At 58.4% G+C, this 115,343-nt stretch carries 103 protein-coding genes, 1 other RNA gene, 1 pseudogene and 1 riboswitch (1 of these 106 cut by a window edge); of the genes and pseudogenes, 66 read left to right on the forward strand and 39 right to left on the reverse strand.

Annotated elements, in window-relative coordinates:
- Nucleotides 1-21 precede the first annotated feature (21 nt).
- Nucleotides 22-1,926, forward strand: a complete 1,905-nt coding sequence (htpG, locus tag ACA054_RS08710) for a molecular chaperone HtpG (protein ID WP_497689024.1) — start codon at nt 22-24, stop codon at nt 1,924-1,926.
- A 67-nt stretch (nt 1,927-1,993) separates the two neighbouring features.
- Entirely contained in the window at nt 1,994-2,722 is a 729-nt protein-coding gene (locus tag ACA054_RS08715; protein WP_497689025.1) for a dienelactone hydrolase family protein, read from the forward strand.
- A gap of 124 nt (nt 2,723-2,846) precedes the next feature.
- Here ACA054_RS08715 and ACA054_RS08720 read toward each other — a convergent pair whose 3' ends face one another.
- From ACA054_RS08720 to purM, 5 genes are all read right to left on the reverse strand, one after another.
- Nucleotides 2,847-3,734: a pirin family protein gene (locus ACA054_RS08720; protein ID WP_497689026.1), complete on the reverse strand. Its 888-nt coding sequence runs from the start codon at nt 3,732-3,734 to the stop codon at nt 2,847-2,849.
- Nucleotides 3,735-3,796: 62 nt separating this feature from the next.
- On the reverse strand, nt 3,797-4,213 hold the full coding sequence (locus tag ACA054_RS08725) for an OsmC family protein (protein ID WP_497689027.1): 417 nt from the start codon (nt 4,211-4,213) through the stop codon (nt 3,797-3,799).
- 966 nt (nt 4,214-5,179) lie between these two features.
- Nucleotides 5,180-5,893 carry a DUF3108 domain-containing protein gene (locus ACA054_RS08730; RefSeq protein ID WP_497689028.1) on the reverse strand — a complete coding sequence of 238 codons (714 nt, stop codon included), beginning with the start codon at nt 5,891-5,893 and terminating at the stop codon, nt 5,180-5,182.
- Nucleotides 5,894-5,901: 8 nt separating this feature from the next.
- Entirely contained in the window at nt 5,902-6,552 is a 651-nt protein-coding gene (gene purN / locus ACA054_RS08735; protein ID WP_497689029.1) for a phosphoribosylglycinamide formyltransferase, read from the reverse strand.
- Between the two features lie 11 nt (nt 6,553-6,563).
- Nucleotides 6,564-7,622, reverse strand: coding sequence for a phosphoribosylformylglycinamidine cyclo-ligase (purM, locus tag ACA054_RS08740; RefSeq protein WP_497689030.1), 1,059 nt, complete (start codon nt 7,620-7,622; stop codon nt 6,564-6,566).
- 386 nt (nt 7,623-8,008) lie between these two features.
- Here purM and ACA054_RS08745 point away from each other — a divergent pair, with 386 nt between their 5' ends.
- From ACA054_RS08745 to ACA054_RS08770, 6 genes are all read left to right on the forward strand, one after another.
- Nucleotides 8,009-9,076 (forward strand): DUF2066 domain-containing protein, encoded by a 1,068-nt coding sequence (locus ACA054_RS08745; protein WP_497689031.1) that lies wholly within the window; start codon nt 8,009-8,011, stop codon nt 9,074-9,076.
- A 37-nt stretch (nt 9,077-9,113) separates the two neighbouring features.
- On the forward strand, nt 9,114-10,187 hold the full coding sequence (locus ACA054_RS08750) for an AI-2E family transporter (protein WP_497689032.1): 1,074 nt from the start codon (nt 9,114-9,116) through the stop codon (nt 10,185-10,187).
- Between the two features lie 197 nt (nt 10,188-10,384).
- The gene (gene hda, locus ACA054_RS08755) at nt 10,385-11,089 is read left to right on the forward strand and encodes a DnaA regulatory inactivator Hda (protein ID WP_497638632.1); all 705 of its coding nucleotides are present in this window, start codon (nt 10,385-10,387) and stop codon (nt 11,087-11,089) included.
- A 226-nt stretch (nt 11,090-11,315) separates the two neighbouring features.
- Nucleotides 11,316-11,963, forward strand: coding sequence for a C40 family peptidase (locus ACA054_RS08760; RefSeq protein WP_497689033.1), 648 nt, complete (start codon nt 11,316-11,318; stop codon nt 11,961-11,963).
- 165 nt (nt 11,964-12,128) lie between these two features.
- The gene (locus ACA054_RS08765) at nt 12,129-12,665 is read left to right on the forward strand and encodes a C40 family peptidase (RefSeq protein ID WP_497689034.1); all 537 of its coding nucleotides are present in this window, start codon (nt 12,129-12,131) and stop codon (nt 12,663-12,665) included.
- An 18-nt stretch (nt 12,666-12,683) separates the two neighbouring features.
- Nucleotides 12,684-13,337, forward strand: coding sequence for an O-methyltransferase (locus ACA054_RS08770; RefSeq protein ID WP_497689035.1), 654 nt, complete (start codon nt 12,684-12,686; stop codon nt 13,335-13,337).
- A 106-nt stretch (nt 13,338-13,443) separates the two neighbouring features.
- Here the strand turns inward: ACA054_RS08770 and ACA054_RS08775 are convergent, their stop codons facing one another.
- Nucleotides 13,444-14,757 carry a PQQ-dependent sugar dehydrogenase gene (locus tag ACA054_RS08775; RefSeq protein ID WP_497689036.1) on the reverse strand — a complete coding sequence of 438 codons (1,314 nt, stop codon included), beginning with the start codon at nt 14,755-14,757 and terminating at the stop codon, nt 13,444-13,446.
- A 67-nt stretch (nt 14,758-14,824) separates the two neighbouring features.
- Nucleotides 14,825-15,409, reverse strand: coding sequence for a hypothetical protein (locus tag ACA054_RS08780; RefSeq protein ID WP_497689037.1), 585 nt, complete (start codon nt 15,407-15,409; stop codon nt 14,825-14,827).
- 151 nt (nt 15,410-15,560) lie between these two features.
- Nucleotides 15,561-15,794, forward strand: a riboswitch (cobalamin riboswitch).
- Nucleotides 15,795-15,877: 83 nt separating this feature from the next.
- On the opposite strand from ACA054_RS08780, the gene cobO reads away from it, so the two are divergent.
- From cobO to ACA054_RS08850, 14 genes are all read left to right on the forward strand, one after another.
- Nucleotides 15,878-16,489, forward strand: coding sequence for a cob(I)yrinic acid a,c-diamide adenosyltransferase (gene cobO, locus ACA054_RS08785; RefSeq protein WP_497689038.1), 612 nt, complete (start codon nt 15,878-15,880; stop codon nt 16,487-16,489).
- Nucleotides 16,486-17,886 (forward strand): cobyrinic acid a,c-diamide synthase CobB, encoded by a 1,401-nt coding sequence (locus ACA054_RS08790; protein WP_497689039.1) that lies wholly within the window; start codon nt 16,486-16,488, stop codon nt 17,884-17,886. Before cobO ends, ACA054_RS08790 begins: the two co-directional genes overlap by 4 nt.
- Complete coding sequence (bluB, locus tag ACA054_RS08795) at nt 17,883-18,533, forward strand: 5,6-dimethylbenzimidazole synthase (RefSeq protein ID WP_497689040.1); 651 nt, start codon at nt 17,883-17,885, stop codon at nt 18,531-18,533. Before ACA054_RS08790 ends, bluB begins: the two co-directional genes overlap by 4 nt.
- A complete protein-coding gene (cbiB, locus tag ACA054_RS08800) occupies nt 18,530-19,438 on the forward strand; it encodes an adenosylcobinamide-phosphate synthase CbiB (RefSeq protein ID WP_497689041.1) in 909 nt (302 codons plus the stop codon). Before bluB ends, cbiB begins: the two co-directional genes overlap by 4 nt.
- Nucleotides 19,431-20,423 carry a threonine-phosphate decarboxylase CobD gene (gene cobD / locus ACA054_RS08805; RefSeq protein ID WP_497689042.1) on the forward strand — a complete coding sequence of 331 codons (993 nt, stop codon included), beginning with the start codon at nt 19,431-19,433 and terminating at the stop codon, nt 20,421-20,423. The genes cbiB and cobD overlap by 8 nt, the downstream gene beginning before the upstream one ends.
- The gene (locus ACA054_RS08810; protein WP_497689043.1) at nt 20,420-21,871 is read left to right on the forward strand and encodes a cobyric acid synthase; all 1,452 of its coding nucleotides are present in this window, start codon (nt 20,420-20,422) and stop codon (nt 21,869-21,871) included. Before cobD ends, ACA054_RS08810 begins: the two co-directional genes overlap by 4 nt.
- A 123-nt stretch (nt 21,872-21,994) precedes the next feature.
- The gene (gene cobU, locus ACA054_RS08815) at nt 21,995-22,516 is read left to right on the forward strand and encodes a bifunctional adenosylcobinamide kinase/adenosylcobinamide-phosphate guanylyltransferase (RefSeq protein WP_497689044.1); all 522 of its coding nucleotides are present in this window, start codon (nt 21,995-21,997) and stop codon (nt 22,514-22,516) included.
- Nucleotides 22,513-23,568 (forward strand): nicotinate-nucleotide--dimethylbenzimidazole phosphoribosyltransferase, encoded by a 1,056-nt coding sequence (gene cobT, locus ACA054_RS08820; RefSeq protein WP_497689045.1) that lies wholly within the window; start codon nt 22,513-22,515, stop codon nt 23,566-23,568. Before cobU ends, cobT begins: the two co-directional genes overlap by 4 nt.
- Entirely contained in the window at nt 23,565-24,140 is a 576-nt protein-coding gene (gene cobC, locus ACA054_RS08825) for an alpha-ribazole phosphatase family protein (RefSeq protein WP_497689046.1), read from the forward strand. The genes cobT and cobC overlap by 4 nt, the downstream gene beginning before the upstream one ends.
- A gap of 2 nt (nt 24,141-24,142) precedes the next feature.
- Complete coding sequence (locus ACA054_RS08830; protein ID WP_497689047.1) at nt 24,143-24,877, forward strand: adenosylcobinamide-GDP ribazoletransferase; 735 nt, start codon at nt 24,143-24,145, stop codon at nt 24,875-24,877.
- Nucleotides 24,878-25,048: 171 nt separating this feature from the next.
- Complete coding sequence (locus ACA054_RS08835; protein WP_095963918.1) at nt 25,049-25,453, forward strand: MarR family winged helix-turn-helix transcriptional regulator; 405 nt, start codon at nt 25,049-25,051, stop codon at nt 25,451-25,453.
- Between the two features lie 52 nt (nt 25,454-25,505).
- Nucleotides 25,506-26,714, forward strand: a complete 1,209-nt coding sequence (locus tag ACA054_RS08840; RefSeq protein ID WP_497689048.1) for an MFS transporter — start codon at nt 25,506-25,508, stop codon at nt 26,712-26,714.
- Complete coding sequence (locus ACA054_RS08845; RefSeq protein ID WP_497689049.1) at nt 26,711-26,833, forward strand: hypothetical protein; 123 nt, start codon at nt 26,711-26,713, stop codon at nt 26,831-26,833. The genes ACA054_RS08840 and ACA054_RS08845 overlap by 4 nt, the downstream gene beginning before the upstream one ends.
- A gap of 71 nt (nt 26,834-26,904) precedes the next feature.
- Nucleotides 26,905-27,474: a glutathione peroxidase gene (locus ACA054_RS08850; RefSeq protein ID WP_497689050.1), complete on the forward strand. Its 570-nt coding sequence runs from the start codon at nt 26,905-26,907 to the stop codon at nt 27,472-27,474.
- Nucleotides 27,475-27,703: 229 nt separating this feature from the next.
- Here the strand turns inward: ACA054_RS08850 and ACA054_RS08855 are convergent, their stop codons facing one another.
- The 3 genes from ACA054_RS08855 to ACA054_RS08865 all read right to left on the reverse strand — a co-directional run bounded on the left by ACA054_RS08855 (nt 27,704) and on the right by ACA054_RS08865 (nt 30,081).
- Nucleotides 27,704-28,966 carry an OmpP1/FadL family transporter gene (locus tag ACA054_RS08855; RefSeq protein WP_497689051.1) on the reverse strand — a complete coding sequence of 421 codons (1,263 nt, stop codon included), beginning with the start codon at nt 28,964-28,966 and terminating at the stop codon, nt 27,704-27,706.
- A 145-nt stretch (nt 28,967-29,111) separates the two neighbouring features.
- Nucleotides 29,112-29,594: a hypothetical protein gene (locus tag ACA054_RS08860; RefSeq protein WP_497689052.1), complete on the reverse strand. Its 483-nt coding sequence runs from the start codon at nt 29,592-29,594 to the stop codon at nt 29,112-29,114.
- Nucleotides 29,595-29,856: 262 nt separating this feature from the next.
- Nucleotides 29,857-30,081, reverse strand: coding sequence for a hypothetical protein (locus ACA054_RS08865; protein ID WP_007898912.1), 225 nt, complete (start codon nt 30,079-30,081; stop codon nt 29,857-29,859).
- Between the two features lie 973 nt (nt 30,082-31,054).
- Here ACA054_RS08865 and ACA054_RS08870 point away from each other — a divergent pair.
- The 3 genes from ACA054_RS08870 (at nt 31,055) to ACA054_RS08880 (ending at nt 34,747) form a co-directional block, all read left to right on the forward strand.
- Nucleotides 31,055-31,378 carry a sel1 repeat family protein gene (locus ACA054_RS08870; RefSeq protein ID WP_497689053.1) on the forward strand — a complete coding sequence of 108 codons (324 nt, stop codon included), beginning with the start codon at nt 31,055-31,057 and terminating at the stop codon, nt 31,376-31,378.
- Between the two features lie 175 nt (nt 31,379-31,553).
- Complete coding sequence (locus ACA054_RS08875) at nt 31,554-32,918, forward strand: DNA recombination protein RmuC (protein ID WP_162831858.1); 1,365 nt, start codon at nt 31,554-31,556, stop codon at nt 32,916-32,918.
- Between the two features lie 803 nt (nt 32,919-33,721).
- Entirely contained in the window at nt 33,722-34,747 is a 1,026-nt protein-coding gene (locus ACA054_RS08880) for an IS110 family RNA-guided transposase (RefSeq protein WP_497685641.1), read from the forward strand.
- Nucleotides 34,748-35,071: 324 nt separating this feature from the next.
- On the opposite strand, the gene ACA054_RS08885 is transcribed toward ACA054_RS08880, so the two are convergent.
- On the reverse strand, nt 35,072-38,542 hold the full coding sequence (locus tag ACA054_RS08885; RefSeq protein ID WP_497689054.1) for a hybrid sensor histidine kinase/response regulator: 3,471 nt from the start codon (nt 38,540-38,542) through the stop codon (nt 35,072-35,074).
- Nucleotides 38,543-38,765: 223 nt separating this feature from the next.
- The gene (locus ACA054_RS08890; protein ID WP_497689055.1) at nt 38,766-39,302 is read right to left on the reverse strand and encodes a TetR/AcrR family transcriptional regulator; all 537 of its coding nucleotides are present in this window, start codon (nt 39,300-39,302) and stop codon (nt 38,766-38,768) included.
- Nucleotides 39,303-39,430: 128 nt separating this feature from the next.
- Here ACA054_RS08890 and ACA054_RS08895 point away from each other — a divergent pair, with 128 nt between their 5' ends.
- The 3 genes from ACA054_RS08895 (at nt 39,431) to ACA054_RS08905 (ending at nt 43,868) form a co-directional block, all read left to right on the forward strand.
- Nucleotides 39,431-40,627, forward strand: coding sequence for an MFS transporter (locus ACA054_RS08895; protein ID WP_497689056.1), 1,197 nt, complete (start codon nt 39,431-39,433; stop codon nt 40,625-40,627).
- 109 nt (nt 40,628-40,736) lie between these two features.
- A complete protein-coding gene (locus tag ACA054_RS08900) occupies nt 40,737-41,888 on the forward strand; it encodes a TDT family transporter (RefSeq protein WP_497689057.1) in 1,152 nt (383 codons plus the stop codon).
- Nucleotides 41,889-41,993: 105 nt separating this feature from the next.
- Nucleotides 41,994-43,868 (forward strand): MFS transporter, encoded by a 1,875-nt coding sequence (locus ACA054_RS08905; protein WP_497689058.1) that lies wholly within the window; start codon nt 41,994-41,996, stop codon nt 43,866-43,868.
- A 1,019-nt stretch (nt 43,869-44,887) separates the two neighbouring features.
- On the opposite strand, the gene ACA054_RS08910 is transcribed toward ACA054_RS08905, so the two are convergent.
- From ACA054_RS08910 to ACA054_RS08930, 5 genes are all read right to left on the reverse strand, one after another.
- A complete protein-coding gene (locus ACA054_RS08910) occupies nt 44,888-45,814 on the reverse strand; it encodes a GGDEF domain-containing protein (protein ID WP_497689059.1) in 927 nt (308 codons plus the stop codon).
- Between the two features lie 360 nt (nt 45,815-46,174).
- A complete protein-coding gene (locus tag ACA054_RS08915) occupies nt 46,175-46,915 on the reverse strand; it encodes a YciK family oxidoreductase (RefSeq protein WP_497689060.1) in 741 nt (246 codons plus the stop codon).
- A gap of 162 nt (nt 46,916-47,077) precedes the next feature.
- A complete protein-coding gene (gene mupP / locus ACA054_RS08920) occupies nt 47,078-47,749 on the reverse strand; it encodes an N-acetylmuramic acid 6-phosphate phosphatase MupP (RefSeq protein WP_497689061.1) in 672 nt (223 codons plus the stop codon).
- 4 nt (nt 47,750-47,753) lie between these two features.
- The gene (gene ubiG, locus ACA054_RS08925) at nt 47,754-48,452 is read right to left on the reverse strand and encodes a bifunctional 2-polyprenyl-6-hydroxyphenol methylase/3-demethylubiquinol 3-O-methyltransferase UbiG (RefSeq protein WP_008065228.1); all 699 of its coding nucleotides are present in this window, start codon (nt 48,450-48,452) and stop codon (nt 47,754-47,756) included.
- Nucleotides 48,453-48,510: 58 nt separating this feature from the next.
- Entirely contained in the window at nt 48,511-49,845 is a 1,335-nt protein-coding gene (locus ACA054_RS08930; RefSeq protein WP_497689062.1) for a TRZ/ATZ family hydrolase, read from the reverse strand.
- A gap of 108 nt (nt 49,846-49,953) precedes the next feature.
- Between ACA054_RS08930 and mtnA the strand changes: the two genes are divergently transcribed.
- The 22 genes from mtnA to ACA054_RS09040 all read left to right on the forward strand — a co-directional run bounded on the left by mtnA (nt 49,954) and on the right by ACA054_RS09040 (nt 78,155).
- Nucleotides 49,954-51,030, forward strand: a complete 1,077-nt coding sequence (gene mtnA / locus ACA054_RS08935) for an S-methyl-5-thioribose-1-phosphate isomerase (RefSeq protein ID WP_497689063.1) — start codon at nt 49,954-49,956, stop codon at nt 51,028-51,030.
- Nucleotides 51,031-51,475: 445 nt separating this feature from the next.
- A complete protein-coding gene (gyrA, locus tag ACA054_RS08940; RefSeq protein WP_497689064.1) occupies nt 51,476-54,130 on the forward strand; it encodes a DNA gyrase subunit A in 2,655 nt (884 codons plus the stop codon).
- Between the two features lie 251 nt (nt 54,131-54,381).
- Nucleotides 54,382-55,467 (forward strand): 3-phosphoserine/phosphohydroxythreonine transaminase, encoded by a 1,086-nt coding sequence (gene serC, locus ACA054_RS08945; protein WP_497689065.1) that lies wholly within the window; start codon nt 54,382-54,384, stop codon nt 55,465-55,467.
- Nucleotides 55,467-56,561 (forward strand): prephenate dehydratase, encoded by a 1,095-nt coding sequence (pheA, locus tag ACA054_RS08950; RefSeq protein ID WP_007908404.1) that lies wholly within the window; start codon nt 55,467-55,469, stop codon nt 56,559-56,561. The genes serC and pheA overlap by 1 nt, the downstream gene beginning before the upstream one ends.
- Nucleotides 56,562-56,574: 13 nt before the next feature.
- Nucleotides 56,575-57,687 carry a histidinol-phosphate transaminase gene (hisC, locus tag ACA054_RS08955; protein ID WP_497689066.1) on the forward strand — a complete coding sequence of 371 codons (1,113 nt, stop codon included), beginning with the start codon at nt 56,575-56,577 and terminating at the stop codon, nt 57,685-57,687.
- 28 nt (nt 57,688-57,715) lie between these two features.
- Complete coding sequence (locus ACA054_RS08960) at nt 57,716-59,923, forward strand: bifunctional prephenate dehydrogenase/3-phosphoshikimate 1-carboxyvinyltransferase (RefSeq protein ID WP_497690260.1); 2,208 nt, start codon at nt 57,716-57,718, stop codon at nt 59,921-59,923.
- Nucleotides 59,920-60,609 (forward strand): (d)CMP kinase, encoded by a 690-nt coding sequence (gene cmk / locus ACA054_RS08965; protein ID WP_497689067.1) that lies wholly within the window; start codon nt 59,920-59,922, stop codon nt 60,607-60,609. Before ACA054_RS08960 ends, cmk begins: the two co-directional genes overlap by 4 nt.
- Before the next feature lie 119 nt (nt 60,610-60,728).
- Nucleotides 60,729-62,423, forward strand: coding sequence for a 30S ribosomal protein S1 (gene rpsA / locus ACA054_RS08970; protein ID WP_008065216.1), 1,695 nt, complete (start codon nt 60,729-60,731; stop codon nt 62,421-62,423).
- Between the two features lie 217 nt (nt 62,424-62,640).
- Nucleotides 62,641-62,919, forward strand: a complete 279-nt coding sequence (locus ACA054_RS08975; protein WP_497689068.1) for a hypothetical protein — start codon at nt 62,641-62,643, stop codon at nt 62,917-62,919.
- A 130-nt stretch (nt 62,920-63,049) separates the two neighbouring features.
- Entirely contained in the window at nt 63,050-63,343 is a 294-nt protein-coding gene (gene ihfB / locus ACA054_RS08980; RefSeq protein ID WP_497689069.1) for an integration host factor subunit beta, read from the forward strand.
- Nucleotides 63,344-63,811: 468 nt separating this feature from the next.
- On the forward strand, nt 63,812-64,858 hold the full coding sequence (locus ACA054_RS08985; RefSeq protein ID WP_497689070.1) for an LPS O-antigen chain length determinant protein WzzB: 1,047 nt from the start codon (nt 63,812-63,814) through the stop codon (nt 64,856-64,858).
- 734 nt (nt 64,859-65,592) lie between these two features.
- A complete protein-coding gene (locus ACA054_RS08990) occupies nt 65,593-66,825 on the forward strand; it encodes an O-antigen translocase (RefSeq protein ID WP_497689071.1) in 1,233 nt (410 codons plus the stop codon).
- A complete protein-coding gene (locus ACA054_RS08995; RefSeq protein ID WP_497689072.1) occupies nt 66,822-68,027 on the forward strand; it encodes a glycosyltransferase family 4 protein in 1,206 nt (401 codons plus the stop codon). Before ACA054_RS08990 ends, ACA054_RS08995 begins: the two co-directional genes overlap by 4 nt.
- A gap of 101 nt (nt 68,028-68,128) precedes the next feature.
- The gene (locus ACA054_RS09000) at nt 68,129-69,163 is read left to right on the forward strand and encodes a polysaccharide biosynthesis protein (RefSeq protein ID WP_497689073.1); all 1,035 of its coding nucleotides are present in this window, start codon (nt 68,129-68,131) and stop codon (nt 69,161-69,163) included.
- Nucleotides 69,164-69,167: 4 nt separating this feature from the next.
- A complete protein-coding gene (gene wbjC / locus ACA054_RS09005) occupies nt 69,168-70,286 on the forward strand; it encodes a UDP-2-acetamido-2,6-beta-L-arabino-hexul-4-ose reductase (RefSeq protein ID WP_497689074.1) in 1,119 nt (372 codons plus the stop codon).
- A gap of 241 nt (nt 70,287-70,527) precedes the next feature.
- The gene (locus tag ACA054_RS09010; protein WP_497689075.1) at nt 70,528-71,691 is read left to right on the forward strand and encodes an EpsG family protein; all 1,164 of its coding nucleotides are present in this window, start codon (nt 70,528-70,530) and stop codon (nt 71,689-71,691) included.
- 262 nt (nt 71,692-71,953) lie between these two features.
- The gene (wecB, locus tag ACA054_RS09015) at nt 71,954-73,084 is read left to right on the forward strand and encodes a non-hydrolyzing UDP-N-acetylglucosamine 2-epimerase (RefSeq protein ID WP_497689076.1); all 1,131 of its coding nucleotides are present in this window, start codon (nt 71,954-71,956) and stop codon (nt 73,082-73,084) included.
- A 5-nt stretch (nt 73,085-73,089) separates the two neighbouring features.
- Nucleotides 73,090-74,310, forward strand: a complete 1,221-nt coding sequence (locus ACA054_RS09020; RefSeq protein WP_497689077.1) for a glycosyltransferase family 4 protein — start codon at nt 73,090-73,092, stop codon at nt 74,308-74,310.
- A 37-nt stretch (nt 74,311-74,347) separates the two neighbouring features.
- Nucleotides 74,348-74,944, forward strand: coding sequence for a sugar transferase (locus ACA054_RS09025; protein WP_497689078.1), 597 nt, complete (start codon nt 74,348-74,350; stop codon nt 74,942-74,944).
- Between the two features lie 271 nt (nt 74,945-75,215).
- The gene (locus ACA054_RS09030; protein ID WP_497689079.1) at nt 75,216-76,403 is read left to right on the forward strand and encodes a DegT/DnrJ/EryC1/StrS family aminotransferase; all 1,188 of its coding nucleotides are present in this window, start codon (nt 75,216-75,218) and stop codon (nt 76,401-76,403) included.
- A 226-nt stretch (nt 76,404-76,629) separates the two neighbouring features.
- Nucleotides 76,630-77,286, forward strand: a complete 657-nt coding sequence (locus ACA054_RS09035; protein ID WP_497689080.1) for an acetyltransferase — start codon at nt 76,630-76,632, stop codon at nt 77,284-77,286.
- Between the two features lie 14 nt (nt 77,287-77,300).
- Nucleotides 77,301-78,155, forward strand: coding sequence for a 3-hydroxyacyl-CoA dehydrogenase family protein (locus ACA054_RS09040; RefSeq protein WP_497689081.1), 855 nt, complete (start codon nt 77,301-77,303; stop codon nt 78,153-78,155).
- A 132-nt stretch (nt 78,156-78,287) separates the two neighbouring features.
- Here ACA054_RS09040 and ACA054_RS09045 read toward each other — a convergent pair whose 3' ends face one another.
- Nucleotides 78,288-78,959, reverse strand: a complete 672-nt coding sequence (locus tag ACA054_RS09045; protein ID WP_497689082.1) for an aspartyl/asparaginyl beta-hydroxylase domain-containing protein — start codon at nt 78,957-78,959, stop codon at nt 78,288-78,290.
- A gap of 612 nt (nt 78,960-79,571) precedes the next feature.
- Between ACA054_RS09045 and ACA054_RS09050 the strand changes: the two genes are divergently transcribed.
- The 5 genes from ACA054_RS09050 to fabF all read left to right on the forward strand — a co-directional run bounded on the left by ACA054_RS09050 (nt 79,572) and on the right by fabF (nt 84,815).
- Nucleotides 79,572-80,000 (forward strand): hypothetical protein, encoded by a 429-nt coding sequence (locus ACA054_RS09050; protein ID WP_497689083.1) that lies wholly within the window; start codon nt 79,572-79,574, stop codon nt 79,998-80,000.
- Between the two features lie 66 nt (nt 80,001-80,066).
- Nucleotides 80,067-82,061 carry a polysaccharide biosynthesis protein gene (locus ACA054_RS09055; protein WP_497689084.1) on the forward strand — a complete coding sequence of 665 codons (1,995 nt, stop codon included), beginning with the start codon at nt 80,067-80,069 and terminating at the stop codon, nt 82,059-82,061.
- Between the two features lie 112 nt (nt 82,062-82,173).
- The gene (locus ACA054_RS09060) at nt 82,174-82,509 is read left to right on the forward strand and encodes a ComEA family DNA-binding protein (protein ID WP_497689085.1); all 336 of its coding nucleotides are present in this window, start codon (nt 82,174-82,176) and stop codon (nt 82,507-82,509) included.
- 205 nt (nt 82,510-82,714) lie between these two features.
- The gene (locus ACA054_RS09065) at nt 82,715-83,509 is read left to right on the forward strand and encodes an SDR family NAD(P)-dependent oxidoreductase (protein WP_497689086.1); all 795 of its coding nucleotides are present in this window, start codon (nt 82,715-82,717) and stop codon (nt 83,507-83,509) included.
- A 31-nt stretch (nt 83,510-83,540) separates the two neighbouring features.
- The gene (gene fabF / locus ACA054_RS09070; RefSeq protein ID WP_497689087.1) at nt 83,541-84,815 is read left to right on the forward strand and encodes a beta-ketoacyl-ACP synthase II; all 1,275 of its coding nucleotides are present in this window, start codon (nt 83,541-83,543) and stop codon (nt 84,813-84,815) included.
- On the opposite strand, the gene ACA054_RS09075 is transcribed toward fabF, so the two are convergent.
- Nucleotides 84,796-85,368: a TetR/AcrR family transcriptional regulator gene (locus ACA054_RS09075; protein WP_497689088.1), complete on the reverse strand. Its 573-nt coding sequence runs from the start codon at nt 85,366-85,368 to the stop codon at nt 84,796-84,798. The two genes, fabF and ACA054_RS09075, sit on opposite strands and share 20 nt — an antisense overlap.
- 174 nt (nt 85,369-85,542) lie before the next feature.
- Between ACA054_RS09075 and ACA054_RS09080 the strand changes: the two genes are divergently transcribed.
- From ACA054_RS09080 to ffs, 3 genes are all read left to right on the forward strand, one after another.
- Nucleotides 85,543-86,196 (forward strand): GntR family transcriptional regulator, encoded by a 654-nt coding sequence (locus ACA054_RS09080; protein ID WP_497689089.1) that lies wholly within the window; start codon nt 85,543-85,545, stop codon nt 86,194-86,196.
- Between the two features lie 15 nt (nt 86,197-86,211).
- Nucleotides 86,212-87,063: an urea carboxylase-associated family protein gene (locus ACA054_RS09085; RefSeq protein WP_497689090.1), complete on the forward strand. Its 852-nt coding sequence runs from the start codon at nt 86,212-86,214 to the stop codon at nt 87,061-87,063.
- A 586-nt stretch (nt 87,064-87,649) separates the two neighbouring features.
- Nucleotides 87,650-87,746, forward strand: an RNA gene (gene ffs, locus ACA054_RS09090) — signal recognition particle sRNA small type.
- Between the two features lie 179 nt (nt 87,747-87,925).
- Here ffs and ACA054_RS09095 read toward each other — a convergent pair.
- Nucleotides 87,926-88,241: pseudogene (locus ACA054_RS09095) on the reverse strand (helix-turn-helix domain-containing protein).
- 280 nt (nt 88,242-88,521) lie between these two features.
- On the opposite strand from ACA054_RS09095, the gene ACA054_RS09100 reads away from it, so the two are divergent.
- Nucleotides 88,522-90,258 (forward strand): putative bifunctional diguanylate cyclase/phosphodiesterase, encoded by a 1,737-nt coding sequence (locus ACA054_RS09100; RefSeq protein ID WP_497689091.1) that lies wholly within the window; start codon nt 88,522-88,524, stop codon nt 90,256-90,258.
- Here the strand turns inward: ACA054_RS09100 and ACA054_RS09105 are convergent.
- Nucleotides 90,225-90,977, reverse strand: a complete 753-nt coding sequence (locus tag ACA054_RS09105; protein ID WP_497689092.1) for a substrate-binding periplasmic protein — start codon at nt 90,975-90,977, stop codon at nt 90,225-90,227. The genes ACA054_RS09100 and ACA054_RS09105 overlap by 34 nt on opposite strands.
- A 135-nt stretch (nt 90,978-91,112) precedes the next feature.
- On the opposite strand from ACA054_RS09105, the gene dnaX reads away from it, so the two are divergent.
- The 5 genes from dnaX (at nt 91,113) to ACA054_RS09130 (ending at nt 96,915) form a co-directional block, all read left to right on the forward strand.
- Nucleotides 91,113-93,179: a DNA polymerase III subunit gamma/tau gene (dnaX, locus tag ACA054_RS09110; protein ID WP_497689093.1), complete on the forward strand. Its 2,067-nt coding sequence runs from the start codon at nt 91,113-91,115 to the stop codon at nt 93,177-93,179.
- A 66-nt stretch (nt 93,180-93,245) separates the two neighbouring features.
- Nucleotides 93,246-93,584 (forward strand): YbaB/EbfC family nucleoid-associated protein, encoded by a 339-nt coding sequence (locus ACA054_RS09115; protein ID WP_007933349.1) that lies wholly within the window; start codon nt 93,246-93,248, stop codon nt 93,582-93,584.
- A 260-nt stretch (nt 93,585-93,844) separates the two neighbouring features.
- Complete coding sequence (curA, locus tag ACA054_RS09120) at nt 93,845-94,882, forward strand: NADPH-dependent curcumin/dihydrocurcumin reductase (protein WP_497689094.1); 1,038 nt, start codon at nt 93,845-93,847, stop codon at nt 94,880-94,882.
- Nucleotides 94,883-94,957: 75 nt separating this feature from the next.
- On the forward strand, nt 94,958-95,560 hold the full coding sequence (gene recR / locus ACA054_RS09125) for a recombination mediator RecR (protein WP_497689095.1): 603 nt from the start codon (nt 94,958-94,960) through the stop codon (nt 95,558-95,560).
- 206 nt (nt 95,561-95,766) lie between these two features.
- The gene (locus tag ACA054_RS09130; RefSeq protein ID WP_497689096.1) at nt 95,767-96,915 is read left to right on the forward strand and encodes an acyl-CoA dehydrogenase family protein; all 1,149 of its coding nucleotides are present in this window, start codon (nt 95,767-95,769) and stop codon (nt 96,913-96,915) included.
- 147 nt (nt 96,916-97,062) lie between these two features.
- On the opposite strand, the gene ACA054_RS09135 is transcribed toward ACA054_RS09130, so the two are convergent.
- The 17 genes from ACA054_RS09135 to ccoN (ACA054_RS09215) form a co-directional block, all read right to left on the reverse strand.
- The gene (locus tag ACA054_RS09135; RefSeq protein ID WP_027921719.1) at nt 97,063-97,611 is read right to left on the reverse strand and encodes an adenine phosphoribosyltransferase; all 549 of its coding nucleotides are present in this window, start codon (nt 97,609-97,611) and stop codon (nt 97,063-97,065) included.
- 77 nt (nt 97,612-97,688) lie between these two features.
- Nucleotides 97,689-98,423: a fumarate/nitrate reduction transcriptional regulator Fnr gene (gene fnr / locus ACA054_RS09140; RefSeq protein ID WP_497689097.1), complete on the reverse strand. Its 735-nt coding sequence runs from the start codon at nt 98,421-98,423 to the stop codon at nt 97,689-97,691.
- A 92-nt stretch (nt 98,424-98,515) separates the two neighbouring features.
- Nucleotides 98,516-99,898: an oxygen-independent coproporphyrinogen III oxidase gene (gene hemN, locus ACA054_RS09145; RefSeq protein ID WP_497690261.1), complete on the reverse strand. Its 1,383-nt coding sequence runs from the start codon at nt 99,896-99,898 to the stop codon at nt 98,516-98,518.
- A 193-nt stretch (nt 99,899-100,091) separates the two neighbouring features.
- Entirely contained in the window at nt 100,092-100,775 is a 684-nt protein-coding gene (locus tag ACA054_RS09150) for a sulfite exporter TauE/SafE family protein (RefSeq protein ID WP_497638707.1), read from the reverse strand.
- Nucleotides 100,768-100,986 carry a cbb3-type cytochrome oxidase assembly protein CcoS gene (gene ccoS, locus ACA054_RS09155; RefSeq protein ID WP_008057874.1) on the reverse strand — a complete coding sequence of 73 codons (219 nt, stop codon included), beginning with the start codon at nt 100,984-100,986 and terminating at the stop codon, nt 100,768-100,770. The genes ACA054_RS09150 and ccoS overlap by 8 nt, the downstream gene beginning before the upstream one ends.
- 22 nt (nt 100,987-101,008) lie before the next feature.
- A complete protein-coding gene (locus ACA054_RS09160) occupies nt 101,009-103,459 on the reverse strand; it encodes a heavy metal translocating P-type ATPase (RefSeq protein WP_497689098.1) in 2,451 nt (816 codons plus the stop codon).
- 121 nt (nt 103,460-103,580) lie between these two features.
- A complete protein-coding gene (locus tag ACA054_RS09165; protein ID WP_497689099.1) occupies nt 103,581-104,120 on the reverse strand; it encodes a FixH family protein in 540 nt (179 codons plus the stop codon).
- Nucleotides 104,121-104,131: 11 nt separating this feature from the next.
- Nucleotides 104,132-105,547 (reverse strand): cytochrome c oxidase accessory protein CcoG, encoded by a 1,416-nt coding sequence (ccoG, locus tag ACA054_RS09170; RefSeq protein WP_497689100.1) that lies wholly within the window; start codon nt 105,545-105,547, stop codon nt 104,132-104,134.
- Nucleotides 105,548-105,824: 277 nt separating this feature from the next.
- A complete protein-coding gene (locus ACA054_RS09175; protein WP_497689101.1) occupies nt 105,825-106,040 on the reverse strand; it encodes a hypothetical protein in 216 nt (71 codons plus the stop codon).
- A gap of 200 nt (nt 106,041-106,240) precedes the next feature.
- Entirely contained in the window at nt 106,241-107,224 is a 984-nt protein-coding gene (ccoP, locus tag ACA054_RS09180) for a cytochrome-c oxidase, cbb3-type subunit III (protein ID WP_497689102.1), read from the reverse strand.
- Complete coding sequence (locus ACA054_RS09185) at nt 107,221-107,406, reverse strand: CcoQ/FixQ family Cbb3-type cytochrome c oxidase assembly chaperone (protein WP_003175465.1); 186 nt, start codon at nt 107,404-107,406, stop codon at nt 107,221-107,223. Before ACA054_RS09185 ends, ccoP (ACA054_RS09180) begins: the two co-directional genes overlap by 4 nt.
- A 5-nt stretch (nt 107,407-107,411) precedes the next feature.
- The gene (gene ccoO / locus ACA054_RS09190) at nt 107,412-108,020 is read right to left on the reverse strand and encodes a cytochrome-c oxidase, cbb3-type subunit II (protein ID WP_274077974.1); all 609 of its coding nucleotides are present in this window, start codon (nt 108,018-108,020) and stop codon (nt 107,412-107,414) included.
- A complete protein-coding gene (gene ccoN / locus ACA054_RS09195; protein ID WP_274077975.1) occupies nt 108,020-109,462 on the reverse strand; it encodes a cytochrome-c oxidase, cbb3-type subunit I in 1,443 nt (480 codons plus the stop codon). The genes ccoO (ACA054_RS09190) and ccoN (ACA054_RS09195) overlap by 1 nt, the downstream gene beginning before the upstream one ends.
- Nucleotides 109,463-109,945: 483 nt before the next feature.
- Complete coding sequence (gene ccoP, locus ACA054_RS09200) at nt 109,946-110,899, reverse strand: cytochrome-c oxidase, cbb3-type subunit III (RefSeq protein ID WP_497689103.1); 954 nt, start codon at nt 110,897-110,899, stop codon at nt 109,946-109,948.
- Entirely contained in the window at nt 110,896-111,093 is a 198-nt protein-coding gene (locus ACA054_RS09205; RefSeq protein ID WP_497690262.1) for a cbb3-type cytochrome oxidase subunit 3, read from the reverse strand. The genes ccoP (ACA054_RS09200) and ACA054_RS09205 overlap by 4 nt, the downstream gene beginning before the upstream one ends.
- 18 nt (nt 111,094-111,111) lie before the next feature.
- Nucleotides 111,112-111,720, reverse strand: a complete 609-nt coding sequence (gene ccoO / locus ACA054_RS09210) for a cytochrome-c oxidase, cbb3-type subunit II (protein WP_497689104.1) — start codon at nt 111,718-111,720, stop codon at nt 111,112-111,114.
- A gap of 10 nt (nt 111,721-111,730) precedes the next feature.
- Nucleotides 111,731-113,155, reverse strand: a complete 1,425-nt coding sequence (gene ccoN, locus ACA054_RS09215; protein ID WP_497689105.1) for a cytochrome-c oxidase, cbb3-type subunit I — start codon at nt 113,153-113,155, stop codon at nt 111,731-111,733.
- A 94-nt stretch (nt 113,156-113,249) separates the two neighbouring features.
- Between ccoN (ACA054_RS09215) and ACA054_RS09220 the strand changes: the two genes are divergently transcribed.
- Both ACA054_RS09220 and ACA054_RS09225 read left to right on the forward strand, forming a co-directional pair.
- Nucleotides 113,250-113,927, forward strand: a complete 678-nt coding sequence (locus ACA054_RS09220; protein WP_497689106.1) for an alpha/beta family hydrolase — start codon at nt 113,250-113,252, stop codon at nt 113,925-113,927.
- A 287-nt stretch (nt 113,928-114,214) separates the two neighbouring features.
- Complete coding sequence (locus ACA054_RS09225; protein WP_497689107.1) at nt 114,215-114,748, forward strand: REP-associated tyrosine transposase; 534 nt, start codon at nt 114,215-114,217, stop codon at nt 114,746-114,748.
- Nucleotides 114,749-114,957: 209 nt separating this feature from the next.
- On the opposite strand, the gene ACA054_RS09230 is transcribed toward ACA054_RS09225, so the two are convergent.
- Nucleotides 114,958-115,343: the final stretch of a methyl-accepting chemotaxis protein gene (locus ACA054_RS09230; protein ID WP_497689108.1), read on the reverse strand. 1,180 nt of this gene lie beyond the right edge of the window; the window shows 386 of its 1,566 coding nt (coding positions 1,181-1,566); the start codon falls outside the window, past its right edge; its stop codon occupies nt 114,958-114,960.

The raw sequence follows: 115,343 nt of genomic DNA on the forward strand, positions 1-115,343 counted from the left end.
TCTGATTGGAGTTTGATGACCATGAGTGTGGAAACTCAAAAGGAAACCCTGGGCTTCCAGACCGAGGTGAAGCAACTGCTGCACCTCATGATCCATTCGCTGTATTCCAACAAGGAAATTTTCCTTCGCGAACTGATCTCGAACGCCTCTGACGCTGTAGACAAATTACGTTTCGAAGCGCTGTCCAAGCCGCAATTGCTGGAAGGTGGCGCTGAACTGAAAATCCGTGTGAGCTTCGACAAGGACGCTAAAACCGTCACCCTCGAAGACAACGGCATCGGCATGAGCCGCGAAGACGCGATCACCCACCTGGGCACCATCGCCAAATCCGGTACCGCCGATTTCATGAAGCACCTGACGGGCGACCAGAAGAAAGACTCGCACCTGATCGGTCAGTTCGGTGTTGGTTTCTACTCGGCCTTCATCGTCGCCGACAAAGTCGACGTGTTCAGCCGTCGTGCCGGCAGCGATGCCAGCGAAGGCGTGCATTGGTCGTCCAAAGGTGAGGGCGATTTTGAAGTCGCAACCGTCGAGAAGGCCGATCGCGGCACGCGTATCGTCCTGCACCTGAAATCCGGTGAAGACGAGTTCGCCGATGGCTGGCGCCTGCGCAACATCATCAAGAAGTACTCCGACCACATCGCCTTGCCGATCGAGTTGCCGAAAGAAGTGGCAGCTGTCGAAGGCGAAGAGAAGCCTGCCGTTGAATGGGAAACCGTCAACCGCGCCAGCGCTCTGTGGACCCGTCCGCGTACCGAAATCAAGGACGAGGAATACCAGGAGTTCTACAAGCACATCGCCCACGATTTCGAAAACCCGCTGAGCTGGAGCCACAACAAGGTCGAAGGCAAGCTGGAATACAGCTCGCTGCTGTACGTGCCGGCCCGTGCTCCATTCGATCTGTACCAACGCGAAGCGCCGAAAGGCCTGAAGCTGTACGTGCAGCGCGTGTTCGTGATGGATCAGGCCGAGTCGTTCCTGCCGCTGTACCTGCGTTTCATCAAAGGCGTGGTCGACTCCAACGACCTGTCGCTGAACGTGTCGCGGGAAATCCTGCAGAAAGACCCGATCATCGACTCCATGAAGTCGGCGCTGACCAAGCGCGTTCTGGACATGCTGGAAAAACTGGCGAAGAACGAGCCAGAGCAATACCAAGGCTTCTGGAAAAACTTCGGCCAGGTCATGAAAGAAGGCCCGGCAGAAGACTTCGCCAACAAAGAGAAAATCGCCGGCCTGTTGCGTTTCGCATCGACCAATGGTGAAGACGGCGAACAGGTTGTCGGCCTGGCCGAGTACCTGGCACGCGCCAAGGAAGGTCAGGACAAGATTTACTACCTGACCGGCGAAACCTACGCGCAGGTCAAGAACAGCCCGCACCTGGAAGTCTTCCGCAAGAAAGGCATCGAAGTGCTGCTGTTGACTGACCGTATCGACGAATGGCTGATGAGCTACCTCAGCGATTTCGACGGCAAGAGCTTCGTCGACGTGGCGCGCGGTGACCTGGACCTGGGCAACCTGGACTCGGAAGAGGACAAGAAAGCCGCGGAAGAAGTCGCCAAGTCCAAAGAAGGTCTGGTCGAGCGTCTGAAGACTGCGCTGGGCGAATCCGTTGCTGAAGTGCGGGTTTCCCACCGTCTGACCGATTCCCCGGCGATCCTGGCCATCGGCGAGCAGGACCTGGGCTTGCAGATGCGTCAGATCCTCGAAGCCAGCGGGCAGAAGGTTCCGGATTCGAAACCAATCTTCGAATTCAACCCGGCTCACCCACTGATCGAGAAGCTCGACAACGAGCAGAGCGACGAGCGCTTCGGCGATCTGTCGCACATCCTCTTCGATCAGGCGGCCCTGGCGGCCGGCGACAGCTTGAAAGACCCGGCGGCTTATGTGCGTCGTCTGAACAAGCTATTGGTTGAGCTATCGGCTTAACTAGGTTGTAGAAAAACCCGCTTCGGCGGGTTTTTTCATTCTGGTGTTCAAAAATCAGGAGTCAGAAATGAGCCAAATCACTGTACGTTCCGTGGCCTACCAGATTGACGGCCAGTCCTACGAAAGCCGTCTGGCCTTCGATGCCGACCATAAAGGCCCGCGTCCAGGCCTGCTGCTGGCACCGAACTGGATGGGCGTCAGCGCCGGGGCCGAGGAAATCGCCAAGTCGGTGGCGGCCAAGGGCTACGTGGTGTTGATCGCAGATATCTACGGTCAGTCGATCCGTCCGCAGAACAATGACGAGGCAGGCGCGGCGATGATGCCGCTGAAGAATGATCGCCCATTGCTGCGCAAGCGCATGCAAGTGGCGTTCGAGCAGTTGCAAAGCCAGGGTGAGGCAGCGGTCGATACGTCGAAACTGGCCACATTCGGTTTCTGCTTCGGCGGTTGCTGTGCCCTGGAGTTAGCCCGTACCGGTGCGCCAGTGAAGGCGGCTGTGTCGTTCCATGGCACCCTCGACACACCGGACGTCAACGACGCGAAAAACATCAAGGGTTCGGTGCTGGTGCTGCACGGCGGTTCCGATCCATTGGTGCCTAAAGAGCAACTGCCGGCGTTTGAAGATGAAATGAATGCAGCGGGTGTGGATTGGCAGTTGCTGAGCTACGGCGGCGCGTTCCACTCGTTCACCGATCCCCATGCGAACGTACCAGGCATGATGATGTACGACGCGAAGGTCGCCTCCCGGGCGTTCACGTCGATGCACAACCTGCTGGATGAAGTGTTCAAGGGCTAATTGTGATTTCGATCGTTCCCACGCTCCGCGTGGGAATGCAGCCCGGGACGCTCCGCGTCCCTGCCGAAGTGGACGCGGAGCGTCCAATGAGGCATTCCCACGCAGAGCGTGGGAACGATCATCATCACAGCGGGGTTGGCTCGCTTCGTCCGCTTGGCAATTCGATCCGCTCGATCTCCCCCGGCACAGTCGGCCAATCCCCGGCCGCCCAGCGTCGGCGCGCTTCGTCGATGGCCACTGGGTCGCTGGCCACGAAATTCCAGTTGATCCGTCGCGGCCCATCCAGCGACGCTCCGCCGACCAACACCGCATGACAGTCGCTCTCCGCGAACAGCGTCATCTCTTCCCCAACCGGCAACACTACCAGCGAATGCGGTTCTACCGCCTCGCCATCCAGCTGCACTTCACCGCTCAACACATACAGCGCGCGCTCGTCATGCTCGGTGGGAATCAGCAAGGTCGTCGCCGTTTGCAGGTTCAATTCGGCATACAGCGTCGGAGAAAGCACCGGCACTGGCGATTCCAGGCAAAAGCCCGAGCCTGCGATCATGCGGATCTTCACCCCAAGGTTTTCACTGACAGGCAGGGTGCTTGCCGGGTGGTGACTGTAGTGTCCCGGGCCCTGTTCCTGGTCTTTTGGCGACGCCAGCCAGATCTGCAAGCCGTGCATCGTAAAGCCGCTTTCTTTTAGCGCTTCGGGTGTGCGCTCGACATGAGCGATCGCGCTACCAGCGGTCATCCAGCTGACATCACCGGCACTGACCACCTGATCCGACCCGAGGCTGTCCTTGTGCTGCAGCTGGCCTTCAAAGAGGTAGGTGAGGGTGGAGAGGCCGATGTGCGGATGCTGGCGGATGTTCATGCCTTCTCCCGCGGCGTAGCGGGTTTGCAGCATGTGGTCGAAAAACACGAAGGGCCCGACATTGCGGCATTTGGCTGACGGCAATGGGCGAAGAATCGGCTGGCCTTCGACATCTTCGGCGCGGGGGCGGATCACGAGCGGAGTGTTCATGGTGCGTTCCAGACTGAGCGGGTGATGCCGTCGAGCATAACCCGCTTGCGCAGCCCTTGCCGCTATTGGCTGAACGCGCCTTCGGACAAATGGGTTTCGATGCTCACTTCGCTGCTGGTCATCAGCTTGTGAACCGGGCAGCGGTCGGCCACACGGTGCAGCTCATCGCGCTGGGCGTCGGTGAGCACGCCTTTGAGGGTCAGCTTCACATGCAGGACATATTTGCCTTTCTGTTCTTCACTGTTATCGCGTTTGACCTCCACACCAACGCCCGTCAGCGGAATGTCCTTTTTCTTTGCGTACATCTTCAAGGTCAGGGCCTTGCAGGCGCCCAGTGCGGCGTCAAAGTAATCGTGAGGTTCCGGCGCGGAGCCTTCGCCGCCTGCGGATACAGGTGCATCGGCAAAGAGTTCGTGATCATCGATTTGCACGCTGTGTCGAAAACCTTCGGCGGAAACGGTATTGACGGTAACGGTCATGGGAGCCTCGCTGGCAGTGGGAAAAGTCATTTGATCAAAAAAGACCTCGAAGTTATAGAGCATTCCCCCATGTGGCGCGTTCCACTTTTTTCCGGGATTAGGTGTATATCCATTCCTGCGGTAACGGCCGCCTATGGTTTCGCTTTTACAGCGAGTCACTTGGAAAAGCCCTGTAGGAGCGAGCATGCTCGCGATGGAGGTCAACGATGACGCGGGGAGCCTGAAACCCCGCGGTGCTCTCAGGTTTTTCGCGAGCATTCGAGCGTCGACCGGCTGCTCCTACAGGGCCCGCCGCGATGGGCCATCCCTGGCCCAGCGCGGCTAAACCGGCATCCATGCCGGTTTAGCCACTGCGCAGAACCTCCACTCGGCCTCTCGATGGGGCAAGAAAATCAAGAGCCAAAGCAGAGCGAGGCGGCCTTAAAGCCGACCTGATTGCAGGTCTGTCCGCGATCCAACTGTGGGAGCGAGCTTGCTCGCGATGGACTTCCAGACAACGCGCTCATCCAGACAGCCAACGTTATCGTTGACGTCTATCGCGAGCAGGCTCGCTCCCACAGGGGATTGGGGGGTATCTGCAAAAATCAGGTCGGCTGTCAGGCCGCCTCGCTTTTGTTTTTGATCTGGGCGCCCCGTTAACCACGATGGCTGAACGCAGGCATTGCGTAGTGGGTAAACCGGCAGGACGCCGGTTTAGCCGCGCTGGGCCAGGGATGGCCCATCGCGGCGACCCACGGAGCAATGCCGGAGAGAGGGCATGCCGAGCCACAGCGAGGCACCGAGTGGTGGGGCAAAGCCTTTTGGTTCCTTTTTGCTGGGCCGGCACTCCGGCGTTTGAAAAAGGGACTCGCCGTAAGGGCGAAACCCTAAGTGGCCGTTACCGCAGGAATGGATATCCCCCCAATCCAGTTCTTAACTACAACCCCATGCCTAAGTGAACAGCATTGCCGCATGTGCGGTGGCTGATCAGCTGCCTTTGACCGGCTTGCCGTTGACCGTGCCGTCCAGGAGCATGATGTTGTACTCCTTGCCGTCGGTCTCGACCTGTTGCAGGCGAACCAGCAGATAATCCCAATCCTTGGCGAACCACAGCACGGTGATGCGCTTGCTTTGTGTCGGGTCGCGCACGCGCTCGACCTTGATCGCATCGATCTGGCCAGCCTTGGTGTCGACTTTTTCCGAACCCAGCACGCGGAAGTCATAGGTATCGACTTCGCCATCATCGACAACCTGATAGCTCATGCTTTTCTTGCCGGCGGCCACGTCATGCTGCAGCGCCAGCTGATAGGTGGATTTGTCGAGCATGCCGCGGTTCAGCGCAATATTGACCGCGTCGCCACGATCGGTGCCTGTGACCTTTTTGGCGGTCCAGTCGAAGTCCAGGTCAGCTTTCTTGGCTTTGCCCAGCCCACCGCGTTCGAAATGGTAGGACTGTGGCAGCAGGGTGTCCTTGTCGACGGTCAGGGTGCTTTCTTCGGACAGGCTGGCGATCATCATCGAAGCCTTGAAGTTGAGCTTCCAGACGCCGTTGGCCTCCTTGGTCAAGCTGCGTTCAGCCGTGCCGCTCATGGGCAACTGCTTCCAGTCGGCGGTGTAGCTGGCGGAGAAAGGTTGAAGATCTGCAGCCTGTGCGAAGGGCAAGGCGAGCAGAGCACAAGCGAAGAGCAGGGCGCGACGCATAAAATCTCCTAGGTTCGAATCAAGTGGCCGCTGGGCGCAAGCAACTGTCCATCCAGTAAAGCACCTTGTTCACCGAGGGATAGCCGGCCTTCGGCAAACCAGCGTACGGCCATGGGGTAGATCAGGTGTTCCTGCACATGGACCCGCTGCGCCAGACTCAGCGGCGAGTCGTGCAACTCTACCGGTATTACTGCTTGTACGACCAGTGGTCCGCCATCGAGTTCCTCGGTGACGAAGTGCACGGAGCAGCCGTGCTCAGTATCGCCGGCTTCCAGCGCGCGCTGATGAGTGTGTAACCCTTTGTATTTGGGTAGCAGCGAGGGATGGATATTGAGCAGGCGACCCGCGTAGTGGCGTACGAAATTCGCGCTGAGAATGCGCATGAATCCGGCCAGAACCACGAGTTTGGGATTGAAGGCGTCGATCAGTTCGATCATTGCGGCATCAAAGGCCTCGCGGCCCTCGAAAGCCTTGTGATCCAGGGTGCGGGTTTCGATACCCGCGTCCCTGGCGCGTTGCAGGCCATAAGCGTCGGCGCGGTTGGAAATCACCGCAGCGACGCGGGCCGGGCTGTCGCCGGTCCGCGTGCTGTCGATCAAGGCCTGCAAGTTACTGCCGGTGCCGGACAACAGCACCACAACATCACAGGTGGGGGTCATCCGCTCTTGCATCAGTGTGCCTTGAGGTTCTTCAGTTCAACCGAAGCTGCGCCTTCGGCAGCGGTGGCGATCTGACCGATGACCCAAGGCTGCTCGCCGGCTTCACGCAGCACGTTCAGCGCGGTTTCCACGTGCTCTTGAGCCACGCAGATGACCATGCCCACGCCGCAGTTCAGCACGCGGTGCATTTCGTTTTCGTCGACGTTGCCTTTTTCTTGCAGCCAGTCGAACACGGCAGGACGGGTCCAGCTCGCCACATCAACCACCGCTTGTGCGCCTTTTGGCAAAACGCGCGGGATGTTGTCCAGCAGGCCACCACCGGTGATGTGGGCCATTGCTTTGACGGCGCCGGTGTCCTTGATCAGCTTGAGCAGCGGCTTCACGTAGATACGGGTCGGGGCCATCAGCAGGTCGGTCAGCGGCTTGCCGTCGAGCTGGATGTTCTCGATGTCGGCACCGGACACTTCGATGATCTTGCGGATCAGCGAGTAGCCGTTGGAGTGCGGGCCGGAAGACGGCAGGGCGAGCAGGGCATCACCGGCAGCGACTTTGGAACCATCGATGATCTCGGCTTTTTCCACGACGCCGACGCAGAAGCCGGCCAGGTCGTAGTCTTCGCCTTCGTACATGCCAGGCATTTCAGCGGTTTCGCCGCCCACCAGGGAGCAGCCGGACAGTTCACAGCCAGCGCCGATGCCGGTAACGACCTGGGTCGCGGTTTCGACGTTGAGTTTGCCGGTGGCGTAGTAGTCGAGGAAGAACAGCGGCTCGGCGCCGCACACCACCAGGTCGTTGACGCACATGGCAACCAGGTCGATGCCGATGCTGTCGTGCTTGTTCAGGTTCAATGCCAGGCGCAGCTTGGTGCCGACGCCGTCAGTACCGGAAACCAGCACGGGCTGCTTGTAGCCGGCCGGGATTTCGCAGAGGGCGCCAAAACCGCCCAGGCCGCCCATGACTTCCGGGCGCGCAGTGCGCTTGGCCACGCTCTTGATGCGTTCGACCAATGCTTCACCGGCGTCGATGTCTACACCGGCGTCCTTGTAGCTCAGGGAGGGTTGCTTGCTCATGATCCAGGCCTTTAGGGGGGATTTCTGGGTAACGACCGAGTCCAGCGGGACCGCCAAAATCGACGAAGGTGATTGCCTCACGCGATATTCGAGGGTGCCCGGCTGTTGCCGGTCTGCGAAGGCGCGCGATTTTATCAGGCTTGAAGGGCAGCGGCCATCCTCAGGCCGACGGCAGGGGGCATATCGGCCGAAAAAAAACCGCCATTGCCCTATGTGAATGACATCCTGCTCGCCTGCACAGGTTGTCGTCATTAACCGTCTATCGTTATCACAGTGCGAAAACTTACCCAGGGCGTGTGAATGTTTTGCGTCGAGCGATGGTCACAGCCTTGCTCGATTGTCTTCATGCGGTCTGTTCCAGTCGCTTTTGTCCTCAGGAATCTTCCATGGGTTTTTGTAAATTCTTGTTTGTGGGCTGCTTGTCACTGGTCAGCCTGACCAGCCTGGTAAGCCACGCCGAAACCGTCAAAGGCCTTTATCAAGTGCGCGAACCGGTCAACGGCCAGTCGCCGGAGGAGCGTGAGCAAGCCACGCAGCGGGCGCTCGATACGCTGGTATTGCGCCTGACCGGTGATCCCAAGGCGCCACAGAATCCGGGGCTGGCGGCGATTCGCAAAGACCCTCAGCAAATCATCAGCCAATACGGCTTCGAGGCAGGGCCGCCGGAAGTGTTGAAAGTCGATTTCGACCCGGGCACCACCGAACAGGCCTTGCGCCGGGCCGGGTTGTCGATGTGGGGGGGCAATCGGCCGTCGATACTGGGCTGGTGGTTGAACGACTACAGCGAGGGTGCGAGCCTGGTGGGCGATGGTCAGGCCGGTGCGACACCACTGCGCCGCGCCGCGCAGCACCGTGGTTTGCCCCTGCGTCTACCGCTGGCGGACTTGAACGAACAAATCGTCGCCACCGCGCCGAATCTGGAAAGTGCCGATCCGTCGGCACTGCGCAACGCATCGCAGCGTTACAATGCCGACGCCTTGCTGGCGGTTCATGCCCGTGAAGAGGGCGGCCAGTGGCAAGCCAAGTGGCAGTTGTGGCTGGGCGATAAGAAAGAGGCCGGCAGTGCCCAAGGGGCCGATCAAGCCGCTTTGGCGGACGCAGTGATGCTGGCGGTCAACCAGCGACTGGCGCCGCGATTTGTCGCCAAGCCTGGGGCTTCGGCCGCTCAGTTGCTGGAAGTCCAGGGCATGAATCTGGAGCGCTATGCGACCCTTGGTCGTTTGCTGGAGCCTTTCGGCGGTCGTCCTAAAAGTGTCGACGGCGACCGGATTCTTTATCGGGTCAACGGCAGTACCGATCAATTGCGCGCCCAGTTGTCGCTGGCCAGGTTGCAGGAGGTCGCAGCGGAGCCGGCGCCGGTGCCACCGGTTCCGGTTCAGCCTGTAGCCGCTGGTTCAGTCCCTGCGGTAGCGCCTGCACCGGCACCAACGCCGCAATTGCGTTTTCGCTGGTAGGATTTTCTTTCTTTATATAGAAGCAATGGAGTGGTACATGGCCGATACGCGGCGTTGGTTCTGGTTGGGTGGAGTGCTCCTGCTCTGCGCGTTTGTCTGGCTGTTGCACCCGATCCTCACGCCGTTCCTGGTGGCGTTGTTGTTGGCCTATCTGTTTGACCCCCTGGTGGATCGGCTGGAAAACGCCGGCCTGTCACGGACCTGGGGCGTGATTGCGGTATTTGCCCTGTTCACCCTGATCTTCACCACGCTGTTGCTGGTGTTGGTGCCGATGCTCGCCAAGCAGTTGTTTCGCTTGTATGAGCTGGCGCCGCAGATGCTCGATTGGCTGCAGCACACGGCATTGCCATGGGCGCAATCGAAGTTTGGCCTGTCGGAGGGCTTCTGGAAGTTCGACAAACTCAAGGCCGCGATCAGCGAGCACATGGGGCAGACCACCGACATTGTCGGCGTGGTGCTGACTCAGGCGACGGCGTCGGGTCTGGCGTTGATTGGCTGGTTGGCGAATCTGGTGCTGATTCCGGTGGTCAGTTTCTACTTGCTGCGAGACTGGGACCTGATGATGGCCAAGATCCGCAGCCTGCTGCCGCGCGATCGCGAAGAGCGGGCGGTGTCACTGGCTGAAGAGTGCCATGAAGTGCTCGGCGCCTTCGTCCGCGGGCAATTGCTGGTGATGGTCGCGTTGGGCGTGATCTATGCCGCGGGCCTGATGCTGGTGGGCCTGGAGTTGGGCCTGCTGATCGGGATGATTGCCGGGCTGGCGGCGATCGTGCCGTACATGGGCTTTATCGTTGGTATTGGCGCGGCACTGATTGCTGGCCTGTTCCAGTTTGGCGGCGATTTGTATCCCATGGCGGGCATCGTCGCGGTGTTCATGGTCGGTCAGGCATTGGAGGGCATGGTGCTCACGCCATTGCTGGTGGGGGACCGCATCGGCCTGCACCCGGTGGCGGTGATCTTCGCGATTCTGGCAGGCGGCGAACTGTTTGGTTTTACCGGTGTTTTGCTGGCACTGCCCGTGGCGGCGGTGATCATGGTGCTACTGCGCCATGTGCATGATTTGTATAAGGATTCCGGTATGTACAGTGGTGTGGACGAACCAGAGCTGTAGACAGGGTCACGGGCAGCCCGGATCGACGCCCAGTGGCTGCCCGTGGCGCCAAAGAATCTGTCATAAAACCGGGGCGCTAACGCAAACCTTTGATTTTGCTTGTGGTCTGTCGCATTGTGCGGTCGGCTTCACGGGTATAAACTTCGCAAACTTTACACAGAGGCCACTAACGGTTCCTTTGGAACTGTTCAGTCAGCATGAAACCGATTCAGCTGCCCCTAGGTGTGCGTCTGCGTGACGACGCCACCTTCATCAACTACTACCCAGGCGCCAATGCCGCTGCACTCGGCTATGTCGAGCGGCTGTGCGAAGCCGACGCCGGCTGGACCGAAAGCCTGATTTATCTCTGGGGCAAGCACGGGGTAGGGCGCACGCATCTGTTGCAGGCCGCATGCCTGCGTTTCGAACAAATGGGCGAAACGGCGGTTTACCTGCCGCTGGCCGAGTTGATGGATCGCGGCATCGAGATTCTCGACAACCTCGAGCAATACGAACTGGTGTGCCTGGACGACTTGCAGGCGGTGGCAGGCAAGGCTGACTGGGAAGAAGCGTTGTTCCACCTGTTCAACCGGCTGCGTGACAGTGGTCGGCGTCTGCTGATTGCCGCGTCGACTTCGCCACGCGAGCTGCCGGTAAAGCTGGCGGACCTCAAGTCGCGCCTGACTTTGGCGCTGATATTCCAGATGCGCCCACTCTCCGACGAAGACAAGTTGCGCGCCCTGCAGCTGCGTGCGTCGCGTCGCGGCCTGCACCTGACCGACGAAGTCGGGCATTTTATCCTGACCCGCGGTACCCGCAGCATGAGCGCGCTGTTCGAGCTGCTTGAGCAACTCGACCAGGCCTCTCTTCAAGCTCAGCGCAAGCTGACCATTCCGTTCCTCAAAGAGACGCTGGGCTGGTAGCCAGGCCTTGTAAATTCAAGGCCTGCAGCTATGTTCGGCAAATTCGATGCGTCAGAAAATCCGCTTTCCTGCGGGGTGCAGGCTGCGTAAAGTGTCTAGAACGGGCTTTAGCGCTTAGATGTCATCGAGAAATCAAGAAGTCACAAAAAGTTCGATTGAATTTGCAAATGAGGATGATAGCGGGCATAGTTTCGCTTCTTTAAAACTATCAGCCACGGTCGTGCCCATGCTAAATCGCTTTGCACCCCTCGTGCCCCTCGCACTCGTTACCCTGTTGTTCGGTTGCGCTGCCCACACGCCAGTGTCCGAGCAAGCACAACAACAGCAGATTCAACATTCCGTTTCCGCCCAGTCTTCCGCTCTCTATAAGCAAGCGCTTGAGCTTGAAGAAGCGGCCACTGAGAAAGAACTGGCCAGCTTCACCGACGGCAAGTCGTACCAGCTTCCGGTTCTGGCCGACAGCATCCTCGAACGCGGCATGTCCCTGATCGGTACCCGTTACCGTTTCGGCGGTACTTCCGAAGCAGGTTTCGATTGCAGCGGTTTCATCGGTTATCTGTTCCGTGAAGAAGCCGGTATGAACCTGCCGCGCTCCACCCGCGAAATGATCAACGTGGACGCGCCGCTGGTTTCGCGTAGCAAGCTTGAACCGGGTGACCTGCTGTTCTTCGCCACCAACGGTCGTCGCGGTCGCGTCAGTCACGCCGGGATCTACCTGGGTGACAACCAGTTCATCCACTCCAGCAGCCGCAAAAGCGGTGGTGTGCGCATCGATAACCTCGGTGACAGCTACTGGAGCAAGACCTTCATCGAAGCCAAGCGTGCACTCGCCATGGCTCCCGCTGCGACGCCAATCGTCACGGCTCGCAAGTAAGCGCACATTTTGTAAGGCGAACTTAAAGTCTTACTTGAAGTTTGCCTGATAAGCGCTAAAATTCTGATCAATGAATGATGGCAAACCGCCTGCGTAATCCGCAGGCGGTTTTCTTTTCTGCGCTCCCGCAGAAATTAGCCGCAGCCTGATCAGGATGCTCTGCTTATGACGATGTCGGCCCGCCTCGCAATCATGCTATTCGCAGCGCTGCTCAGTGCTTGTGCCAGCCGTACACCGCCACCTGCGCCGGTGGTTCGCGCGCCCATCGTATTCAGTTCCTCCCAGGACTTTTCTCCTGAAGCGCAAGACGTGCTGTTTCGCGCGTTGGGGTTGGTCGGCACGCCTTATCGCTGGGGCGGCAACACGCCGGATTCCGGATTCGATTGCAGTGGCCTGATTGGCTACGTCTACCGTGACATGGCCGGTATTTCCCTGCCCCGCACCACCCGCGAAATGATCACCATGCAAGCGGCCAATGTCGGTAAGGAAGGCCTGCAAACCGGTGACCTGATCTTCTTCGCTACCAATGGCGGTTCCCAGGTCAGCCATGCTGGCATCTATGTCGGTGAAGGGCGTTTCGTGCATGCGCCAGCTACCGGTGGCACGGTCAAGCTCGACAGCTTGTCCAAGGCTTATTGGCAGCGAGCCTACCTAAGCGCCAAGCGCGTTCTGCATCCCGAGCATTTGGCGCGCAATCCGTAACAGCCAGAGGTTGTTGTCATGACCGCCCGCACGCTCAATCTCGACGATTCGCTCTATCAGTACCTGCTCGACGTCTCCCTGCGCGAAACCCCGCTGCTCAAGCGCTTGCGCGACGAAACCCAGGCGCTGCCCATGGCGCGCTGGCAGGTGGCACCGGAACAGGGGCAATTTCTCGCCTTGCTGGTAAAACTCACCGGTGCCCGACGTGTGCTGGAAGTCGGCACTTTTACCGGTTACAGCGCCCTGTGCATGGCAGCGGCATTGCCGGATGACGGTTCGCTGATCTGCTGTGACATTCCCGGGGACTACAACGCCATCGCGCGCCGCTATTGGCAGGAGGCCGGCCTGTCCGGGCGAATCGATCTGCGTCTGGCGCCGGCGCTGGAAACCCTCGGCAGGCTGGACGAGTCAGGCCAGTTCAATCTGGTGTTCATCGATGCTGACAAGGCCAATTACCCGGCCTACCTGGAACATGCGCTACGCCTGTTGCGTACCGGTGGCCTGGCGGTATTCGATAACACGCTGTGGAGTGGTCGGGTGCTTGAGGACAATCCCGAGAGCGCCGATACCCGCGCTATCCAGGCACTCAATCGTGCCTTGAAGGATGACGCGCGGGTGGATCTGTCGCTGTTGCCGCTGGGGGATGGGCTCACGCTCTGCCGTAAACGCTAATCCCTTGTGGGAGCGAGCCTGCTCGCGAATGCGGTGGATCAGTCACATTAATGTCGGCTGACACGCCCCTTTCGCGAGCAGGCTCGCTCCCACAAGTGTGTTGTCGCTATTTAACCGCCGACACCCGCCACACCTTGTTCCCCACATCATCGGCCACCAGCAAATCCCCTTGTTGATCGATCACCACACCCACCGGCCGGCCCATGGCTTTTTCCTCGTCATTGAGGAACCCGGTGAGTACATCCACCGGTTGCCCGGTCGGTTTGCCGCCGCTAAAGGGCACGAAAATCACTTTGTAACCGCTGTGCGGCTTGCGGTTCCATGAGCCGTGTTGGCCAATGAACGCACCTTCCTTGAACTGCGCCGGCAACCTGTTGCCTTCGGCAAACGTCAGGCCCAGTGAGGCGGTGTGGGGGCCGACTGCGTAGTCCGGTGCAATCGCCTTGGCCACCAGGTCGGGGTTTTGCGGCTCGACGCGCACGTCGACGTGCTGGCCGTAATAGCTGAATGGCCAGCCGTAGAAGGCGCCATCCTTCACCGAGGTGATGTAGTCCGGCACCAGGTCGCTGCCGATTTCGTCCCGCTCGTTGACGGCCGTCCACAGGGCGCCGCTTTGTGGCTCCCAGGCCATGCCATTGGGGTTGCGCAGGCCTGAAGCGAAGATCCGGTGGTTGCCGGTGGCGCGATCCACTTCCCAGATCGCCGCGCGCCCTTGCTCCTGATCCATGCCGTTTTCACCGACGTTGCTGTTGGAGCCCACCGTGACGTACAGCTTGCTGCCGTCCTTGCTGGCGATGACGTTTTTGGTCCAGTGGTGATTCAGGGTTCCCCCCGGCAGGTCGACGACCTTGATCGGTTGTGACTTGATTGCCGTGTCACCGTTTTCATAGTGGAAGCGCAACAGCCGGTCGGTGTCGGCCACGTAGAGGTCATTGCCGACCAGGGTCATGCCAAAGGGCGAGTTGAGGTTTTCCAGGAAGACCGTGCGGGTTTCGGCAATGCCGTCATGGTTGGTGTCGCGCAGCAGTGTGATGCGGTTCGGGCTCGGCACGGCGGCACCGGCGCGTCCCATGACTTTCTTGGTGATCCAGCCCTTGATGCCTTTGTTGTCATCGGGTTTGGGCGGGGCATTGGTTTCGGCGACCAGCACGTCGCCATTGGGCAGCACGTAAAGCCAGCGCGGATGATCGAGGTTTTCGGCAAATGCGCCGACCTGAGTGCCGCTGGCCGCGACGGGTTTTACGCCGTTCGCCCAGCCGATGGCCGGGGCGATGTTCATCGTCGGGAACAGTGTCTTGTTCGGCTCCGGGAGTTTGGGAGACGGCCCGGTGCCGTCGTTGACTTGCAAGCGGGCGGTTTCGCCACAGGCGGCGAGCCCTCCCGCTAACGCGATGACGAAAACCAGCTCAGATGTGCGCATTGCTGACCTTCCCTATGAATGAAGTGACTTAAATCATAGAGAAGCGTGACAGGCCGATGGTTCAACCTTAGCCGCGAGCTTCCTTGAGCAGCACGGCAATACCGGGGTGATAGTGACCGGCTTCGTTGCGCAATTTGCGATAGGCATAAGGGAAATACCAGGCTACGGCGCAGCAGTGTTCCTTTTGCAGGTCATCGACCATGTCCTGGAGTTCTTCGGGGGTAGCGCCTTGCTGGCTCTTGTGCGGTGCGACGAACAGGCAGCCGATTTTCAGATCGCTGGCGTAGCTGATTTTTTTCGCGTCGCTGGTGATGTCCTGCAGGGCCTGAGTCAGGTTCAGGCTGTTGACCCGTGGCCAGCGTTGCGTGGTCTGCAGCCAGGCGCGTGCTTCGGTCGTGGCGATGAACAGATCGGCGCGGCCGTTGCGTTCGCCTTCTTCGATCTGTTTGCGGGTGGGCGATTGTTGCAGCGTGATCATCTCGGCCATCCATGCGGCGGCGGAGAGCAGACCAAGGTTGGCTTTTTCGTCGAGCCAGTAGGGTGTCTCGCTGTCGCCGCGCACGGCGTTATAGCGGTCGATACAGTCGAACCAGCGTTCCAGTACCGAACGCAGGAATTCCAGCTTCGGATTGCTGATGATCATGCCTTGCATGGGGCTCACCCTTTTTCTTGTTTGTGAGGTTGTGGCTATTTGATATCACTGCTGTGAGTGTGGCACAAGATTGACGTCATTTTATGGATGAGTGGCCGTTATTCGTTCCGGTACCGCGTCTTCAATTGACGCTCCACCCCCAACCCTCTAACCTTCGCCGCTTGTTTCAGGTGCTCTGTGACTTGGGTCGACAGAGTGAAACAGGGAAGCCGGTGAGCGAGCGCTTCAGTCGATGAAGCCCTGCGATCCCGGCGCTGCCCCCGCAACGGTAAATGAGTGAAAACTGCGTCTGAAGCCACTGCGTCGATCTGTGACGCGGGAAGGCGCGCAGTCAGGCATCACGCCGCTCATGAGCCCGGAGACCGGCCTGATCCATCCAAGCGGCATCACGGTGGGCGATGCCAGGCTTCTTGCCGTCTATTCTTGTGCCTGCCCGCCGTTAATCCTGCCTCAACGGAGAGCTCCCCCATGTCTGATACCCCTGATCGTGACGAACGTCATCTTGCGCGCATGCTGCGCAAAAAGGCCGTGATCGACGAACGCATCGCCAATTCCCCGAACGAATGCGGCCTGCTGCTGGTGCTCACCGGCAACGGCAAAGGCAAGAGCAGCTCGGCGTTCGGCATGCTCGCGCGCGCCATGGGGCATGGCATGCAGTGCGGTGTGGTGCAGTTCATCAAGGGGCGCAACAGCACCGGCGAAGAGTTGTTCTTCCGCCGCTTCCCCGAGCAGGTGCGTTTTCATGTGATGGGCGAGGGCTTCACCTGGGAGACCCAGGATCGCCAGCGCGACATCGCGGCGGCCGAAGCGGCCTGGGCGGTGTCGCAGCAATTGCTGCGCGATCCAACGGTCGGCCTGGTGGTGCTGGACGAACTGAACATCGCCCTCAAGCACGGCTACCTCGATCTCGATCAGGTGCTCAGCGATTTGCAGGCGCGCCCGCCCATGCAGCACGTGGTGGTCACCGGCCGCGGCGCCAAGCCGGAAATGGTCGAGCTGGCTGACACCGTCACCGAAATGGGCATGATCAAGCACGCCTTCCAGGCCGGTATCAAAGCGCAAAAAGGCGTCGAGCTGTGAATCAACCTCGTCATTGCCCGGCGGTACTGATTGCCGCGCCGGCGTCCGGCCAGGGCAAGACCACCGTTACCGCCGCGCTGGCCCGGTTGCATCGTAACCAGGGACGCAAGGTTCGCGTGTTCAAGTGCGGCCCGGACTTTCTCGATCCGATGATCCTCGAACGCGCCAGCGGTGCGCCGGTGTATCAGCTGGACATGTGGATGGTCGGCGAGCAGGACAGTCGCCGGCTGTTGTGGGAGGCTGCCAGCGACGCCGACCTGATCCTGATCGAAGGTGTCATGGGGCTGTTCGACGGTACGCCGTCCAGCGCTGATCTGGCGCGACATTTCGGCGTGCCGGTGCTCGCTGTGATCGACGGCACCGCCATGGCCCAGACCTTTGGTGCATTGGCCCTGGGCCTGGCGCGCTATCAGCCGGACTTGCCGTTTGCCGGCGTGCTGGCCAACCGCGTGGGCACCCTGCGCCACGCGCAACTGCTCGAAGGCAGCCTGACCGAAGGCCTGCGCTGGTACGGTGCCTTGTCCCGTGAGACCGGGATCGAATTGCCGAGTCGACACCTTGGCCTGGTACAAGCCAGCGAGTTGAATGACCTGGATGTGCGCCTCGATGCGGCGGCCGAAGCCTTGGCCAGCAGTTGTGAAGTCGCGCTCCCGCCGGCGGTGGAATTTGCCGCGCCAGATGTGGTGACTGTTGAACCCTTGCTGGCTGGCGTGCGCATTGCCGTGGCCCATGACGAAGCCTTCGCCTTCACCTATGGCGCGAGCCTGGATTTGTTGCGGGCGATGGGCGCTGAATTGCGGTATTTCTCGCCGATCCGTGACGCGGGTTTGCCAGAGGCAGACAGCCTGTACCTGCCGGGTGGCTATCCGGAGTTGCACCATGTGGCTTTGGCGCAGAATACCTCGATGCTCGAGGCAATTCGCGCTCACCACGCCGCAGGTAAACCCTTGCTGGCCGAATGCGGCGGCATGCTTTACCTGCTCGATTCGCTGACCGATGTCGAGGGCACGCGTGCAGAGCTGGTGGGCTTGTTGAAGGGCGATGCGGTGATGCAGAAGCGCCTTGCTGCATTGGCCTTGCAAGCGGTTGAATTGCCGGAAGGTTCACTGCGCGGGCACACCTATCATCATTCGCTGACCTCCACCGAACTGACACCGATTGCCCGGGGCTTGAGTCCTAACGGCGGGCGCGGGGCAGAGGCGGTTTATCGCGAGGGGCGGATGACGGCCTCTTATGTGCACTTCTATTTTCCGTCCAATCCATCGGCGATTGCCGCGCTGTTTGCGCCTGACCGTTCGGACGCCTTCGCGAGCAGGCTCGCTCCCACATTGGTGAGTGGATCGCCTGAAGAAACGCGGTCCACTGTGGGAGCGAGCCTGCTCGCGAAGAGGCCATGACCGACAACGCCTTTTCCGAAGCCGAACGCGCAGCGGTCTACCGAGCCATCGGCGAACGCCGCGACATGCGTCACTTCGCCGGCGGCACGGTCGAGCCCGAGTTGCTGCGGCGCCTGCTCGAAGCCGCGCATCAGGCACCGAGTGTCGGCCTGATGCAGCCTTGGCGCTTCATCCGCATCAGCGATCGTGCCTTGCGCAGCAAGATCCAGGCGCTGGTGGAAGCAGAGCGCATCCGCACCGCCGAGGCCCTCGGTGAGCGTACCGACGAATTCATGCAGCTCAAAGTCGAGGGCATCAACGATTGCGCCGAGGTGCTGGTCGCCGCGCTGATGGACGATCGCGAACGGCATATCTTCGGTCGTCGCACCCTGCCGGAGATGGACCTGGCCTCGTTGTCCTGCGCGATCCAGAACCTCTGGCTGGCGTCCCGCGCCGAAGGGCTGGGCATGGGCTGGGTCTCGCTGTTCGAACCGCAAGCCCTGGCGGACCTGCTGGGCCTGCCGCCTGGCGCCAAGCCCTTGGCCATTCTCTGCCTGGGACCGGTCAAGGCCTTCTATCCGGCACCGATGCTGGTACTCGAAGGCTGGGCGCAGGCGCGTCCGCTGAGTGAGCTGTTGTATGAAAATTATTGGGGAGTGAGTCAATGAGTGTGGCGTTGTTGAGTGTCGCCGCGGTAGCGCTGGATGCGCTGCTGGGTGAACCCAAGCGCTGGCATCCGCTAGTGGCGTTCGGCCGTTTTGCCGAGCGCATCGAGCAACGTTTCAATGGCGGCGGTCGCGGCTGGCGCAGTCATGGGGTCACCGCGTGGGTGATTGCTGTATTGCCGCTGACCCTGTTGGCCACGGCATTTTCCTGGGCACCTTACGTCGGCTGGATCGTCGAGATTCTTGCTCTCTATTGCGCCCTGGGCATGCGCAGCCTCGGCGAGCATGTCACGCCTGTGGCCAAGGCCTTGCGCAGCGATAATCTTGAAGAAGCGCGCCAGCGCGTGAGTTATCTGGTCAGCCGTAAAACCAGTGATCTGGATGAAACCGCCGTGGCCCGCGCCGCCACCGAATCGGTGCTGGAAAACGGCAGCGACGCGGTGTTTGCCGCACTGTTCTGGTTTGCCGTGGCCGGTGCGCCGGGCGTGGTGCTCTACCGTTTGAGCAACACCCTGGACGCGATGTGGGGCTATCGCAACGAACGCTTCGAGCGTTTCGGCTGGGCGGCGGCGAAGATTGACGACGTGCTCAATTACATTCCTGCGCGCCTGGTGGCGCTGACCTACGCGCTACTGGGCAAAACCCGGCTGGCGTTGAAATGTTGGCGCACCCAGGGGCCGACCTGGGATAGCCCGAATGCCGGCCCGGTGATGGCGGCGGGTGCCGGTGCGTTGGGCGTCGAGCTGGGCGGGCCGGCGATTTATCACGGTGAACTGCATCAGCGCCCAACGCTGGGCGAGGGCGTGCCGGCGGATGCCGACGCCATCGACCGCGGCTGGCAACTGGTGCAGCGTGGGGTATGGTTGTGGCTGCTGATTCTGTGCGTGGGGTCTGAATTTTATGCTTGAGCACGGCGGACGATTGCGCAAGGCGGCGCACGAATACGGCATCGACGAAGCCGATTGGCTTGACCTGTCCAGCGGCCTGGCGCCCTGGCCGTTTCCCGTGCCGGACATCCCGCAACGGGCCTGGGCGCGGTTGCCGGAAGCCGATGACGGTCTGGAGCAGGCGGCCTGCGACTATTATGGAACCCTGCAGGCACTGCCGGTCGCCGGTTCGCAGATGGCCATCCAGTTGCTGCCGCGTTTGCGCCGGGCGGGCAAGGTCGGCGTGCTGTCGCCCTGTTATGCCGAGCATGCCGAGGCCTGGCGGCGCAATGGCTACATCGTGCGCGAGGTGCTGGAGCAGGAAGTCGACTTTTTCGTCGACAGCCTCGACGTGCTGGTGGTGGTCAACCCGAACAACCCGACCGGGCTGAACCTGACGCCCGCCCGGCTGCTCGACTGGCATTCGCGCCTGGCCCCGCGCGGTGGCTGGCTGGTGGTGGACGAAGCCTTCATGGACAACACGCCGCACCTGAGTGTGGCGCCGTTTGCCCACCAGGTCGGGTTGATCGTGCTGCGCTCCTTCGGCAAGTTTTTCGGCCTGGCCGGGGTGCGCCTGGGGTTTGTCCTGGCCGAGCGCAAGTTGCTCAAGTTGCTCGCCGAGCAGGTGGGACCGTGGGCGGTCAGTGGCCCGACCCGGGTGCTGGGCCAGGTGTGCCTGCGCGACACCGAAGGGCACACGCGGCAGCGCGAGCGCGCCGATGAAGCCAGCGAGCGTCTGGCAACCTTGTTGACGCGGTACGGCTTCGAACCCCAGGGTGGTTGCGCCTTGTTCCAATGGCTGATCACCGAGCGCGCCGAAGTGCTGCACGAGTTCATGGCCCGGCGCGGCATTCTGTTGCGCCTGTTCACCCACAACAGCAGCCTGCGTTTCGGCCTGCCTGGCGATGAAGCCGACTGGGCACGTCTCGATTCAGCGTTCGACGCCTTCGCCAAGGAAAGCCAATGACCACGTTGATGGTGCAGGGCACCACATCCGACGCCGGTAAAAGCACGCTGGTGACGGCACTGTGCCGCTGGGTGACACGCCAAGGTGTCAGCGTGGTGCCGTTCAAGCCGCAGAATATGGCGCTCAACAGCGCGGTGACTGCCGACGGTGGCGAAATTGGTCGCGCGCAAGCGGTGCAAGCCCAGGCCGCCTTTCTTGAACCCCACACCGACATGAACCCGGTGCTGCTCAAGCCCAACAGCGATACCGGCGCCCAGGTGATCATCCATGGTCGTGCGGTCACGACGATGAACGCCGTGGCCTATCACGACTACAAAACCATCGCGATGCAAGCGGTGTTGGCCTCCCATGAACGCTTGAGTGCGGCGTATCCGCTGGTGATGGTCGAGGGCGCGGGCTCACCGGCCGAGATCAATCTGCGCGCTGGCGACATCGCCAACATGGGCTTTGCCGAAGCGGTGGATTGCCCGGTGGTGCTGATCGCCGACATCAATCGCGGCGGGGTTTTCGCGCATTTGGTGGGCACTCTTGAACTGCTGTCGCCCACAGAGCAGGCGCGGGTCAAGGGCTTCATCATCAACCGTTTTCGTGGTGACATCGCCTTGCTGCAACCCGGTCTCGACTGGCTTGAAGCGCGCACTGGCAAACCGGTGATCGGCGTGCTGCCGTATGTGATGGACTTGCACCTGGAGGCCGAGGACGGCATCGATCAGCGCCAGGCCGACAAGGCCGAACAGGTGCTGAAAGTGGTGGTGCCGGTGTTGCCGCGCATCAGCAACCACACCGATTTCGATCCACTGCGCCTGCACCCGCAAGTGGACCTGCAATTCATCGGCCCCGGCCAGGCGATTCCAGCGGCCGACCTGATCATTCTTCCAGGCTCGAAAAGCGTGCGCGGCGATCTCGCGTACCTGCGCGCCAATGGTTGGGACACCGCGATTTCGCGACACCTGCGCTATGGCGGAAAAGTGCTGGGCATTTGTGGCGGCCTGCAGATGCTCGGGGAGCAGGTGCATGATCCGCTGGGCCTTGAAGGCGCGCCGGGGTCCAGCACCGGTCTGGGCTTGCTGGCGTTCGAGACGCAACTTGAAGAAGAGAAGCAGTTACGCAATGTGCGCGGGCGCCTGGCGCTGGAAGACGCGCCGGTCAGCGGCTATGAAATTCACGCCGGCGTCACCACCGGGCCGGCGTTGGAAAACGCCGCCGTACAGTTGGACGATGGACGTTGCGATGGCGCGCAGAGTGTCGACGGGCAGATTTTCGGCACCTACTTGCATGGCCTGTTTGAATCCCCGGCGGCGTGTAGTGCGCTGTTGCGTTGGGCGGGATTGCAGGGGGTGCAGGACGTGGATTACCACGGTTTGCGTGAGCGCGATATCGAGCGGCTGGCGGATCTGGTGGAGAAGCATCTGGATACCGGGCTGTTGCGTGAACTCTGTGGTTTTTAAGGTGGCCGTGCTGGCCCCTTCGCGGGCAAGCCTCGCTCCTACAAGGCCCCCGCGGTACCTGTAGGAGCGAGGCTTGCCCGCGAAGAGGCCCGTCGCCTCACTGAAGACTTAAAGGAATGAACCATGCTCCAACTGATCCTCGGCGGCGCCCGCTCCGGCAAGAGTCGCCTGGCTGAAAAACTGGCAACAGACAGCCAGCTTCAAGTCACCTACATCGCCACCAGCCAACCGCTGGACAGTGAAATGAGCGAGCGTGTCGCCCATCACCGCGCCCGCCGCCCGGCCGAATGGGCGTTGATCGAAGAGCCTGTGGAGCTCGCCCGCGTCCTGCGCGAAACCGCCAGCGCTGACCGCTGCCTGCTGGTGGATTGCCTGACGCTGTGGATGACCAATTTGTTGATGCTCGATGACAACGAGCGTCTGACGGCCGAACGCGAAGCCTTGCTCGAATGCCTGGCGTCGCTGCCGGGTGAAATCATTTTTGTCAGCAACGAGACCGGAATGGGTGTCGTGCCGCTGGGCGAATTGACTCGCCGCTATGTCGATGAAGCCGGTTGGCTGCATCAAGCCCTGGCCGAGCGTTGTCAGCGCGTCGTCCTGACCGTCGCCGGTCTGCCCCTGACATTGAAAGGAACTGCGTTATGAGCTCATCCTGGTGGCTGAACCCGTGCCAACCGACCAACGCCCAGGCTGTCGAGCAGGCGCAAGCCCGTCAACAGCAACTGACCAAACCGGCCGGCTCCCTCGGTCAGCTTGAGTCGGTGGCGGTGCAACTGGCGGGACTTCAGGGGCAGGTCAAGCCGAGTCTGGATCGATTGTGGATCGCGATTTTTGCCGGTGACCACGGCGTGGTGGCCGAGGGGGTGTCGGCCTATCCCCAGGAAGTCACCGGGCAGATGCTGCACAACTTCGTCAGCGGCGGCGCGGCGATCAGCGTGTTGGCGCGGCAATTGGGCGCCTCCCTGGAAGTGGTCGATCTCGGCACCATCACACCGTCGTTGAACCTGGCGGGTGTGCGACACCTGAACATCGGTCCGGGCACGGCGAATTTTGCCCAGGGTCCGGCGATGACCGTGGTGCAAGGCGAACGTGCGTTGCAGGCCGGTCGCGACAGCGTGCAGCGTGCCATCGAGATGGGAGCGCAACTGTTCATCGGTGGCGAAATGGGCATCGGCAACACCACGGCGGCCAGCGCGTTGGCCTGTGCCTTGCTCGATTGCCCGGTGGCGCATCTGGCCGGGCCGGGCACGGGGCTGGATGCGGCGGGTGTCAGTCATAAAGCGCAAGTGATCGAACGCGCGCTGGCACTGCACGGCGCTCAACGTGACGATGCGCTACAGACCCTGTTCAATCTCGGTGGTTTTGAAATCGCGGCACTGGTCGGCGCCTACCTGGCGTGCGCCCAGCAAGGCATTGCGGTATTGGTGGACGGGTTCATCTGCAGTGTCGCGGCGTTGGTGGCGGTGCGCTTGAATCCGCCGAGCCGGCAATGGCTGTTGTTCGCTCATCGCGGCGCCGAGCCGGGTCATCGCCATGTGCTGCAAACCCTGAAGGCCGAACCGTTGCTGGACCTCGGGTTGCGACTGGGCGAGGGCAGTGGCGCCGCGTTGGCCGTGCCATTGCTGCGTCTGGCCTGCGACCTGCACGGGCAGATGGCGACGTTTGCCGAAGCGGCGGTGGCGGATCGTCCGGCATGATCTTGCATCTGGATCTGTTGCGCCACGGTGAAACCGAACTCGGCGGCGGCTTGCGCGGCAGCCTCGACGACGCGCTGACGGAAAAGGGCTGGGCGCAGATGCGCGAAGCGGTGGTGGAGCAGGGGCCTTGGGATCGCCTGGTCAGTTCGCCGTTGCAGCGCTGTGCGCGCTTCGCCGAAGAACTGGCGGTGCAGTCCGGGCTGCCGATCGAGCTGGACAAAAACCTACAGGAACTGCATTTCGGTGCCTGGGAAGGGCAGAGTGCCGCGGCGCTGATGGAAACCGACGCCCAGGCCTTGGGTTTGTTCTGGGCTGATCCTTATTCGTTTACTCCACCTGAGGGCGAACCGGTCGCGGACTTTTCCGCGCGGGTGCTGGCGGCGGTGGCGCGCTTGCAGGCGAAGTACGCCGGAGAACGTGTGTTGCTGATCAGTCATGGCGGAGTCATGCGTTTGTTGCTGGCTCACGCCCGGGGCTTGCCGCGCGAGCAGTTGCTCAATGTCGAAGTGGCTCATGGCGCGCTGTTCTCGCTGTCGGTCGAGCCCGGTGGCGTCTTAAGGGAAGTGCGCTGAGCATGTTGCCATTCTGGATCGCCCTGCAATTCCTCAGCAGTCTGCCGATTCGTCTGCCGGGCATGCCGACGCCTGAGGAACTGGGGCGCTCGCTGCTGTTTTATCCGCTGGTGGGTGTACTGTTCGGCGGCATTTTGTGGGGGCTGAACGGGCTGTTGCTGGGCACGCCACTGTTGCTGCATGCGGCACTGCTGCTGACGGTGTGGGTGCTGCTCAGCGGCGCGCTGCACCTGGATGGCCTGGCCGACAGCGCCGACGCCTGGCTGGGTGGCTTCGGGGACCGCGAGCGAACGCTGACGATCATGAAGGATCCGCGCAGCGGGCCGATCGCGGTGGTCGCGCTGGTGTTGGTGTTGCTGTTGAAATTTACCGCGCTGGTCGCGCTGATCGAACAGCAGCATGCGCTGGCCCTGATCATCGTTCCCTTGATCGGCCGCAGTGCATTGCTGGGGTTGTTCCTGACCACCCCTTATGTGCGTCCCGGCGGTTTGGGTCAGGCCTTGGCCGACCATCTTCCGCGATTGGCGGGCAAGCAGGTGTTGGCGGTCAGTGCCTTGGGGTGCGTGCTGGTTGCGGGCCTTAGCGGTGTTATTGCCGTGGTGCTGGCGGTCCTGCTATTCGTCTGGTTAAGGCAGGTGATGATACGGCGATTGGGTGGGACAACAGGCGATACGGCGGGGGCGTTGCTGGAATTGCTGGAGGTGACAGTGATGGTGGGCGTGGCGCTCGTCCTGTAGGAGCGAGCATGCTCGCGATGGAGGTCAACGATGACGCGGGGAGCCTGACACCCCGCGGTGCTCTCAGGTTTTTCGTCGGAACGCCGCCCGGAGCATGCTCGCTCCTACAGGTACAGAGGTTTGATGTAACATAAATTTGCATTCATCTAACCACGGGTATATACACGCATCATGCTCGACTCCCAATGTTTATGCATCAACCTGCGTCGCGCCGCCCGTGGCGTCAGCAGGCATTACGACGGCGCTCTCGATGGCTTCGGGATCAACGTTGCCCAGTATTCTTTGCTGTGCAATCTGCAGCGCCTGGATCAACCGAGTATTTCCACCCTCGCCGAGGCCATGGGCCTGGATCGCAGTACCCTTGGGCGCAATTTGCGGGTGCTGGAAGGTGAAGGTCTGGTGACGCTGGTCGAGGGTGAGGACATGCGCAATCGCATCGTCTTGCTGACCGAAGCGGGCGCAGAGCGCCTGAAAGCCGCCTTGCCGGCCTGGGAGGCGGCGCAACAGCGATTGATTGATCGCCTGGGCGCGGAAAAGCGTGAAACGTTACTGAAATTGCTGGACGAACTGGCTTGAAGCCGGTTTGTTCGATTATAAGCGGGTATATACCCGCGCCTGGAGAGCAAGAATGACCTCGATGTGGCGTACGTGCGGTTGGGTTTTGGTCGGAAGTGCGCTGATTCTGGCGTTGTCCCTGGGGGTGCGCCACGGCTTCGGGCTGTTCCTGGCGCCGATGAGCGCCGAATTCGGCTGGGGGCGTGAGGTCTTCGCCTTCGCCATCGCCCTGCAGAACCTGATCTGGGGCCTGGCGCAACCGTTCACCGGTGCCCTGGCCGACCGCTTTGGCGCTGCGAAAGTGGTGCTGGTCGGCGGTGTCCTGTACGCGGCGGGGTTGGTATGCATGGGGCTTTCCGACTCGGCGATGACCTTGTCCCTGAGCGCCGGCCTGCTGATCGGGTTAGGCCTTTCCGGCACGTCCTTCTCGGTGATCCTCGGCGTGGTCGGGCGCGCGGTGCCACCGGAAAAACGCAGCATGGGCATGGGCATCGCCAGTGCCGCCGGCTCGTTCGGCCAGTTCGCCATGCTGCCCGGCACGCTGGGTTTGATCGGCTGGCTCGGCTGGTCAGCGGCCTTGATGGCGCTGGGTTTGCTGGTGGCGCTCATTGTGCCGCTGGTGAGCATGCTCAAGGACAAGCCGCTGCCGGTACTCGGCCACGAACAGACTCTTTCTGAAGCGCTGCACGAGGCTTGTTCCCATTCGGGATTCTGGCTGCTGGCATTCGGCTTTTTTGTCTGTGGCTTCCAGGTGGTGTTCATTGGCGTGCACCTGCCGGCGTACCTGGTGGATCAACATCTGCCGGCGACAGTGGGCACCACGGTGCTGGCGCTGATCGGCCTGTTCAACATCTTCGGCACCTACACCGCAGGCTGGCTTGGCGGGCGCATGTCCAAACCGCGTTTGTTGACCGCCTTGTACCTGCTGCGCGCCGTGGTGATCGGGCTGTTCCTCTGGGCGCCGGTGACGACGACCAGCGCCTACCTGTTCGGCATGGCCATGGGGTTCCTGTGGCTGTCGACCGTTCCCTTGACCAACGGCACTGTTGCCACCTTGTTCGGTGTACGAAACCTGTCCATGCTCGGTGGGATTGTTTTCCTGTTTCACCAGCTCGGGTCATTTCTTGGCGGCTGGCTGGGCGGGGTGGTGTATGACCGAACGGGGAGCTACGACTTGATCTGGCAAGTGGCGATTCTCTTGAGCCTGATGGCCGCCGCTCTGAACTGGCCCGTGCGTGAGCGGCCGGTGGCGCGTCTGCAAAGCCAGATGAGTGCGACATGAGCAGCCTCTGGCCGCGGATCATGTTCGTCGCTGTCGGCGCCTTGCTGCTGGCCGTGGCATGGTGGGGCTGGCATCAGGGAGGCCTGGCGTTGATGCAGCTGGGAATGGGGGCGTGCTAGTAGGACGCTTGCTAGCAGCAAGTGAGGGCGAGTAACTTCAATCTCACACGAACTCTCAAGGAAGCACCGATATGCTGATGCGCTGGCTGGCGGTTCCCGCGTTACTGGTAGCGTTTACCGGATTGGCCCAGGCGGCAGAGTGCCCGACGCTGCTGCAAGGCTCGTTGCCCAAGTTGCGTGCCAATGAATCCATCGATCTGTGCCAGCGTTTCGCTGGCAAGCCGCTGGTGGTGGTCAATACCGCAAGCTTCTGCGGTTTTGCCCCACAGTTCAAAAGCCTTGAGGCGCTCAATCAGCGTTACAAGGAGCAGGGACTGGAGGTGATCGGTGTGCCGTCCAATGACTTCAAGCAGGAGTCCAAGGACGGCGCCGAGACAGCCAAGGTCTGCTACGTGAACTACGGCGTGACCTTCACCATGACCGAGCCGCAGAAAGTCCGTGGCGACGATGCCACGCATCTGTTCAAGGAGCTCGCCAAGCAGGCCGAAAGTGCGCCGAAGTGGAACTTCTACAAGTACGTGGTCGATCGCCAGGGCAAGGTGATCGCCAGCTTCTCCAGCCTGACCAAGCCGGATGATCCTGAGTTCATTGAGGCGGTGGAGAAAGCGCTGGCTTCGCCACCGTTGGCCTCCGTCCCCTGACCTGTGGGATCGGGCTCGTTCGCGAAAAACCAACAGCACCGCGCTCTCTGTACTGTAGGAGCGAGCATGCTCGCGATGGATTTGAGAGCGCCGCGGGGTGTCAGGCTTCACGCGTTATCGTTGACGTCCATCGCGAGCATGCTCGCTCCTACAAAAAAAGCCCCGCGTTCTGCGAAGAACGCGGGGCTTTTTTGATTCAGGGCGAGTGTTTCAGGCTCGCCGACGGTCATCAGAAGCGGTAAGTCGCACCGACACCGAAACCGTTTGCCCAGTTTTCATACTTGGAGCTGTAGGCCTGGCGGCCGTTGTTATCATTGATCTTGACCGACTCTTCACGCAGGTACGAGTACGCAACGTCGATAGTCAGGTCGTCGGTCGGGCTCCAGCCGGCGCCCAGGCTGAAAATCGTGCGATCGCCCGTGGGGATACGTGGGGAGCGGTTTTCGTTGTTGGTTGGCGCCTGGTCAACCGACAGGCCGGTACGCAGCACCCACTGCTTGTTCAGCTGGTAGGAAGCACCGATGGCGTGAGCCCAGGTGTCGTGCCAGTTCTGCTCTTCAGTGATGGTGCCGAACGCTGGGTTCAAAGGAGCAGGCACGCCACTGTTCTCGACGGAGATTTCTTTCAGGCGGCTCCAGCGAGTCCAGGTGCTGCCTGCGTAGAGGGTCCACTGGTCGTCCAGCTGATGAGTGACCGAGAAGTCCACGGACTCAGGGGTAGTAATGTCCAGCGAAGCATCAAACTTCTGTTGACCCAGTGGGCCGAGCGGGGCGTAGCTGAGCTTGGTGTCACCGTCGAGCTTGTACTTCACTTTCGAGTGATAGGTCAGGCCGACGCGAGTGGAGTCGGTGGCTTGAACCAGGATACCGATGTTGTAGCCCAGCGCAGTGTCGTCACCCTTGATTTTGACTTCACCGTCCGGTGCGGCTGGGTTCGGGCTCAGTGACAGGTTCGACTCCAGCTTGCCGTCGATACGGTTGATGGTCGGGCCGAAACCGATCGACACCTTGTCGTTGAAGGCGTAGCTGACGGTTGGCTGGAGGGTGATGATTTGTACTTCGCTCTTGCTGCCGAAGTATCGGCCGGCGAAGCCATTCTCGTAGTCGGTCACCAGGCCGAACGGTGCATAGACGCCGAAACCGACCGCCCACTGGTCATCGATTGGCTTGACGTAATAGCCCATCGGCACGCCCATGAAAGGGACCATGTCACCCTTGTTGGTGCCGCCATTCGAAGAGCTGGCATCACTGATGTCAGTGTGCGCGTCGATGAATGCAACACCACCGGTCACTTGTTCACGCTTGAGGCGTGACATGCCGGCAGGGTTGCCAACAACGGTGGATGCGTCGTCGGCAGAAGAAGATCGCCCGGCAAAACCTGTCCCCATCCCGCTGATGCTTTGTTCGTTGAGGGCAAAACCACTTGCGAAGATCTGGGTGGATGCCAAGGCAACGGCGAGGCTAATGGTGGTTTTGAGCATTACTTTTTTCATTATTAGAACTCCTGGTGATCACCGGGGCGAAAATTACCAACATTTTCGTCCCAGCGCCATAGGCTGTAATGCTTGATTTAGAGCGGTTTTGTAGGACAATCAGACCAGATTCGCCACAGTTGCGCGATCTTTGGATCCAGAGGTTTCAGCAGGCGACCAGATTCATCGGTGCAACACAAGTTTGCCAAGCGTAGGTGAAGTCTCTCAGGCGTCCTTGGGGCTGGAAGGTCTGGCGCCAGATTCGGGCCATGCCCAGCAGGTCGTCTGCTTCGGGGAGCGGGGTGTTCTGTTCTTCGACCAGCAGCCAGGCGATGGCGGTGGCGTAACGCAGGTTGACGGTCAATTCGACGTGCGGGCTGCTGAGGAATGCGTGCTGGCTGGCCAGTCCGCGAACCAGGCTCGCGCGTTCCGGATCGAGTGCCAGGTAGTGGTCCCAGAGTGCCTGGTGGCGGGGTTCGGCGATCCGGTACAGGCCGTGTCCACGGCGGTCATGCAGGGCGGAACCAAGGGCTGACTGGCTGGCGGCGATGCCTAGCAGCAGGGATTCGGCAGTTGCGCTATGGCGTCCAAGGTAGATCAAGGTTGGACGGATCACATAACGGCACAGTTCGCTGGCAGCGATACCCATAAAGCCCTCGATACATCAAATTGGCGGCGAACCTGAAAGGCTTTGGCAGCGGTGAATCGACTCAGGCTCGCCGGAAGCGGATTAAAGCCGCTTGAGTTGAAGTCTAGTGTCATATTCACCGCGTAAAGGTCTGTTTTTAAAATATTTCTGCCGGCCAGTTATAAACCTTATATCTATCCGTGCTTAGTCACCGTGAAACGTCGGGCAACAAAAAGCCCCGCTTTTCGGGCGGGGCTTCTGGTGTTTCAGTCGTGCTGGCGTCTCAGGCAACCAGTGCCTGACGCGTACGCTCGATCACCGCCTGCAGCGGTTCGGCGCTGGAGTACTGATCGGGGTACAGGCGTTCGCTGTGACGGGCGATGCCGTGTTCGTTGACCAGGGTGAAGCTGAAACAGCCTTTGCGAGCGGCCATGATCAGGCAGTTCATCGGTGCAAAAGCGTTGGTGAGGGTGCGGATAGCATCCTGGGTGTGGATTTGAGTAGACATAGTCATTGGGTGTTCCTACAAGCGACACGGATCAGAGCCGTGCAAAATTAAAACGTTCCAGTGACGACGACCACCGTTGGTCGAACGAAGAACCCGACTGGAACAAAGCAGCCAGTTTGAAGCGCTGATAATTGGCGCGCTTGGGCTGGCAGGTAGGTACTTAGGAGGGCAGGCAACACATCAAGGGCAAAGGTTCTGGGCCCGGGGTGAAGATCCTGATCAATTTGCAGGCTGGTTCGGTCAGAGTAAACGTACCTGGCAACACCCTCTGCGATTCAAAGGCTGTGTTGACGCAAGATTTACCTGGAAACCATCGAGGTGGTCGATCCCGCTTTTTCGGTGGAGGCTTCGTGTGGGAAGGCTGCCCCGGGGGGATTTGTTCGACCAGAATTGACTTTCAGCTTGGTACTAACGCCGCGGATACTAACGGAATGAACAGGCAAAGGGAAGGGTGCTGGCAAAAATTCTTGAATATTCGTTTGGCCTCATCGTTCGCCAGCTGCTCGACGAGGGTTGGGAGCTGTCCGGTCATCGCGCGGAATCCGACCGGCGGTCATCACTAAAAGCTGCCTGGGACGCGGCTTTACCGGGGGGTTATCCCCAGCAATCAAGAAAAATGCATCGAAAAAGCGCAGTGATATAACCGCCAAGAAGGTACTTGTGCACATTAGTTGCGCAGACTGTCACGGAGCTGTCATCCAGCCTTCAATCGCAGTGGGTGCCTGTAACCAAAATTTAAGTCAATGAAAAACATCGCTTTTTTTAACTGGTGAAAAAATCGTCAGTTTGACTGCAGGCCCCATTCCATAAGCCTTTGCGCGAGTTCAATGGCGGTTGTCCACTGAGTTATCCACAGCTTCTGTGGATTGTCCCGAGCGCTTGCTCTAGGACGGGCGTGCCGGGTTTTTTTCGGCTTTACCTGTAAGAAAAAGAGAGTAGAGTGGCGTGCCTTCCGATCTGCCCACAGTGTTTTATGAAGTTTCGTACGCCACCTCCTTCCTCTACCGCCAAATCGTCCACGGTTGCCTCACCCAAGCGCTTTTCGATGCGGGTGGCCGAGTGGTTGCTGGACAGCCCGCGCCTGGGCGAAAACCCCAACGTTAAACACATCGCCGGACGTTTGCTCAAGCAACCGGCCCGTGAAGGCGTCGTCGCTGCGCAGAGCCGGCTGGGGCAACTGATGTGCCGTGAATGCGGCAATGCCCGGGATCGCCGGATTGGCCAGGATCTCTTGCGTCAGGCCGCGCGGGCAGGGGACCTGCGCGCGCAACAGGAACTGGGCTTGATCGAAGACTGAGCTGTCCAAGACCTGACGCCTTGGTTAACCTTCAGGCTTTATTTCAATGGCAGGAGTGGCTATGGCTATGGACTTGACCAGCGCATTGCTGGGGCTGGCGGGCGCGGCGCTGCCGTTGCTGGTGTTGGCCTGGCAACTGCAGCGCCGGGCGAGCACCGCTCAGGTCCAGGCGTCGCTGCTGGAAGAGCGCCTGGCCACGGCGCATCTGGCGCAGGATGGCCTGAATGCGCAGCTCGAGGCCTGCCGCGATGAAATCGCTGATCTGGGTCAGGCCAACGCCGCCAAGCAGGCGGACCTCGCCGCGGTGCGACGTGAGGTCGAGTTGCTGCAAATCGAACGTGACGATGCCCGCGATGCGGCCCACGCCTGGAATATCGAACGTGCCGGCAAAGAAGCCGAATTACGCCGCCTCGACGCCCAGGCCGCGTCCCTCAACGCCGAGCTGCGCGAGCAGCAGGAAAGCCATCAGCAGCGCCTCAACGACCTGCAGGGCTCGCGAGACGAACTGCGTGCGCAGTTCGCCGAGCTGGCGGGGAAAATCTTCGATGAGCGCGAGCAGCGTTTTGCCGAAACCAGTCAGCAGCGCCTGGGGCAATTGCTCGATCCGTTGAAGGAGCGCATCCAGTCTTTTGAAAAACGCGTTGAAGAAAGTTATCAGGCTGAAGCCCGGGAGCGCTTCTCCCTGGCCAAGGAGCTGGAGCGCCTGCAACAGCTCAACCTGCGCCTGAGCGACGAAGCCACCAACCTGACCCGCGCCTTGAAAGGACAGAAAACCCAGGGCAACTGGGGTGAATTGATTCTGGAGCGCGTGCTTGAGCATGCAGGGCTTGAGAAGGGCCGCGAGTACCAGACCCAGGTCAATCTCAAGGGCCCGGACGGCGAGCGTTTCCAGCCGGACGTGATCATTTACCTGCCAGGCGACAAGCAGGTGGTGGTCGACTCCAAGGTCAGCCTGACGGCTTATCAGCAGTACGTGGCGGCCGAAGACGAAGCCATCGGCCAGATCGCGATCAAGCAGCACGTGCTGTCGTTGCGCAATCACGTCAAGGGCTTGGCCGGCAAGGACTACAAGCGTCTGGACGGCCTGCACAGCCTGGACTTCGTCCTGTTGTTCGTGCCGATCGAAGCGGCGTTTTCCGCCGCGTTGCAGGCTGAGCCTACGCTGTTCCAGGAAGCCTTCGACCGCAACATCGTGATCGTCAGCCCGACCACGCTGCTGGCGACCCTGCGTGTCATCGACAGCCTGTGGAAGCAGGAGCGGCAAAGCCAGAACGCCCGGGAAATTGCCGAGCGGGCCGGGTGGCTGTACGACAAGTTCGTGCTGTTCATCCAGGATCTGGACGAAGTCGGTAATCGCTTGCAGCAACTGGACAAGGCCTACAGCTCGGCGCGCAACAAGCTGACAGAAGGGCGCGGCAACCTGGTCAGCCGCAGTGAGCAGCTCAAGTTGCTGGGCGCCCGCGCGAGCAAGAGCCTGCCGGCGGATTTGCTGGAGCGGGCGATGACCGATGTGGATGGGTTGGTCGAGTTGCCGGAATAGCTGCTGCGTGATGGCGCAGGGGGCTTTCTTTGAGGCTAACTCAAGGTCGTTGATTGTGTGTATATCCGTTTCTTCGGTAACGGCGGCTGGCGGTTTCGCTCTTACAGCGAGTCACTTGGAAAAGCCCCAAGTAACCAAGGGCTCTTGCCCCTGGCGTTCGGTGCCTCGCTGTGGCTCGGCATGCCCTCGCTCCGGTCCTGCTCCGTGGGCCCGCCGCCATCGGCCATCCATGGCCGGCGGCGGCTAAACCGGCATCCATGCCGGTTTGCCCACTGCGCAGAACCTCCACTCGGCCTCTCGATGTGGCAAGAAAATCAAAAGCCAAATCAAAAGCAAAAGCGAGGCGGCCGCCGGCCGGCCTGATCTCAGGTGAGCGCGTTCCACTGTAGGAGCTGCCGAAGGCTGCGATCTTTTGATCTCGCTGTTGCTGTTGCTGTTGCTGTTGCTGTTGCTGTTGCTGTTGCAGTTGCAGTTGAAGTTGCTCTGGCTTTTGATCTTGATCTGCCTGCCCCGTTTCCAGAGGCCGAACGCAGGCGTTGCGCAGTGGGTATCCCGGCATGGATGCCGGGATAGCCGCCCCCGGCCATGGATGGCCGATGGCGGCGGGCCCACGGAGCAATGCCTTCGTTACGGCACCCCGAGCCTCAGCGAGGGGCCGAATGGTGTGGCAAAGCGCTTTGGTTACTTTCGACTGGGCCGGCTTCCGGATTTTCGAAAGTGACCCGCTAATGAAATGGCTACCCCCGCCGCCCCCGGTGATCGCCCACTAAGCTTTCACCGGGGGCTCACCGGAGACCATTGCCATGAACAAAGTAGCTATTGCCGCCATCGACCTGGGAAAACACACCTTTCATTTGCATGCTCAAGATGATCGCGGGCATGAGCTCTACCGCAAAAAATTTACGCGTACCGCGCTCATCCAGCATCTGGCAAATGTCGAGCCTTGCACCGTGGTGATGGAAGCCTGTGGCGGAGCCCATTTCATGGCACAGGAGGTCGCAAAGCTTGGACATTTACCCAAGCTCATTGCCCCTCATCTTGTACGTCCCTACGTGAAAAGCAACAAAAACGACTTCGCCGATGCCGAAGCGATCTGCGAGGCAGCGACTCGCCCGACGATGCGCTTTGTGCCGCCCAAAACCCAGACCCAGCAGGTGCTGGCCATGTCCAACTCGATACGCGATGCGTTCATCAAGGATCGCACCGCAACCGCCAATCGGATTCATGCAGCCCTTCTGGAGGTTGGCGTCAGCCTGGCCCCCGGCTTCAAATCGATCAACACTCTGCCGGCGCTGCTTGAGGCGAGTTCAATGTCTGAGCCCTTCAAAAAAAATCTGACGAGGCTGTATCGACATTTCAAGAATCTGGAAGAGGAGATCAAGTCGCTGGACAAGGAGTTGCAATGCCAGGCCGCTGAAGATGATCTGGCATCTCGCTTGATGACCATGCCGTGCGTCGGCCCGATCACCTCCACCGTCCTGGCCGCCGAGTTGGGCGATGGCAAACAGTTCAAATGCGGCCGAGGCTACTCGGCCTCAATCGGCCTGGTGCCCAAGCAGCATTCCACGGGTGGCAAGAGCGTGTTGTTGGGCATCAGCAAGCGCGGAGATCGCAACCAGCGACGCTTGCTGGTCCAGTGCGCCCGGGTGTACCTGATGCATCTGGACCACCAGAAAGGCTGGCTGGCGGACTGGGTCCGGCAGCTACTGGCCCGCCATCATTCCAACCACGTGGTTTGCGCGCTGGCCAACAAGCTGGCGAGGATCGCCTGGGCGATTGCGGCACACCATACTGAATTCGATGCAGGGCCAAGCGCGATGAACGCCTGACCCTGCTGTCACCCGAGCACCACCCACCTGGTTTTGCGATGCTGGATAACTGATGACGTGAACGGCCAACCGGCCTGACGACAACCCTGGGCTCTTACACGGCTGAAAGGCCGTCTCGCTAATAAGGATCGTTGGGCATCGATTCTCATCGAGGCGCGGGGCGACACCCCCACTCAGACGCCGAATAGATGAAAGCAAGCCAAACACGCATCAAAAACAGTATTGCAGAAAAGGGGGTAACCATAGATGTAAGAGCGGAACCATAAGTGGCCGTTACCGAAGAAACGGATATTCACACAATCAATGCAACACCACCCTGCAACGCTACAACGGCAAATGCCGACTCAACAACGCCCGCAACGCCGCCGGTTTCACCGGTTTGGCCAGGTAGTCCAACCCTGCCGCGTGCACTTGGGCCATCGTCTCGGGTCGGCCGTCGGCGCTGATCACCACGCCGGGCACCGGCTCGCCCAGTCGGGTGCGCAGCCAGGCCATCAGCTCGGTCCCGGTTTCGCCATCGTCCAGGTGGTAATCCACCAGCGCCAATTGCGGGCGCAAACCATCGCTGAGCAGGGCCATGCATTCCTGGCGATTACGCGCGGTCCAGACTTGGCAGCCCCAGCGGGTGAGCAAGCTGTTCATGCCGATCAGGATGCTGTCTTCATTGTCGATGCACAGCACCTGGGCGCCGCTGGGCAATTTGCCATTGAGTTCGGCCGCCTGGGTCGGTGACGCGGCTTGCGCGCGGGCCAGGGGTACGCTGACGCTGAACACGCTGCCGCGCCCCGGCCACGAGCGCACGCGCAACTTGTGCCCCAGCACGCGACATAATCCATCGGCGATCGCCAGCCCCAGCCCGAGCCCTTTCTCGGCGCGGGTCTGATGGCTGTCGAGGCGTTTGAATTCTTCGAAGATCACCTGTTGCTTGTCTTCCGGTATGCCTGGCCCACGGTCCCATACTTCCAGGCACACCTCACCCTGGCGACGGCGCACGCCCAGCAGCACCGGCCCTTTGGCATAGCGGAAAGCGTTGGTCAGGAAATTCTGCAGGATGCGGCGCAACAGCTTTATGTCGCTGTCGATGCGCAACGTACTGCTCCTGACGCGAAACTCCAGCCCCTGATCCTGCGCCAGCGCCTTGAACTCGGCACCCAGGGTGGCGAACAACTCATTGAGCGCGAACGGCTTGGCATCCGGGTTGATCTTGCCGTTTTCCAGGCGGGAAATATCCAGCAAGTCGCTGATCAGGTCTTCGGCCGAACGCAGCGAACTGTCCAGGTGCTGGACCAGCTTTTGCGCTTCGGCGGACAAGCCGTCGTCCTGGTGAGTAAGGGCCGCGGAGAACAGGCGCGCGGCGTTCAACGGTTGCATGAGGTCATGGCTGACGGCCGCGAGGAACCTGGTTTTCGACTGGTTTGCGGTCTCGGCGGTGCCCTTGGCTTCGGTCAGGGCCACGTTGAGTTGCGACAGCTCGTGGGTGCGTTCGGTGACGCGCTGTTCCAGGCCCTCGTTGGCCTCGGTCAACGCCTGCTCGGCTTCGCGGAACGCGGTGATGTCGGTGAAGCTCATGACGAAGCCGCCACCGGGCATCGGGTTGCCGATCAGCTCGATCACCCGGCCGTTGGGGAACAGCCGTTCGGACGTATGCGCCCGGCCTTGGCGCATCCAGTGCAGGCGACGCGCAACGTGCACTTCGGCTTCACCGGGGCCGCACAGGCCGCGCTCGGCGTTGTGACGGATGATGTCGGCAATCGGCCGGCCGACGCTGATCAAGCCGTCCGGGTAGTTGAACAGCTCCAGGTAGCGACGGTTCCAGGCCACCAGTTTCAGCGACTGGTCGACCACGCTGATGCCTTGGGTGATGTTCTCGATCGCGCCTTGCAGCAGCGCGCGGTTGAATTGCAGCACTTCCGAGGCCTCGTCGGCGATGCGCACGACGTCTTCGAGCTGCATCTCCCGGCCTTCAATGGCGGCTTTTACCACGGCGCGAGTCGATGAAGCGCCCAGCACACCGGCCAGCAGGCGTTCGGTATGGGCGATCCATTCACCGTCGGCGTTCTGGTTCGGATTGAAGCCTTTGCCCTGGCGGTAGGCAAAACGGATGAAGCTCTGCCGGGCGCGTTCCTCACCGACGAAGCGAGCGGCCAGTTGCAGCAGATCGTCGATCTGTACCGAGAGCATCGAGCGGGCGCTGGGCCGGGCACTGATTTCCTGGCCGATGAAGCGACCGGCCTGCCAGTGTTCCGACACGCGGGTGCGAGACAGTACCGAGACCCAGGCGAACAGCGTGAAGTTGCCCGCCAGCGACAGCACCACGCCCTGTGTCAGCGGGGTGATCGGCAGGTTCAGCGGGTTGCTGTGCAGCCAGGCCAAGCCCGGGAAACTGCTCAGGGACAAGCCGAGGCTGTGGGCGGCAATCGGCAGGATCAGCGTGTAGAACCACAGGAATGTACCGGCGGCGAGACCGGCGAACACACCGCGGCGGTTGGCCTGTTTCCAGTACAGCGCGCCGAGCATCGCCGGTGCCAGTTGCGTCACGGCGGCGAAGGCGATCTGGCCGATGGTCGCCAGGCTGGCGGTCGATCCCAGCAAGCGATAACTGACGTAGGCCAGCAGCAGAATGACCACGATGCTGACCCGGCGCACCGACAGCATCCACTGGCGGAACACCTCGAACGGGCGCTCGGCATTGTTGCGGCGCAGCAGCCAGGGTAGCAGCATGTCGTTGGAGACCATGGTCGACAGCGCCACGCTGGCCACGATCACCATGCCGGTGGCCGCCGATGCGCCGCCGATAAAGGCCAGCAACGCCAGGGCGGGATGAGCCTGGGCCAACGGCAGGCTGATGACGAAGGAGTCCGGCAGCACGGAACTTGGCAGCATCATCTGGCCCGCCAGCGCGATCGGCACGACGAACAAGGCCGCCAGGGCCAGGTAGGCCGGGAACACCCATTTGGCCAGGCGCAGATCCTGCGGGTCGATGTTCTCGACCACGGTCACGTGGAACTGTCGCGGCAGGCAGATGATCGCCATCATCGCCACGCCGGTTTGCACCACCATCGATGGCCAGTTGATGGTTTCCTTCCAGTATTCCTCGAGGCGCGGGGCGAGCATGGCCTGGTCGAACAGGTCGTCGAAGCCGTCGTACAGGCCGAAGGTCACGTAGGCGCCAACCGCCAGGAAAGCGAACAGCTTGACCAGCGACTCGAACGCAATCGCCAACACCATGCCGCGGTGGTGTTCCGTGGCGTCGAGGTTGCGCGTGCCGAAGACAATGGTGAACAGCGCCAGTACCAGAGACACCACCAGTGCGGTGTCTTGCGCGCGAACCCCCGTGGCATCGGCGCCGGCACCGATCAGCAGGTTCACCCCGAGCACGATGCCCTTAAGCTGCAACGCGATGTAGGGCAGCACACCGACCAGGCAGATCAGTGCCACCACCACCGCCAGGGATTGCGATTTGCCATAGCGGGCGGCAATGAAGTCGGCAATCGAGGTGATGTTCTCCTGCTTGCTGATCATCACCATTTTTTGCAGGACCCACGGCGCGCCGATCAACAACAGGATCGGCCCGAGGTAGATCGGCAGGAAGGACCAGAGCTGCTCGGCCGCCTGGCCCACCGCGCCGAAGAATGTCCAGCTGGTGCAGTAGACCGCCAGCGACAGGCTGTACACCCAGGCTCGCACCCGCGGCGGCAAGGGCGCGCTGCGGCGGTCGCCATAAAAGGCGATGGCGAACAGGATGGCCATATAGGCCAGGGCGACGACGGCAATCAGCCCGCTGGACAGCGACATGGGAACTCCAGGCAACCAAAGACACCCGGGCCTCCCGCCCGGACAGACAGTCTCGCACGATGGCAGGGGTTAGTCAGTGTCGACCAAGGTCGTGGCGTGGCGGGGTGTCGCAGGGTTGCGGGCTGTCAGATTGTTGGTGTCCGTGCGGCCGCCTTCGCGAGCAGGCTCGCTCCCACATTCGACCGTGTTCCATTGTGGGAGCGGGCTTGCTCGCGAACGGGCCTCACTGACTCAACGCAATCTCGATCAACCGATGCAACTCTTCACCTTCCAACGGCGCCTCGGAAAACAGGATACGAAACACGATGGGCGCAGCCACCATGTTGATCAGCCGGTCGACGCCAGGTTTGGGCTGATCCGGGTAGCGATCCAGAATGACCTGCAGTTGCCCGCCAATGATCGTCGCGCAATAGCTCGGTTTCAGGCTCGATTGCACGTCTCGCAGCATGTTGCGACCAGGGGCGGAGCTCATTTCGTCCAGGTACTGATCCGCCCAGGCTCGCACATCGCCCAACAAGCTGCCGGTCTTGGCCGACTCGGTTTCCGGTTGCATGCGGGCCAGGGCGACATCCGCCAGCAGCGCCGACAGATCCCCCCAGCGCCGATAAATGGTCGAAGGCGTGACCCCCGCGCGCGCGGCGATCTGCGGCACGGTCACGCTGGCGCGGTCCTGTTCTTCGAGCAGTTCGCGTACGGCGGTATGTATCGATTCCTGAACCCGGGCGCTGCGGCCGCCGGGACGTAAAGTGGGCGCTGTCATCGCATCTTTCCTGTTTCGCGGGGCTCTGTAGGGCCATGTATCTGACCTTAACACAAAGAATTTGCTTTAAGCGCCAGTCGGTAGCACACTCCGCAAAAGCAAAAAATTAGCTTTTGCGGAGTGTGCCCATGTCCAGTTCTGATTCAAACCGTGCAAGCCTGTGGTTCCTGGCCATCACCTTGCTCAGTTTTCTGGCGGCTTCCACGGCGCCGACGCCGTTGTATCACTTGTATCAGGAGCAGCTGCAGTTCTCGGCCGCCATCCTGACCCTGATCTTCGGCGTCTACGCCCTGAGCCTCCTGGCCGCATTGCTGACAGTGGGTTCGCTCTCGGATCATCTGGGGCGCAAGCCGGTCATTTTCACTGCGGTGCTGCTGAATATTGTCGCCATGTTGCTGTTCATTCACGCCGACAGCGTCGGGTGGCTGATCAGTGCCCGGGTGTTGCAAGGCTTTGCCACCGGCATGGCGACAGCGGTGTTGAGTGCCACGCTGCTGGATACCGACCGCCAGCGCGGGCCGCTGATCAACAGTGTTGCACCCTTGCTGGGCATGGCCCTGGGCGCACTGGGTTGCGGATTACTGACCGAATTCGCACCGGCGCCATTGCACCTGACGTATTGGCTGTTGCTCGGTTTGTTTGTGATGCAGGCAGTATACGTCTGGCGTTTGTCGGAAAGCGTCTCGCGTCAACCGGGGGTATGGGCATCATTGCGACCCACTCTGCATGTGCCGATTCAAGCGCGCTCGACCTTGTGGCGAGTGCTGCCTCTCAACACCGCGACCTGGGCGCTCGGTGGTTTTTACGCGTCCCTGGCGCCGTCGTTGGTGCGCACGGCCACCGGCTCGACCTCGAACCTGATTGGCGGCGCGACCGTGGCCGCACTGACGCTGACCGGTGCCTCGATGATCTACATCCTGCGCAACCGGCCAGCCGCCTGGGCGTTGCAGTGGGGTGCCACGTCGCTGGCGGCGGGCGTTGTGCTGATTCTCCTGGGGGTGCACGGCGCCAGCCTGCCGCTGTTTTTCCTCGGCACGCTGGTCGCCGGTTGTGGCTTCGGCGCCGGTTTTCTCGGTGCCTTGCGCAGCCTGGTGCCACTGGCCTTGCCCCATGAGCGTGCGGGTTTGATGTCGGCTTACTACGTGCTCAGTTACCTGGCGTTCTGCCTGCCGTCGCTGCTGGCGGGTAACTTGTCGCGCGTCTTTGGTTTGGTAGCGACCACTGATGGTTACGGCGTGGTGCTAATTGTCCTGGCGGCGGGCGCTTTACTGGCGTTGATGCGCCAACGGTCGACGCCTGTGTGCAGTGCAACCGGTAAGCCTTGAAAAGTATATTATCTATGAAATAGATAACAGTTAGAGATATTACCCGTTAAATCGATATTCGATCCGGATCTATGATGGGCTCTACCTCACGTGAGGACAGGAGTTCGCCATGACATGCCCCAACACCATCAAGTCCGGTATCAAACCGTTCAGCCATTTGCAGCACCCGCGCGAGGTCATCCGCCAGTTCACCCCTAACTGGTTCGCCGCCACTATGGGCACCGGGGTGCTGGCCTTGGCGCTGGTGCAATTGCCCGTTGCCAATCCTGTCCTGCACACCATTGCCGAAGCCCTTTGGCTGTTCAATATCTTTCTATTCCTGTTGTTCACGCTGCTGTACGCGGCGCGCTGGGCGATGTTTTTCGATGAGGCACGGCGGATTTTCGGCCACTCCACGGTTTCCATGTTTTTCGGCACCATCCCCATGGGCCTGGCCACCATCATCAACGGCTTTGTGCTGTTCGGCTTGCCGCGCTGGGGCGAGGGCGTGATCCATCTGGCCGAGGCCTTGTGGTGGCTGGATGTGGCGATGTCGGTGGCGTGCGGGGTGCTGATTCCCTTCCTGATGTTCACTCGCCAAGAGCACAGCATCGATCAGATGACCGCGGTATGGCTGCTGCCGGTGGTGGCAGCAGAAGTGGCGGCCGCCAGCGGTGGCTTGCTGGCGCCGCATCTCGCCGATGCCCATGGGCAACTGGTGGTGCTGGTGACCAGCTACGTGCTCTGGGCATTTTCCCTGCCGGTGGCGTTCAGCATCCTGACGATTCTGCTGCTGCGCATGGCGTTGCATAAACTGCCCCACGAAAACATGGCCGCTTCGAGCTGGCTGGCACTCGGGCCGATTGGTACCGGTGCCCTCGGCATGCTGCTGTTGGGCGCCGATGCGCCGGCAATCTTCGCCGCCAATGGTTTGTCGGGTGTCGGTGAAATTGCTGCGGGGTTGGGTCTGGTCGCCGGGATCACGCTTTGGGGCTTTGGCCTGTGGTGGATGCTGATGGCCGTGCTGATTACTCTGCGTTATCTGCGCGCCGGCATTCCTTTCAATCTCGGCTGGTGGGGTTTCACCTTTCCGTTGGGCGTCTATTCTCTGGCAACGTTGAAACTGGCCAGCACCCTGCACCTGACGTTTTTCAGTGTCTTTGGTTGTGTGCTGGTGAGCCTGCTGATCGTGATGTGGCTGATCGTCGCCAAGCGTACGGTGCAAGGTGCCTGGCGCGGCGAGCTGTTTGTCTCGCCGTGCATTGCAGGATTAAAGAAATAACCGGCAAAGATTAGGTAATGTGTGGCCTGGATCGACGTGCGACATTCCAAGCACTGTATCCACGCCACTCGTTACCCACTCATAAGCTTCAGGGACACATGGAAGATGAGTCACCCTTCACAGTTCACCTTGCTGCGCACCCGGCGCTTCCTGCCGTTCTTCGTGACCCAGTCCCTCGGGGCGTTCAACGACAACATCTTCAAGCAGTCGTTGATCCTCGCCATCTTGTACAAGCTGTCGATCGAAGGCGACCGTTCGATCTGGGTCAACCTGTGTGCGCTGCTGTTCATCCTGCCGTTTTTCCTGTTCTCGGCGCTGGCCGGGCAGTTCGGCGAGAAATTCGCCAAGGACGCGCTGATCCGCCTGATCAAGCTTGGGGAAATCGCCATCATGGCAGTGGGCGCGGTGGGCTTCCTGTTCGATCACCTGTCGTTGATGCTGGTGGCGCTGTTCGCCATGGGCACGCACTCGGCGCTGTTCGGGCCGGTGAAGTACTCGATCCTGCCCCAGGCCCTGCGTGAAGACGAGCTGGTGGGTGGCAACGGCCTGGTGGAAATGGGCACTTTCCTGGCGATTCTGGCCGGGACCATCGGCGCCGGCATCATGATGTCGTCCAGTCATTACGCGCCCATCGTTTCCACCGCGATCATCGCTATCGCCGTACTCGGTTACGTGGCCAGTCGCAGCATCCCACGGGCCGCAGCGGCCTCGCCGGAAATGCGCCTGAACTGGAACATCTTCAGCCAGTCCTGGGCCACGTTGAAGCTGGGACTGGGGCAAACTCCGGCGGTGTCGCGTTCGATTGTCGGCAACTCATGGTTCTGGTTTGTCGGGGCGATTTACCTGACGCAGATTCCGGCGTACGCCAAGGAATGGATGCACGGCGACGAAACCGTCGTGACCTTGATCCTGACGGTGTTCTCGGTCGGTATCGCCTTGGGTTCGATGCTCTGCGAAAAACTCTCCGGGCGCAAAGTCGAAATCGGCCTGGTGCCGTTCGGCTCGTTCGGCCTGACGGTTTTCGGCCTGTTGCTGTGGTGGCATTCCGGCGGGATTCCCGACAATGCCCTGGGCTATGGCTGGCTCGAGATCCTCGGTTTTGGCCACGCCTGGCTGGTGTTGTTCGACATCCTCGGCCTGGGGGTGTTCGGCGGTTTCTACATTGTGCCGCTGTATGCCCTGATCCAGTCACGCACCGCCGAGAACGAACGGGCCCGGGTGATCGCCGCCAACAACATTCTCAACGCGCTGTTCATGGTGGTGTCGGCGATCGTCTCGATCATCCTGCTGAGCATGGCCAAGCTGTCGATCCCGCAGTTGTTCCTGGTGGTGTCGTTGCTCAACATCGGCGTCAACGCCTACATCTTCAGGATCGTTCCCGAGTTCACCATGCGTTTCATGATCTGGCTGCTCAGCCATTCCATGTACCGCGTGGAGCATCGCAACCTGGACATGATTCCCGATGAGGGGGCGGCGTTGCTGGTGTGCAATCACGTGTCGTTCGTCGACGCCTTGCTGATTGGCGGTGCGGTGCGTCGGCCGATCCGCTTCGTGATGTACTACAAGATCTATGACTTGCCGGTGCTCAATTTCATCTTTCGCACCGCGGGGACGATTCCGATCGCGGGCCGTCAGGAAGACATCCAGATCTACGAAAAGGCTTTCACGCGCATCGCGCAATATCTGAAGGATGGAGAGTTGGTGTGCATCTTCCCCGAGGGCAAATTGACCGCCGATGGCGAGATCAACGAGTTCAAGGGTGGGCTTACGCGCATTCTCGAGCAAACCCCGGTGCCGGTCATTCCCCTGGCGTTACAGGGGTTGTGGGGGAGCTTTTTCAGCCGCGATCCGGGCAAGGGGCTGTTTCGCCGGTTGTGGTCGCGGGTGACGCTGGTGGCGGGGCCGGTGGTGGCCGTTGAGGCGGCGGAGCCGGCCAGGTTGCAGGCCATGGTGGGTGAGTTGCGGGGTGCGGTGCGGTAGGAGCCTGCGGTGCGGCGATCCGACTTGCCGGCGAAGGCGGCCTGATAGCCGACCTATTGTTTGTTGTCGGAGTACATATCCATTGCTGCGGTAACGGCCACCTATGGTTTCGCTTTTACAGCGAGTCACTTGGAAGCACGGAACGCCGCCCGGCCCCAAGTAACCAAGGGCTCTTGCCCCTGGCGTTCGGTGCCTCGCTAAGGCTCGGCATACCCTCGCTCCGGTCCTGCTCCGTGGGCCCGCCGCCATCGGCCATCCATGGCCGGCGGCGGCTAAACCGGCATCCATGCCGGTTTACCCACTGCGCAGAACCTCCACTCGGCCTCTCGAGGGAGCAAGAAAATCAAGAGCCAAAGCAGAGCGAGGCGGCCTTAAAGCCGACCTGATTGCAGGTCTGTCCGCATTCCCCTGTGGGAGCGAGCTTGCTCGCGATGAACGTCCAGACAACGCGTTCATCCAGACAGGGCGCGTTATCGTTGACGACCATCGCGAGCAAGCTCGCTCCCACAGGGGATTGGGGGTATCTGCAAAAGTCAGGTCGGCTGTCAGGCCGCCTCGCTTTGGCTTTAGATTTTGGAGGCCCCGTTAAACCACGATGGCCGAACGCAGGCATTGCGCAGTGGGTAAACCGGCAGGACGCCGGTTTAGCCGCGCTGGGCCAGGGATGGCCCATCGCGGCGACCCACGGAGCAATGCCGGAGTGAGGGCATGCCGAGCCCTAGCGAGGCACCGAGTGGTGGGGCAGAGCCTTTTGCTTACTTTTCGGCGTTTGGAAAAGTGAGTCGCCGTAAGGGCGAAACCATAAGTGGACGTTACCGCAGAAATGGATATGTACTCAAACAACAATCCCCACAGGCTTTGACGCGGCATGGATCAACATTGGTAGAGGCGCCAATGGAGGTAGTCACAGATTGACGGACGGGCTCAGGGCGTGAGGGGGCAAGAAAATCAAAAGCCAGCGGTGCGGCGACCCGACTTGCCGGCGAGGCAGCTTTGAATCCTGCATCGAATTCGGGATTTCACCCCGCCATCGTCAAGCGGTTACGCCCCTCGCGCTTTGCGACGTACAGTGCGCTGTCGGCCCTGCGTAACAGGCTATCGGCGGACTCTCCGGGCAGCAGGGTCGAGCAGCCGAGGCTGACTGTCAGCTCAACCGTGCAGCCATCGGCTGGGTAATCCTCGGTCTGCGCTGCATTGCGCAGGCGTTCGCCGACCAGGGCCGCCGCTTCGCGGCTGGTGTTGGACAGCAGGATCAGGAACTCTTCGCCACCGTAGCGAAACACCATGTCGACGTTGCGCAACTGGTTCTTGATCGAGGCGGCCACCGCCTTGAGCACGTCATCACCGGCGCCGTGCCCATGAGTGTCGTTGATCTGCTTGAAGTGATCGATGTCCAGCATCAACAAGGACAAGGGTTGCATATGACGTCGTGCCAGCTCAATTTCCCGCTGCAGCGTCTGGTCCATGGCGATGCGATTGCCGGTGTCTGTCAGCGGATCACGCAACGCACTTTGGGTGGCGGCGCGATAAAGCAGGGTATTGCGCATCGGGAACAGCAGCGCGGCCAGCAGAGACTCGAGGTTGCCCTGTTCCTGTTCGCTGAAACGCTGGTTGCGGCGAAAGATCAGTTCGCCCAGGTGTTCGCCTTCGTGGCTCAGGCTGTAGCTGATCGAATGGTGGCCCCGCTGACCGAATTCCAGGCGCAAGTCACTGCTTTTGTGCTGGTAGCTCAAGGCATCAAGCGGTACCAGTCGCTGGATTTCGCGGTAGAACAGCCCAAGTATGCGTTGCGGCTCAAGGCTGGTTTGCAGCTGCAGGTTCAATTGCTGGCGCAATTGCGCAAGGCTGACGGGCCTCTCCAGAATCGGCGGCTGCTGACCAAAGCCCAGGCGTTGCAATTTGGCGCTATCGAAGTCAATTGCGTTGGTCTGGGGAGGTGATTTCATATGGCGTGCGCCCTTGAGCAGTAAGGCTGTCTTACAAGCTGGGTGCGAGCGGCTCTAGGCTGCGCGTCATACTGGTCCGTCAGTCCCGTAGGACATTTCGTACAAGCTTAATCTGCTTTATCGCAGATTAGTAATCTGCAATTCGGCCTCGCACCCTCTGCTTTCCCACAGCTAGTCCGGGCAAATGCTGAGCGAAAGTCGTGCCACTTATCTGATTTTTATTAAAATCGTTCTGAATCAATAAGTTGATCAGCACCAAGAGCGGCGAGAGAAAAAGTGCGACGGTTGTTTGACTAATAATGCGCTCTCGTTGGCGTGCCGCGTCGGGAAGCCGACGCGGCACAAAAGCGACGTACGGTATTACTGGGCGTTGAATGCCTGGCCGTTGATACCGGTACTGTCCGGGCCCATCAGGTAGAGGTAGACCGGCATGATCTCCTCTGGCGTTGGGTTGTTCAGCGGGTTTTCACCCGGATACGCCTGGGCGCGCATGCTGGTGCGAGTAGCCCCCGGGTTGATGCTGTTGGAGCGGACCGGTGCCACGCTGTCGACTTCGTCGGCCAGGGTTTGCATCAGGCCTTCGGTGGCGAATTTCGAGACACCGTAAGCGCCCCAGTACGCGCGGCCCTTGCGCCCGACGCTGCTGGAGGTGAACACCACTGAGGCATCCTGGGACAGCTTGAGCAGTGGCAGCAGGGTGCTAGTCAGCATGAACATCGCGTTGACGTTGACCTGCATTACGCGCATGAAATTTTCGCCGGACAGCTGTTCGATCGGGGTGCGCGGACCGATGATCGATGCGTTGTGCAGCAAGCCATCCAGGTGGCCGAATTCGCTCTCGATCATCGCGGCCAGCTCATCGTATTGATGGGGCAGGGCGGTTTCCAGGTTGAACGGGATCACGGCAGGTTGCGGATGGCCGGCGGCTTCGATGTCGTCGTAGACTTGGGCCAGGTTGGCTTCGGTCTTGCCCAACAACAGGACGGTGGCGCCATGGGCGGCGTAGGTTTTGGCGGCGGCAGCACCAATGCCGCGACCAGCGCCGGTGACCAGGATGACCCGGTCCTTGAGCAGCTCGGGGCGGGCGGAATAATCAAACATAAAAACCTCAGCAAAAATTCTTCAGGTCAAGCGCGTTCCCTGTGGGAGCGAGCCTGCTCGCGATGTCGTCAACGATGACGCGGCAAGCCTGGCGCTGCGCGGCGCTTGCGGGTTTTTCGCGAGCAGGCTCGCTCCCACAAGGGCCAGTCTCAACAAAAAAACTCAGCAGCCACAGAGCGCGCTATCAAGCACCTTGCGCAACTCCAGCGGATGATCGACCACCACATCCGCCCCCCAATGCCGCGGATTATCGTCCGGGTGGATGTAGCCGAACGTCACGGCGGCCGTCCTGGTGCCGGCATCGCGCCCCGATTCGATATCGCGCAGGTCATCGCCCACGAACAGCACGCTGGCCGGGTCGAGGTCGAGCATCTTGCAGGCGAGGATCAACGGCTCCGGGTCAGGCTTGCTGTTCTTCACGTGATCCGGGCAGATCAGCAGCGCCGAGCGCTCGGCCAGCCCCAGCTGCTGCATGATTGGCTCGGCGAAACGCAGCGGCTTGTTGGTGACCACGCCCCAGATCAGGTTGGCCTTCTCGATGTCGGCCAGCAGTTCGCCCATGCCGTCGAACAGCTTACTGTGAACCGCGCAGCCAACCAGGTAGCGCTCGAGGAACTCCAGGCGCAACGCCTCGAAACCTGGTGATTCCGGGTCCATGGAGAAGGTCGCGGCGACCATCGCCTTGGCACCGCCGGAGATTTCGTCGCGGATGTGCTTGTCGTTGATCGGCGGCAGACCACGGTCGGCACGCATCGCCTGGCAAATCGCAATGAAGTCCGGCGCGGTGTCGAGCAGGGTGCCGTCCATGTCGAAAAGAACTGCTCTGATACGCATCGGCTTACTCCTCGCGCAGGGTCTGGATCATGTAGTTGACGTCCACGTCGGACGCCAGTTTGTAATGCTTGGTCAACGGGTTGTAGGTCAGGCCAATGATGTCCTTGACGGTCAGGCCGGCCATGCGGCTCCAGGCACCGAGCTCGGAAGGGCGGATGAATTTCTTGAAGTCGTGGGTGCCGCGTGGCAACAGCTTCATGATGTATTCGGCGCCGACGATGGCGAACAGGTACGCCTTCGGGTTGCGGTTGATGGTGGAGAAGAACACCTGGCCGCCCGGCTTGACCATGCGAAAGCACGCGCGGATCACCGAGGATGGGTCCGGTACGTGCTCGAGCATTTCCAGGCAGGTGACCACGTCGAACTGCTCCGGCATTTCCTCGGCCAGGGCTTCGGCGGTGATCTGCCGGTATTCGACGTTCACGCCCGATTCCAGCTGATGCAGTTGTGCCACCGCCAGTGGCGCTTCGCCCATGTCGATGCCGGTCACGGTCGCGCCGCGCTGGGCCATGGCTTCACTGAGGATGCCGCCGCCGCAACCGACGTCGAGGACTTTCTTGCCGGCCAGGTTGACGCGTTCGTCAATCCAGTTGACGCGCAGCGGATTGATGTCGTGCAGCGGTTTGAATTCGCTCTCGCGGTCCCACCAGCGATGGGCCAGGGCTTCGAATTTGGCGATTTCGGCGTAGTCGACGTTGCTCATGGTTTAAGTCCTCTAAAACTTGAAAAATCCTGTAGCCCCGGTGTCTGGTCCGGGGGGCTTACGATTCTTTGCGGCCGCTGATGCGCTGGCCCCAGGCCTTGGCGGTGGCGACGAGTTGCTGTTCATCCAGGCGCGTCAGGCGACGGTCGTCGAGCAGTTGCTTGCCCGCGACCCAAAGGTGTTTCACGCAATCGCGGCCGGACGCATATATAAGCTGCGAAACCGGGTCGTAGACCGGTTGCTGGGCCAGGCCCGAAAGGTCGAACGCGACGATGTCGGCGGCCTTGCCCAGTTCCAGCGAGCCGACCTCGGCTTCGATTCCCAGTGCACGGGCACCGTTGAGGGTAGCCATGCGCAAGGCACTGTGGGCGTCCAGTGCGGTGGCCGAGCCCGCGACAGCCTTGGCCAGCAGGGCGGCGGTACGGGTTTCGCCCAGCAGGTCCAGGTCATTGTTGCTGGCGGCGCCGTCGGTGCCGATGGCCACGTTGACCCCGGCCTGCCACAAACGCTCCACCGGGCAGAAACCGCTGGCCAGCTTCAGGTTCGACTCCGGGCAGTGAATGACATGGGTATTGCTTTCTACCAGCAACGCCAGGTCTTCCTCGTTGATCTGGGTCATATGCACTGCCTGGAAGCGCGGCCCCAGCAGGCCCAGGCGCGCGAGGCGGGCCAGCGGCCGTTCACCACGCTGTTCGAGCGCTTGCTGCACTTCGAAGGCGGTTTCATGCACATGCATGTGGATCGACGCGTCCAGTTCTTCGGCGATCATCCGGATTTTTTCCAGGTTCTCATCGCCCACGGTGTAGGGTGCATGGGGGCCGAAGGTGATTTTGATGCGTTCGTGATGCTTGAGGTCGCCAAACAACTCGATACCCTGGCGGATCGCCTCGTCCGCCGTGCTGGCGCCCGGGATCGGGAAGTCGAGGATCGGAATCGCGATTTGTGCGCGAATGCCGCTGTTGTGCACACGCTCGCTGGCAACCTTCGGGAAGAAATACATGTCAGAGAAGCAGGTGATGCCGCCTTTGAGTTGTTCGGCGATGGCCAGGTCCGTGCCGTCGCGGACGAAATCCTCGTCGACCCACTTGGCTTCGGCCGGCCAGATATGGTTTTCCAGCCAGGTCATCAGCGGCAGATCGTCGGCCAGGCCACGGAACAGGGTCATTGCCGCATGCCCATGGGCGTTGATCAGGCCGGGGCTGAGCAGGGTGTCCGGCAATTCGCGCACTTCGGTTGCGTTAAGCTGCAGGGCGTTGCTGCGTGGACCGATGAACGCGATGCGCCCGTCACGGATGCCCAGGCCATGATCCTTGAGCACGACGCCTGCGGGTTCGACGGGTACCAGCCAGGTCGGCAGCAACAACAGATCGAGCGCAACGGCAGTGTTTGGCATCGAGGATCGGTTCCAGGGCTTTTGTAAAGGATGGCGAAGTATACCCGAGCGTCTTCGCCGGGGGATCGCTATAATCGGCGGCTTTTGTTTCTGACTGCGGGGTGTGGGATGCGCGATCGACTGTTGGCTGCTGAGAAGGTTAAGGCCATCGATTGGCGCGATGGCGCCCTGTACCTGCTGGACCAGCGTGTTTTGCCGTTCGAGGAAACCTGGATCGCCTGCACCAGCGCGGCGAGTGTGGCCGAAGCCATTCGTTCGATGGTGGTGCGCGGCGCGCCGGCCATTGGCATCAGTGCCGCCTATGGCGTTGTGCTGGCAGCGCGCGCCCGGTTTGCCGAGGGCGGCCACTGGCAGGCAGCGCTGGAAGAGGATTTCGCGCTGCTCGCCGACTCCCGTCCGACCGCGGTCAACCTGTTCTGGGCGCTGGGTCGCATGCGTGAGCGCCTGGGGCGGCTGAAAAAGCACGCAGACCCCTTGTCCGTGCTGGAAGCCGAGGCCCTCGCCATTCACGAAAGCGACCGCGAAGCCAACCTGACCATGGCGCAACTGGGCGTCGACCTGATCCGCAAGCACCAGGGCAACGCCCAGGCGATCCTGACCCACTGCAACACCGGCGCACTGGCCACCGGTGGCTTCGGCACGGCGCTGGGGGTGATTCGCGGCGCCTTCATCGAGGGCATGGTCGAGCGCGTATATGCCAGCGAAACCCGTCCATGGCTGCAAGGCTCGCGACTGACGGCATGGGAACTGGCCAACGAAGGCATTCCGGTGACCCTTCATGCCGACTCCGCCGCTGCGCACATCATGAAGATCAAGGGTGTCACCTGGGTCATCGTCGGCGCGGACCGCATCACCGCCAATGGCGACGTGGCCAACAAGATCGGCACCTATCAGCTAGCCGTCAATGCCATGCACCATGGCGTGCGCTTCATGGTGGTGGCGCCGAGTTCGACCATCGACATGAACCTGGCCAGTGGCGACGACATTGTGCTCGAGGAGCGCGATGGGCGCGAGTTGCTGGAGGTGGGTGGCCAGCGGCTCGGGGCCGATGTTGATGCGTTCAACCCGGTGTTCGACGTGACCCCGGCGGACCTGATCGATGCGATCGTCACCGAAAAAGGCATCGTTGAACGGCCGGATACGGCGAAGATGACGCAGTTGATGTGCCGTAAGCGCCTGCATTGAAGACTTCTGGTGCCTGTTAAATCGCCTTCGCGAGCAGGCTCGCTCCCACAGTAATCGAGGTGTGACCGCAATTGGCGGCGCAATGAAGAACTACTGTGGGAGCGAGCCTGCTCGCGAAGGGGTCCTGAAAGCAGTAAAACAGCTCGAATTTGACCCTGGTTCTCCATTCAACACGGCTCTAAGCCCCTCTCGCCCCCTTCAAGCCTGTCATCGGTCAACTAACTATGCTCCATGCGCATCAGGGGGATAGGTGCGTGGCGGCTCTTGTGATAACATCCGGCGGTTTCCAAGGTTGCCTCGCGGGGCGACCTTTACTGCGCAGATCCATGGCATAACTCGTTGATTTGTCGTAAGTCGGTGCACGGCACTCAGCCTGCAGCGGCGAGCTTCGTTCGTCCCATATGGATGTGACGAAGTTTCACCAGAAAAAGGAATCAGGCTTCTCATGGGCGAACTGGCCAAAGAAATCCTCCCGGTCAATATCGAAGACGAGCTGAAGCAGTCCTATCTCGACTACGCGATGAGCGTAATTGTCGGGCGGGCACTGCCGGATGCGCGCGATGGCTTGAAGCCCGTGCACCGGCGCGTGCTGTTCGCGATGAGCGAGCTGGGCAACGACTTCAACAAGCCGTACAAGAAATCTGCCCGTGTTGTCGGTGACGTGATCGGTAAGTATCACCCGCACGGTGATACTGCGGTGTACGACACCATCGTTCGGATGGCGCAGCCATTCTCCCTGCGCTACCTGCTGGTAGACGGCCAGGGCAACTTCGGTTCCGTGGACGGCGACAACGCCGCGGCCATGCGATACACCGAAGTGCGCATGACCAAGCTGGCGCACGAGCTGCTGGCTGACCTGCATAAAGAAACCGTGGACTGGGTGCCGAACTACGACGGCACCGAAATGATCCCGGCGGTCATGCCGACCCGAATTCCCAACCTGTTGGTCAACGGCTCCAGCGGTATCGCCGTGGGCATGGCGACCAACATTCCGCCGCACAACCTCGGTGAAGTCATCGACGGTTGCCTGGCGCTCATCGACAACCCCGAGCTGACCGTCGACGAGCTGATGCAGTACATCCCCGGTCCGGACTTCCCGACCGCCGCGATCATCAACGGTCGCGCCGGCATCATCGAAGCCTACCGCACCGGTCGCGGACGCATTTACATGCGCGCCCGCTCGATGATCGAAGACATCGACAAGGTCGGTGGTCGCCAGCAGATCGTCATCACCGAACTCCCTTACCAGCTGAACAAGGCGCGCTTGATCGAGAAGATCGCCGAGCTGGTAAAAGAGAAGAAGCTCGAAGGCATCACCGAGCTGCGCGACGAGTCCGACAAGGACGGTATGCGCGTCGTGATCGAGTTGCGTCGCGGCGAAGTGCCTGAGGTGATCCTCAACAACCTCTACGCTCAGACCCAGCTGCAAGCGGTGTTCGGTATCAACATCGTCGCGCTGATCGACGGCCGTCCACGGATCCTGAACCTCAAGGACCTGCTGGAAGCCTTCGTCCGTCACCGTCGCGAAGTCGTCACCCGTCGTACCGTGTTCGAACTGCGCAAGGCGCGCGAGCGCGGTCATATCCTCGAAGGTCAAGCGGTTGCCCTGTCGAACATCGACCCGGTCATCGCCCTGATCAAGGCCTCGCCGACCCCATCGGAAGCCAAGGAAGCGCTGATCAGCACTCCTTGGGAGTCCTCGGCGGTCGTAGCGATGGTGGAACGTGCCGGCGCCGATTCGTGCCGTCCGGAAAACCTCGATCCGCAATACGGTCTGCGCGACGGCAAGTATTTCCTGTCGCCAGAACAGGCGCAAGCCATTCTGGAACTGCGTCTGCACCGCCTGACTGGCCTGGAACACGAAAAACTGCTGGCCGAGTATCAAGAGATCCTCAACCAGATCGGCGAGCTGATCCGCATCCTCAACAGCGCCACGCGCCTGATGGAAGTGATCCGCGAAGAGCTGGAAGTGATCCGTGCCGAATACGGCGACGTGCGTCGCACCGAGATCCTCGATGCGCGTCTCGACCTGACCCTGGGCGACATGATCCCGGAAGAAGAGCGCGTCGTGACCATTTCCCACGGTGGCTACGCCAAGACCCAGCCGCTGGCGGCCTACCAGGCCCAGCGTCGTGGCGGTAAAGGCAAGTCGGCGACCGGCGTTAAGGATGAGGACTACATCGCTCACCTGCTGGTTGCCAACAGCCACACCACGCTGCTGCTGTTCTCCAGCAAGGGCAAGGTGTACTGGCTGAAGACCTACGAAATCCCTGAAGCGTCCCGCGCTGCCCGTGGCCGTCCTCTGGTCAACCTGCTGCCGCTGGATGACGGTGAATACATCACCACCATGCTGCCTGTCGAGGAATACACCGAAGGTCACTTCATCTTCATGGCCACCGCCAACGGCACCGTGAAGAAGACCCCGTTGGAATCCTTCAGCCGTCAACGCAGCGTCGGCCTGATCGCGCTGGAGCTGGACGAAGGCGACGTACTGATTTCCGCGGCCATCACCGATGGCGAACGTGAAGTCATGCTGTTCTCCGACGGCGGCAAGGTCACTCGCTTCAAGGAATCCGACGTTCGCGCCATGGGCCGTACCGCTCGCGGTGTGCGCGGTATGCGTCTGCCGGAAGGGCAGAAGCTGATTTCCATGCTGATCCCGGAAGAAGGCAGCGAGATCCTCACCGCTTCGGCGCGTGGCTACGGCAAGCGTACTGCGATCACCGAGTTCCCGGAGTACAAGCGTGGCGGCCAGGGCGTTATTGCCATGGTCAGCAACGAGCGCAACGGCCGTCTGGTCGGTGCGGTCCAGGTGCTCGATGGCGAGGAAATCATGCTGATTTCCGACCAGGGCACCCTGGTGCGCACCCGTGTCGACGAAGTGTCGAGCCTGGGTCGTAACACCCAGGGCGTGACCCTGATCAAGCTGGCCAACGATGAAACGCTGGTCGGTCTGGAGCGGGTCCAGGAGCCGTCGGAAGTCGAAGGTGAAGAGCTGGAAGGTGAAGAAGGTGCTGTGTTCGAAGGCAATGTCGTGATCGACGACATCGTTGAGGGCCAACAACTCGACGCCGCCGCTGACGAAGAACCACAGGAATAAGCGGGTAAACAGGGGGCGGATGAAAATTCGCCCCCTTGTTGTTTGTCCGAAAGGAAAATGTCGACACCCATGGATATCCCCTGTGGGAGCGAGCCTGCTCGCGAAGCAGGCGCCGCGGTATCTCTGAAACACCGCGGTGATGCATTCGCGAGCAGGCTCGCTCCCACAGGTTGTTTGCTTCAGCAGAGATCCTGTGTCGATTGATAATATGATTTATTGCGTGATACCACCAAATCAGAGCGAGATTGGATGTGAGCAAGAGAGCCTATAACTTCTGTGCCGGTCCTGCGGCGCTTCCCGAAGCCGTCCTGAAGCGCGCCCAGGGTGAACTCCTCGACTGGCACGGCAAGGGCCTGTCGGTCATGGAAATGAGCCATCGCAGTGATGAGTTCGTGTCCATCGCCACCAAGGCCGAGCAGGATCTGCGTGATCTGCTGAATATCCCCTCGAACTATAAAGTGCTGTTCCTGCAAGGTGGCGCCAGCCAGCAATTTGCTCAGATTCCCCTGAACCTGTTGCCTGAAAGCGGCACCGCCGACTATATCGACACCGGTATCTGGTCGCAGAAAGCCATCGAAGAAGCGTCGCGCTTCGGCCACGTCAATGTTGCCGCGACCGCCAAGCCCTACGACTATTTCGCCATTCCTGGCCAGAACGAATGGAAGTTGTCCAAGGACGCGGCCTACGTTCACTACGCGCCGAACGAAACCATCGGCGGCCTGGAATTCCAGTGGATTCCTGAAACTGGCGACGTGCCATTGGTGGCCGACATGTCCTCGGACATCCTCTCGCGTCCGGTGGATGTCTCGCGCTTCGGCATGATCTACGCCGGCGCCCAGAAGAACATCGGCCCGAGCGGCATCGTGGTCAACATCGTGCGTGAAGACCTGCTGGGTCACGCCCGTTCCATTTGCCCGACCATGCTCAACTACAAGGTCGCGGCCGACAACGGCTCGATGTACAACACCCCGCCGACCCTGGCGTGGTACCTGTCTGGCCTTGTGTTCGAGTGGCTCAAGGAACAGGGCGGTGTCGAGGCCATCGGCAAGCTCAATGACGTCAAGCAGCGCACGCTGTACGACTTCATCGACGCCAGCGGCCTCTACAGCAACCCGATCAACAAGTCGGACCGCTCGTGGATGAACGTGCCGTTCCGCCTGGCGGACGACCGTCTGGACAAGCCGTTCCTGGCCGGCGCCGACGAGCGTGGCCTGCTGAATCTCAAGGGTCACCGTTCCGTAGGCGGCATGCGCGCCTCCATCTATAACGCCGTCGACATCGTTGCGGTCAACGCACTGGTTTCGTACATGGCAGAGTTCGAGAAGGAACACGGCTAATGTCTGAGCAAGAACTCAAGGCACTGCGCGTTCGCATTGATGCTCTGGACACCAAAGTCATGGAGCTGATCAGTGAGCGCGCACGCTGCGCCCAGGAAGTTGCGCGAGTAAAGATGGCCTCGCTGGCCGAAGGCGAAGTGCCGGTGTTCTATCGTCCTGAGCGCGAAGCTCAGGTGCTCAAGCGTGTCATGGAGCGCAACCAGGGGCCGCTGGGCAACGAAGAGATGGCGCGGTTGTTCCGCGAAATCATGTCCTCGTGCCTGGCCCTCGAGCAGCCGCTGAAAGTGGCGTACCTCGGCCCTGAAGGTACCTTTACTCAAGCCGCTGCGATGAAGCACTTCGGTCACGCCGTGATCAGTAAGCCGATGGCGGCCATCGACGAAGTGTTCCGCGAAGTGGCGGCGGGTGCGGTGAATTTTGGTGTGGTGCCGGTGGAGAACTCCACCGAAGGCGCGGTCAACCACACCCTCGACAGCTTCCTTGAGCACGACATGGTGATCTGTGGCGAAGTCGAGCTGCGTATTCACCATCACCTGTTGGTCGGTGAAAACACCAAGACCGACAGCATCAGCCGCATCTACTCCCACGCCCAGTCCCTGGCCCAGTGCCGCAAGTGGTTGGACGCCCATTACCCGAATGTCGAGCGCGTGGCGGTGTCCAGCAACGCCGAAGCGGCCAAGCGGGTCAAGGGTGAGTGGAATTCGGCGGCGATTGCCGGTGACATGGCGGCCGGACTGTATGGCCTGACCCGTCTTGCCGAGAAGATCGAAGACCGCCCGGACAACTCGACGCGCTTCCTGATGATCGGTAACCAGGAAGTGCCGCCGACCGGCGACGACAAGACTTCGATCATCGTGTCCATGAGCAACAAGCCTGGCGCGCTTCACGAGCTGCTGGTGCCGTTCCATGACAACGGTATCGACCTGACCCGGATCGAAACCCGTCCGTCGCGCAGCGGTAAATGGACCTACGTGTTCTTCATCGACTTCGTCGGCCACCACCGTGATCCGTTGATCAAGGGTGTGCTGGAAAAGATCAGTCAGGAAGCAGTAGCACTCAAAGTGCTGGGTTCCTACCCGAAAGCAGTTCTCTAAGGGGCGGTAGCAAATGAGTGGCAATTTCCTCGCTCTGGCACAGCCGGGCGTGCAACAACTTTCGCCTTACGTTCCGGGCAAACCCGTGGACGAACTGGCGCGTGAGCTGAATCTCGATCCAGCCAGCATCGTCAAGCTGGCAAGCAACGAAAACCCGCTGGGCGCGAGCCCCAAGGCCCTGGCCGCCATCCGTGATGCGCTGGCCGAATTGACTCGTTATCCAGACGGCAATGGTTTTGCGCTCAAGACCCTGCTGGCCGAACAATGCCGCGTCGAGCTGAACCAGGTGACGTTGGGCAACGGCTCCAATGACATCCTTGAGCTGGTGGCGCGCGCCTACCTGGCGCCGGGCCTGAATGCGGTGTTCAGCGAGCATGCGTTTGCGGTCTACCCGATCGTGACCCAGGCTGTCGGCGCCCAGGCCAAAGTGATTCCGGCCAAGGATTGGGGGCATGACCTGCCTGCGATGCTGGCGGCCATCGATGCCGATACCCGCGTCGTGTTCATCGCCAACCCGAACAACCCGACCGGGACCTGGTTCGATACCGAGGCGCTGGACGAATTCCTCCAGGACGTGCCGGAGCACGTGCTGGTGGTGCTGGACGAGGCCTACATCGAATACGCCGAAGGCAGCGACTTGCCGGACGGTCTGGACTTCTTGGCGGCTTACCCGAACCTGCTGGTGTCGCGCACATTCTCCAAGGCCTACGGCCTGGCAGCTTTGCGCGTCGGCTATGGCTTGTCTACCGCCGTGGTCGCCGACGTGCTGAACCGCGTGCGCCAACCGTTCAACGTCAACAGCCTGGCCTTGGCTGCTGCGTGCGCTGCGCTGCAAGACGCTGAATACCTGGCTGAAAGTCGGCGCTTGAACGAGTCGGGCATGCAGCAACTGGAGGCGGGTTTCCGTGAGCAGGGGCTGAGCTGGATTCCGTCCAAAGGTAACTTCATCTGCGTTGATCTGGGGCGCGAAGCGGCTCCGGTGTTCCAGGGCTTGCTGCGCGAAGGCGTGATCGTGCGTCCGGTGGCCAACTACGGCATGCCGAACCACTTGCGCATCACCATTGGTCTGCCGGCGGAAAACAGCCGCTTCCTTGAGGCGCTGGCCAAGGTTCTGGCCCGTGGTTGATGTCACTGCACTGCAATCTGCTGAACCTATGATCGGACGCCTGGTGGTGGTCGGTCTGGGGTTGATCGGCGGTTCGTTTGCCAAGGGTTTGCGTGAAAGTGGTCTGTGCCGCGAAGTGGTCGGGGTCGATGTCGACCCGCAGTCGCGCAAGCTGGCGGTTGAGCTGGGTGTGGTGGATCGCTGCGAAGAAGACCTGGCGGTTGCTTGCCAGGGCGCCGACGTGATCCAGCTGGCTGTGCCGATCCTCGCCATGGAAAAAATGCTTGGCCGTTTGGCCGGCATGGATCTGGGGCAAGCGATTCTGACTGACGTCGGCAGCGCCAAGGGCAATGTCGTGCGCGCGGCGAGCGAAGCTTTTGGCGGCATGCCGGCGCGTTTCGTGCCGGGGCATCCGATCGCCGGTTCCGAGCAGAGCGGGGTGGAAGCCTCCAACGCCGAACTGTTCCGTCGCCACAAAGTGATCCTGACACCGCTGGATCAGACCGATCCGCAAGCCTTGGCCGTGGTCGATCGCTTGTGGAGCGAACTGGGCGCCGATGTCGAGCACATGCAGGTCGAACGGCACGACGAAGTGTTGGCGGCCACCAGTCATCTGCCGCACTTGCTGGCATTCGGCCTGGTCGACTCGCTGGCCAAGCGCAATGAAAATCTTGAGATCTTCCGTTACGCTGCGGGCGGTTTCCGCGACTTCACAAGAATCGCCGGCAGCGACCCGGTCATGTGGCATGACATCTTCCTCGCAAACCGCGAAGCTGTCCTGCGCACACTCGATACATTTCGCAGCGACCTCGACGCCTTGCGCGACGCGGTCGATGCAGGGGATGGGCACCAATTGTTGGGCGTTTTCACGCGCGCCCGGGTTGCCCGCGAGCATTTCAGTAAAATCCTGGCCCGTCGGGCCTATGTGGACGCTATGAATTCCAACGATCTGATTTTCCTGGCTCAACCTGGTGGCCGCCTGTCCGGTCGGATTCGCGTACCAGGTGACAAGTCGATTTCCCACCGTTCGATCATGCTGGGCTCCCTGGCCGAAGGCGTCACCGAAGTCGAAGGTTTCCTCGAGGGCGAAGACGCCCTGGCGACCCTGCAGGCGTTCCGTGACATGGGCGTGGTCATCGAAGGCCCGCATCATGGTCGTGTGACCATTCACGGTGTCGGCCTGCATGGCCTCAAGCCAGCGCCGGGCCCGATCTACCTGGGCAACTCCGGCACCTCGATGCGCCTGTTGTCCGGCCTGCTGGCGGCGCAGAACTTCGATAGCACGCTGACCGGCGACGCTTCGCTGTCCAAGCGCCCGATGAATCGCGTGGCCAATCCGCTGCGTGAAATGGGTGCCGTGATCGAGACTGCCGCTGAAGGCCGTCCACCGATGATCATCCGTGGTGGCAACAAGCTCAAAGGCCTGACCTACACCATGCCGATGGCCAGTGCCCAGGTTAAATCCTGCCTGCTGCTGGCGGGTCTGTACGCCGAAGGCAAGACCACCGTCACCGAGCCTGCGCCGACTCGCGACCACACCGAGCGCATGCTGCGCGGCTTCGGCTACCCGGTGACCGTCAACGGCGCGACCGCATCGGTCGAGTCCGGCAGCAAGCTGACCGCGACCCATATCGAAGTGCCTGGCGACATCTCGTCGTCGGCGTTCTTTCTGGTGGCCGCATCGATTGCCGAAGGATCGGAGTTGGTGCTCGAGCACGTCGGCATCAACCCGACCCGTACCGGCGTGATCGACATCCTGCGCCTGATGGGCGCCGACATCACCCTGGAAAACCAGCGTGAAGTGGGCGGCGAGCCAGTGGCTGACCTGCGCGTTCGTGCAGCTAAACTCAAGGGTATCGAGATTCCGGAGGCGCTGGTTCCGCTGGCGATCGACGAGTTCCCGGTGTTGTTCGTCGCGGCTGCCTGCGCCGAGGGTCGTACCATTTTGCGTGGCGCCGAAGAGCTGCGGGTCAAGGAGTCGGACCGTATCCAGGTCATGGCCGATGGCTTGCTGGCGTTGGGCGTCAAGTGTGAGCCGACCCCGGATGGCATCATCATCGACGGCGGCTCGATCGGTGGCGGTGAAGTGCACGGTCACGGCGACCACCGGATTGCCATGGCCTTCAGCGTTGCCTCGCTGCGCGCTACTGCGCCGATCCGCATTCATGACTGCGCCAACGTCGCGACGTCGTTCCCCAACTTCCTCGCGCTGTGCGCGCAGGTTGGTATCCGCGTTGCCCAAGAGGCTCAGTCGTGAAGAACATTGCACCGGTCATCACCATCGATGGGCCAAGCGGCTCGGGCAAAGGCACCATCGCCGGGATCCTGGCCAATCGCCTGGGCTGGAACCTGCTGGATTCCGGTGCGCTGTACCGCCTGCTGGCATTCGCCGCCCACAACCACGGCGTCGACCTGACCAATGAAGAGCTGCTGAAGAAACTGGCCGCTCATCTGGATGTGCAGTTCATCGCGGCGACCGAAGGTCAGCTGCAGCGCATCATCCTGGAAGGGGATGAAGTCAGCGATGTGATCCGTACCGAAACCGTCGGCTCGGGTGCCTCCCAGGTGGCTGCATTGCCCGCGGTACGCGAGGCGCTGCTGCAGCGCCAGCGCGCCTTCCAGGAAGCGCCGGGCCTGGTGGCCGATGGTCGCGACATGGGCACCGTGGTGTTTCCGGATGCGCCGCTGAAGATTTTCCTGACAGCCAGTGCCGAGGAAAGGGCACGCCGTCGATATTTGCAGTTGAAGGGCAAAGTCGAGGGTGTTAGTCTGTCGAGTCTGCTAGATGAGATACGTGCACGCGATGAGCGTGACACCCAGCGAGCGGTAGCCCCGCTCAAGCCGGCGGCTGACGCCATACAGCTGGATTCCACGGAATTATCCATCGACCAGGTGCTGGAACGCATCATGAGCGAGATCGCAATCCGCGATATCGCCGGGTGACCAAGAAGCGCAACAGGGGACCAGTCATAGTCCTGCGGTGCTTCTTTAAATGAACGTAACCCACGTCGTCTGGGATGTGGAGATGGGCGTATTCTTCGCCCTTATACTCAGGAATTAAAATGAGCGAAAGCTTTGCGGAACTCTTTGAAGAAAGCCTAAAAACCCTGAACCTTCAGGCAGGCTCCATCATCACCGGTGTTATCGTTGATATCGATTACCAAGCTCGCTGGGTAACCGTTCACGCTGGCCTGAAGTCTGAAGCACTCATCCCGCTTGAGCAGTTCTACAACGACGCTGGCGACCTGACTATCAACGTCGGTGACGAAGTTCACGTTGCGCTGGACTCGGTAGAAGACGGCTTTGGCGAAACCAAGCTGTCCCGTGAAAAAGCCAAGCGCGCTGAATGCTGGATTGTTCTGGAAGCTGCCTTCGCAGCCGAAGAAGTGGTCAAGGGCGTTATCAACGGTAAGGTTAAAGGCGGCTTCACTGTCGACGTTAACGGCATCCGTGCGTTCCTGCCAGGTTCTCTGGTTGACGTCCGTCCAGTGCGCGACACCACGCACCTGGAAGGCAAAGAGCTGGAATTCAAGGTCATCAAGCTGGACCAGAAGCGCAACAACGTTGTCGTTTCCCGTCGTAGCGTCCTGGAAGCCGAGAACTCCGCCGAGCGCGAAGCTCTGCTGGAATCCCTGCAGGAAGGCCAGCAAGTCAAAGGTATCGTCAAGAACCTCACCGATTACGGCGCATTCGTCGATCTGGGTGGCGTCGATGGCCTGCTGCACATTACCGACATGGCTTGGAAGCGTATCAAGCATCCTTCCGAAATCGTCAACGTTGGCGACGAGATCGATGTCAAGGTTCTGAAGTACGATCGCGAGCGCAATCGTGTTTCCCTGGGCCTCAAGCAACTGGGCGAAGATCCATGGGTTGCTATCAAAGCCCGTTACCCAGAAAGCACTCGCGTTACCGCTCGTGTAACCAACCTGACCGACTACGGCTGCTTCGCTGAGCTGGAAGAAGGCGTTGAAGGCCTGGTACACGTTTCCGAAATGGACTGGACCAACAAGAACATCCACCCTTCGAAAGTCGTACAAGTCGGCGACGAAGTGGAAGTTATGGTTCTGGACATCGACGAAGAGCGTCGTCGTATCTCCCTGGGCATCAAGCAGTGCAAATCTAACCCATGGGAAGATTTCTCTGGCCAGTTCAACAAGGGCGATAAAATCTCCGGCACCATCAAGTCGATCACCGATTTCGGTATCTTCATTGGTCTGGACGGCGGCATCGACGGCCTGGTTCACCTGTCCGACATCTCCTGGAACGAAGTTGGCGAAGAAGCTGTTCGTCGTTTCAAGAAGGGCGACGAGCTGGACACCGTTATCCTGTCGGTTGACCCAGAGCGCGAGCGCATCTCCCTGGGTATCAAGCAACTGGAAAGCGATCCGTTCTCCGAGTACGTTCAAGAGAACGACAAAGGCGCAATCGTTAAGGGCATCGTGAAAGAAGTTGACGCCAAAGGCGCCATCATCACCCTGGCCGACGATATCGAAGCGACTCTGAAAGCCTCCGAAATCAGCCGTGACCGCGTTGAAGACGCGCGCAACGTTCTGAAAGAAGGCGAAGAAGTAGAAGCCAAGATCATCAGCGTTGATCGCAAAAGCCGCGTAATCCAGCTCTCGATCAAGTCGAAAGACGTTGAAGACGAGAAAGAAGCTATCCAGAGCCTGCGCGACAAGCCAGTAGCTGGTGACGCTCCAGTAGCCACCACCCTGGGTGACCTGCTGCGCGCTGCACAAGCGGAAAAACAGAACTAAGTTCTGACTTTCTGTAAAAAAAAGGGCGACTTCGGTCGCCCTTTTTTGTGCCCGGAATTTGGCCAATGTCCCTTAGGTGCGATCTTCTCAGCTGAAACTACGAAACATTACCTAACCAAAACTGTCTGTTTCTTTAGCAGGATCAATCGCTTATTTGCAGCTAGTCTTAGCTTGGGGTAAACGACGGTCGGGCTGCGTGCCCGGCATAAGGATGTGAATGAAAAGGCTCGTTGTCGTGATGGCAGTGCTGGCATTGGCGGGTTGTGCCACTAGTGCAAGAACGCATGCCGTGCGTGGGGTCAGTGGTATCGAGATCGATTGCTCGGGACTGGGGTCGGGTTGGGAAAGATGCCAAAAGCGCGCAGTTAAAGAATGCAAAGGTGCAGGCTACACAGTCGTGGCAAGGTCCGATGACGCCAAGGAGGAGGAAGAGTCTTTCTTAGGCTTCAATCCCGCGGGCTTTCTCACGCGGACGATGCTGGTTATCTGCAGGTGAGCAGGCGGGCAGGGCGCTGCAGTGCCTGGGAGAGAAAAAACAGGGTACAGGATGGGGCTGTTCAAATGTGTCAGGGCGTGCTAAAACCTTTGAAGCGCTGATCTAGCTGCTTGAAAAAGAAGGGAAAATTATGACGAAGTCGGAGTTGATCGAACGAATTGTCACCCATCAAGGGCTGCTCTCATCAAAGGATGTGGAGCTGGCCATCAAGACCATGCTTGAGCAAATGTCCCAATGCCTGGCCACCGGCGATCGTATCGAGATCCGTGGTTTTGGCAGCTTCTCACTGCATTACCGTGCGCCTCGGGTAGGGCGTAATCCGAAGACAGGTCAGTCGGTTAGCCTGGATGGCAAGTTTGTTCCTCATTTCAAGCCGGGGAAGGAACTGCGGGATCGGGTGAACGAAGATGAGGATGAGGAGTGATTCTCAAAATCCTTACTGGGGAGAGCTTGGATGACGAGTCTTAAGAAGGCTGTTCTGGTCCTTTGTTTATCAGGATGTTCTGTTGCGGTTTTAATTTTTATGCTTGAAAATCAGCAACTATCACAGCTTACTTTTTTTGGTAAGAGAACCCCATTACTGCCAAATTCAGTTTTTATGGCGGTATTTTTTTTGGTGGGGATGCTGCTTGGCCCCCTTCTTGCGCTAGTGTTCGGGCGGAGGCGCAAACGGATAGCTGCGCAGTAGATTTTTACACTATAGTTGTTGTGTTTTTTAGGGTTTTTGAAAGTATCAATGTTGATTTATTTATATTGGAGCGTAGGCGGTGCATGACATTCCGTCTATTCCCTAAAGATTGGCAAGATGTATATGTCACTAGCTGTTTAGAAAAATCTCGATCACTCAAATGAGCGGTTGGCAGTCGTAAATCAGGTGTTATGGAAGGGGCAAATGCTTAATAGTAAAGATTCTAACAATATGGGGGAGATAAATCTCTCCGATTTATTCGGTATTCTTTGGCTTAATAAGTTGGCGATTGTTGGTTTTACCTTCCTGATAACTTTAATAGGTATAGCGTACGTTGTTATCGCTCGGCCAGTTTATGAGGCAAAGGCTTTTGCTATTCCCCCTACTCAAAATGATATCGCAAATCTCAATTATGGTCGAGTTAGAGACACAGAGTTAACGCCGCTCACGGTAAGTGCTGTGTACTCAGTTTTTTTGCAAAATTTGAGGGGGGAGACTCTTCGTCAATCATTTGTATCTGAAGTGATGATGCCCGAGTTAATCAAGGATGAAGCTGGTGATGGCAAGGATCTCAAGTATTCTGAAGTTGCAAGGCGCATAGTTGTATCTCAGTCTTCAAGGGAAATTCCTGATAAGTACATGGTGGCTATTCAGGGTAGTGATCCTGTACAGGCTGCGAAATGGGCTGACGAATATATTCAGCGCGCAGGGGTTCTATCAAAGCAAGAAATAATTAAGGATGTTACCTACGAGGCTGAAGTTAGAGTGCGTAGTCTCGAGCGTCAAATTGCCGAGTTACGTGAAAATGGTCAGAAGGTCCGCGAGGATACTATTACAAAGCTCCGCGAAGCCCTTCGAGTTGCGAGCGCCATTGGGTTGGAGAAGCCACCGATTATATCAGGTAACCCTGCGGTTCAAATTGCAGGAAGTTTAGATGGGCAGCTTATTTATATGCGTGGTACCAAGGCGCTTGAGGCCGAAATTGAGAATCTGGAGAAGCGGGAATCCAATGACCCCTTTATCCAGCGCTTACGCGATCTTGAATCGACGCGTGATTTTTACGCATCTATCCCGTTAAGTCTTTCGGATGTAAAAACTTATCGGATGGATGGTGCTGTAGAGCAGGTGTCAAACGCCATAAAGCCGAAGAAATTGTTGATTGTTATATTTAGTGCTCTGTTTGGTGTGATAGCGGGATGCGGCTTTGTTGTAATTCGGCATTTATTTCGGACTCGATCAGGTGGCGTTTAATCTGATCAGCGGAAAAGCTAAATAGCCCATGTTGCTGTTTTAGTCGTGGTGGGCTATTTAGATGCTTTGTATGCTTGTTTGGATGGTGCGACCTGATTTAGATTAAGTTTTATGGTGGTAATATAAGCATCCATTCTTTATCAAGTCCGTACATATTTTAACTGCATTCATCGAGTTCAAATTAAATCATGAGTCGCCGGAATGCTAGCGAAGGTTTGGACGATGATTAGGCTCATGCAGTTAAAGCCATCAGCAAGAATTCTGGGGTGTATCTGGCATTTAGACGTTAGCCCCTTGCTAAGGGCCGCTGTCGATCACCCGACTCAAGCCCAGGCCCATCGGTTAGGGAAGTTTCAAGGGCTGGGTTCCGTCACTTGATCCTCTGGCATCGAAATAACAGCCTGTCGGATGCTTCCAGCCACAGCGATTGACAAAACAGATGGTCGAAAATTCCGAGCGGATAGCATAAACTAAGGTGTTAAACGCCCGATTTTTTCATTTTTGCTAGGGGCTGCGTCGCTTGGAGGATTTCTGGTCATTTGCTCGTGTGTTGGGTTCATAGGATGGACCGGTTTGGAGTTCGTCAATTTCTTGGTTCCTGCGTTCGAGTAGCACGGGGGGGGATAATGGCTCTAAATGACATTTTTGAGTGAGAGGTACTCGTTTGGACCATGCGTCGACTCCAGTAAAGGAACGTGGATGAGGTTAGAAATTTGGCAAGGTTGAGAGCCGGTGTGCATTTTGCCTCCTCGATATTAGTGAAGGCGGTTGCGGGACTCCTGGTCATAAAATTATTGGCTTGGAAACTAGGGCCTGATGGTTTTGGTTTGCTCGGCCAACTTATGACGCTGGTCGCAATTACTGGAATGTTTGCTGGTGGTGGTATTACGAATGGCTTGATCAAGGTCCTTGCTAAGTCACCTATCGAATCCAAAGAGGGTCAGGTCTGGCTTTCGACGGCCTTTACTCTGACAACCTTAATTTCTGTACTTGTTGCGATTTTGTTGTCGGTTTTTTCCGTTTCTCTATCAGAAAGTTTAATGCAGGGCGGATTCACGGCGCTTTTCATCGGTCTTGGCTTGGCTCAAGCGATAGTAGGTTATGCGAGTTTGATCCAGGCTGAGGCAAGTAGTCGGGGTGAAAGTGGTTTTTACGCAAAAGTCAACATAATAGGAACTATAATCGGCACAGCCATATTGGCCTTGTCAGTTCATTTTTTTGGTTTTAATGGTGCGGCATATTCGGTAATGCTGATGCCTGCTGTTACGGCAGCGGTTGCATTTTTGTTCATGTTTTTTCATCGTAGACAGCTTTTACAGTTTTTTAATTTTTTGTTTGATCGAGTCAAAATGCGTCATCTGATGTCTTTTTCGCTTTTAGCATTGGTCGGCTCTACGTCGGTTCCTATAGCACAAATTCTGATGCGCGATGGGTTGGCGCAGCAGTTTGGTTGGGACCAGGTTGGGTTGTGGCAGGGCGTGATCAAGTTATCAGACGTCTACATGCAGTTCGTCGGTGTTGTCTTGATGAACTACGTTCTACCCCGATACGCCGCGGCCAATAATATAGGGGCGGTGATCAACGAGTTCAAATTGAGTCTTATGTGGCTGTTATCTGCTTTGTTGCTCGGATTTGTTGTTCTTTATGGTTTGAGAAACTTTGTTATTAAGTTGATTTTTTCAGACGAATTTCTTCCTATGACAGATTATTTTTTACCGCAGATGGTAGGTGATATCTTCCGCACTATCGCATCAGCGATATCAATAATTTTTATGGCCAGAGGCGCTGTGCGAGTATCGATACTCTTCGAGTTCGCGCAAGGCATGTTTATTTTCATTGCATTCACCGTTTTGCGTGATGGTTTTGGTGCAATGGCGCCAGTTTATGCACACGTTGTTACTTATGGATTATTATCCATTTTCATGGCTATGGGGCTTGGTTACTGGTTTAGGAGAATGCAGCCATGAAGATATTGATGTTGTGCAATAAATTTTCCCTTTCTGAAAATGACCCTTGGTTGACCAATGAGTTGGCGGATTCTTTTCAAGAGTTAGGGCACGAGATTACGGTTGTACGCTTGGATTGGTGGGCGGAGCCTGGTAGTGCTCGTCAAAATTCCAGGCTTGCAAATGGTATCGAAGTCATATCAATTCCTCCTGTGCTGGTACGCTTCCCTATAGCCTTCGTTTCCCGTGCCCTGAAGTGGAGTTTATCTTCGTTTTCAGCATATTTTGTAGCTCGAGAACTTTCTAATAAAATCGACTTTGATTTGATGATCTCTTTTTCTCCAGCGGTAACAATGGCCTTGCCTATAATGGCGCTGGCGAAGAAAAAGTCACTCACCTCGTTATTGATTCAATGGGATTTTTTTCCACATCATCATCGGCAAATCGGTTTGTTTTCTTCCGGCGCATCATTTTATATTGCGAGAAAAATTGAAGAACTGTTGATACGAAAATTTGATGTGGTTGTATGTATGTCTCCAGCCAACGAGGCTTATCTGCGTAAGCATTACCCATTACGAGATGAACAACGCATTTGCATCGCCCCAGTTTGGGGAAAAGAAACAGCTTTACCCGACGTCGATCGTTACGACGTACGAAAAAAGTACAATTTACCGGAAAGCAGTCCGTTAGTTGTTTTTGGTGGGCAGCTGGTTCATGGTCGGGGTCTTGAAGATTTGCTCGATGCTGCGAAACTTGCGCATAAAAATGGATCTAGCGTGGTTTTCCTTGTGATCGGGAGTGGCTCGCTTGAGTTTCTTGTCGAAGAATGCCTAGCGCAAGGTTGCAAAAATCTAATCTGGATTCGTCGAGTGCCTCGAAATGAATACCTAGGATTAATCAAGTCATGTGACCTTGCACTGGTGTGTACTGTAAGGGATGTCGATGTTCCAAGCTTCCCGTCGAAGACTATCGACTATTTGAGGGTTGGATTGCCTATTGTTGCATCAGTCGAGGCTTCTACCGACTATGGTGATTACATAGCTTCTTTGGGAGTAGGCGTCAGTGTCGAGGCGGGAGAGCCGGAGTGCTTGCTTAGATCCGTCGAAAATTTATTACGTGATAATAATAGTATGAGCTCCATGAGTGAGCTCGGGCCTATTAGGTTCAAAGAAATATTTGAGGTGAGTCACATTACATCAAAGCTAATCGATATGGTCGTGTGACGGAATGTCCAGAAAGTGACCTGGTTCAGGTTGTACGCTTGGGTAAGTCGCTCTATGGATTGCATTTTATGGTTTTCAGATATTAATACTGTGAGGTTGCCATGTTCCAGGAAAAAACACTTTTAATTACCGGTGGGACCGGCTCCTTCGGCAATGCCGTCTTGAAACGATTTCTTGACACTGATATTGCCGAAATTCGGATATTTAGCCGGGACGAAAAGAAGCAAGACGATATGCGTAAGCTTTACGCTAGTTCAAAGCTTAAGTTTTATATCGGTGATGTCCGTGATTACCAGAGTGTTTTAAATGCCACTCGCGGCGTAGACTATATTTTCCACGCGGCAGCTCTCAAGCAAGTTCCTTCGTGCGAATTCCACCCAATGGAAGCTGTCAAAACCAATGTGCTTGGCACGGAAAACGTTTTGGAAGCATCTATCCAGAATGGCGTCAAGCGCGTTGTTTGCCTAAGTACGGATAAGGCTGTATATCCTATTAATGCCATGGGCATATCCAAGGCAATGATGGAAAAGGTAATGGTGGCAAAGTCGCGAAGCGCAGATGACAATAAGACTGTAATTTGCGGTACCCGTTATGGGAACGTCATGGCTTCCCGCGGGTCGGTTATCCCTCTTTTCATTCAGCAGATTCGCGATGGCAAGCCTCTGACACTGACCGATCCTAACATGACTCGGTTCATGATGACGCTGGCGGATGCAGTGGATCTGGTGCTGTATGCATTCGAGCATGGTAATAATGGCGATCTGTTCGTGCAGAAAGCGCCAGCAGCTACTGTTGAAACGCTTGCAAACGCGCTGACCCAGATGCTTAATCTTCCAGAGCATCCAATTCAAGTGATTGGTACTCGGCATGGAGAAAAACTGTACGAAGCGCTACTAAGTCGTGAGGAAATGGCATGTGCAGAGGATCGCGGTGACTATTTCCGAGTGCCACCTGATTTGCGCGATTTGAACTACGCTAAATTTGTAGAGCAAGGCGAGGAGAAAATTTCTCGTATGGAGGATTATAATTCTCATAACACTGAAAGGTTAGATGTTGAAGGCATGAAGAATCTGTTGTTAAAGCTCGATTTCATGCGCGCTATTCAGCGTGGTGAATATGCTACACCGGAGGAATGAAGCAATGAAAGTGCTGATTACCGGGGCTAATGGTTTTGTGGGTAAGAACCTTATAGCTCACTTGAGCGAGCGCGATGATATCGAAGTTGTCCGATTTACTCGGGATGATGACGTTACTCAACTGTCGACTCTCATGAGTGGTGTGGATTTTGTATTTCACCTGGCAGGAGTGAATCGGCCACAAGATCCAGAAGAGTTTATGTCCGGTAATACGGACTTGACGCAAGCCCTATGTAACGCTATATCAGCGAGTGGTAGATCGGTACCAGTAGTTTATACCTCTTCAATTCAAGCGGAACTTGATAATTTATACGGTAAAAGCAAGCGCGGAGCAGAAGATGCGTTAACTGCACTTGAAGCCCAGAATGGATCGCCGGTTTACCTGTTCAGACTTCCAAATGTTTTCGGAAAGTGGGCGCGGCCTAACTACAACTCGGCCGTGGCCACATTCTGCCACAATATTGTTCGTGGACTGCCAGTTAATATTAACGATCCGCAAGCAGTCATTAATCTCGTCTATATTGATGATGTGATTAATCAGTTCATCTCTGTAATGGACGGAAAGTCGTCAACTAACCGCTTTTTTTGTGTCGAGCCTCAATACAGTATCACTGTCGGTGCGCTTGTAAGTCAGCTTGAAGCTTTTCGAGAAAGTCGTTCAACGTTGATTTCAGAACCGGTGGGGACGGGGCTGGTTAGAGCTTTGTACTCCACATATGTTAGCTATTTGCCCCCGGAAAGCTTTACTTATCAGGTTCCGAAGTATGGTGATCAGAGAGGTGTTTTCGTCGAGATGCTCAAGACGGGGGATAGTGGTCAGTTCTCCTATTTTACAGCGCATCCCGGTATAACACGCGGTGGCCACTATCATCACTCAAAAACTGAAAAGTTTCTGGTCATCAAGGGGCGAGCATGTTTTCGGTTCAAAAATATAGTCTCTAATGAATTTTACGAATTGTTCACAACTGGTGAGCAGCCGGAAATTGTCGAGACTGTTCCAGGATGGACTCACGATATTACCAACGTGGGAGAAGAAGAGATGATCGTGATGTTGTGGGCGAACGAGATTTTTGACCGTGAGTTACCCGATACATACGCACGTCCGTTAGGAACTGGTGAGTAAGAGTGTGAAGGCTCTCTGTTTTGTATGGCTAACCATGCTAGCAAATATGGGAGCCGGTTTTTTGAGAACAGTAGTTGGTTTTGAGGCTTCGTAGCTATCCCGGCACTCGCTCTGTCAGGCAGGAGCGATGCTGAACTGGTTAGCCTCCTGATTTGTTGGTACAGGTTAGTGCTGACTAAAATCTAGCGCGTTGGACTATCAGCCCAGCTTCAGTGCGCAGATGTTAAATGAAGGGTTTAGAATGTATTTTTACCTTGGCATCGGTATTTTATTGTGGGCAATTGCAACGCCTGGGCTTTTTATGAAGACAAATACCGGGCTAAGCTTTTTTATGGCCATGATGATTTTCTGGCTAATCTGCGCGTTTAGGTATGAGACTGGTTTCGACTGGGTGGTTTATGAGCAGTATTTCAATTCTGTAGCAAGCTCAGCATTCATGGAATTTCCACAAGATGTGGTTTCGATGGAGCCACTTTATTATTTGCTGAATTATCTTGTTTCACGTGTGGGTGATTTCCAGTTATTTTTATTATTAGTCGGTTCGTTCAATACTTATTGTGCGTGTCGTTTTTTCTATCGCTTCGAATCCCGAGTCTCGTTCGGGTTGGCGTTTGTTTTTTGTTGGGTGTTTTTCCCCTTGGAGATGGGAACTATTCGTCAATCCATTGCCGTCTCCATCATTCTTTTATCTATGGAAAGCTTTATCTTTAGAAAGAATAAAGGCGCTTTTTGGGGGCTCGTTGTCGCGGTAGGTTTTCAATATTCATCGATTATGTATGCGGCAATATTTTTTCTTCGTGGTATTCGTTTCATCATTCGAAATATGTGGATTTATATCGCAGTTTGTTTGTCTTTCTACAGTCTGGGGGTTGGTGCCGGACAAATTGCCCTTGGCGTAGGCTCGGCTGCTAATATACCGTTCATTTCGGAAAAACTCGCAATATATGCTGGTATTGGCTTTTCGCAAAGATCATTCGCAGGAGCGGGTTATCTGGTGCTAAATTGTCTACTGCTTGGATTGGTCAAGCTCTATATTAAAGAAGCAGGTCGTCGTGAGTTGGTGTCGATTGGCGCACTTGTATGTTTGGTGGGTGCTCAATCATTCCTCTTTGATTTTGCATTAATTTGGAATCGAATTCAGTATTTGGCTTGTTTTGCTCAAGCGGTGCTGATTTACGAGGTCATGAGGCAGGTGAGCATTCCTGCTCGTGCGATTGTTTTCTCGGGTGTAGCAGTTTGTAGTCTTAGTTCCTTGCTGTTTTTTGTCTCTGCTAGCTCTTCCTTGCCTTTTTCTCCATATCATTCTTATCTGGAATATATATTGACTGGCGATAAAGGCACTGGTCGAGAACGAGCGGAGCAGTATTATGAAGATTTCAATGCTGCGAACAAAAAAAGTGAGTGAATCTATTTACTGAAAAACCCGCCATGCGCTAGGCTGTAAATCACTTGATTGGGTACATTGCTCATTTGGGAAAACGTGATGTGGCATCCAAATTTTCGTCAAAAAGCGGTCATGTTAGGCGAGATTTAGCTTATCTTCGTCGAAAAAGTATTTAGGCGCTTCGGCAGAATTGTCTAGTGTGCCGCGATTTTCGAACCAGATGTTATGGGTTGCCTATCATCGATTGTTCAATCATCAATTTTTGAAATGTGAAGTAAAAATTATGAAAAAGCTGAAAGTCGTTACTGTGGTAGGCACCCGTCCAGAAATCATTCGTCTGTCGCGCGTAATGGCAGCCCTGGATCAGCATTGCGACCACGTGCTTGTCCATACGGGTCAAAATTACGACTACGAACTCAACGAAATTTTCTTTCAAGACTTGGGGATTCGTAAGCCGGACCACTTTTTGAATGCTGCGGGTGTAACGGGTGCCGAAACCATTGGCAATGTGATTATCAGCGTAGATCGGGTTTTGGGGGAGGTTCAACCTGAGGCGTTGTTAGTCCTGGGAGACACAAACAGTTGCATGGCGGTCATCCCTGCCAAACGTCGCAAAATACCGACCTTCCATATGGAAGCGGGTAATCGCTGTTTCGACATGCGCGTTCCTGAGGAAATCAATCGTCGCATCGTTGACCATACCGCAGATATCAATTTGACCTATAGCACAATCGCGCGTGATTATTTACTGCGCGAGGGCCTGTCGCCTGACATGGTAATCAAAACGGGCAGCCCTATGTTTGAGGTGTTGAATTACTATCGTGAGGGCATCGAGGCGTCCGATGTGCTCACTCGCCACGGTCTGGAGAAGGGTAAATTTTTTGTCGTAAGTGCGCATCGCGAAGAAAATATCGATTCCGATTTAAACTTTGCAAAGCTGGTCAATGTGCTAAATACCGTTGCAGAGCATTATGGGTTCCCGGTAATTGTTTCTACTCATCCTCGCACTCAGAAGCGGGTTGATGCTCTTGGCGTGAAGTTTCACAAAAACGTACAGCTGCTTAAGCCGCTAGGTTTCAAGGATTATAATAAATTACAGCTTGATTCCAAGGCTGTGCTTTCCGATAGCGGTACAATTAATGAAGAGTCGTCCATTTTGAACTTCCCCGCTTTGAATATTCGGGAGGCGCATGAGCGTCCTGAGGGCATGGAGGAGGCCGCGGTCATGATGGTCGGGATTGAAACAGACCGGGTTATGCAGGGCTTGCAGATATTGGAAAGCCAATCTCGTGGCGAAGAGCGAGATTTGCGACTTGTTGCCGACTACAGCATGCCAAACGTTTCCGAGAAGGTAGTTCGGATTATCCACAGCTACCGCGACTACGTCATGCGCACCGTCTGGAGAAGGTACTGATACGGATGGCCATTCGTGTTTTGTTGTTCACTCAGTGGTTTGAACCCGAGCCTACCTTCAAGGGGCTGGTGTTTGCACGAGAGTTGATTGCACAGGGTTTTGAAGTAGAAGTTGTCACTGGGTTTCCTAATTATCCCGGTGGGAAACTCTACCCAGGTTATAGAATAAAAGGCTTGCAGCGTGAAGTAATTGATGGAGTGCAAATTACCCGTGTTCCACTCTACCCAAGTCATGGTCAGAGTGGGGTCGGACGATTAGCGAACTACATTAGCTTCGCCGCCAGCATGTTGATCTACGGTGTTTTTCGCGCAAAAAAGCCAGATGTTATTTATGCCTACCACCCTCCACTGACTGTTGGCATAGCGGCTGCGCTGGTTCGGTTTTTTCGTCGTGTTCCTGTGGTCTACGATATACAAGATATGTGGCCGGACACGCTTAAGGCCACGGGAATGTTTTCTAACGAAAAGCTTTTAAAAGTGGTTTCTCGAGTTTGCGATTGGGTATACGGTCACGTTGATCAAATAGTGGTCTTGTCTCCTGGTTTCAAGCGCTTGTTAATTGAGCGGGGGGTGCCATCAGAAAAAATCGATGTGATATACAATTGGTGTGCCGAACATTCGGTCAATACTGCGTTGTCCAAGCCTCCAGCAAATTTTCCCGTTGTTTCGAAGTTCAAGCTATTGTTTGCTGGGAATATGGGGAAAGCTCAATCACTCGAAACAGTTATTGAGGCCGCGCGGTTAGTTCAGGAAAAATCCAGCCAGGCGGCTTTTATTTTCATCGGAGGGGGGGTGGAGGCTTCGAGATTAGAGGCGCTCGCTGAAGCCAAAAAGATCGACGATGTATATTTTCTCCCCGCTGTTCCGATGTCGGAAATAGGTGCTTACCTGGCCAGCGCCGACGCGTTGCTGGTGCATTTGAAGAAAGATCCTTTGTTTTCCATTACCATTCCGTCAAAAACCCAAGCATACATGGCTGCTGGAAAGCCTATATTGATGGCGGTTGACGGGGACGCTGCAGAGCTTGTGCGCTCGGCCCACTGCGGCGTTATTAGCGAGTCGGATAACGCGCAAGCCTTGGCAGATTCAGTTTTGGCATTAATGGACATTCCTGAAGAAGAGCGTATCGGGATGGGCGAGAACGGTAAGCTTTTCTATCGCGAAGAGCTCTCATTAGCTGTCGGCGTCGAGCGCTTTGGCAACCATTTCAAACGTTTGAGCCGATGAGTTGCACCGAACGTCAATCACTTTTGAAGGATTTCAGATGTTAAAACGCCTCTTCGATATCGTGTCAGCTACGATTGGGTTAATCGTCTTGTCTCCTGTGATCGCAGTAGTCGCATATTTGATTCATAATCGACTCGGTTCACCGGTCTTGTTTCGACAGGTCAGGCCGGGTCTGGGTGGAAAACCCTTCGAGATGGTCAAGTTTCGTACAATGAGAGATGCATTGGACGCCAATGGGAAGCCATTACCGGATTCTGAGCGAATGACAGATTTTGGTAGATTTCTACGCTCTAGCAGTCTGGATGAGCTGCCTGAGTTGTGGAATGTAATCAAGGGGGACATGAGTGTGGTTGGGCCTCGTCCATTGCTGATGGAGTACCTGCCTCTCTACGATGAAGAACAAATTCGCAGGCATGAGGCGCGGCCAGGGATTACCGGGTGGGCTCAGATAAATGGCCGCAACGCATTGTCCTGGGAAGAAAAATTCAAGCTTGATGTCTGGTATGTAGACAACCAGTCACTGTGGCTTGACCTTAAAATCATATTTCTCACCATCAAAAAAGTGCTCGTCCGGGATGGGATCAGCGCTGAAGGTGAAGTAACAATGACTAGGTTTACCGGGTCAAAAAAATGAAGAGTCTACTCACTGGCAAGGTGGTAGCAGCCATCGCCGGCGTAGCGATGAGAAGCGCTTTTAGCAGGAGATGGTGCAGGTAGAACGCTCAAGATTCGCTTTGCTGACAGTCGGGATAGTATTGGGTTGTATCATCTCTGATAACATGCTGTAGCTGGGATGTTGGCTCAATCGCTTGGAGAATCCTGAGTGTTTAGCCCTCGGATACAAGTGTGCTGTTAAGTGCTTGAATTTTATGGTTAATTCTTAATTACGGATAGCAGGTAAAAACGTGCTGAACACTCCATTTTCTCCTTGGCCTTCATTCACTGCGGAAGAGGCTGATGCTGTTCGTGATGTAGTGCTTTCCAATAAGGTCAACTATTGGACCGGGCAAGAGTGCAGGGAATTCGAGAAAGAGTTTGCAACATGGGCAGGCACTGAATACGCGGTCGCATTGGCCAATGGTACTGTCGCATTGGATTTGGCACTCAACGCGCTTGGGATCGGACCAGGTGACGAAGTCGTCGTTACACCTCGTACCTTCTTGGCCTCTGTCTCCAGTATTGTCAATGCTGGGGCTTCTCCGGTGTTCGCTGAAGTCGATCGCGATACCCAAAACATCACCGCGAAAACTATCCAGGCTGTTTTGACTCCGCGTACTCGCGGTGTTATTTGCGTCCATTTGGCGGGCTGGCCATGTGATATGGATCCGATAATGGACCTAGCAACTTCGCATGGTCTGAAGATCATAGAAGATTGCGCCCAAGCGCACGGCGCGACCTACAAGGGGCGTCCAGTTGGTTCTATTGGCCATATAGGTGCGTGGTCATTTTGCCAGGACAAGATCATGACTACCGGTGGTGAAGGTGGGATGGTCACGACCAATGATCGAAATCTCTGGCAGAAGATGTGGTCGTTTAAGGATCACGGAAAAAGCTGGGAAGCTATCTATGAGCGGGAGCATGCCCCCGGCTTCCGTTGGTTGCATGAAAGCTTTGGAACCAATTGGCGCATGCTTGAGATGCAAGGTGTAATCGGACGTATACAGTTAAGACGTATGCCAGAGTGGCAGTCTAGCCGTGTTAAATATGCCGAACGAATTTGGGCTTGTGCGCGAGAGCTTAACGGTCTCCGCGTCCCTGTGATACCAGCTGATTGTAATCATGCGGCTTACAAGTGTTATGTGTTCGTTGATCCGGCTTTTTTGAAGGCTGACTGGTCTCGCGACCGTATTCTCTCTGAAATCGTATCTCTCGGGGTTCCATGTTTCTCGGGTTCTTGCTCTGAGGTATATCTAGAAAAAGCCTTTGATGATACCGGATGGCGACCCGAGACTCGATTCGCTGTGGCGAAGGAGTTGGGAGAGACAAGTTTGATGTTCCTGGTGCACCCTACATTGACAGAAGTTGAGATAGACAAGACTTGTGATGCACTTAAGGTTGTAATGCAACGAGCGTCTCAAGCATCGGTGGAATAAGCCAATTTTGCCATGTGAGCTTCTTCTCGGATAATCGAAGAGAAGCTCATGCTTTTTGGTGAGTTAGATCCAGCGAGGGCGGGGGCAAATGGTGTGTGCGGTTTCACTATCAGCCTGACAGCAGCCTGTTTCGTATGTAAAATTCCACCGCGTCCATTAGGTCGGCAGCCATCTCAAGCCTGCAGACTTGGGCCAGCTGTATCGACATAGAACTGAAGGATTGAGCATGAAAATTTACGCAATCGTTGGTGCTGGTGGGTTTGGGCGTGAGGTGGTGCCTCTGGCGAAAGAGATGCTGGGAAGCTCCAGTGAATCAGAGGTCAAGATTATCTTTGTTGATGACAACCAGCCAGAAAAATCCATCAATGGATTTAACGTTATCGATACCAATGAATTCTTCAGTATGGATGGCGAAAAATTCTTCAATATTACAATCGCCAACAGTAAGGTCAGACAGGAAATCGCAGAGCGATTCATTGCCGCGGGTATTAAACCTTTCTCGATTTCTGCAATGAGTTCCATAAGTCTGAGTCACAACGATATTGACGAAGGTGCTGTTTTTTGCCCTTTTACCACAGTTACTGCTAATGCAAAAATCGGTAAATTCTTTCACGCCAATATTTATTCATATATTGCTCACGATTGCGTGATTGGTGACTACGTAACGTTCGCTCCTAATGTTCAATGCAATGGTAGTGTTGTAATAGAAGATCACGCCTACATAGGCACTGGGGCAATGATCCGCCAAGGAACCCCGGAGAGGCCAATTGTTATCGGCGAAGGTGCAGTTGTTGGAATGGGATCCGTTGTAACCAAAAGCGTCGCACCATACACGACAGTATTTGGTAACCCTGCAAAACCGCTGAACAAAGGCTCAAGATAAGGATTTACGACAGCATGAAAGAGATCAAAGTAGCGGTGATCGGGGCAGGGACGATGGGCAAAGGCATCGTTCAGATTCTGGCGCAGTCTGACATCGTTTGTTCAGTGGTATGGGTTGGCCGTGCGGAATCCAGCTGTCGCTCTTCGCTCGAAGATCTTAATTCTCAGTGGGAAAGGATGATCAATAAGAAGAGGCTGTTGGCAGAAAATGTCAAAAGCTATTCTGAGAAGATTAGTGTCGGAACCGGTTTCCCGAGTATTGCAGATTGTGACTTGATTCTTGAAGCCGTCGCTGAGGATATGTCAGTAAAGCACGAGGTGTTCAAGGAGATTGCCAAGTACGCTAATGCAAATACAATGATTGCTACGAATACTTCTTCACTGTCTATCACCGAATTAGCGAGCATTACTTCGCATCCTGAAAACGTAGTGGGTCTACATTTTTTCAACCCCGCCCCAGTCATGAAGCTTGTCGAGGTAATTGTTGGTCTCTCTACTTCCAGCGAGACTGCAGCTTGGGCGTTCGATTTTGCTACAGAATTAGGAAAAGAGCCGGTGCTGGTCAATGAAGCACCAGGATTTATTGTCAATCGAATGCTAATACCGATGATAAATGAAGCTATTGGTATATTGGCCGAGGGTGTGGCTACAGCCGAAGAAATTGACAAGGCAATGAAGCTTGGTGCAAATCACCCTATCGGACCGCTCGCGCTGGCAGATTTGATCGGCAACGACGTGAATCTGTCGATAATGGAAACGCTGCACAACGAAACTGGAGACTCGAAGTACAGAGCGCATCCATTGTTGCGCAAAATGGTTAGGGCCAATAGGCTTGGACGAAAAACAGGTAAAGGTTTCTATAGCTATTAGAAATTATTTTCGTTATTTGGGCGACAATTTTTATTGGATAGCTTCGGTGCAAAAAAGATTTTGGCGGATTCTAGGAAAGTATCCGCCATTTCTTTTTGTGTCGTATTCGCTCGCTAGCGTGGCTTGATGGTATTACTCGACTTTCTTTTTTCCCAAGAAGCGCCATTCAACGAATTTTTTAAGCATCCTCATTTGAGCCATAAAATACTTTGGGTCTTTCCAAATGTTGATGATGACAGATTTGAGTAAGTTGAGTGCGAGTATCATGAAGAAATAAATGTCGTGAATTTTTCCTCGGATATTTTTTTGTGGTAGTTTGGTTTTTACCGACTCGTTAATGTTGCACTCAATGACGATATGGACTCTTGTCTCAGTGCTTTCGTTTTTCACCTCATGCAAGTACGAAGTATCCAGTGCCCATAACTCATCCGGGCGCATTATTATCCGTTTCTTTGAAACGTTAAAAAATACTTTGTCGTTGGTGATGATCGGGATGTGGAAACGGATTCTCGCGTTGCTTGACGCGCCAGTGAGGTCTCGGTGCGCGTGAAGAACGGCACCTGGAGATAAGTAATAAAATACACAAACGCCACTTTGATCTGCCCCCAGGAAATCATAGATATCCTGCATGAATGTGTGGGTTGCAGGATCCAGGTCTATTTTATGCCACTGGATCCCGGCATATTTTCCGTCGGCGTGTACGTTGGACTTGTTGATCTCCAGTTCTAGTGCTGTTTTTTTGATTTCTGATATCTTTTCTTCGCCAAAAAAATCTTTCTTTAGAAGAAAGCTTCCGGAGTTCATGTTAATTCCTCCCACGTTCTACGTGTCACTAGCAGGTTCGTTTGTATAGAAATTATAAACTGTTTTGATTTGCGTACGGTTTGCCAAGGCGCTGATGATCTCATGAGTAGTGGATTCGTGCCTATGGCTGAAAATGGCATCATCAAGCTCTTGGGCATGTCATCCAGGCGATTTTTACTGTCGTTGCATTGACGGATTTGTTCGGTAGCACATCGGGTATGCAAGCCCTTGATTTTTCCCAAGGAAACTCATGACCATCGGTCGGGCTGGCGCTGGGTCGGATCCAATGATAGCTCGTTCCAGAATTCGACGACAAATGGGGCTATCAGCAAATTTCCTTGCATAGGATATCGTCGTTAGTGGAGAGCCATATTTCGGTGGATAAGTGCACATGACGCCTAGGGTTGCAGGCGATATTCGAATGCGCGGGTATTCTCGAGACATACAGGCGTTTTCGCGACATTTGAGCGTGCATCTGCGAAGCTGAGCGCTTTTCGTGACGCTCGATTTTTCTTCATCAGCTCAGGCAAGTTCATATTTTTGTGTACCAAACCCTAAGAAGATGCTGAAATTGACAGATGCTGCGGTAAGCGAATTGCCGTGCATTCCGTCGTGGAAAGGTTGGACACGAGTGGTAGCGAATCTGACGAGGTGCGTAGCGGTGAACAGAAGTCGGAGCGAGGAATTACCATCATTGACGTGTATGATAATGCCAAAGCGAAAAGATCCAAGATTCTCGCTTTAACCCCAACTATTAAAGGACGCTTCTGTTCGATGACTGTATGGTTGTCGTTTTTGGTGATGGCAGATGTCTTGCGGGTGCCTGCGGGAGTCATGCGCTGGCTCACTCCGGCTTTCAGACCGGGCAACATTCCGGATGCTCAATATTGGTTTTTGCGAGCCGATACTAAAATCACCCTCTTTCGCGGATTTTCTGTGGGGATGCAGCGGCGGTTTTCCTGGTGGGGTGTCTCGGCACCTCCAATCTGGAAAATACCGTTTTTTTGCCTAAGCTTGAAATTAACGGCAAGGAAGTTGTAATTGGAAAAGGTTTGAATTCCGGCTTTAGATGATTTTTGTTTTGGCGATGAAAGGTGGTCTGGGGTTATGGATAATATAAGAAATTACTTGCTTAATCTTCCACGGCAACGAAAACGCGTTTTGCAAGTTGTGACTGATGTTTTGTTGGTTTGGTTTGCCTTATGGATGTCTTTTGTCGTTCGTTTAGGGCTGGACGATATGGTCGAACCTCTGTTGCAGCATTATTGGTTGTTCGTCGCCGCCCCAGCATTGGCAATTCCTTTATTTATTCGGTTTGGTTTGTATAGAGCGGTCATGCGTTACTTTGGTAATGACGCCATGGTCGCAATTATAAAGGCGGTCAGTCTGTCCGCGTTATTGTTGGGTGTCGCAGTATATTTGTATAGTAATCACCAGCGCACGGTTCCACGGTCAATTATTTTCAATTATTGGTGGCTAAGTCTTATCATGATTGGTGGCTTGCGTTTAGCCATGCGCCAATATTTTATGGGCGACTGGTTTGCTACGACGCAGCATGTACCTTTTACAAATCGTGATGACGGACTACCTAAAGTTGCTATTTACGGGGCAGGGGCTGCGGGAAACCAGTTGGTTGCGGCATTGCGGATGGGTCGAATGATGCGGCCAATCGCTTTCATCGACGATGACAGTAGCATAGCCAATCGCGTAATTTCAGGACTTCAAGTCTATAAGCCGAAGCATATACAACAGATGATCGATGCTACTGGTGCTCAAGAGATATTACTCGCAATTCCTTCCGTTACCCGTGGTCGCCGTCGTGAAATCCTAGGTTATCTCGAAGGTTTCCCTCTCCACGTTCGAAGTGTCCCCGGCTTCATGGACCTGGCCAGCGGTCGGGTAAAAGTCGATGATATTCAAGAAGTAGACATCGCAGACCTCTTGGGTCGAGACGCGGTTCCAGCTCAGGAAGACCTGCTTGCCCATTGTATCAAGGGGCAGTCCGTATTGGTTACAGGCGCTGGTGGATCCATTGGATCGGAGCTTTGCCGGCAGATTTTATCTTTGCGTCCAACGACACTTCTGCTGTTTGAGCACAGTGAATTCAATCTTTATGACATCCTGTCCGAGCTCGAGCAACGAATTGCTCGTGAGTCCCTATCGGTACGCCTCTTACCGATTTTAGGTTCAGTGCGCAGCCCGGAGAAATTACTGGATGTCATGAAAACCTGGCATGTAGACACTGTCTACCATGCAGCAGCTTATAAACACGTGCCTATGGTCGAGCACAACATAGCCGAAGGTGTTCTCAACAATGTAATCGGCACGCTTAACACTGCTCAGGCAGCGCTGAAAGCGGGTGTCGCCAATTTTGTCCTGATTTCAACGGATAAGGCTGTAAGACCTACAAATGTCATGGGCAGCACCAAGCGGCTTGCCGAGCTAACACTTCAAGCCCTAAGTCGAGAGTTAGCCCCAGTATTGTTTGGCGATACCACTAATGTCTCTCATGTCAATAAAACTCGTTTTACCATGGTGCGTTTTGGTAATGTCCTGGGCTCGTCTGGCTCAGTCATTCCGCTGTTTTATAAACAAATAAAGTCAGGTGGCCCGCTCACCGTCACTCACCCGAAAATCACGCGTTACTTCATGACCATCCCTGAAGCAGCACAACTTGTGATTCAGGCAGGTTCGATGGGGCAGGGTGGGGATGTGTTCGTCCTGGACATGGGTCAGCCAGTAAAGATAGTTGAGCTTGCGGAAAAGATGATTCATCTGTCCGGATTGAGTATTCGTTCGGAGAAAAACCAGCATGGCGATATCTCGATCGAATTCACGGGGCTTCGTCCAGGCGAGAAACTTTACGAAGAGTTGTTGATCGGTGACAACGTTAGCGCGACCCAGCACCCGATGATCATGAGTGCAAGCGAGGATCATTTACCGTGGGATGTACTAAAGATAAAACTGAATGAGTTGCTAGGCGCCGTTGAGCACGATGACTATGCGCGTGTCCGCCAACTCCTGCGCGAAACCGTCAGCGGCTACACTCCCGACGGCGAAATCGTCGACTGGATCTACCAGCAACGTCGCCTCGAACCCTGATTGTTTCACATCCCGCAACAGACACATTTTTGACACCCTCCCCACATCGCCTAACTTGAGGAAGCAGCTGCGGAAAAGCTGCTTCCTCAACCGATGTCATGGAGCGTCATTTATGCGTACAGGCTATTTTTATTCCCTGGTTTTTGCCCTGCTAACCAGTGCCTCTATCACCGCTAATGCAGCGCCTGTAGTCAAACCGGAGGCTTCCAAGGCTCCGGTGGCGATGGAGGCTTCGGCGAATACGCAATCAGGCAAGGTGGACCTCAACAAGGCTGATGCGCCCACCTTGCAGCGTGAGTTGTCCGGCGTGGGGGAGGCGAAGGCTAAGGCGATTGTTGCGTATCGTGAAACTAATGGCCCGTTTGCCTCCGTTGAAGAGTTGCTCGAAGTGAAGGGTTTCGGCAAGGCCCTCCTGGATAAGAATCGCGAGAAACTTCAGGTGAACTAAGCTTGTAAGTCAGCCTTGGAGGCCGGTCATTGACCGGCCTTTTTGCATTCTGGCGAATGCTGTGGGGTTTGCCTTTCGTCCCCAATAAAAAATTACGTATATCATATGGCTATTAAATTATGGCTATAATAAATTCGGTTTCCGTCGAAGTGCGCTGAGAATCTTGCGCTTCTCCAATCCTCTGGCATCTCCCAGGAGCAAAGTCATGAATTCCATCCAGTCCCAAGGTACCGCCCTCGTCACCGGAGCCTCTTCCGGTATCGGCGCGGTCTACGCGCAGCGGTTGGCGGCGCGTGGTTTTGATTTGTTGTTGGTTGCCCGTGATCAAGGGCGGCTTGAGGCGGCGGCGAGCGCGTTGCGCGATGCCCATGGTGTGCAGGTGGAGGTGCTCAAGGCGGATTTGACGCAGAAGGATGACGTGCTGAAGCTTGAGCAGCGTCTGCGCAGTGATTCGAGTATCAGCCTGTTACTGAACAATGCGGGGGTGGCGGCGGATGGGTTGTTGGCCAACGCCGATCTGGACCAGATGGAGCGCATGATTCAGTTGAATATCACGGCGGTCACGCGTTTGGCGTCGGCTGCGGCAGCGAGTTTTGCCAAGGCGGGTCGGGGCACGATCATCAATATTGCATCGGTGGTGGCGTTGTTTCCCGAGCGTTTCAATGCGACGTACAGCGCGAGCAAGGCTTATGTGTTGAGTTTGACCCAGTCGTTGAACGCCGAACTCGACGGCACTGGCGTGAAGGTCCAGGCTGTGTTGCCAGGGGTAACGCGTACTGAGATCTGGGAGCGCTCGGGTATCGATGCTTCGCAGATTCCGGAAGATATGGTCATGGAGGCGGGGGAGATGGTCGACGCAGCCCTGGCGGGGCTGGATCAGGGTGAGTTGGTCACCATTCCTTCTTTGCCGGATGCAGGCGACTGGAATGCATTTGTGGCGGCGCGTCTTGTCATGGCGCCTAACCTTTCCAAAAGCAAAGCGGCTGCGCGTTACAAATGACGCGCGCGAACCGGTATGAGGTGGTTGCGGTATGAGTGATCGTCGAGTGGTAGTGACAGGCATGGGGCTGGTGTCTCCGCTGGGTAGCGGCGTCGAGGCGGTCTGGGCGCGGCTGTTGGCCGGGCGTTCCGGGTTGCGCAACTTGCCGGACGAGGTAGTGGCCGATCTGCCGGCCAAGGTCGGCGGGGCGGTGCCAACCCTGGCAGAGGATCCGGAGGCGGGTTTTGACCCGGATCGGGCAACAGCGCCCAAAGAACAGAAGAAGATGGATCGGTTCATCCTGTTTGCCATGGAGGCGGCGCGTCAGGCCATTGAGCAGGCGGGTTGGCAGGCGCAAACAGCCGAGGCCCAGGAGCGCACGGCGACCATCATCGGTTCCGGTGTCGGTGGTTTCGGGGCGATTGCCGATGCGGTGCGGACCACGGACAGCCGTGGGCCGCGACGTTTGTCGCCGTTCACCATTCCTTCGTTCCTGGTCAACCTGGCGGCGGGTCATGTGTCGATCCAGCATGGGTTCAAGGGCCCGCTGGGAGCACCGGTCACGGCCTGTGCGGCCGGAGTGCAGGCCATTGGCGATGCGGTGCGGTTGATTCGTAGTGGCGAGGCGGATGTTGCGGTGTGTGGGGGCGCGGAGGCGGCGATCGATCGGGTCAGTCTTGCCGGCTTTGCGGCGGCGCGTGCCTTGTCCAGCGCTTTCAACGACACACCGGAGCGTGCCTCGCGGCCGTTCGACAGCGATCGCGATGGCTTTGTCATGGGCGAGGGGGCAGGCCTGCTGGTGGTCGAATCCCTGGAGCATGCCTTGGCCCGGGGCGCTCAACCCTTGGCGGAAGTGGTCGGTTATGGCACCAGCGCCGACGCCTATCACCTGACCGCGGGGCCTGAGGATGGTAGTGGTGCTCGCCGGGCGATGTCATTGGCACTGGCGCAGGCGGGGATTTCGCCGGAGCAGGTCCAGCATCTGAATGCGCACGCGACCTCGACGCCAGTGGGCGATTTGGGGGAGTTGGCAGCCATCAAGGCGTTGTTCGGTTCGAACAACGGCATTGCAGTGACCTCGACCAAATCGGCCACCGGGCATTTACTCGGTGCCGCGGGCGGCATCGAAGCCATTTTCACGCTGCTGGCGATCCGGGATCAGATCGTCCCGGCGACCCTCAATTTCGATAACCCGGACCCGGCCAGCGAGGGCGTGGACATTGTCCATGGCCAAGCCAGGCCCATGGCGATCGAGTATGCGCTGTCCAATGGTTTCGGGTTTGGCGGGGTCAATGCCAGCGTGCTGTTCAAGCGCTGGGTTGGCTAGTCCCGGATAGATTGAGGAAGGTGCGTGTCACCTCGAGGATCTCGGCGGCCAGCTCGGGGTTCTCGACGCTGCGCGAAAGCAGCAGCGCGCCGATCAGTGTGGACATGATGACGATGCTGCGGTGATCGGTGTTTTCGCCCTCGAGTGTGCCTTGGATCTGGCGAAGTCGTGCATGGAGTACCGCGTCTGAAGTGGGGCTCGGCTGGCCGCGCATGCCGAGTTCCGAGGACATGGTCGGCAGTGGGCAGCCTTCGTGGGGTGAAGTCTGGTGCCATTCAGACAGATAGGCGTTGATGAACGCCTCCAGCGGACGATCCTGTGCGAACAGCTCGGCGCAGGTGACGTCCACTTGATCCCCGGCAGCCTGTAACGCTTTTTCCACCAACTCATCCTTGGACTTGAAGTGTGAATAAAAGCCCCCGTGGGTCAAGCCCAGCGCTTTCATAAGGGGTTGCAGGCCGGTCGCGCCGATGCCGTCGCGGCGAAAGCGCACGGAAGCCTCCTTGATGATGCGTTCGTGGGTCTGGGCTTTATGGTCCTGCGAGTAACGCATCTGATATCTCCACATCAATGCGCCATATTAACCAATGAAAATTGGATGGTGACTGTACTTCTATTTCTAAAAAGCATGCAGATGCGTCGAACTTGATCGAAACGCCAATGGAACATGGCACGAATAGTGATTATTCATTCATCAACGATTGTTGAACAATCCGAGGTAATGGGTATGAACAGCGGACTGTCATTGGCCGATCACATCACACTGGAGTTACGCGGCGACATCATTGGTGGACGATTGCTGCCCGGCATGGCCTTGGTGGAAAGCGATCTGGTGGCAGCCTACAACGCTTCGCGCAATACCATTCGGGAGGCCTTGCACCGCCTGGGGCAGGAGGGCCTGACCCGCTATGTGCGCAACAAGGGTGTGATGGTGCGCCGGTTGGGGATCGAGGATGTGCGGGACCTGTTCCAGGTTCGCCGCACGCTCGAATTGCAGGCCATCAGCGCCAGCAGGCCCCTGCGCGAGTGTGAGTCCGACCGCATGCTCGAAGCCCTGGAGGCCGCCGAGCTGGCCCGGGAGCGCGAGGACTGGCGCGCCGTCGGCACCCATGGCCTGGCCTTTCACCAGCATATCGTCGGGCTGTTGCGCAGTCCGTTGTTTGACGAGTTCTTCACTAACGTTGTCGCGCAACTGCGCCTGGTGTTCTGCACCGCCCCCGATGAATCACGTTTCCAGGCGCCCTGGCTGGCTCGCGATCGGCATATCCATGAGCTGCTCGCCGAGGGCGACAAGCGCGGGGCTGAAGATGCCATGAGCCTGTATCTCGAGGATTCCGAACACCTGCTGTTGCAATTGCTTGCCCCTGCTTCCCATCACTGATCGAGGATCTGTGCCATGTACAAAGACTATCCAGCGGCCTATCAAGTCAGCAAAGGCTCGGCCTTGCAGGTGGACAAGGCCTTCTACGAGCGGGTTCGCGACGCCAAGGACGGGCGCACCTTGATCGAGTCATTCGAAGTGCCGATCCGCACCGGCCGTGCCTGGACGGTCCCGGCCGGGCACGTGTTTCGCGTCACCACGCCGGTCGGGCCACGAGTGGGTGATTTCAACGTCTGGAACGCCAACGATCCACGCGAGCGCCTATGGGCGGCGCGGACCCGGCAGTTGCAGGGCGCGCATGTCAGCACCCACGACAGGCTCTGGTCGAACCTGCCGTTCTTGCGGCCGCTGGTGACCATCACCGATGACAGCCTTTCCGCGTACGGTATCGATGAACATGGCGGGCGCCTGCACGACTTGCTGGGAACCCGCTGCGACCCGTACGTGAACAAAATGCTCACCGGCGAAGACTTCCATCACCATTGCCACTCCAACCTGACCCGCGCGGTACTGCCCCATGGCCTGACCGAATTCGACGTGCATGACGTGCTGAACATTTTCCAGTGCACGGGGCTGAATCACGACGACATGTACTTCATGAAGGCCTGTCCGGCGCAGAAGGGCGATTACCTGGAGTTCTTCGCCGAGATCGATTTGCTCTGCGCATTGTCGACCTGCCCGGGAGGCGACCTGTCGTTGGCCATGTGGGGGCCGGATGCGCAGGACCCACTGAGCGTGTGCCGCCCGTTGGGGGTGGAGGTCTATCGGCTGGATGAATCGTTGCTAGAAGGCTGGAGCCAGCCGGAGCGTGCAGCGTACAAGGGGTTGCATGGGTTGCACATTGCGAAGGCTGATTGGGAAGTGTAGGCGCGGGATTGCCAGCGAATAACGCGAGCGCGCCGCGTTGACCCAGCCGCCCCGCGTTATCGTTGACGACCATCGCTGGCAAGCCAGCTCCTACAGGGGATCGCGTTTCACCTGAGATCAGGCCGGCCGGTAGGCCGCCTCGCTTTTGCTTTGGCTTTTGATTTTCTTGCCACATCGAGAGGCTTCGTTCCGGTTCTGCGCAGTGGGTAAACCGGCATGGATGCCGGTTTAGCCGCCGCCGGCCATGGATGGCCGATGGCGGCGGGCCCACGGAGCAGGACCGGAGCGAGGGCATGCCGAGCCACAGCGAGGCACCGAACGCCAGGGGCAAGAGCCCTTGGTTACTTGGGGCTTTTCCAAGTGACTCGCTGTAAGAGCGAAACCATAGGTGGCCGTTACCGCAGCAATGGATATGTACGCGGTCAACAAACAACAGGTCGGCTGTCAAGCCGCCACGAGATTTTCAAGGCCATTGCATGTCCTTGACTCAGCTCATATTTTTTAATCCGCTCGAACGGTTGTAACTTCGTCTCAGATAGGTACAATGGCGCGGCTCGCCGTCAGGTGAGCGTCGTTATGGTGACCCCATCGGTCCCCCCGCAACGATCAACCGTGAACCCGGTCAGGCCTGGAAGGGAGCAGCCGCAGCGGTGACATTGTGTGCCGGGGTGTGGCTGGTGGGGTTACCACCTTAACGAACCGCGAGACCCTCTCTCGCGTTATCTGTATCAAACCATTTTTCCTGTGCTGCCATGGCTTCTACCCATCTCGGTTTTTTGTCGTCCGCGATTTGGCTGCGACATGAAAAAGGAGGTCGACCTGTCGAGCGCGACACGTCGGTCTCCTTTTTTCTTTTCTGGCTCTAAGGCTTGGACAAGGCCTGGTCAACCGCTGCAATCAGCTTTCCCAGATCCTTTGGGGGGGGCTTTATGTATGACATCGAACAGATACGCCCGCTGTTCATTTTCATCGCCAAGGTCGACGAAGAAGGCTTTCAGCTTCACCCCCAGCACATTGGCAAACATGAACAATGCGTCCACGCTGGGGGTATAGGTGCCGGTCTCGAAGCGGCTGATGGTTTTGGGGTCAAAACCGGTTCTTTCGCCAAGTTCAGCCTGAGTAAGCCCCGCGACCTTGCGGTACCGCCGGATGGCTGGACCCAAACTTGAAATGTGCATCGCTCAATTCCCATTTAGAATCAAGAACTTAACGATAGATTTTGCATTAGACAACTGCATGATCCATCACCTTGCTTTGCAAAATGTGATGCATTTCGTAGAATCGCCGCCCAAATGCGACATTGAGTGAGCTTGTTTCAGATTATGGAGCGATGTGAAAGAGCCACTATTGCGCGCTCACGTAAGGCGGCGATAGCCACTTGAAATCTTGCAGAATATTACCAGCATCGGTGTTGCTGCCTTGAACGGGTTCCACCGCCAGCGATAGCGAGCCTGACTCATGGATGAGAAGTACCGCAGGGCGGTGGATGCCGCAGCGATTTTTTCCGAGACCGATCTAAGCGGCCGGATTACCCACGTCAATGACCAGTTTTGCGCAGTGTCCGGCTACAGCCGTGAGGAATTGCTCGGGCAAAATCATCGCATGCTCAATTCCGGCATGCACGCCACTGACTTCTTCGTCGACATGTGGCGCACCATCGCCCTGGGTCATATCTGGAAGGGCGAGATCTGCAATCGTGCCAAGGATGGCAGCCTGTATTGGGTCGAAAGCACCATGGTGCCGGTGATCGATACCGCTACCGGGCGGGTTGAGCGGTACCTGTCGATCCGCTTCGACATCAGCGAAAAACGTCACCTCCTGCATTCCCTGCAATGGCGGGTCGGTCATGACGTGCTCACTGGGCTGCCCAATCGTGCATTTCTCTCGGATCTGCTCGATCAGGCGCTGGAATTCTCCCGGCAGGAGAGCATTCCGCTAGCGGTGTGCATGCTCGATCTCGACGGCTTCAAGGCAATCAATGATGGCTACGGGCATGCCACTGGCGATCTGTTGCTGGTGGAGGTGGCCAAGCGCCTGCGCACCATTGTGCGTGGTGAGGATGTGGTCGCGCGGTTGGCCGGCGACGAGTTTGTCCTGGTGTTGCGCTACGTACATGACCTGCCGCAACTGCGGGCCGCGCTGAACCGACTGCTGGGGGCAATATCGGCACCGTACTCGCTGCATGGCAAGGACATCAATGTGTTTGCCAGCATTGGCGTCACGCTCTTCCCTTACGATAACGAAGATGCCGGGACCCTGCTGCGCCATGCCGATCAGGCTATGTACGTGGCCAAGCAGAGTGGTCGCAAGCGCTTTCATTTATTCGACGTGACCCGAGACCGCGAGGTCAAGGCCACTCACGAGACGGTCGAACGGGTGCGCCAGGCGCTGGTTGCCGGCGAATTGCGCCTGCAGTTCCAGCCCAAGGTCGACATGCGCCGTGGCCGGGTCGTCGGTTTCGAGGCCGTGCTGCGCTGGGAGCACCCGCAAAACGGCCTGGTGTCCGCCCGGGAATTTTTGCCCCAGGTGGAAGAGACAGACCTGATCATCGATATCGGTGAATGGGTCATGGACCAGGTGTTGGCACAGTTGGATCAATGGCGGCAAGCCGGGCATGACTGGCCTGTGAGTATCAATATTGCGGCGCGGCATTTTCAGCGAGCGGATTTCGTCGAGCGACTCAAAAGTCTGTTGGCGCGGCACGTGCAAGTCGCCCCGCAGCGGCTTGACCTGGAGATCGTCGAGTCGGTCGCGATCGAAAATATCCAGCATGTCAGTGCGTGCCTGCAGGCTTGCCAGGCGCTGGGGGTGCAGTTTTCGCTGGGGGATTTCGGTACCGGCTACTCATCCCTGAGTTACCTCAAGCGCCTGCGCACCCAGACCATCAAGATCGACAAGTCTTTTGTGCGCGACATACTTCACGATGGCGATGACCTGGCGTTGACCACGGCCGTGATTGGTCTGGCCCGGGCATTTGGCCGTCAGGTGATCGCCGAGGGGCTGGAAAGTATCGAGCACGGCGAGTTACTGTTGCACCTGGGCTGCGAGGTGGCCCAGGGGGATTTCATTGCACGGCCGATGCCCGCCGCCGACGTGCCGGACTGGGTTACGGGGTTTGTCGCGCCAGCGCAATGGCGGGTGGCGGATAGGACCGTTCTCGGTCATGGCCTGGCTTCAGCCTTGCCGCCAACGTAAAGGCGAATGATGTCATCGATCTCCCCTGACATCTTCATGCGCAGCAGGGTGCGCAGAATGCGCTGCACCGGCACCTTGGGATCGTTGCGCACGTAGCAGCCGACACGTTGCTCCTGAAGGAACGCCACACTTTGCATTTGCTGCTGCGGCAGCAATCGCTGGTTGAACCAGTCCAGGGTCCATTGGTTGCTGACCGCATAACGGTTGCGCCCGGCATGCAGCTTCTCCAGCACCTGTTCCTGGTTGCGTGCATCGTCGCGAAACAGCCGGTTGGCGTCGAACAGCGGTTGCAGGGTCGGGTAGCTGTAGCCGAGTACCGTGCCGATCGATTGATGCGCCAAGTGTGTCGGGGTGACGGACGTCATCGCGTCAGGCCGGCTGACCAGCAAGTCGGGTTGAGTCCAGAGCGGAATGCTCCAGATATAGTCGCCGGACTGGTTCGGCATCCAGGACTGCGCGGCGTAGCAGCGAATGTCGACCTCGCCCTGTTCCATGGCGTTTTGCACCCGACCGCGGGGCAATACGTGAAACTGCGCCGGTACACCGACCTGGGTCGCGAGGCTGAGCATCACGTCATACAGGATGCCCTGGGTCGGCCGGCCACGTTCAAGTTGCACCATCGGCATTGCCCAGCTGTCAGGCACCACGAAGCGCAACGGCGCATCAGCGGCCGCCCCGTTCTGGCTGATCAACAGCAGTCCCCCCAAGGCCAGCCGCATAAACGCTCCGCTATCTTTGACGCAAAAAGCCCGCAAAATGCAGCTTAGCCAGATTAGACGAGCGCACCGGATGCAATTTGTGCCTTGCTCCGCTAGCATTAGCCGCTTCTGCTTCCTTCGCTGCGACGGTTTTCGATGAGTTATCAGGTTCTTGCACGTAAATGGCGTCCGCGCTCGTTCCGCGAAATGGTCGGCCAGACCCATGTGCTCAAGGCTCTGATCAATGCCTTGGACAGCCAGCGGCTGCACCATGCGTACCTGTTTACCGGTACGCGCGGGGTCGGCAAGACCACCATCGCGCGGATCATCGCCAAATGCCTGAACTGTGAAACAGGTATCACTTCAACGCCCTGTGGCGAGTGTTCGGTGTGCCGCGAGATCGATGAAGGCCGCTTCGTCGACCTGATCGAGATCGACGCCGCCAGCCGCACCAAGGTCGAAGACACCCGCGAGCTGCTCGACAACGTGCAGTACGCCCCCAGCCGCGGGCGCTTCAAGGTTTACCTGATCGACGAAGTGCACATGCTCTCCAGCCATTCTTTCAATGCGCTGTTGAAAACCCTCGAAGAGCCGCCACCCTACGTCAAGTTCATCCTGGCCACGACTGATCCGCAGAAACTTCCTGCAACGATTCTTTCGCGTTGCCTGCAGTTCTCCCTGAAGAACATGACCCCGGAACGGGTCGTCGAGCATTTGACCCACGTGCTGGGCGTCGAGAACGTGCCGTTCGAAGACGACGCGCTGTGGTTGCTCGGTCGCGCCGCCGACGGTTCGATGCGCGATGCCATGAGCCTCACAGACCAGGCGATCGCCTTCGGTGAAGGCAAGGTCATGGCCGCTGACGTCCGGGCGATGCTCGGCACCCTCGATCACGGCCAGGTCTATGACGTCCTGCATGCGCTGATCGAAGGCGACGCCAAGGCCTTGCTCGAAGCGGTCCGCCACCTGGCCGAACAGGGGCCGGACTGGAACGGCGTGCTCTCGGAAATCCTCAATGTGCTGCACCGTGTCGCCATCGCCCAGGCCTTGCCGGAAGGCGTCGACAACGGTCATGGCGACCGTGACCGGGTGCTGGCCCTGGCCCAGGCCTTGCCGGCCGAAGACGTGCAGTTCTATTACCAGATGGGCCTGATCGGCCGCCGTGACCTGCCGCTGGCGCCGGACCCCCGTGGCGGCTTTGAAATGGTGCTGTTGCGCATGCTCGCGTTCCGGCCCGCCGACACCGCGGACGCGCCAAGGCAACCGCTAAAGACAGTGGGGATCAGCCAGGCCACGGTTGATTCCGCCAAATCAGTGGCTGCCACGCCGGTCGTAGCAAAGGTCGTCGCTGCGCCTGTTGTACCTGTTGCGGCAATGGCTCCGGTACCTGCGCCGGTTGTCGCTGTACCTGAGCCTGTGCCTGTGCCAGAGCCGGTGGTCGAGGTGGTCGTGGTCGAAGAAGTGGTCGACCTGCCGTGGAATGATCCAGTCGAGCCAGAAGCCGTTCAACAGCCAGCTGTCGAACCCGTGCTGGAGACGGCCAGCGAGCAGCCCGAGTTGCCGCCAATGCCATTGCCAACGCCTGACAGCGTGGTGCCGGATGCGCCGGAGTGGGCCGCCGCGCCCATTCCTGAGCCGTCGGTGGCCGAAGTCGAAGCCGCCACGCCGGGCATGGACCTGGATGACGAGCCGCCGCTGGACGAGGATTACATCGAGCCAGACATTGACTCGGCCTACAGCTACCTCGACGAGCTGGCCAGCGAGCACGCCGCCGAGCCTGCCGCAGAGCCCGAGCCTGAGCCCGCCGCAGCGCCGGCCACGGGCCTGGCCCTGCAATGGCTGGAGCTGTTCCCGAACCTGCCAATCTCCGGCATGACCGGCAGCATCGCCGCCAACTGCACGCTGATCGCGGTCGATGGCGACAACTGGTTGTTGCACCTGGACCCGGCTCATAGCGCCTTGTTCAACGCAACTCAACAGCGTCGCCTCAACGAAGCGTTGAACCAGTATCACGGGCGTACCCTGACCCTGACCATGGAGCTGATCAAGCCTGAGCAGGAAACCCCGGCCCAAGCGGCGTCACGTCGGCGTGCCGACCGTCAGCGCGAGGCCGAGGAGTCGATCCACGGTGATCCGTTCATCCAGCAAATGATGCAGCAGTTCGGTGCGGTGATCCGTAACGATACTATTGAACCTGTCGAGGCCCTGGTTAGTCAGGGCTAATAACTGAAGGCGCTCGCCCGAACGGGTCGAGCGCCGTTTAATCCAAGTACTTTTGAGGTGATTCCCATGATGAAAGGTGGCATGGCCGGCCTGATGAAGCAGGCGCAGCAGATGCAGGAAAAAATGGCCAAGATGCAGGAAGAGCTGGCCAACGCCGAAGTCACCGGTAAAGCCGGTGGCGACATGGTCACCGTGGTGATGACCGGTCGTCACGACGTCAAGCGCGTGACCATCGACCCAAGCCTGGTCGAAGGCCTGAGCGAAGATGACAAGGAAATGCTCGAAGCGGTGTTCGCCGCGGCCGTCAACGACGCCGTGCGCAAGATCGAAGCCAACAGCCAGGATAAGATGGGCAGCATGACCGCTGGCATGCAACTGCCACCGGGCATGAAACTGCCATTCTGATTCGCCTTCAGGCGTCGGATGAGCTACAAAAAATGCCAGGCATCGCGCCTGGCATTTTTGTTTCTGCCTGTTGGCAATGGGGTGTTTGTGATTCCGTCTTCGCGAGCAGGCTCGCTCCCACAGTGACCGGATTCCAATGTGGGAGCGAGCCTGCTCGCGAAGAAGTCCACTCGGTCTTATGGTAGAAACATCGAACGCCATACCGCCCCAACGGTCTGCTCCCTATACCGCCGAATTCATCGATCAAAGGAGACGCTGACATGTCCGACCCCATGACCCTCAACCAACGTATCGTCCTGGCCTCGCGTCCTGTCGGCGCGCCGACGCCGGAGAATTTTCGGATGGAGCGGGTCGCGCTACCCGATCTGGCCGAGGGTCAGGTGCTGCTCAAGACCCTTTATCTGTCGCTGGACCCCTACATGCGCGGGCGAATGAGTGACGCGCCGTCCTACGCCGTACCGGTTGAAATTGGCGAAGTGATGACCGGCGGCGCTGTCAGCCGGGTCGAGCGTTCGCTGCATCCCAAGTTCCATGAAGGTGACCTGGTGGTCGGCGTCACGGGGTGGCAGAGCCACAGCATCAACGACGGTCGCAGCATCATTCCGGTACCCTCGGGGCTGCCCAGCCCCTCCATGGCCCTGGGTGTGCTGGGCATGCCGGGCATGACCGCCTACATGGGGTTGATGGACATCGGCCAGCCAAAAGAAGGCGAGATCCTGGTGGTCGCGGCGGCCTCAGGTGCCGTGGGTTCGGTGGTGGGCCAGGTGGCGAAGATCAAGGGCCTACGCGTGGTTGGCGTGGCCGGGGGGGCGGAAAAATGTCGTTATGTCATTGAAGAGCTGGGCTTCGATGCCTGCATCGACCACAAGAGCCCGGACTTCGTCGACGAGCTGGCGAAGGCGTGCCCCAAGGGCATCGATATCTATTATGAGAACGTCGGCGGCAAAGTGTTCGACGCCGTGGTGCCGTTGCTCAACCCCAAGGCACGGATTCCGCTCTGTGGCCTGATTGCTTCCTATAACGCCAGCGAGGCACCGAGCGGCCCGGATCGCCTGCCCTTGTTGCAGCGCACGCTGCTGACCAAGCGGGTACGGATCCAGGGCTTTATCGTGTTCGACGACTACGGTGACCGTCAGCCGGAGTTCATCAGCGCAATGGCGCCGTGGGTGCGAGATGGCAAGGTGAAGTTTCGCGAAGACGTGGTCGAAGGCCTGGAGCAGGCGCCCGAGGCGTTCATCGGTCTGCTGGAGGGTCGCAACTTTGGCAAACTGGTGGTACGGGTCGCGCGCAACGACTAATTGACGCTGTGAATTGACGCTCAACAGAGGCGCGGGTATAAACCGCGTCTCGTTGTTTTCGTCGGACTTTTCCCCATGAGCTTCAGCCCTTTGATTCGCCAACTGATCGACGCCCTGCGAGTTTTGCCAGGTGTGGGTCAGAAAACCGCCCAGCGCATGGCGTTGCAGTTGCTCGAGCGTGATCGCAGTGGCGGCTCGCGCCTGGCCCTGGCCCTGAACCAGGCCATGGATGGGGTCGGTCACTGTCGTCAGTGCCGCACGCTGACCGAAGACGACCTCTGCCCGCAATGCGCCGACACCCGCCGCGACGACACCTTGCTGTGCGTGGTGGAAGGGCCGATGGATGTGTACGCCGTGGAGCAGACTGGTTTCCGTGGTCGCTACTTCGTGCTCAAGGGGCACTTGTCGCCGCTTGATGGGCTGGGTCCGGAAGCTATCGGTATTCCGCAATTGATGGCGCGGATTGAGGAGGCGGGCACGTTCACCGAGGTCATCCTCGCTACAAACCCGACTGTGGAAGGTGAAGCAACAGCGCACTACATCGCCCAGTTGCTCAGCAACAAAGGCCTGATCGCTTCGCGCATCGCTCATGGCGTGCCGCTGGGCGGCGAGCTGGAGTTGGTGGATGGCGGGACGCTGGCGCATTCGTTTGCGGGGCGTAAGCCGATCAGTTTGTAGTTTGTGTTGTTTGGGCTGACGCCATCGCGAGCAAGTCGAATCGTCGCACCGCCGCTCCCACATTGGATTTGCGGCGAAGACAAAATTCCTGTGGGAGCGAGCTTGCTCGCGATGCAGGCGCCTCGGTCCTGCTGATTCACACAATCCGGTTGAAAACCAAGCAAGCGCTCGGTTAACTTCGCTGAACCCTTCAGTGGAGTTCGCCGATGCCTGCTTTTCAGGAATACTTCGACCCCAGCCACCAAATGGTCCGCGACAGCGTCAGGCGTTTCGTCGAACGCGAGATTCTTCCGGACATCGATCAGTGGGAAGAAGCCGAAAGCTTTCCCCGCGAGCTCTACCTCAAGGCCGGTGCGGCGGGGATTCTTGGCATCGGTTATCCGGAAAGTCTGGGCGGCAGCCACGAGGGGGATGTGTTCGCCAAGGTTGCCGCCAGCGAAGAGTTGATGCGCTGTGGCTCGGGGGGCCTGGTGGCGGGCCTGGGCTCGCTGGACATCGGCCTGCCGCCGATTCTCAAGTGGGCCAGCCCTTGCGTCCGTGACCGGGTGGTGCCACAGGTGTTGTCCGGAGAGAAAATCAGCGCCCTGGCCGTCACCGAACCCGGCGGCGGTTCCGACGTCGCCAACCTGCAAACCCGCGCCGTGCGTGATGGCGACTACTACCGGGTTAGCGGCAGTAAAACCTTCATCACCAGCGGCGTGCGCGCGGACTACTACACCGTCGCGGTGCGCACCGGCGAGCCGGGTTTCGCCGGCATCAGCCTGTTGTTGATCGAGAAGGGCGCCCCGGGTTTCACCGTCGGACGGCAATTGAAAAAAATGGGTTGGTGGGCTTCCGACACGGCCGACCTGTTCTTCGACGAATGCCAAGTCCCCGTGGGCAACCTGATCGGCGGCGAAAACATGGGTTTTGCCTGCATCATGGGCAATTTCCAGAACGAACGTCTGGCCCTGGCGTTGATGGCCAACATGACCTCGCAGCTGGCGCTGGAGGAAAGCCTCAAATGGGCGCGCGAGCGTGAAGCCTTTGGTAAACCGATCGGCAAGTTTCAGGTGATCAAGCATCGCCTGGCGGACATGGCCACGGCACTCGAAGTCTCACGGGAATTCACCTACCGCCAGGCGGCGAAAATGGCGGCGGGCAAGAGCGTGATCAAGGAGATTTCCATGGCCAAGAATTTTGCCACGGACACGGCCGACCGGATCACCCACAATGCCGTACAGATACTGGGTGGCTTGGGTTACATGCGCGAGAGTCTGGTAGAGCGGTTGTACCGGGATAACCGGATTCTGTCGATTGGCGGGGGGACGCGGGAAGTGATGAACGAGATTATCTGTAAGCAGATGGGGCTTTGACAGGTTTTAGATTGATGTCGTGGCGGCTGACGCTTTCGCGAGCAGGCTCGCTCCCACAGTTAATCTACGTCGTGCACAAAATTTGTGTACACCGAAAATCCCCTGTGGGAGCGAGCCTGCTCGCGAAGGCGTCAGCCCAAGCGCCGCTTATTTATCGGTAAGGGCAAACTGCGTCAGGCAAAAAGTAGGAATCCCCATGTCTTCCAGGCGCTGCGAACCACCCAGCTCCGGCAAATCAATAATCGCCGCCGCTTCATGCACCCGCGCACCCATGCGGCGAATCAGGTTCGCCGCCGCAATCAGGGTGCCGCCTGTAGCGATCAGGTCATCGAACATCACCACCGAATCGCCTTCGCACAGGCTGTCGGCGTGCACTTCAAGGAACGCCTCGCCATACTCGGTCGCATAGCCTTCCGCCAGAACATCGGCCGGCAACTTGCCTTGTTTGCGAAACAACACCAGCGGCTTGTTCAACTGGTAAGCCAGCACTGAGCCGATCAGGAAACCCCGGGCATCCATGGCGCCGATGTGGGTGAAATCCGCCTCGACATAGCGGTGGGCGAAACTGTCCATCACCAGGCGCAGGGCCGTGGGCGACTGGAAGAGCGGGGTGATGTCGCGAAAGATCACGCCGGGCTTCGGAAAGTCGATCACGGGGCGGATGAGGGATTTGATGTCGAAGGAGTCGAAGACCATCGAAGGTGTCCTGGCAGGCTGCAAACGACACAGTATAACGGCGGCTGAACCGTTTCGCTCAGCCGCTATCGGCCGAATCAGCCTTCGAGGGAGCCACCGGCCAGGGCGCAGAGCTGGATCGGATCGAGGATGCGGATTTCCTTGCCCTCGGCGGCGATCAGCTCGTTCTGCTGGAAGCGCGTGAACACCCGCGACACGGTTTCCACCGCCAGGCCCAGGTAGTTGCCGATTTCGTTGCGCGACATGCTCAGGCGGAACTGATTGGCCGAGAAGCCCCGGGCACGGAAGCGCGCCGACAGGTTGACCAGGAAGGTGGCGATGCGCTCGTCGGCGGTCTTTTTCGACAGCAGCAGCATCATCTGCTGATCGTCACGGATCTCGCGGCTCATCACGCGCATCAGCTGACGGCGCAACTGCGGCAGTTGCAGGGCCAGTTCGTCGAGACGTTCGAAGGGGATTTCACACACCGAGGTGGTTTCCAGCGCTTGTGCCGACACCGGGTGCTTTTCGGTGTCCATGCCCGACAGCCCGACCAGTTCGCTCGGCAAATGGAAACCGGTGAGCTGTTCTTCGCCGGCATCGCTCAGGTTGAAGGTTTTCAGGGCCCCGGAGCGCACGGCGTAGACCGAGTCGAACCGGTCGCCCTGGCGGAACAGGAACTCACCCTTTTTCAGCGGGCGACCACGTTTGACGATTTCGTCCAGCGCGTCCATATCTTCCAGATTCAAAGAAAGTGGCAAACACAGCGGGGCCAGGCTGCAATCCTTGCAATGGGCCTGATTGTGAGCGCGCATTTTTACTGGCTCAGACATTTCTTCAATCCTTGTGGGAAAACACACATAAGACGTAAGGGTAACCCACTGCAGGACATTGAGGCCAGCGCACGGCGGATTTGCCGCAGGGTCTAGATCACTCGGGAAAACCGTTGGCGACTGAGTTGCGCAAGGTAGGCATCAAACACCATGCACACCGAGCGGACCAGCAAGCGACCTGCCGGCAACACAGTGATTCTTTCGCTATCCAGTTCAAGCAGGCCATCCCTGGCCATGCACTGCAATTGGGGCCAAAGTTCGCCGAAATAGCCTTGAAAATCGATGTTGAAGGCCTGTTCGATCTGGGCGAATTCCAGGCTGAAATTGCACATCAGCTGCTGGATCACGGCGCGGCGCAGGCGGTCATCGCCATTGCACAGCAGGCCGCGGCTGGTGGCCAACTGCGCCGACGCCAGAGCATTTTGATACTGGGTCAGGTCGCTGCTGTTCTGGCAGTACAAGTCGCCAATCTGACTGATTGCCGACACGCCGAGGCCGATCAAGTCGCAATGCCCGTGGGTGGTGTAGCCCTGGAAGTTGCGTTGCAGGGTCGATTCCTCCTGGGCCATCGCCAGTTCATCGTCGGGCAGCGCGAAGTGGTCCATGCCGATGTAGCGGTAGCCGGCGGCGGTCAATTGTTCGATGGTGCGCTGCAGCATCTCCAGCTTTTGCGCTGGCGTCGGCAGATCGTTGCTGTTGATCCGCCGTTGCGGCATGAAGCGTTCCGGCAAGTGCGCGTAGTTGAACACCGAGAGTCGGTCCGGTTGCAGGTTGATGACTTCGTCGACGGTGCGGGCAAAGCTCTCCGGGGTCTGTTTGGGCAGCCCGTAGATCAGGTCGATGTTGATCGAGCGAAACTGCAGGGTCCGGGCGGCGTCGATCACCGCGCGGGTTTCCTCCAGGCTCTGCAGGCGATTGACCGCGCGCTGCACGGCCGGGTCAAGGTCTTGCAGGCCGATGCTGATCCGATTGAAACCCAGTTCACGCAACAGCCCCATGGTCGACCAGTCGGCTTCGCGAGGGTCTATTTCGATGCCGTAGTCGCCGCTATCGTCATCGAGCAGATTGAAGTGCTTGCGCAGGTGCGCCATCAACTGGCGCAGCTCATCGTGGCTGAGAAAGGTCGGCGTGCCGCCGCCGAAGTGCAGTTGCTCGACTTTCTGCGCAGGGTCGAGGTGGCAGGCGATCAGCTGGATTTCCTGCTCCAGGCGCTGCAGGTAGGGCAGCGCCCGGCCGCGATCCTTGGTGATCACCTTGTTGCAGGCGCAGTAATAGCAAATGTTCGCGCAGAACGGCACGTGCACATACAGCGACAACGGGCGCACGGCCTTGCGGCTGTCGCGCAGGGCATGCAGCAGGTCGAACGGGCTGATCTGGCTGTGGAATTGCACGGCGGTCGGGTAGGAGGTGTAGCGCGGTCCCGCCAGGTCATAACGGCGGATCAGATCGGTATCCCAACGAATGGCGTCGAGCATCATGCGGGCATTCCCCCGGATAGGCTGGCAGTGTTGGCGAGTCTAGGGGGTGGGGCGGTGGGGCATCTTGATTTGCGTCAAGGGTGGATAATTGTGGTGTGTGTTCGGGCCTCTTCGCGAGCAGGCTCGCTCCCACAGGGGGAATGCATTTCAATGTGGGAGCGAGCCTGCTCGCGAAGGGCGCGCCGCCGATCTAATGCCCCATGAGCCAATGCTGATGCGGCCCCGGCAGCGTCCAAATCCCAAACAACATCACCAACAACCCGCCCGCCATGCGCACGCTACGTTTGCGCAACAGCGCCGTTACCCGTTCGGCCGCCAACCCGGTGGCAAGCAGTACCGGCCACGTGCCTAGCCCGAACGCCAGCATCAGCAACGCACTGTCCAACGCATTGCCCTGGCTGGCCGACCACAGCAAGGTGCTATAAACCAGACCGCACGGCAGCCAGCCCCAGAGCCCGCCCAACAACAGCGCGCGCGGGAGGCTCGATACTGGCAGCAGTCTGTTGGCGACCGGCTGGATATGCCGCCACAGGCCGCGACCGAGGCTTTCGATGCGCGTCAGGCCGCTCCACCAGCCGGCCAGGTACAGGCCCATGGCGATCAGCAGCAAGCCGGCAAGCACGCGCATGAACATCGCCGCCGGGCTGTTGGCCACCGCCCAGCCGGCCAGGCCTATCAGCAGGCCGGCGGCGGCGTAGCTGAGGATGCGCCCCAGGTTGTAGGCCAGCAGCAGGCGGAAGCGGCGGCTGCGTTGTTCCTTGGGGATGGCCAGCGTCAACGCGCCCATCAAGCCGCCGCACATGCCCAGGCAATGACCGCCACCGAGCAGACCGAGGATGACCGCCGACACCAGCAGCGGCGCCAATTCAAGCATGGGGCGGCGCCTTGTCGTCGGGTTTGGGCGGATGGCCGCTGGCTTCGTCGACCGCCGCAGTATGGTTTGGGTCCTGGTCGTCGAACAGGATGCTGTGGGCCGGGCCGTCGAGGTCGTCGTACTGACCGCTGTCGACTGCCCAGAAGAAGATGTAGACAGCGATGGCCACGATCAACAGCGCGGCCGGAATCATCACGTAGAGAGCTGGCATCTGGACTCCATGCCCGCGCGGCTCAGGCCGGCAGCGGGCGGGTTTCTGGCGTGGTGCTGGCAGTCGGCGCGCTCGGCAGGCGAGTCAGGCGCAGGGCGTTGAGCACCACGGTCAACGAACTGATCGACATGCCGACCGCGGCCCACACCGGGGTGATCCAGCCGAGGGCGGCGAACGGCAACATGAGGCCATTGTACAACCCGGCCCACAGCAAGTTCTCGATGATTACCCGACGGGTGCGCCGCGCCAGGTTGAAGGCTTGCACCAGGGCGTCGAGGCGGTTGGACAGGAGCACGGCGTCGGCGCTGGTTTTCGCCAGGTCAGTGGCCGAGCCCATGGCCACGCTGATATCGGCGGCGGCCAGTACTGGCACATCGTTGACCCCGTCACCGAGCATCAACACCTTGCGACCTTCCTTGTGCAGTTGTTGCAGGACTTGCAGCTTGTCGTCCGGACGTAAGCCGCCACGGGCCTCATCGATGCCCAGTTCGGCCGCAACACTGGCGACCATCGGCGAGCTGTCGCCGGACAGCAGCAAGGTGCGCCAGCCACGTGCCTTGCAGGCCGCCAGCAGGGCGGGGGCGTCGGCGCGCAAACGGTCGTCGAGAACCAACCACGCCAGCGGCCCCTGGCTATCGCCGAGCAGCAGCCATTGGCCGGCTTCGTCCGGCATTGATGGTACGGCAGCACCGCTGAGTGCGCAGACAAAACCGGGCTGGCCGATGCGCAGACGTTGAGCGCCAACCAGCCCTTCGAGGCCAAGCCCCGGCGTGCTGTGAACCTCCTCGGCAGCCAGCGGCGCGCGACCGAAAGCCCGGGCAATCGGGTGTTCGGAACGGTTTTCCAGGGCAGCGGCGAGGCTCAGGCATTGATCGCTGTCGAGGGCACCGAGGGGGCGGATCGAGCGAAGCGCCAGGCGACCTTCGGTGAGGGTGCCGGTCTTGTCGAAAATCACCGTGTCGATCTGGTTCAGGCCTTCCAGCACATGACCGCGGGTCAACAACAAACCCAGCTTGTGCAAGGTGCCGGTGGCGGCGGTCAGGGCGGTCGGCGTGGCCAGGGACAGGGCGCAAGGGCAGGTCGCGACGAGCATCGCCAGCACAATCCAGAAGGCGCGCGACGGGTCGAGCTCCCACCACAACAGTCCAATACAGGCGCAGGCGATCAGTGTCAGCAACAGGAACCATTGCGCGGCGCGATCGGCGATTTGCGCCAGTCGGGGTTTTTCCGCCTGGGCGCGATCCAGCAGGCGGACGATGGCCGAGAGGCGGGTGTCATGACCGAGGGCCAGGACTTCGACGGTCAACGGGCCTTCCACATTCAGGGTGCCGGCGGTGACCGCGTCGCCTGGCGTGCGTGGCTGCGGCAGGTATTCGCCGGTCAGCAGCGATTCGTCGATGCTCGACTGGCCGTCGAGGATTTTGCCGTCGGCCGGGAGGATCGCTCCCGGATGCACCAGCACTTGATCGCCGACCCGCAGTTCGCTCAGCAGGATGCGCTCGCTTTGGCCGTCGCCACCCAGGCGCAGGCAGGAAGCGGGGAGCAGGTTGACGAGCTGCGCGGTCGCGGCGGCGGTGCGCTCCCGGGCTCGCCGTTCCAGGTAGCGCCCGGCCAGCAGAAACAGCGCGAACATGCCGACGGCATCGAAATACAGCTCGCCGACCCCGGTGATCGAGGTCCAGATCCCGGCGATGTAGGCACTGCCAATGGCCAGTGACACCGAAACGTCCATGGTCAGGTGCCGTGTGCGCAGATCGCGCATGGCGCCCTTGAAGAACGGCGCACAGCTGTAGAACACGATCGGCGTGGTCAGGAACAGCGCGACCCAGCGCAGGATGGCGTGCAGCTCGGGGCTGAGGTCGATGTTGAATTCCGGCCAGGTGGCCATGGTCGCCATCATCGCCTGGAACCACAGCAACCCGGCCACGCCGAGCTGGCGCAGGGCCAGGCGGTTTTCGCTGGCCAATTGTTCGCTGGCGCGGTCGGCCTGGTAGGGGTGGGCGGCATAGCCGATGTGGCGCAGCTCACTGAGCACCCGGCTCAGCGGCAATTGCGCGTCGGCCCAGCGCACGTGCAGGCGATGGTTGGAGAGGTTCAGGCGCGCTTCGGCAACGGCGGGCAAGGTGCGCAGGTGTTTCTCGATCAGCCAGCCGCAGGCGGCGCAACTGATGCCTTCCATCAGCAGCGTGGTTTCGGCCAGTTCGCCTTCGTGGCGAACAAAGGGTTTTTGCACGTCGGCGCGGTCGTACAGCGCCAGTTCATCGACCAATTGCACCGGCAGCGCTTCGGGGTTGGCCGAGGCTTCGCTGCGATGCTGGTAATAGCTTTGTAGTCCGCCGGCGACGATGGCCTCGGCCACGGCCTGGCATCCCGGGCAGCAGAATTCCCGTGACTCCCCGAGCACGACGGCGGTGAAGCGGCTGCCGGTGGGGACGGGCAGGGCGCAGTGGTAGCAGGGGGTTGGGGTGGTCATGATTGGATCTATGTCGTCAGGTCGGGCCTCATCGCGAGCAAGCTCGCTCCCACAGGGTTTTTGTGAACGCCACAAATCCAATGTGGGAGCGAGCTTGCTCGCGATGCGCGAAGCGCAGGTTTTACTTCTTCAGGTCTTCCGCACCTTGCAGAGGTTCATCACCGAGCAGCAGCTCCTTGTCGTGGTTGACCAGTTCTTCCTCGAACATGCGCCAGATGTGGTCGTCCTGGCTGCCGAGTAATTCGATAAAGCGGCGCCCTTCGATCTTGTCGCTCAGTTGGCCGATGTAACGGCCCTGTTCGGTGTCGCTGCGGGTGAGGGTGATCTTGCGATCCTTCTCCGGTTGCGTCGGCGAGATCAGGTTCAGCTCAAGCGTCGTAGGCTTGCTATTGCCGCTCAGGCGCAGGTCGACTTCACCTGTCACGTCATCCAGGTGAATGCTGGCGCGCATCAGCAGGGTCTGCGCCAGCAGTTCACGGTCCAGGGAGCGGTTGATGCCTTTGCCAGCCTCGTAGTAGTTGTCGTTGACCAGGTTGTCCGGGTTCTTCACCGCGATGGTCACCATGGACAAGGTCAGGGTCACCGAACAGGCCAGGATCCCGATGATGATCCACGGCCAAAGGTGCTTGTACCAGGGACTTGCGGCAGTTGCTGCGGGCATGATTACTTCTCTCAACGATTTTGTGGGCCGATGAATCGGCTCTTGGCTTCAACGTGGATGCTGGCGTCATCGGCGTCCTTGAGGATGAATTTCACCTCGTTGGTGCTCGATGGCAATTGTTCCGGAGCCACGGACAGTTCGACCGGCTGGCTGATGATGTCGCCGGCCGCGACCTTGATCTCGCGCCGGCCTTGCAGCTTGAGGTCGGGCAGGCCGGTGGCCTCGAGTACATAGGTGTGGTCGCGCTGATCCTTGTTCATGACCTTCAGGCTGTAGACGTTCTCGATCCGGCCTTCGGCGTTCTCACGGTACAGCACGCGGTCCTTGCTGACGTCGAAACCGACCAGCGAACGCATGAAGAATGCGGTTACCAGCACCCCGATCATCGCCATCAGCACCACCGCATAGCCGATCAGGCGCGGGCGCAGTTTATGGGTTTTCTGCCCGGACAGGTTGTGCTCGGTGGTGTAGCTGATCAGGCCGCGAGGGTATTCCATTTTGTCCATGATGGCGTCGCAGGCATCGATGCACGCCGCACAGCCAATGCACTCGATCTGCAGGCCGTCGCGGATGTCGATGCCGGTCGGACAGACCTGGACGCACATCGTGCAGTCAATGCAGTCACCCAGGCCCTGGGCCTTGTAGTCGATGCCTTTCTTGCGCGGGCCACGGCTTTCGCCACGGCGTGGGTCGTAGGAGACGATCAGCGTGTCCTTGTCGAACATCACGCTCTGGAAGCGTGCGTACGGGCACATGTAGATGCACACCTGCTCACGCAGCCAGCCGGCGTTGCCATAGGTGGCGAGCGTGAAGAAACCGACCCAGAAATACGACCAGCCATCCGCTTCACCGGTGAAGAAGTCGATGGTCAATTCGCGAATCGGCGAGAAGTAGCCAACGAAGGTCATGCCGGTGATGAAACCGATCAACAGCCACAGGCTGTGCTTGCTGATTTTACGCAGGAGCTTGTTGGCGCTCATCGGCGCCTTGTCGAGTTTGATGCGCTGGTTACGGTCGCCTTCGGTGACCTTTTCGCACCACATGAAGATCCAGGTCCAGACACTCTGCGGGCAGGTGTAGCCGCACCACACCCGGCCGGCGTACACGGTGATGAAGAACAGGCCGAAGGCGGCGATGATCAGCATGCCGGACAGCAGGATGAAATCCTGTGGCCAGAAGGTGGCACCGAAGATGAAGAACTTGCGCTCCGGCAAATTCCACCAGACGGCCTGGTGCCCACCCCAGTTGAGCCACACCGTACCGAAATACAACAGGAACAGGAAAGCGCCGCCTGCCATGCGCAAATTGCGAAACAGGCCGGTGAAGGCACGGGTGTAGATTTTTTCCCTGGAGGCATAGAGGTCGACGCTGTTGTTCGCGTTCTTGGCGGGCGGGGTGACGTCGTGTACCGGAATCTGGTTGCTCATCATTGCATCCCACGGCAGTGGAAAAATGCCTCGGTCAGTACGTGCCGACCGCGGTCAAAAAGAGGTGTTGCAGTGGCGCAATGATACGCCTGTCGCTCTAGGTCAAGGGTGCGACCTTTGGTCGCGTTGGGGAAAAAACCCGAATGGTGTAGCGAATGTAACAAAACATGATGCAGGTCAATTGACTATAGCTCAACGGCATTGCCCGGCCGAGCAGTCGGGGCCCGGCTTCGGAGCGCGGCGGATGTCCGCCGCGCTCAGGGGTCACGGCTTAAGGCTAGTCAATCCTCCACGAGCTTTCGCCCTCGCCATCCTCACCTTCGGTGGGTGCGGCAAAGTTGGCACGACGCTGCTTAGTTTCCTTGGCTTCAGATTCCTCAGGCAGTTCGCACTCGGGGATGACGAGCTCAACTGTTGGAACGATTTCTTCTTTCACAGGCTCAGGCAGTACCGGGCCCATACAGTCGTCAACGATGTGTTCTTGATCAGACATGGTATGCATTCCTTGTGTAATGACGATTAACTTCCTTGTCCTGGCAGACCCGCCTCATGCCGGTTACCAGGTCAGTCGACGTTACCCCCGACCGGCCGGCAATCCCATCGAATATAGGTTTCAGATTATGAAACAGGCGCCCATAAAAAACGGCCCAGCCAATTCGCATTGGCGGGGCCGTTCTTCGATGCAGCTATAACTTACTGGGCATCCGCCACCGGAGCCTTCTCGCCATGAGACAGGCTGTAGACGTAAGCGGCCAGCAGGTGAACCTTGTCGTTGCCTTGCAGCTGTTCCTGAGCAGGCATCTGGCCCTGACGCCCGTAACGGATAGTCTGCTGCAGTTGAGCGAAGCTCGAACCGTAGATGAACGCCGCCGGGTGAGTCAGGTCAGGTGCACCCATTGCCGGGGTACCTTTGCCTGCCGGACCGTGGCAAGCCACGCAGTTGGCCGCGAACAGTTTGCCCCCGGCAGCCGGGTCAGCCTTGGTGCCTTCCGGCAGCTTGCGGCCGTCGAGGTTGGTCAGGACGAAAGCGGCAACATCCGCAACGCCTTGCTCGCCGATCACTTCAGCCCACGCCGGCATCACCGCGTGGCGACCGCCCATGATGGTGGTCTTGATGGTTTCCGCTTCCCCGCCCCAACGCCAGTCGGCGTCGGTGAGGTTAGGGAAGCCATAGGCACCCTTGGCGTCGGAACCGTGGCAAACCGAGCAGTTGGAGGCGAACAAACGGCCGCCCATTTTCAGCGCCTGTGGATCCTTGGCCACCTCTTCGATCGGCATGGAAGCGAACTTGGCGAAGATCGGACCGAACTTGGCGTCCGAGCGGGCCATTTCCTTTTCCCATTCGTGAACGCCGGTCCAGCCGGTCTGGCCGTTGGCGAACGCGGTCTGCTTCTCGTTATCGAGGTAGTTGTAGCCCGGCAGCAGGCCTTTCCAGTTACCCAGGCCCGGGTACAGCACCAGGTAGCCCAGGGCGAAGATTATGGTGCCCACGAACAGCATGAACCACCATTTCGGCAGTGGGTTGTCGTACTCCTCGATCCCGTCGAAGGAGTGGCCAACCGTCTCTTCGGTCGCCTCGGTGCGCTGGCCCCTACGGGTCGACAGCAGCAGCCAGGTCAGGGCGAAGATCGTACCGAGACTGAGGACTGTGACATACAGACTCCAGAATGTAGTCATTCTTTGTTACTCCTAGAAGCTTGCTCGACGTGCTTGATGGCTTCGGGATCATCCGCAAAAGGCAGCAAGGTCGCGTCTTCGAACTCCGACTTGCGCTTGGGGCTGAATACCCACAACGCCAGACCGATGAAGGCCACCATCACGACAACGGTGCCCAGGCCACGAATCATCCCGATATCCATTTAGATCACCGTTTGCTTTTGATGATGGTGCCCAGGCCTTGCAGATAGGCCACCAGCGCGTCCATTTCGGTTTTGCCCTTCACGGCATCCTGTGCACCGGCGATGTCTTCGTCGGTGTAAGGGACGCCGAGCGTGCGCAAGACTTCCATTTTCTTGGCGGTCTCTTTGCCGTCGAGCTTGTTTTCCACGAGGAACGGGTAGGCCGGCATCTTCGACTCAGGCACCACGTTGCGCGGGTTGTACAAGTGCGCACGCTGCCAGTCATCAGAGTAACGACCGCCGACGCGGGCCAGGTCCGGACCGGTGCGCTTGGAACCCCACAGGAACGGGTGATCCCACACGCTTTCACCGGCGACCGAGTAGTGGCCGTAACGTTCGGTCTCGGCACGGAACGGGCGGATCATCTGCGAGTGGCAGCTGACACAACCGTTGGCGATGTAGACGTCCCGGCCTTCCAGTTCAAGGGCTGGGCGGGGCTTCATGCCTTCGACCGGCTTGTTGGTAACATCCTGGAAAAACAGCGGAACGATCTGGGTCAGGCCGCCGACACTGACGGCGATAACCATGAAGAAGGCCAGCAGGCCAATGTTCTTCTCGACTGCTTCATGCTTCATCAATGAGCTCCAACTACAGCAATCTGTTCGGCAGCTTCAGCTTCTGCCGGGTTCGAGGCACGTACGGTGCGCCATACGTTGTAGGCCATGAACAGCATGCCGGCGGCGAAGAACGCACCGCCCAGGGCGCGAACGATGAAGCCAGGGTGGCTGGCCTGCAGCGCTTCGACGAACGAGTAGGTGAGGGTGCCGTCATCGTTGATTGCACGCCACATCAGGCCCTGGGTGATGCCGTTGACCCACATCGAAGCGATGTACAGAACGGTACCGATGGTCGCAAGCCAGAAGTGCGTGTTGATCAGGCCGATGCTGTGCATCTGCGCGCGACCGAACAGTTTCGGGATCATGTGGTAGATCGCGCCGATCGAGATCATCGCTACCCAGCCGAGCGCGCCAGCGTGAACGTGGCCGATGGTCCAGTCGGTGTAGTGCGACAGCGAGTTGACGGTCTTGATCGCCATCATCGGACCTTCGAAGGTCGACATGCCGTAGAACGCCAGGGATACGACCAGGAAGCGCAGGATCGGGTCGGTACGCAGCTTATGCCAGGCGCCCGACAGGGTCATCATGCCGTTGATCATGCCGCCCCAGCTCGGAGCCAGCAGGATGATCGACATGGCCATGCCCAGAGACTGAGCCCAGTCCGGCAGAGCGGTGTAGTGCAGGTGGTGGGGGCCGGCCCAGATGTACAGGGTGATCAGCGCCCAGAAGTGCACGATGGACAGGCGATAGGAGTAGATCGGACGCTCGGCCTGCTTCGGCACGAAGTAGTACATCATCCCCAGGAAGCCGGTGGTCAGGAAGAAACCTACGGCGTTGTGGCCGTACCACCACTGGATCATCGCGTCGGTCGCGCCGGAGTAGGCCGAGTAGGACTTGAACAGGCTGACCGGCAGCGACATGTGGTTGACGATGTGCAGCATCGCGGTCACGACGATGAAGGCACCGTAGAACCAGTTGCCCACATAGATGTGCTTGGTCTTGCGCTTGACGATGGTGCCGAAGAACACCAGACCGTAGGTGACCCAGACGATGGCCAGCAGAATAGCGATTGGCCATTCCAGCTCAGCGTATTCCTTGGTGGTGGTGTAACCCAGCGGCAAGGTAACGATGGCGCCGACGATCACCGCCTGCCAACCCCAGAAGGTGAAGGCCGCGAGGCTGTCGGAAATCAGTCGCGTTTGGCAGGTTCGCTGCACGACGTAATAGGAAGTGGCAAACAGTGCACAACCACCGAAGGCGAAAATCACCAGGTTGGTGTGCAACGGGCGCAGGCGTCCAAAGCTCGTCCATGGCAAACCGAAATTCAACTCCGGCCAGACCAGTTGCGAGGCGATGAAGACACCGAGCCCCATGCCAAGGATCCCCCAGACCACCGTCATGATGGCGAACTGGCGGACTACCTTATAGTTATAAGCAGTCGGACTGATTGCTGTGCTCATTCTAAGGTTCCACGGTTTGGGTGTTTTATTAGGATTAAAAATCGGCCGCAAGTATGGAGAAAGCAGGGGGTCATTGCAACGCGCCATGACCTGGGTCAACGCTTTCAAATGCTGATTCTGCGGCCTTTCCATGCGCCGCGTAAGGACAAAATTGCCCGTGGGCAAAATGTCTCAGCGGACTCGAGAGGCGAGGGGGTCAGGTCGGATGTAACGGGGTGTGTTCAAGCGCAACGATTGGGTGACCAAAGGCAATTGGCACGACAGCCGGTATCTACCAGCCTTTGCGGCTTGTCAGCGGGCAGATTCGTTTAACACACGTCGTTCAGGGTCGACCTGGAACCGGCTATTGCCAGTCCGCATCGGGGAAGCTTAGACCCGAATTCGGGGAACCGAAAGGGAGACTACAGGAGGGTGCGACAATGGGTCGCAAAGGGGTAGGGAACTGCCGCATTCCAGAAAATGCGGCAGCAGGGTACGCGGGATTCACTCGTTTTTGCTTTCAGCCTGCAATTGCCCTGTATTCAAACCATTGGACAGGCTGTACACATACGCGGCCAACAATTGCACCTTATCGTTGCCGAGCAGTTCGTTCTGGGCCGGCATGTGGCCCTGGCGGCCATGCCGAATCGTTTGTTCAAGTTGCGTCAGGCCGGTGCCGTAGATGAAGCCGGCAGGGTGCGTCAGGTTCGGCGCACCCATGACCGGGGTGCCTTGGCCGTTTGCCCCGTGACAGGCGGTGCAGGTGGTGCTGAACGCTTGCTGTCCGGCTTGCAGGTCGGCGCTGTTGTCGACGGGCAATGGCAGGCCGGCCAGTTCATGGCGTACATAAGCGGCGACGTTCTTCACCCCCGCTTCACCGAGGATTTCCCCCCAGGCCGGCATCGCCGCCATGCGTCCACCGAGGATGGTGGCCTTGATGGTGTCGGCGTCGCCGCCCCAACGCCAGTCACTGTCCGCCAGGTTGGGGAAGCCAAACGCGCCCTTGGCATCCGAGCCGTGGCACACCGAGCAGTTGGAGGCGAACAGGCGCCCACCCATTTTCAGCGCTTGCGGGTCCTTGGCCACTTCTTCCACCGGCATGGCGGCGAATTTGGCGAAGATTGGTCCGAACCTGGCGTCGGCCTTGTCCATTTCCTTTTCCCATTCGTGCACGCCGGTCCAGCCATTTTCATAGCCAGGCAGGATGCCTTTCCAGTTGCCGAGGCCGGGATAGAGGATCAAGTAACCGACGGCAAACACCAGGGTGCCGGCGAACAGCATGAACCACCATTGCGGCAACGGGTTGTCGTACTCCTCGATGCCGTCGAAGCTGTGGCCCATGGTCTGGTCGACGCTGCCCTTGGTTTCGCCCTTGCGGGTGCCGATCAGCAACCAGGTCAGGCCGATCAGGCTGCCGATGGTCAGTACGCAGATCCACGTACTCCAGAAAGTGGTCATGGCCGGGTACTCCTTGTGGCGGATTCTTCGGGGATCTCGGGTTGTGGCTCGTCGGCGAACGGCAGCAGGCGCGCTTCGGCAAATTCCAGGCTGCGCTTGGCGTTGAACACCCACAGCGTCAGGCCGACGAAGGCCACGAACACCACGACGGTGCCCAGGCCGCGGATCATTCCAGCGCTCATCTCACTCTCTATAAAAGACATGACCATGGCTCACCTCTTGCTCTTGATCGCAGTGCCGAGCACTTGCAGGTAGGCGACCAGCGCGTCCATTTCGGACTTGCCCTTGAGCGACTCGACGCTGCCCTCGATGTCGTCGTCGGTGTAGGGCACGCCCAGGGTGCGCATGGTCTTGAGCTTGGTTTCGGTGTGGCGGCTGTCGACCGCGTTGGCCACCAGCCACGGGTAGGCCGGCATCTTCGATTCCGGCACCACGTTGCGCGGGTTGTACAAGTGCGCGCGGTGCCAGTCATCCGAGTAGCGCGCGCCAACCCGGGCCAAGTCCGGACCGGTGCGTTTCGAACCCCAGAGGAACGGGTGATCCCACACGCTTTCACCGGCCACCGAGTAGTGCCCGTAGCGTTCGGTCTCGGCGCGAAACGGGCGGATCATCTGCGAGTGGCAACCCACGCAGCCTTCGCGGATATAGACGTCACGGCCTTCCAGCTGCAGCGCGGTGTAGGGCTTCATGCCTTCCACCGGTTTGTTGGTCACGTCCTGGAAGAACAGCGGGACGATCTGGGTCAGACCGCCGATGCTCACGGCCAGCACCATCAGCAGCATCAGCAGGCCGACGTTTTTCTCGATTGTTTCGTGTTTCATGGCGGACTCCTCAGGCTATCTGCGCGGCAGCGATGACATTGGCAGGCTGCGAGGCCCGCACGGTGCGCCAGGTGTTGTAAGCCATCAGGAACATGCCGCTGAGGAAGATCGCCCCGCCCACCAGCCGCACGACGAAGCCCGGATGGCTGGCCACCAGGGTTTCGACGAAGGAGTAAGTCAGCGTGCCGTCTTCGTTTACCGCGCGCCACATCAGGCCCTGGGCGATGCCGTTGACCCACATGGACGCGATGTACAGCACGGTGCCGATGGTGGCGAGCCAGAAGTGCGCGTTGATCAGGCCGATGCTGTGCATCTGCGCGCGACCGAAGATTTTCGGGATCATGTGGTACAGCGCGCCGATGGAGATCATCGCCACCCAGCCGAGCGCGCCGGCGTGCACGTGGCCGATGGTCCAGTCGGTGTAGTGGGAGAGGGCGTTGACCGTCTTGATCGCCATCATCGGCCCTTCGAAGGTCGACATGCCGTAGAACGCCAGCGATACCACGAGGAAGCGCAGGATTGGATCGCTGCGCAACTTATGCCAGGCGCCGGACAGGGTCATCATGCCGTTGATCATCCCGCCCCAGCTTGGCGCCAGGAGGATCAGCGACATCACCATGCCCAGCGACTGCGCCCAGTCCGGCAAGGCGGTGTAGTGCAAGTGGTGGGGACCTGCCCAGATGTACAGGGTGATCAGCGCCCAGAAGTGCACGATCGACAGGCGATAGGAATACACCGGACGCTCGGCCTGTTTCGGCACGAAGTAATACATCATCCCGAGAAAGCCGGCGGTGAGGAAAAAGCCCACGGCGTTGTGCCCATACCACCACTGCACCATGGCGTCGGTGGCGCCGGCGTACACCGAGTAGGACTTGGTAAAACTCACCGGCAGCTCAAGGTTGTTGACGATATGCAGAATCGCCACGGTGATGATGAACGCACCGAAGAACCAGTTGCCGACGTAGATGTGCTTGGTCTTGCGCTGCATGATCGTGCCGAAGAACACCACGGCGTAGGCGACCCAGACGATGGTGATCAGAATGTCGATCGGCCATTCCAGCTCGGCGTATTCCTTCGAGCTGGTGTAGCCCAGCGGCAGGCTGATGGCCGCCAGCAGAATCACCAGCTGCCAGCCCCAGAAACAGAACGCGGCGATTTTCGGCGCAAATAATTGCGTCTGGCAGGTGCGTTGCACCGAATAGAACGAACTGGCGAACAGGGCGCAACCGCCGAAAGCGAAGATCACCGCATTGGTATGCAGCGGGCGCAGGCGGCCGAAGCTGGTCCAGGGCAAATTGAAGTTGAGTTCGGGCCAGACCAACTGGGCCGCGAGAAAAACCCCGAGCCCCATGCCGACGATGCCCCACACCACCGTCATAATGGCGAATTGGCGGACCACCTTATAGTTGTAGGCGGTACTGATAGAAGTGTTCATGGTTCCCCATCCACGGTTCAGCCGAAGTGGGCGCGCAGCGCTTGGCAACGTCCCCTTCGCCTGGAGTTATAGGCAGACTAAAAGCGAGGCAAGCATGGACAAACAGCACAAGGCCGGTATTGACGGGGATCAATGGGCGCAGTGCGTACGCGAACATGGATGGTTGTGGGATGCGGCTTCGGGCAAGGCCTCGGCGACCCTGATCCTGGCCCACGGCTCGGGTGCGCCGATGGACAGCAACTGGATGAACGACATGACCGAACGCCTCAAGGCACAAGGCATCAACGTGTTGCGCTTCGAGTTTGCGTACATGGCGCAACGGCGTGTCGATGGCGGCAAACGCCCGCCCAATCCGATGCCAAAACTGTTGGAATGCTGGCGCGAGGTATATGCCGAGGTGCGACGCCATGTCACTGGGCCCCTGGCCATTGGCGGCAAGTCCATGGGCGGGCGGGTGGCCAGTATGCTCGCCGATGAATTGGGTGCCGATGCGTTGGTGTGCCTGGGCTATCCGTTTTATGCCGTGGGCAAGCCGGAAAAACCTCGGGTGGAGCATCTGGCGGCGCTGAAGACACGTACGTTGATCGTGCAGGGTGAGCGGGATGCGTTGGGCAATCGCGAGGCGGTCGAGGGCTACACGCTTTCACCGAGTATCGAGGTGTTTTGGCTGGTGGCGGGGGATCATGATTTGAAGCCGTTGAAGGCTTCGGGGTTTACCCATGATCAGCATCTGGCGGCTGTGGCGGAAAAAGTGGCTGCCTTCCTTCGATGATCGTTCCCACGCTCTGCGTCGGAATGCAGCCCGGGACGCTCCGCGTCCCAAATCAAGAGCCGAACGCGGAGCGTCCGTTGAGGCATTCCTTTGCTGCGCGTGGGAACGATCATCAGTGGTGACCTTAACCCTCGCGTAGACATTTCCCACCGCCACCGCTGACTCATCCTCTAGCGCGTCCGCGTCGCCCGCCTCACCCTGATCGTTCCCATGCTCTGCGTGGGAATGCATCCAGGGACGCTCCGCGTTCCATTTCCATCGCACTGCAAGATTCAAGGACGAATCCCATGGGCCGAAGTCGTTACTCCATCACTGAGCCTGACAAACCCCACTTCCTCACCTGCACCCTCATGGAATGGCTCCCGCTGTTCATCCGCCCGTACATCGTCGACCACCTGCTGGACTGCTGGCGTTACCAGCAAACCCACCACAGTCTGCAGCTGTTCGGTTACGTGATCCTCGAAAACCATCTGCACTTCGTTGCCCAAGCACCTGACTTGAGCAAGTGCCTGAACCAGTTCAAATCCTTCACCGCAAGACAGATCATCAATGACCTGCAGAGCAAAGGTGCGGATAGAGCGTTACAGCGGCTGCGCTTCAGCAAACGGGCGCACAAGCAGGATCGGGTTTATCAGCTGTGGCAGGAAGGCTCGCATGCGGAAATGGTTTTCAGTGAGTCGGTGATGCGCCAGAAGCTGGAGTACATCCATCACAACCCGGTGAAGCGGGGGTATGTGGATTTGCCGGAACACTGGCGTTACTCCAGTGCGAGGAACTATGCGGGGATGGAAGGGCTGATCGAGATTCAGCGCTGGTATTGACGTGCACCACTGCAAACTGCGGCGCGACTGGGACGCAGAGCGTCCCGGGCTGCATTCCCACGCGGAGCATGGGAACGATCAACAGCCTCTCACCCCGATCGTTCCCACGCTCTGCGTGGGAATGCCGCCAGGGACGCTCCGCGTTCCGCTGTTGGAGGTGACGCAGAGCGTCACGGGATGGGAACGATCAGGAGAAGGGGCGATCCAGGTCAGCGATTAAACCGCTCCACCAACGAATACTGGGTATTCGCCGTCTTGGTCAGCTCTTCGCTCAGCAACGCTGAGTTCTGCGCCTGTTCCGAGGTCTGGTCCGCCAGTGCCGAGATGTTGCTGATGTTGCGGCTGATTTCTTCGGCCACGGCGCTTTGCTCTTCGGTCGCGGCGGCGATCTGGGTGGTCATGTCGGTGATGTTGGCCACCGCTTCACTGATCCCCACCAGGGCCTGATCCGCTTCCAGCACCCGCGCCACGCCTTCCTCAGCCTGGCGATGCCCGGCTTCCATGGTCTGCACTGCGGTGCCCGCGGTTTGCTGGAGCTTGGCGATCAGGGCGTGGATCTGCCCGGTGGATTCGCTGGTGCGTTGGGCCAGTTGGC

This window comes from Pseudomonas sp. LBUM1653 (genome assembly GCF_059716115.1).

Coding starts and splice junctions, on each gene's coding strand:
- htpG (WP_497689024.1), top strand. CDS start 22: ATGAGTGTGGAAACTCAAAAGGAAACCCTGGGCTTCCAGACCGAGGTG.
- ACA054_RS08715 (WP_497689025.1), top strand. CDS start 1,994: ATGAGCCAAATCACTGTACGTTCCGTGGCCTACCAGATTGACGGCCAG.
- ACA054_RS08720 (WP_497689026.1), bottom strand. CDS start 3,734: ATGAACACTCCGCTCGTGATCCGCCCCCGCGCCGAAGATGTCGAAGGC.
- ACA054_RS08725 (WP_497689027.1), bottom strand. CDS start 4,213: ATGACCGTTACCGTCAATACCGTTTCCGCCGAAGGTTTTCGACACAGC.
- ACA054_RS08730 (WP_497689028.1), bottom strand. CDS start 5,893: ATGCGTCGCGCCCTGCTCTTCGCTTGTGCTCTGCTCGCCTTGCCCTTC.
- purN (WP_497689029.1), bottom strand. CDS start 6,552: ATGACCCCCACCTGTGATGTTGTGGTGCTGTTGTCCGGCACCGGCAGT.
- purM (WP_497689030.1), bottom strand. CDS start 7,622: ATGAGCAAGCAACCCTCCCTGAGCTACAAGGACGCCGGTGTAGACATC.
- ACA054_RS08745 (WP_497689031.1), top strand. CDS start 8,009: ATGGGTTTTTGTAAATTCTTGTTTGTGGGCTGCTTGTCACTGGTCAGC.
- ACA054_RS08750 (WP_497689032.1), top strand. CDS start 9,114: ATGGCCGATACGCGGCGTTGGTTCTGGTTGGGTGGAGTGCTCCTGCTC.
- hda (WP_497638632.1), top strand. CDS start 10,385: ATGAAACCGATTCAGCTGCCCCTAGGTGTGCGTCTGCGTGACGACGCC.
- ACA054_RS08760 (WP_497689033.1), top strand. CDS start 11,316: ATGCTAAATCGCTTTGCACCCCTCGTGCCCCTCGCACTCGTTACCCTG.
- ACA054_RS08765 (WP_497689034.1), top strand. CDS start 12,129: ATGACGATGTCGGCCCGCCTCGCAATCATGCTATTCGCAGCGCTGCTC.
- ACA054_RS08770 (WP_497689035.1), top strand. CDS start 12,684: ATGACCGCCCGCACGCTCAATCTCGACGATTCGCTCTATCAGTACCTG.
- ACA054_RS08775 (WP_497689036.1), bottom strand. CDS start 14,757: ATGCGCACATCTGAGCTGGTTTTCGTCATCGCGTTAGCGGGAGGGCTC.
- ACA054_RS08780 (WP_497689037.1), bottom strand. CDS start 15,409: ATGCAAGGCATGATCATCAGCAATCCGAAGCTGGAATTCCTGCGTTCG.
- cobO (WP_497689038.1), top strand. CDS start 15,878: ATGTCTGATACCCCTGATCGTGACGAACGTCATCTTGCGCGCATGCTG.
- bluB (WP_497689040.1), top strand. CDS start 17,883: ATGACCGACAACGCCTTTTCCGAAGCCGAACGCGCAGCGGTCTACCGA.
- cbiB (WP_497689041.1), top strand. CDS start 18,530: ATGAGTGTGGCGTTGTTGAGTGTCGCCGCGGTAGCGCTGGATGCGCTG.
- cobD (WP_497689042.1), top strand. CDS start 19,431: ATGCTTGAGCACGGCGGACGATTGCGCAAGGCGGCGCACGAATACGGC.
- ACA054_RS08810 (WP_497689043.1), top strand. CDS start 20,420: ATGACCACGTTGATGGTGCAGGGCACCACATCCGACGCCGGTAAAAGC.
- cobU (WP_497689044.1), top strand. CDS start 21,995: ATGCTCCAACTGATCCTCGGCGGCGCCCGCTCCGGCAAGAGTCGCCTG.
- cobT (WP_497689045.1), top strand. CDS start 22,513: ATGAGCTCATCCTGGTGGCTGAACCCGTGCCAACCGACCAACGCCCAG.
- cobC (WP_497689046.1), top strand. CDS start 23,565: ATGATCTTGCATCTGGATCTGTTGCGCCACGGTGAAACCGAACTCGGC.
- ACA054_RS08830 (WP_497689047.1), top strand. CDS start 24,143: ATGTTGCCATTCTGGATCGCCCTGCAATTCCTCAGCAGTCTGCCGATT.
- ACA054_RS08835 (WP_095963918.1), top strand. CDS start 25,049: ATGCTCGACTCCCAATGTTTATGCATCAACCTGCGTCGCGCCGCCCGT.
- ACA054_RS08840 (WP_497689048.1), top strand. CDS start 25,506: ATGACCTCGATGTGGCGTACGTGCGGTTGGGTTTTGGTCGGAAGTGCG.
- ACA054_RS08845 (WP_497689049.1), top strand. CDS start 26,711: ATGAGCAGCCTCTGGCCGCGGATCATGTTCGTCGCTGTCGGCGCCTTG.
- ACA054_RS08850 (WP_497689050.1), top strand. CDS start 26,905: ATGCTGATGCGCTGGCTGGCGGTTCCCGCGTTACTGGTAGCGTTTACC.
- ACA054_RS08855 (WP_497689051.1), bottom strand. CDS start 28,966: ATGAAAAAAGTAATGCTCAAAACCACCATTAGCCTCGCCGTTGCCTTG.
- ACA054_RS08860 (WP_497689052.1), bottom strand. CDS start 29,594: ATGGGTATCGCTGCCAGCGAACTGTGCCGTTATGTGATCCGTCCAACC.
- ACA054_RS08865 (WP_007898912.1), bottom strand. CDS start 30,081: ATGTCTACTCAAATCCACACCCAGGATGCTATCCGCACCCTCACCAAC.
- ACA054_RS08870 (WP_497689053.1), top strand. CDS start 31,055: ATGAAGTTTCGTACGCCACCTCCTTCCTCTACCGCCAAATCGTCCACG.
- ACA054_RS08880 (WP_497685641.1), top strand. CDS start 33,722: ATGAACAAAGTAGCTATTGCCGCCATCGACCTGGGAAAACACACCTTT.
- ACA054_RS08885 (WP_497689054.1), bottom strand. CDS start 38,542: ATGTCGCTGTCCAGCGGGCTGATTGCCGTCGTCGCCCTGGCCTATATG.
- ACA054_RS08890 (WP_497689055.1), bottom strand. CDS start 39,302: ATGACAGCGCCCACTTTACGTCCCGGCGGCCGCAGCGCCCGGGTTCAG.
- ACA054_RS08895 (WP_497689056.1), top strand. CDS start 39,431: ATGTCCAGTTCTGATTCAAACCGTGCAAGCCTGTGGTTCCTGGCCATC.
- ACA054_RS08900 (WP_497689057.1), top strand. CDS start 40,737: ATGACATGCCCCAACACCATCAAGTCCGGTATCAAACCGTTCAGCCAT.
- ACA054_RS08905 (WP_497689058.1), top strand. CDS start 41,994: ATGAGTCACCCTTCACAGTTCACCTTGCTGCGCACCCGGCGCTTCCTG.
- ACA054_RS08910 (WP_497689059.1), bottom strand. CDS start 45,814: ATGAAATCACCTCCCCAGACCAACGCAATTGACTTCGATAGCGCCAAA.
- ACA054_RS08915 (WP_497689060.1), bottom strand. CDS start 46,915: ATGTTTGATTATTCCGCCCGCCCCGAGCTGCTCAAGGACCGGGTCATC.
- mupP (WP_497689061.1), bottom strand. CDS start 47,749: ATGCGTATCAGAGCAGTTCTTTTCGACATGGACGGCACCCTGCTCGAC.
- ubiG (WP_008065228.1), bottom strand. CDS start 48,452: ATGAGCAACGTCGACTACGCCGAAATCGCCAAATTCGAAGCCCTGGCC.
- ACA054_RS08930 (WP_497689062.1), bottom strand. CDS start 49,845: ATGCCAAACACTGCCGTTGCGCTCGATCTGTTGTTGCTGCCGACCTGG.
- mtnA (WP_497689063.1), top strand. CDS start 49,954: ATGCGCGATCGACTGTTGGCTGCTGAGAAGGTTAAGGCCATCGATTGG.
- gyrA (WP_497689064.1), top strand. CDS start 51,476: ATGGGCGAACTGGCCAAAGAAATCCTCCCGGTCAATATCGAAGACGAG.
- pheA (WP_007908404.1), top strand. CDS start 55,467: ATGTCTGAGCAAGAACTCAAGGCACTGCGCGTTCGCATTGATGCTCTG.
- hisC (WP_497689066.1), top strand. CDS start 56,575: ATGAGTGGCAATTTCCTCGCTCTGGCACAGCCGGGCGTGCAACAACTT.
- ACA054_RS08960 (WP_497690260.1), top strand. CDS start 57,716: ATGATCGGACGCCTGGTGGTGGTCGGTCTGGGGTTGATCGGCGGTTCG.
- rpsA (WP_008065216.1), top strand. CDS start 60,729: ATGAGCGAAAGCTTTGCGGAACTCTTTGAAGAAAGCCTAAAAACCCTG.
- ACA054_RS08975 (WP_497689068.1), top strand. CDS start 62,641: ATGAAAAGGCTCGTTGTCGTGATGGCAGTGCTGGCATTGGCGGGTTGT.
- ihfB (WP_497689069.1), top strand. CDS start 63,050: ATGACGAAGTCGGAGTTGATCGAACGAATTGTCACCCATCAAGGGCTG.
- ACA054_RS08985 (WP_497689070.1), top strand. CDS start 63,812: ATGCTTAATAGTAAAGATTCTAACAATATGGGGGAGATAAATCTCTCC.
- ACA054_RS08995 (WP_497689072.1), top strand. CDS start 66,822: ATGAAGATATTGATGTTGTGCAATAAATTTTCCCTTTCTGAAAATGAC.
- ACA054_RS09000 (WP_497689073.1), top strand. CDS start 68,129: ATGTTCCAGGAAAAAACACTTTTAATTACCGGTGGGACCGGCTCCTTC.
- wbjC (WP_497689074.1), top strand. CDS start 69,168: ATGAAAGTGCTGATTACCGGGGCTAATGGTTTTGTGGGTAAGAACCTT.
- ACA054_RS09010 (WP_497689075.1), top strand. CDS start 70,528: ATGTATTTTTACCTTGGCATCGGTATTTTATTGTGGGCAATTGCAACG.
- wecB (WP_497689076.1), top strand. CDS start 71,954: ATGAAAAAGCTGAAAGTCGTTACTGTGGTAGGCACCCGTCCAGAAATC.
- ACA054_RS09020 (WP_497689077.1), top strand. CDS start 73,090: ATGGCCATTCGTGTTTTGTTGTTCACTCAGTGGTTTGAACCCGAGCCT.
- ACA054_RS09025 (WP_497689078.1), top strand. CDS start 74,348: ATGTTAAAACGCCTCTTCGATATCGTGTCAGCTACGATTGGGTTAATC.
- ACA054_RS09035 (WP_497689080.1), top strand. CDS start 76,630: ATGAAAATTTACGCAATCGTTGGTGCTGGTGGGTTTGGGCGTGAGGTG.
- ACA054_RS09040 (WP_497689081.1), top strand. CDS start 77,301: ATGAAAGAGATCAAAGTAGCGGTGATCGGGGCAGGGACGATGGGCAAA.
- ACA054_RS09045 (WP_497689082.1), bottom strand. CDS start 78,959: ATGAACTCCGGAAGCTTTCTTCTAAAGAAAGATTTTTTTGGCGAAGAA.
- ACA054_RS09055 (WP_497689084.1), top strand. CDS start 80,067: ATGGATAATATAAGAAATTACTTGCTTAATCTTCCACGGCAACGAAAA.
- ACA054_RS09060 (WP_497689085.1), top strand. CDS start 82,174: ATGCGTACAGGCTATTTTTATTCCCTGGTTTTTGCCCTGCTAACCAGT.
- ACA054_RS09065 (WP_497689086.1), top strand. CDS start 82,715: ATGAATTCCATCCAGTCCCAAGGTACCGCCCTCGTCACCGGAGCCTCT.
- fabF (WP_497689087.1), top strand. CDS start 83,541: ATGAGTGATCGTCGAGTGGTAGTGACAGGCATGGGGCTGGTGTCTCCG.
- ACA054_RS09075 (WP_497689088.1), bottom strand. CDS start 85,368: ATGCGTTACTCGCAGGACCATAAAGCCCAGACCCACGAACGCATCATC.
- ACA054_RS09080 (WP_497689089.1), top strand. CDS start 85,543: ATGAACAGCGGACTGTCATTGGCCGATCACATCACACTGGAGTTACGC.
- ACA054_RS09085 (WP_497689090.1), top strand. CDS start 86,212: ATGTACAAAGACTATCCAGCGGCCTATCAAGTCAGCAAAGGCTCGGCC.
- ACA054_RS09100 (WP_497689091.1), top strand. CDS start 88,522: ATGGATGAGAAGTACCGCAGGGCGGTGGATGCCGCAGCGATTTTTTCC.
- ACA054_RS09105 (WP_497689092.1), bottom strand. CDS start 90,977: ATGCGGCTGGCCTTGGGGGGACTGCTGTTGATCAGCCAGAACGGGGCG.
- dnaX (WP_497689093.1), top strand. CDS start 91,113: ATGAGTTATCAGGTTCTTGCACGTAAATGGCGTCCGCGCTCGTTCCGC.
- ACA054_RS09115 (WP_007933349.1), top strand. CDS start 93,246: ATGATGAAAGGTGGCATGGCCGGCCTGATGAAGCAGGCGCAGCAGATG.
- curA (WP_497689094.1), top strand. CDS start 93,845: ATGTCCGACCCCATGACCCTCAACCAACGTATCGTCCTGGCCTCGCGT.
- recR (WP_497689095.1), top strand. CDS start 94,958: ATGAGCTTCAGCCCTTTGATTCGCCAACTGATCGACGCCCTGCGAGTT.
- ACA054_RS09130 (WP_497689096.1), top strand. CDS start 95,767: ATGCCTGCTTTTCAGGAATACTTCGACCCCAGCCACCAAATGGTCCGC.
- ACA054_RS09135 (WP_027921719.1), bottom strand. CDS start 97,611: ATGGTCTTCGACTCCTTCGACATCAAATCCCTCATCCGCCCCGTGATC.
- fnr (WP_497689097.1), bottom strand. CDS start 98,423: ATGTCTGAGCCAGTAAAAATGCGCGCTCACAATCAGGCCCATTGCAAG.
- hemN (WP_497690261.1), bottom strand. CDS start 99,898: ATGCTCGACGCCATTCGTTGGGATACCGATCTGATCCGCCGTTATGAC.
- ACA054_RS09150 (WP_497638707.1), bottom strand. CDS start 100,775: ATGCTTGAATTGGCGCCGCTGCTGGTGTCGGCGGTCATCCTCGGTCTG.
- ccoS (WP_008057874.1), bottom strand. CDS start 100,986: ATGCCAGCTCTCTACGTGATGATTCCGGCCGCGCTGTTGATCGTGGCC.
- ACA054_RS09160 (WP_497689098.1), bottom strand. CDS start 103,459: ATGACCACCCCAACCCCCTGCTACCACTGCGCCCTGCCCGTCCCCACC.
- ACA054_RS09165 (WP_497689099.1), bottom strand. CDS start 104,120: ATGCCCGCAGCAACTGCCGCAAGTCCCTGGTACAAGCACCTTTGGCCG.
- ccoG (WP_497689100.1), bottom strand. CDS start 105,547: ATGAGCAACCAGATTCCGGTACACGACGTCACCCCGCCCGCCAAGAAC.
- ACA054_RS09175 (WP_497689101.1), bottom strand. CDS start 106,040: ATGTCTGATCAAGAACACATCGTTGACGACTGTATGGGCCCGGTACTG.
- ccoP (WP_497689102.1), bottom strand. CDS start 107,224: ATGACTACATTCTGGAGTCTGTATGTCACAGTCCTCAGTCTCGGTACG.
- ACA054_RS09185 (WP_003175465.1), bottom strand. CDS start 107,406: ATGGATATCGGGATGATTCGTGGCCTGGGCACCGTTGTCGTGATGGTG.
- ccoO (WP_274077974.1), bottom strand. CDS start 108,020: ATGAAGCATGAAGCAGTCGAGAAGAACATTGGCCTGCTGGCCTTCTTC.
- ccoN (WP_274077975.1), bottom strand. CDS start 109,462: ATGAGCACAGCAATCAGTCCGACTGCTTATAACTATAAGGTAGTCCGC.
- ccoP (WP_497689103.1), bottom strand. CDS start 110,899: ATGACCACTTTCTGGAGTACGTGGATCTGCGTACTGACCATCGGCAGC.
- ccoO (WP_497689104.1), bottom strand. CDS start 111,720: ATGAAACACGAAACAATCGAGAAAAACGTCGGCCTGCTGATGCTGCTG.
- ccoN (WP_497689105.1), bottom strand. CDS start 113,155: ATGAACACTTCTATCAGTACCGCCTACAACTATAAGGTGGTCCGCCAA.
- ACA054_RS09220 (WP_497689106.1), top strand. CDS start 113,250: ATGGACAAACAGCACAAGGCCGGTATTGACGGGGATCAATGGGCGCAG.
- ACA054_RS09225 (WP_497689107.1), top strand. CDS start 114,215: ATGGGCCGAAGTCGTTACTCCATCACTGAGCCTGACAAACCCCACTTC.